The sequence below is a fragment of the Massilia sp. SYSU DXS3249 genome (genome assembly GCF_053668055.1).
In genome coordinates, this window is the sequence record NZ_JBSIPX010000002.1 from 285,197 (window position 1) to 396,952 (window position 111,756).

At 64.7% G+C, this 111,756-nt stretch carries 104 protein-coding genes and 3 tRNA genes (2 of these 107 only partly in view); 53 read left to right on the forward strand and 54 right to left on the reverse strand.

Annotation, left to right across the window (positions count from 1 at the left end; all coding sequences use genetic code 11):
- The 3 genes from ACWCIA_RS03525 to ACWCIA_RS03535 form a co-directional block, all read right to left on the reverse strand.
- A protein-coding gene (locus ACWCIA_RS03525; protein ID WP_454161016.1) for a fumarylacetoacetate hydrolase family protein crosses the window boundary here: on the reverse strand, positions 1 to 516 show its 5' portion. It extends 465 nt beyond the left edge of the window; 516 of the gene's 981 nt are visible here — the first part of the coding sequence; it begins with the start codon at positions 514 to 516; the stop codon falls past the left edge of the window.
- A gap of 284 nt (positions 517 to 800) precedes the next feature.
- Positions 801 to 1,841: a phospholipase A gene (locus tag ACWCIA_RS03530; RefSeq protein WP_454161018.1), complete on the reverse strand. Its 1,041-nt coding sequence runs from the start codon at positions 1,839 to 1,841 to the stop codon at positions 801 to 803.
- 178 nt (positions 1,842 to 2,019) lie between these two features.
- Positions 2,020 to 2,736 carry a pseudouridine synthase gene (locus tag ACWCIA_RS03535; protein ID WP_454161020.1) on the reverse strand — a complete coding sequence of 239 codons (717 nt, stop codon included), beginning with the start codon at positions 2,734 to 2,736 and terminating at the stop codon, positions 2,020 to 2,022.
- Positions 2,737 to 2,945: 209 nt separating this feature from the next.
- Here ACWCIA_RS03535 and ACWCIA_RS03540 point away from each other — a divergent pair, with 209 nt between their 5' ends.
- Entirely contained in the window at positions 2,946 to 3,236 is a 291-nt protein-coding gene (locus ACWCIA_RS03540; RefSeq protein ID WP_454161022.1) for a hypothetical protein, read from the forward strand.
- A 247-nt stretch (positions 3,237 to 3,483) separates the two neighbouring features.
- Here ACWCIA_RS03540 and ACWCIA_RS03545 read toward each other — a convergent pair whose 3' ends face one another.
- From ACWCIA_RS03545 to ACWCIA_RS03560, 4 genes are all read right to left on the reverse strand, one after another.
- Positions 3,484 to 4,476 carry a S49 family peptidase gene (locus ACWCIA_RS03545; RefSeq protein WP_454161024.1) on the reverse strand — a complete coding sequence of 331 codons (993 nt, stop codon included), beginning with the start codon at positions 4,474 to 4,476 and terminating at the stop codon, positions 3,484 to 3,486.
- Positions 4,477 to 4,522: 46 nt separating this feature from the next.
- Entirely contained in the window at positions 4,523 to 4,915 is a 393-nt protein-coding gene (locus ACWCIA_RS03550) for a Rieske (2Fe-2S) protein (RefSeq protein ID WP_454161026.1), read from the reverse strand.
- Position 4,916: 1 nt separating this feature from the next.
- The gene (locus tag ACWCIA_RS03555; protein WP_454161028.1) at positions 4,917 to 5,576 is read right to left on the reverse strand and encodes an HAD-IIIA family hydrolase; all 660 of its coding nucleotides are present in this window, start codon (positions 5,574 to 5,576) and stop codon (positions 4,917 to 4,919) included.
- 193 nt (positions 5,577 to 5,769) lie between these two features.
- Positions 5,770 to 6,750, reverse strand: coding sequence for an RluA family pseudouridine synthase (locus tag ACWCIA_RS03560; protein ID WP_454161030.1), 981 nt, complete (start codon positions 6,748 to 6,750; stop codon positions 5,770 to 5,772).
- A 658-nt stretch (positions 6,751 to 7,408) separates the two neighbouring features.
- Between ACWCIA_RS03560 and ACWCIA_RS03565 the strand changes: the two genes are divergently transcribed.
- The 5 genes from ACWCIA_RS03565 (at position 7,409) to ACWCIA_RS03585 (ending at position 15,865) form a co-directional block, all read left to right on the forward strand.
- A complete protein-coding gene (locus ACWCIA_RS03565) occupies positions 7,409 to 10,483 on the forward strand; it encodes an Rne/Rng family ribonuclease (RefSeq protein ID WP_454161032.1) in 3,075 nt (1,024 codons plus the stop codon).
- A gap of 315 nt (positions 10,484 to 10,798) precedes the next feature.
- Entirely contained in the window at positions 10,799 to 12,139 is a 1,341-nt protein-coding gene (chrA, locus tag ACWCIA_RS03570) for a chromate efflux transporter (protein WP_454161034.1), read from the forward strand.
- Positions 12,132 to 13,256 (forward strand): GTP 3',8-cyclase MoaA, encoded by a 1,125-nt coding sequence (moaA, locus tag ACWCIA_RS03575; RefSeq protein WP_454161036.1) that lies wholly within the window; start codon positions 12,132 to 12,134, stop codon positions 13,254 to 13,256. Before chrA ends, moaA begins: the two co-directional genes overlap by 8 nt.
- A 6-nt stretch (positions 13,257 to 13,262) precedes the next feature.
- A complete protein-coding gene (moeA, locus tag ACWCIA_RS03580; protein ID WP_454161038.1) occupies positions 13,263 to 15,140 on the forward strand; it encodes a molybdopterin molybdotransferase MoeA in 1,878 nt (625 codons plus the stop codon).
- 173 nt (positions 15,141 to 15,313) lie between these two features.
- Positions 15,314 to 15,865, forward strand: coding sequence for an REP-associated tyrosine transposase (locus ACWCIA_RS03585; protein WP_454161040.1), 552 nt, complete (start codon positions 15,314 to 15,316; stop codon positions 15,863 to 15,865).
- 111 nt (positions 15,866 to 15,976) lie between these two features.
- Here ACWCIA_RS03585 and ACWCIA_RS03590 read toward each other — a convergent pair whose 3' ends face one another.
- The 4 genes from ACWCIA_RS03590 to ACWCIA_RS03605 all read right to left on the reverse strand — a co-directional run bounded on the left by ACWCIA_RS03590 (position 15,977) and on the right by ACWCIA_RS03605 (position 21,367).
- Positions 15,977 to 17,296 carry a DNA recombination protein RmuC gene (locus ACWCIA_RS03590; protein ID WP_454161041.1) on the reverse strand — a complete coding sequence of 440 codons (1,320 nt, stop codon included), beginning with the start codon at positions 17,294 to 17,296 and terminating at the stop codon, positions 15,977 to 15,979.
- Positions 17,296 to 17,685, reverse strand: coding sequence for a group II truncated hemoglobin (locus ACWCIA_RS03595; protein ID WP_454161043.1), 390 nt, complete (start codon positions 17,683 to 17,685; stop codon positions 17,296 to 17,298). Before ACWCIA_RS03595 ends, ACWCIA_RS03590 begins: the two co-directional genes overlap by 1 nt.
- A 106-nt stretch (positions 17,686 to 17,791) precedes the next feature.
- Positions 17,792 to 20,314 (reverse strand): ABC transporter permease, encoded by a 2,523-nt coding sequence (locus tag ACWCIA_RS03600; RefSeq protein WP_454161045.1) that lies wholly within the window; start codon positions 20,312 to 20,314, stop codon positions 17,792 to 17,794.
- Between the two features lie 42 nt (positions 20,315 to 20,356).
- Positions 20,357 to 21,367 carry an adenosine deaminase gene (locus ACWCIA_RS03605; protein WP_454161046.1) on the reverse strand — a complete coding sequence of 337 codons (1,011 nt, stop codon included), beginning with the start codon at positions 21,365 to 21,367 and terminating at the stop codon, positions 20,357 to 20,359.
- 543 nt (positions 21,368 to 21,910) lie between these two features.
- On the opposite strand from ACWCIA_RS03605, the gene ACWCIA_RS03610 reads away from it, so the two are divergent.
- The 17 genes from ACWCIA_RS03610 to ACWCIA_RS03690 all read left to right on the forward strand — a co-directional run bounded on the left by ACWCIA_RS03610 (position 21,911) and on the right by ACWCIA_RS03690 (position 42,348).
- Positions 21,911 to 23,833, forward strand: a complete 1,923-nt coding sequence (locus tag ACWCIA_RS03610) for a PrkA family serine protein kinase (RefSeq protein WP_454161047.1) — start codon at positions 21,911 to 21,913, stop codon at positions 23,831 to 23,833.
- Between the two features lie 219 nt (positions 23,834 to 24,052).
- On the forward strand, positions 24,053 to 25,324 hold the full coding sequence (locus ACWCIA_RS03615; protein WP_454161048.1) for a YeaH/YhbH family protein: 1,272 nt from the start codon (positions 24,053 to 24,055) through the stop codon (positions 25,322 to 25,324).
- A 23-nt stretch (positions 25,325 to 25,347) separates the two neighbouring features.
- Positions 25,348 to 26,874, forward strand: a complete 1,527-nt coding sequence (locus tag ACWCIA_RS03620; protein WP_454161050.1) for a SpoVR family protein — start codon at positions 25,348 to 25,350, stop codon at positions 26,872 to 26,874.
- Between the two features lie 524 nt (positions 26,875 to 27,398).
- Positions 27,399 to 28,064: an energy transducer TonB gene (locus ACWCIA_RS03625; RefSeq protein WP_454161052.1), complete on the forward strand. Its 666-nt coding sequence runs from the start codon at positions 27,399 to 27,401 to the stop codon at positions 28,062 to 28,064.
- An 82-nt stretch (positions 28,065 to 28,146) separates the two neighbouring features.
- The gene (locus tag ACWCIA_RS03630) at positions 28,147 to 29,082 is read left to right on the forward strand and encodes a MotA/TolQ/ExbB proton channel family protein (protein WP_454161054.1); all 936 of its coding nucleotides are present in this window, start codon (positions 28,147 to 28,149) and stop codon (positions 29,080 to 29,082) included.
- A gap of 3 nt (positions 29,083 to 29,085) precedes the next feature.
- The gene (locus ACWCIA_RS03635) at positions 29,086 to 29,514 is read left to right on the forward strand and encodes an ExbD/TolR family protein (RefSeq protein ID WP_454161056.1); all 429 of its coding nucleotides are present in this window, start codon (positions 29,086 to 29,088) and stop codon (positions 29,512 to 29,514) included.
- A gap of 73 nt (positions 29,515 to 29,587) precedes the next feature.
- Complete coding sequence (locus tag ACWCIA_RS03640; RefSeq protein ID WP_454161058.1) at positions 29,588 to 30,013, forward strand: ExbD/TolR family protein; 426 nt, start codon at positions 29,588 to 29,590, stop codon at positions 30,011 to 30,013.
- A 68-nt stretch (positions 30,014 to 30,081) separates the two neighbouring features.
- A complete protein-coding gene (locus tag ACWCIA_RS03645; RefSeq protein WP_454161059.1) occupies positions 30,082 to 31,308 on the forward strand; it encodes a tetratricopeptide repeat protein in 1,227 nt (408 codons plus the stop codon).
- Between the two features lie 413 nt (positions 31,309 to 31,721).
- Positions 31,722 to 32,717 carry a bifunctional riboflavin kinase/FAD synthetase gene (locus ACWCIA_RS03650; protein WP_454161061.1) on the forward strand — a complete coding sequence of 332 codons (996 nt, stop codon included), beginning with the start codon at positions 31,722 to 31,724 and terminating at the stop codon, positions 32,715 to 32,717.
- 73 nt (positions 32,718 to 32,790) lie between these two features.
- Positions 32,791 to 35,688, forward strand: coding sequence for an isoleucine--tRNA ligase (ileS, locus tag ACWCIA_RS03655; RefSeq protein ID WP_454161062.1), 2,898 nt, complete (start codon positions 32,791 to 32,793; stop codon positions 35,686 to 35,688).
- 92 nt (positions 35,689 to 35,780) lie between these two features.
- Positions 35,781 to 36,299 carry a signal peptidase II gene (gene lspA, locus ACWCIA_RS03660; RefSeq protein ID WP_454161064.1) on the forward strand — a complete coding sequence of 173 codons (519 nt, stop codon included), beginning with the start codon at positions 35,781 to 35,783 and terminating at the stop codon, positions 36,297 to 36,299.
- A 26-nt stretch (positions 36,300 to 36,325) separates the two neighbouring features.
- On the forward strand, positions 36,326 to 37,546 hold the full coding sequence (gene coaBC, locus ACWCIA_RS03665) for a bifunctional phosphopantothenoylcysteine decarboxylase/phosphopantothenate--cysteine ligase CoaBC (protein ID WP_454161066.1): 1,221 nt from the start codon (positions 36,326 to 36,328) through the stop codon (positions 37,544 to 37,546).
- Positions 37,547 to 37,576: 30 nt separating this feature from the next.
- Positions 37,577 to 38,026 (forward strand): dUTP diphosphatase, encoded by a 450-nt coding sequence (dut, locus tag ACWCIA_RS03670; RefSeq protein ID WP_454161067.1) that lies wholly within the window; start codon positions 37,577 to 37,579, stop codon positions 38,024 to 38,026.
- Positions 38,027 to 38,038: 12 nt separating this feature from the next.
- Positions 38,039 to 39,124, forward strand: coding sequence for a M48 family metalloprotease (locus ACWCIA_RS03675; protein ID WP_454161069.1), 1,086 nt, complete (start codon positions 38,039 to 38,041; stop codon positions 39,122 to 39,124).
- 341 nt (positions 39,125 to 39,465) lie between these two features.
- Entirely contained in the window at positions 39,466 to 40,476 is a 1,011-nt protein-coding gene (locus ACWCIA_RS03680) for an XdhC family protein (protein ID WP_454161070.1), read from the forward strand.
- An 85-nt stretch (positions 40,477 to 40,561) separates the two neighbouring features.
- Positions 40,562 to 41,455 (forward strand): DMT family transporter, encoded by an 894-nt coding sequence (locus ACWCIA_RS03685; protein ID WP_454161072.1) that lies wholly within the window; start codon positions 40,562 to 40,564, stop codon positions 41,453 to 41,455.
- On the forward strand, positions 41,452 to 42,348 hold the full coding sequence (locus tag ACWCIA_RS03690) for a DNA-3-methyladenine glycosylase family protein (RefSeq protein WP_454161074.1): 897 nt from the start codon (positions 41,452 to 41,454) through the stop codon (positions 42,346 to 42,348). Before ACWCIA_RS03685 ends, ACWCIA_RS03690 begins: the two co-directional genes overlap by 4 nt.
- Before the next feature lie 24 nt (positions 42,349 to 42,372).
- On the opposite strand, the gene ACWCIA_RS03695 is transcribed toward ACWCIA_RS03690, so the two are convergent.
- Together ACWCIA_RS03695 and ACWCIA_RS03700 are read right to left on the reverse strand one after the other, a co-directional pair.
- Complete coding sequence (locus tag ACWCIA_RS03695; RefSeq protein ID WP_454161076.1) at positions 42,373 to 42,786, reverse strand: T6SS immunity protein Tdi1 domain-containing protein; 414 nt, start codon at positions 42,784 to 42,786, stop codon at positions 42,373 to 42,375.
- 203 nt (positions 42,787 to 42,989) lie between these two features.
- Positions 42,990 to 43,066: transfer RNA gene (locus ACWCIA_RS03700), tRNA-Met, on the reverse strand.
- Positions 43,067 to 43,250: 184 nt separating this feature from the next.
- Here ACWCIA_RS03700 and ACWCIA_RS03705 point away from each other — a divergent pair.
- From ACWCIA_RS03705 to ACWCIA_RS03725, 5 genes are read left to right on the forward strand one after another with little or no spacing between them, the layout of a single operon-like run.
- Positions 43,251 to 43,841, forward strand: a complete 591-nt coding sequence (locus ACWCIA_RS03705) for an NUDIX hydrolase (RefSeq protein ID WP_454161078.1) — start codon at positions 43,251 to 43,253, stop codon at positions 43,839 to 43,841.
- A 14-nt stretch (positions 43,842 to 43,855) separates the two neighbouring features.
- Positions 43,856 to 44,578, forward strand: a complete 723-nt coding sequence (aat, locus tag ACWCIA_RS03710; RefSeq protein ID WP_454161080.1) for a leucyl/phenylalanyl-tRNA--protein transferase — start codon at positions 43,856 to 43,858, stop codon at positions 44,576 to 44,578.
- A 59-nt stretch (positions 44,579 to 44,637) separates the two neighbouring features.
- Positions 44,638 to 45,366: an arginyltransferase gene (locus ACWCIA_RS03715; RefSeq protein ID WP_454161082.1), complete on the forward strand. Its 729-nt coding sequence runs from the start codon at positions 44,638 to 44,640 to the stop codon at positions 45,364 to 45,366.
- Between the two features lie 60 nt (positions 45,367 to 45,426).
- Positions 45,427 to 46,464 carry a quinone-dependent dihydroorotate dehydrogenase gene (locus tag ACWCIA_RS03720; RefSeq protein ID WP_454161083.1) on the forward strand — a complete coding sequence of 346 codons (1,038 nt, stop codon included), beginning with the start codon at positions 45,427 to 45,429 and terminating at the stop codon, positions 46,462 to 46,464.
- Between the two features lie 9 nt (positions 46,465 to 46,473).
- The gene (locus ACWCIA_RS03725) at positions 46,474 to 47,520 is read left to right on the forward strand and encodes an aldo/keto reductase (protein WP_454161085.1); all 1,047 of its coding nucleotides are present in this window, start codon (positions 46,474 to 46,476) and stop codon (positions 47,518 to 47,520) included.
- A gap of 177 nt (positions 47,521 to 47,697) precedes the next feature.
- Here the strand turns inward: ACWCIA_RS03725 and ACWCIA_RS03730 are convergent, their stop codons facing one another.
- From ACWCIA_RS03730 to ACWCIA_RS03760, 7 genes are all read right to left on the reverse strand, one after another.
- The gene (locus ACWCIA_RS03730; protein ID WP_454161087.1) at positions 47,698 to 48,630 is read right to left on the reverse strand and encodes a CysB family HTH-type transcriptional regulator; all 933 of its coding nucleotides are present in this window, start codon (positions 48,628 to 48,630) and stop codon (positions 47,698 to 47,700) included.
- Entirely contained in the window at positions 48,627 to 49,700 is a 1,074-nt protein-coding gene (locus ACWCIA_RS03735) for a sulfate/molybdate ABC transporter ATP-binding protein (RefSeq protein WP_454161088.1), read from the reverse strand. Before ACWCIA_RS03735 ends, ACWCIA_RS03730 begins: the two co-directional genes overlap by 4 nt.
- Positions 49,697 to 50,551, reverse strand: coding sequence for a sulfate ABC transporter permease subunit CysW (cysW, locus tag ACWCIA_RS03740; RefSeq protein WP_454161255.1), 855 nt, complete (start codon positions 50,549 to 50,551; stop codon positions 49,697 to 49,699). The genes ACWCIA_RS03735 and cysW overlap by 4 nt, the downstream gene beginning before the upstream one ends.
- Positions 50,552 to 50,601: 50 nt before the next feature.
- A complete protein-coding gene (cysT, locus tag ACWCIA_RS03745; RefSeq protein WP_454161089.1) occupies positions 50,602 to 51,444 on the reverse strand; it encodes a sulfate ABC transporter permease subunit CysT in 843 nt (280 codons plus the stop codon).
- A gap of 229 nt (positions 51,445 to 51,673) precedes the next feature.
- Positions 51,674 to 52,447, reverse strand: coding sequence for a sulfite exporter TauE/SafE family protein (locus tag ACWCIA_RS03750; RefSeq protein WP_454161090.1), 774 nt, complete (start codon positions 52,445 to 52,447; stop codon positions 51,674 to 51,676).
- A 226-nt stretch (positions 52,448 to 52,673) separates the two neighbouring features.
- Positions 52,674 to 53,312, reverse strand: a complete 639-nt coding sequence (locus tag ACWCIA_RS03755; protein WP_454161092.1) for a peroxiredoxin — start codon at positions 53,310 to 53,312, stop codon at positions 52,674 to 52,676.
- Between the two features lie 107 nt (positions 53,313 to 53,419).
- Positions 53,420 to 53,806 (reverse strand): diacylglycerol kinase, encoded by a 387-nt coding sequence (locus ACWCIA_RS03760; RefSeq protein ID WP_454161093.1) that lies wholly within the window; start codon positions 53,804 to 53,806, stop codon positions 53,420 to 53,422.
- A 156-nt stretch (positions 53,807 to 53,962) separates the two neighbouring features.
- On the opposite strand from ACWCIA_RS03760, the gene ACWCIA_RS03765 reads away from it, so the two are divergent.
- Positions 53,963 to 54,745 carry an IclR family transcriptional regulator gene (locus ACWCIA_RS03765; RefSeq protein WP_454161095.1) on the forward strand — a complete coding sequence of 261 codons (783 nt, stop codon included), beginning with the start codon at positions 53,963 to 53,965 and terminating at the stop codon, positions 54,743 to 54,745.
- Between the two features lie 47 nt (positions 54,746 to 54,792).
- Here the strand turns inward: ACWCIA_RS03765 and ACWCIA_RS03770 are convergent, their stop codons facing one another.
- From ACWCIA_RS03770 to ACWCIA_RS03780, 3 genes are all read right to left on the reverse strand, one after another.
- Complete coding sequence (locus ACWCIA_RS03770; RefSeq protein ID WP_454161097.1) at positions 54,793 to 55,983, reverse strand: serine hydrolase; 1,191 nt, start codon at positions 55,981 to 55,983, stop codon at positions 54,793 to 54,795.
- A gap of 190 nt (positions 55,984 to 56,173) precedes the next feature.
- Complete coding sequence (locus ACWCIA_RS03775) at positions 56,174 to 56,869, reverse strand: nitroreductase (protein ID WP_454161099.1); 696 nt, start codon at positions 56,867 to 56,869, stop codon at positions 56,174 to 56,176.
- Complete coding sequence (locus tag ACWCIA_RS03780) at positions 56,866 to 57,768, reverse strand: DMT family transporter (RefSeq protein ID WP_454161101.1); 903 nt, start codon at positions 57,766 to 57,768, stop codon at positions 56,866 to 56,868. Before ACWCIA_RS03780 ends, ACWCIA_RS03775 begins: the two co-directional genes overlap by 4 nt.
- A gap of 334 nt (positions 57,769 to 58,102) precedes the next feature.
- Between ACWCIA_RS03780 and phaP the strand changes: the two genes are divergently transcribed.
- The gene (gene phaP, locus ACWCIA_RS03785) at positions 58,103 to 58,687 is read left to right on the forward strand and encodes a TIGR01841 family phasin (RefSeq protein WP_454161103.1); all 585 of its coding nucleotides are present in this window, start codon (positions 58,103 to 58,105) and stop codon (positions 58,685 to 58,687) included.
- A gap of 125 nt (positions 58,688 to 58,812) precedes the next feature.
- On the opposite strand, the gene ACWCIA_RS03790 is transcribed toward phaP, so the two are convergent.
- The 6 genes from ACWCIA_RS03790 to ACWCIA_RS03815 all read right to left on the reverse strand — a co-directional run bounded on the left by ACWCIA_RS03790 (position 58,813) and on the right by ACWCIA_RS03815 (position 64,096).
- Entirely contained in the window at positions 58,813 to 59,535 is a 723-nt protein-coding gene (locus ACWCIA_RS03790; RefSeq protein ID WP_454161104.1) for an ABC transporter ATP-binding protein, read from the reverse strand.
- Positions 59,535 to 60,302, reverse strand: a complete 768-nt coding sequence (locus tag ACWCIA_RS03795) for an ABC transporter ATP-binding protein (protein WP_454161106.1) — start codon at positions 60,300 to 60,302, stop codon at positions 59,535 to 59,537. Before ACWCIA_RS03795 ends, ACWCIA_RS03790 begins: the two co-directional genes overlap by 1 nt.
- Positions 60,303 to 60,315: 13 nt before the next feature.
- Complete coding sequence (locus ACWCIA_RS03800) at positions 60,316 to 61,527, reverse strand: ABC transporter permease subunit (RefSeq protein WP_454161108.1); 1,212 nt, start codon at positions 61,525 to 61,527, stop codon at positions 60,316 to 60,318.
- Between the two features lie 10 nt (positions 61,528 to 61,537).
- Positions 61,538 to 62,473: a branched-chain amino acid ABC transporter permease gene (locus tag ACWCIA_RS03805; RefSeq protein WP_454161110.1), complete on the reverse strand. Its 936-nt coding sequence runs from the start codon at positions 62,471 to 62,473 to the stop codon at positions 61,538 to 61,540.
- Positions 62,474 to 62,667: 194 nt separating this feature from the next.
- A complete protein-coding gene (ispH, locus tag ACWCIA_RS03810) occupies positions 62,668 to 63,615 on the reverse strand; it encodes a 4-hydroxy-3-methylbut-2-enyl diphosphate reductase (protein ID WP_454161112.1) in 948 nt (315 codons plus the stop codon).
- A 25-nt stretch (positions 63,616 to 63,640) separates the two neighbouring features.
- On the reverse strand, positions 63,641 to 64,096 hold the full coding sequence (locus ACWCIA_RS03815) for an FKBP-type peptidyl-prolyl cis-trans isomerase (RefSeq protein ID WP_454161114.1): 456 nt from the start codon (positions 64,094 to 64,096) through the stop codon (positions 63,641 to 63,643).
- Between the two features lie 203 nt (positions 64,097 to 64,299).
- Between ACWCIA_RS03815 and radC the strand changes: the two genes are divergently transcribed.
- Entirely contained in the window at positions 64,300 to 64,971 is a 672-nt protein-coding gene (radC, locus tag ACWCIA_RS03820; RefSeq protein WP_454161116.1) for a RadC family protein, read from the forward strand.
- Positions 64,972 to 64,992: 21 nt separating this feature from the next.
- On the opposite strand, the gene ACWCIA_RS03825 is transcribed toward radC, so the two are convergent.
- Complete coding sequence (locus ACWCIA_RS03825) at positions 64,993 to 65,442, reverse strand: hypothetical protein (RefSeq protein WP_454161118.1); 450 nt, start codon at positions 65,440 to 65,442, stop codon at positions 64,993 to 64,995.
- Positions 65,443 to 65,795: 353 nt separating this feature from the next.
- Between ACWCIA_RS03825 and rpmB the strand changes: the two genes are divergently transcribed.
- From rpmB to ACWCIA_RS03840, 3 genes are all read left to right on the forward strand, one after another.
- Positions 65,796 to 66,032, forward strand: coding sequence for a 50S ribosomal protein L28 (gene rpmB, locus ACWCIA_RS03830; RefSeq protein WP_005665737.1), 237 nt, complete (start codon positions 65,796 to 65,798; stop codon positions 66,030 to 66,032).
- A gap of 10 nt (positions 66,033 to 66,042) precedes the next feature.
- A complete protein-coding gene (gene rpmG, locus ACWCIA_RS03835; RefSeq protein WP_182991897.1) occupies positions 66,043 to 66,213 on the forward strand; it encodes a 50S ribosomal protein L33 in 171 nt (56 codons plus the stop codon).
- A 153-nt stretch (positions 66,214 to 66,366) separates the two neighbouring features.
- Positions 66,367 to 67,410 carry a lysozyme inhibitor LprI family protein gene (locus tag ACWCIA_RS03840; protein WP_454161120.1) on the forward strand — a complete coding sequence of 348 codons (1,044 nt, stop codon included), beginning with the start codon at positions 66,367 to 66,369 and terminating at the stop codon, positions 67,408 to 67,410.
- 69 nt (positions 67,411 to 67,479) lie between these two features.
- Here the strand turns inward: ACWCIA_RS03840 and ACWCIA_RS03845 are convergent, their stop codons facing one another.
- From ACWCIA_RS03845 to ACWCIA_RS03865, 5 genes are all read right to left on the reverse strand, one after another.
- Entirely contained in the window at positions 67,480 to 68,688 is a 1,209-nt protein-coding gene (locus ACWCIA_RS03845) for a DesA family fatty acid desaturase (protein WP_454161121.1), read from the reverse strand.
- A gap of 186 nt (positions 68,689 to 68,874) precedes the next feature.
- A complete protein-coding gene (locus tag ACWCIA_RS03850) occupies positions 68,875 to 70,152 on the reverse strand; it encodes a mechanosensitive ion channel family protein (RefSeq protein ID WP_454161123.1) in 1,278 nt (425 codons plus the stop codon).
- Between the two features lie 27 nt (positions 70,153 to 70,179).
- Positions 70,180 to 71,490 (reverse strand): RsmB/NOP family class I SAM-dependent RNA methyltransferase, encoded by a 1,311-nt coding sequence (locus ACWCIA_RS03855; RefSeq protein WP_454161125.1) that lies wholly within the window; start codon positions 71,488 to 71,490, stop codon positions 70,180 to 70,182.
- A gap of 24 nt (positions 71,491 to 71,514) precedes the next feature.
- A complete protein-coding gene (gene purN, locus ACWCIA_RS03860) occupies positions 71,515 to 72,144 on the reverse strand; it encodes a phosphoribosylglycinamide formyltransferase (protein WP_454161127.1) in 630 nt (209 codons plus the stop codon).
- Between the two features lie 81 nt (positions 72,145 to 72,225).
- Positions 72,226 to 72,624, reverse strand: coding sequence for a barstar family protein (locus ACWCIA_RS03865; protein WP_454161128.1), 399 nt, complete (start codon positions 72,622 to 72,624; stop codon positions 72,226 to 72,228).
- Positions 72,625 to 72,990: 366 nt separating this feature from the next.
- Here ACWCIA_RS03865 and ACWCIA_RS03870 point away from each other — a divergent pair, with 366 nt between their 5' ends.
- The 4 genes from ACWCIA_RS03870 (at position 72,991) to ACWCIA_RS03885 (ending at position 76,472) form a co-directional block, all read left to right on the forward strand.
- Positions 72,991 to 73,500: a glycine zipper 2TM domain-containing protein gene (locus tag ACWCIA_RS03870; protein ID WP_454161130.1), complete on the forward strand. Its 510-nt coding sequence runs from the start codon at positions 72,991 to 72,993 to the stop codon at positions 73,498 to 73,500.
- 201 nt (positions 73,501 to 73,701) lie between these two features.
- Positions 73,702 to 74,484, forward strand: a complete 783-nt coding sequence (locus ACWCIA_RS03875; RefSeq protein WP_454161132.1) for a spermine/spermidine synthase domain-containing protein — start codon at positions 73,702 to 73,704, stop codon at positions 74,482 to 74,484.
- A 203-nt stretch (positions 74,485 to 74,687) separates the two neighbouring features.
- The gene (locus tag ACWCIA_RS03880) at positions 74,688 to 76,337 is read left to right on the forward strand and encodes a GspE/PulE family protein (RefSeq protein ID WP_454161258.1); all 1,650 of its coding nucleotides are present in this window, start codon (positions 74,688 to 74,690) and stop codon (positions 76,335 to 76,337) included.
- Positions 76,338 to 76,396: 59 nt separating this feature from the next.
- Positions 76,397 to 76,472 (forward strand) — tRNA-Lys (locus ACWCIA_RS03885).
- A gap of 131 nt (positions 76,473 to 76,603) precedes the next feature.
- On the opposite strand, the gene ACWCIA_RS03890 is transcribed toward ACWCIA_RS03885, so the two are convergent.
- Genes ACWCIA_RS03890 through ACWCIA_RS03905 form a run of 4 tightly spaced genes read right to left on the reverse strand, consistent with a single transcriptional unit; the run spans position 76,604 to position 83,149 of the window.
- On the reverse strand, positions 76,604 to 78,718 hold the full coding sequence (locus ACWCIA_RS03890) for a T6SS phospholipase effector Tle1-like catalytic domain-containing protein (RefSeq protein WP_454161134.1): 2,115 nt from the start codon (positions 78,716 to 78,718) through the stop codon (positions 76,604 to 76,606).
- On the reverse strand, positions 78,715 to 79,479 hold the full coding sequence (locus ACWCIA_RS03895) for a DUF3304 domain-containing protein (RefSeq protein WP_454161136.1): 765 nt from the start codon (positions 79,477 to 79,479) through the stop codon (positions 78,715 to 78,717). Before ACWCIA_RS03895 ends, ACWCIA_RS03890 begins: the two co-directional genes overlap by 4 nt.
- Positions 79,454 to 80,299: a DUF4123 domain-containing protein gene (locus ACWCIA_RS03900; protein WP_454161138.1), complete on the reverse strand. Its 846-nt coding sequence runs from the start codon at positions 80,297 to 80,299 to the stop codon at positions 79,454 to 79,456. Before ACWCIA_RS03900 ends, ACWCIA_RS03895 begins: the two co-directional genes overlap by 26 nt.
- 3 nt (positions 80,300 to 80,302) lie before the next feature.
- Positions 80,303 to 83,149 (reverse strand): type VI secretion system Vgr family protein, encoded by a 2,847-nt coding sequence (locus ACWCIA_RS03905; RefSeq protein ID WP_454161140.1) that lies wholly within the window; start codon positions 83,147 to 83,149, stop codon positions 80,303 to 80,305.
- Positions 83,150 to 83,382: 233 nt separating this feature from the next.
- Here ACWCIA_RS03905 and ACWCIA_RS03910 point away from each other — a divergent pair, with 233 nt between their 5' ends.
- The 4 genes from ACWCIA_RS03910 (at position 83,383) to ACWCIA_RS03925 (ending at position 86,056) form a co-directional block, all read left to right on the forward strand.
- Positions 83,383 to 83,898 (forward strand): hypothetical protein, encoded by a 516-nt coding sequence (locus ACWCIA_RS03910; protein WP_454161142.1) that lies wholly within the window; start codon positions 83,383 to 83,385, stop codon positions 83,896 to 83,898.
- An 87-nt stretch (positions 83,899 to 83,985) separates the two neighbouring features.
- Positions 83,986 to 84,061 (forward strand) — tRNA-Lys (locus tag ACWCIA_RS03915).
- Positions 84,062 to 84,134: 73 nt separating this feature from the next.
- Positions 84,135 to 84,728: an IMPACT family protein gene (locus ACWCIA_RS03920; RefSeq protein ID WP_454161144.1), complete on the forward strand. Its 594-nt coding sequence runs from the start codon at positions 84,135 to 84,137 to the stop codon at positions 84,726 to 84,728.
- Positions 84,729 to 84,886: 158 nt separating this feature from the next.
- Positions 84,887 to 86,056, forward strand: coding sequence for an MFS transporter (locus ACWCIA_RS03925; protein WP_454161146.1), 1,170 nt, complete (start codon positions 84,887 to 84,889; stop codon positions 86,054 to 86,056).
- On the opposite strand, the gene ACWCIA_RS03930 is transcribed toward ACWCIA_RS03925, so the two are convergent.
- A complete protein-coding gene (locus ACWCIA_RS03930; protein ID WP_454161148.1) occupies positions 86,053 to 86,613 on the reverse strand; it encodes a cysteine hydrolase family protein in 561 nt (186 codons plus the stop codon). The two genes, ACWCIA_RS03925 and ACWCIA_RS03930, sit on opposite strands and share 4 nt — an antisense overlap.
- Positions 86,614 to 86,722: 109 nt before the next feature.
- On the opposite strand from ACWCIA_RS03930, the gene ACWCIA_RS03935 reads away from it, so the two are divergent.
- Positions 86,723 to 87,622 carry a LysR family transcriptional regulator gene (locus ACWCIA_RS03935; RefSeq protein WP_454161149.1) on the forward strand — a complete coding sequence of 300 codons (900 nt, stop codon included), beginning with the start codon at positions 86,723 to 86,725 and terminating at the stop codon, positions 87,620 to 87,622.
- Here ACWCIA_RS03935 and ACWCIA_RS03940 read toward each other — a convergent pair.
- The 8 genes from ACWCIA_RS03940 to ACWCIA_RS03975 form a co-directional block, all read right to left on the reverse strand.
- A complete protein-coding gene (locus tag ACWCIA_RS03940) occupies positions 87,619 to 88,458 on the reverse strand; it encodes an HDOD domain-containing protein (RefSeq protein ID WP_454161151.1) in 840 nt (279 codons plus the stop codon). The genes ACWCIA_RS03935 and ACWCIA_RS03940 overlap by 4 nt on opposite strands.
- 169 nt (positions 88,459 to 88,627) lie before the next feature.
- Positions 88,628 to 89,704, reverse strand: coding sequence for a BON domain-containing protein (locus ACWCIA_RS03945; RefSeq protein WP_454161153.1), 1,077 nt, complete (start codon positions 89,702 to 89,704; stop codon positions 88,628 to 88,630).
- A gap of 252 nt (positions 89,705 to 89,956) precedes the next feature.
- On the reverse strand, positions 89,957 to 90,649 hold the full coding sequence (locus ACWCIA_RS03950) for a hypothetical protein (RefSeq protein ID WP_454161155.1): 693 nt from the start codon (positions 90,647 to 90,649) through the stop codon (positions 89,957 to 89,959).
- Between the two features lie 85 nt (positions 90,650 to 90,734).
- A complete protein-coding gene (locus ACWCIA_RS03955) occupies positions 90,735 to 92,363 on the reverse strand; it encodes a methyl-accepting chemotaxis protein (protein ID WP_454161157.1) in 1,629 nt (542 codons plus the stop codon).
- A 171-nt stretch (positions 92,364 to 92,534) separates the two neighbouring features.
- Positions 92,535 to 94,262 (reverse strand): dipeptidyl-peptidase 3 family protein, encoded by a 1,728-nt coding sequence (locus tag ACWCIA_RS03960; RefSeq protein WP_454161159.1) that lies wholly within the window; start codon positions 94,260 to 94,262, stop codon positions 92,535 to 92,537.
- Positions 94,263 to 94,532: 270 nt separating this feature from the next.
- On the reverse strand, positions 94,533 to 96,002 hold the full coding sequence (locus tag ACWCIA_RS03965) for an efflux transporter outer membrane subunit (protein ID WP_454161161.1): 1,470 nt from the start codon (positions 96,000 to 96,002) through the stop codon (positions 94,533 to 94,535).
- 25 nt (positions 96,003 to 96,027) lie between these two features.
- Positions 96,028 to 97,632, reverse strand: coding sequence for a DHA2 family efflux MFS transporter permease subunit (locus ACWCIA_RS03970; protein ID WP_454161163.1), 1,605 nt, complete (start codon positions 97,630 to 97,632; stop codon positions 96,028 to 96,030).
- Between the two features lie 11 nt (positions 97,633 to 97,643).
- Positions 97,644 to 98,816, reverse strand: a complete 1,173-nt coding sequence (locus ACWCIA_RS03975; protein WP_454161165.1) for an HlyD family efflux transporter periplasmic adaptor subunit — start codon at positions 98,814 to 98,816, stop codon at positions 97,644 to 97,646.
- Positions 98,817 to 98,949: 133 nt separating this feature from the next.
- On the opposite strand from ACWCIA_RS03975, the gene ACWCIA_RS03980 reads away from it, so the two are divergent.
- Together ACWCIA_RS03980 and ACWCIA_RS03985 are read left to right on the forward strand one after the other, a co-directional pair.
- The gene (locus ACWCIA_RS03980) at positions 98,950 to 99,606 is read left to right on the forward strand and encodes a TetR/AcrR family transcriptional regulator (RefSeq protein ID WP_454161167.1); all 657 of its coding nucleotides are present in this window, start codon (positions 98,950 to 98,952) and stop codon (positions 99,604 to 99,606) included.
- A gap of 135 nt (positions 99,607 to 99,741) precedes the next feature.
- Positions 99,742 to 99,927 (forward strand): hypothetical protein, encoded by a 186-nt coding sequence (locus ACWCIA_RS03985; RefSeq protein WP_379784967.1) that lies wholly within the window; start codon positions 99,742 to 99,744, stop codon positions 99,925 to 99,927.
- 126 nt (positions 99,928 to 100,053) lie between these two features.
- Here the strand turns inward: ACWCIA_RS03985 and ACWCIA_RS03990 are convergent, their stop codons facing one another.
- Complete coding sequence (locus ACWCIA_RS03990) at positions 100,054 to 100,992, reverse strand: alpha/beta hydrolase (RefSeq protein ID WP_454161170.1); 939 nt, start codon at positions 100,990 to 100,992, stop codon at positions 100,054 to 100,056.
- Between the two features lie 254 nt (positions 100,993 to 101,246).
- Between ACWCIA_RS03990 and ACWCIA_RS03995 the strand changes: the two genes are divergently transcribed.
- The 5 genes from ACWCIA_RS03995 to crtB are packed head-to-tail and all read left to right on the forward strand — an operon-like array spanning position 101,247 to position 107,216.
- Positions 101,247 to 102,227, forward strand: coding sequence for a polyprenyl synthetase family protein (locus ACWCIA_RS03995; protein WP_454161171.1), 981 nt, complete (start codon positions 101,247 to 101,249; stop codon positions 102,225 to 102,227).
- 52 nt (positions 102,228 to 102,279) lie between these two features.
- Positions 102,280 to 103,569 (forward strand): glycosyltransferase, encoded by a 1,290-nt coding sequence (locus ACWCIA_RS04000; RefSeq protein ID WP_454161173.1) that lies wholly within the window; start codon positions 102,280 to 102,282, stop codon positions 103,567 to 103,569.
- The gene (gene crtY, locus ACWCIA_RS04005; RefSeq protein ID WP_454161175.1) at positions 103,562 to 104,761 is read left to right on the forward strand and encodes a lycopene beta-cyclase CrtY; all 1,200 of its coding nucleotides are present in this window, start codon (positions 103,562 to 103,564) and stop codon (positions 104,759 to 104,761) included. Before ACWCIA_RS04000 ends, crtY begins: the two co-directional genes overlap by 8 nt.
- Complete coding sequence (locus ACWCIA_RS04010; RefSeq protein WP_454161177.1) at positions 104,758 to 106,248, forward strand: phytoene desaturase; 1,491 nt, start codon at positions 104,758 to 104,760, stop codon at positions 106,246 to 106,248. Before crtY ends, ACWCIA_RS04010 begins: the two co-directional genes overlap by 4 nt.
- A complete protein-coding gene (crtB, locus tag ACWCIA_RS04015; RefSeq protein WP_454161179.1) occupies positions 106,245 to 107,216 on the forward strand; it encodes a 15-cis-phytoene synthase CrtB in 972 nt (323 codons plus the stop codon). The genes ACWCIA_RS04010 and crtB overlap by 4 nt, the downstream gene beginning before the upstream one ends.
- On the opposite strand, the gene ACWCIA_RS04020 is transcribed toward crtB, so the two are convergent.
- Complete coding sequence (locus ACWCIA_RS04020; protein ID WP_454161181.1) at positions 107,101 to 107,646, reverse strand: sterol desaturase family protein; 546 nt, start codon at positions 107,644 to 107,646, stop codon at positions 107,101 to 107,103. The genes crtB and ACWCIA_RS04020 overlap by 116 nt on opposite strands.
- Before the next feature lie 123 nt (positions 107,647 to 107,769).
- On the opposite strand from ACWCIA_RS04020, the gene ACWCIA_RS04025 reads away from it, so the two are divergent.
- Positions 107,770 to 108,198: a DUF2141 domain-containing protein gene (locus ACWCIA_RS04025; RefSeq protein WP_454161183.1), complete on the forward strand. Its 429-nt coding sequence runs from the start codon at positions 107,770 to 107,772 to the stop codon at positions 108,196 to 108,198.
- A 28-nt stretch (positions 108,199 to 108,226) separates the two neighbouring features.
- On the opposite strand, the gene ACWCIA_RS04030 is transcribed toward ACWCIA_RS04025, so the two are convergent.
- Together ACWCIA_RS04030 and ACWCIA_RS04035 are read right to left on the reverse strand one after the other, a co-directional pair.
- The gene (locus ACWCIA_RS04030; RefSeq protein WP_454161185.1) at positions 108,227 to 108,550 is read right to left on the reverse strand and encodes a hypothetical protein; all 324 of its coding nucleotides are present in this window, start codon (positions 108,548 to 108,550) and stop codon (positions 108,227 to 108,229) included.
- A gap of 137 nt (positions 108,551 to 108,687) precedes the next feature.
- On the reverse strand, positions 108,688 to 109,026 hold the full coding sequence (locus ACWCIA_RS04035; RefSeq protein WP_454161187.1) for a hypothetical protein: 339 nt from the start codon (positions 109,024 to 109,026) through the stop codon (positions 108,688 to 108,690).
- Positions 109,027 to 109,416: 390 nt separating this feature from the next.
- Between ACWCIA_RS04035 and ACWCIA_RS04040 the strand changes: the two genes are divergently transcribed.
- Together ACWCIA_RS04040 and ACWCIA_RS04045 are read left to right on the forward strand one after the other, a co-directional pair.
- Complete coding sequence (locus ACWCIA_RS04040) at positions 109,417 to 110,091, forward strand: PEP-CTERM sorting domain-containing protein (RefSeq protein WP_454161189.1); 675 nt, start codon at positions 109,417 to 109,419, stop codon at positions 110,089 to 110,091.
- A gap of 108 nt (positions 110,092 to 110,199) precedes the next feature.
- Positions 110,200 to 110,529 carry a hypothetical protein gene (locus tag ACWCIA_RS04045; RefSeq protein WP_454161191.1) on the forward strand — a complete coding sequence of 110 codons (330 nt, stop codon included), beginning with the start codon at positions 110,200 to 110,202 and terminating at the stop codon, positions 110,527 to 110,529.
- 40 nt (positions 110,530 to 110,569) lie between these two features.
- Here the strand turns inward: ACWCIA_RS04045 and ACWCIA_RS04050 are convergent, their stop codons facing one another.
- Positions 110,570 to 111,034, reverse strand: a complete 465-nt coding sequence (locus ACWCIA_RS04050; RefSeq protein ID WP_454161193.1) for a nuclear transport factor 2 family protein — start codon at positions 111,032 to 111,034, stop codon at positions 110,570 to 110,572.
- Between the two features lie 202 nt (positions 111,035 to 111,236).
- On the reverse strand, positions 111,237 to 111,756 hold the final stretch of the coding sequence (gene lpdA, locus ACWCIA_RS04055) for a dihydrolipoyl dehydrogenase (RefSeq protein ID WP_454161195.1). The gene runs 1,346 nt beyond the window's last position; the window shows 520 of its 1,866 coding nt (coding positions 1,347–1,866); its start codon lies off the right edge, out of view; it ends in the stop codon at positions 111,237 to 111,239.

The window sequence follows — 111,756 nt, forward strand, 5'->3', positions numbered from 1 at the left end:
TACGTCGTTGGCCAGCATCAGGAGCCGGATGCGGCCGTGCGCCTCGTCGGGCGTGGCGCCCATCGCCACGTCGTCCACGATGACGGCCACTTCCGCCTCGAAGTCGATGCCCCACTCTTCGTGCGCCAGCACGATGTCGTCCATCGGGCCGAGCAGGTCGTCGCTGCCGCCCTGGTACATCAGCGGATCTTCCCAGAACGAGGCCGGCATCTCGGCGCCGCGCGCACGGCGCACCAGTTCGACGTGGTTGACGTAGGCCGAGCCGTCGGCCCACTGGAAGGCCCGGGGCAGCGGCGCCATGCAGCGCGCCGGGTCGAAGTCGAAGGCGCGGCGAGCTTGGCCTGCGTTGAGCTGGGCGTAGAGGGCGTCGAGCTGGGGCGCGATGAAGGCCCAGTCGTCGAGCGCCGCCTGCAGCGTCGGGCAAATCGCGTCGGCCATGTGCGCGCTTTTTAGGTCGCGCGAAACGACGGCCAGCTGGCCGTCGCGGCTGCCGTCCTTGATCGTGGCAAGTTTCATGTGCGGTGTGGAAATGAATGGAGCGCTATTGTATTGCGCGCCGGATTTCCTGCAATGTTTCCGGGTTTCGTAGGGTGGGCACCCGGCATTGAAGCCCCGGCTCCAATGCCCCCACGCGGAATTGTGCTCATTGTTAGCTCTCCCGCCGCGCAAAGTTAGCGCCGGATGGCATCTCGCTTGGGTTCAGAATAGAGCTAACCGAATATCTTGGTGGCGCTAACATTGTTCATCGTTCCGCGTGGGCACGGGGTGCCCACCCTACGTCCCTTCGGCGGGAGCCGGGGTTAAAACAGCCCGAGCACCCCGATCCCCAGCGACCTCTGGAAATAGTTGTAGTCGATCAGACTCTGCCCATACCCCCCAAAGAACTGCGCATAGCCCTTCAGGTTGCCCGCCAGCGGAAACGCCCAGCCGGCGAGGACGGCGCCGCGGTTGGTGTGGAAGTTGTAGCGCAGGGTCGAGGAATAGATGTGGCCGTCGCGGCGGTAGGCCAGCGCCAGGTCGCCGCGGCCCATGTAGTCGACGAGGTCGGGGTTGTCGTCGTCGCTTTCGTTCAGGCGTTTCCAGACGCGCGCCGTGGCCGACAGGCCGCCCTTTTCGACGCCGAGCTGGGCGTACAGCCGGTTCCAGCTGCGCGAGAGCGTGCCCGACTGGCCGTTCGACTGGTGGTTCAGGCCGATCCCGACGTGGCGCAGGTGCAGGCCGCCGAGGTCGATGCCGATCGGAGCGATGGCCATGACTTCGGGCTGGTAATTCGTCTCGCGGAAGGGGCTTGAGGCCTTGCTGTTGGCGGCTTGCCAGAAACTGTTTTGGGTATAGCCGAACCACAGGTCGACCGGTTTGCCGAAGGCGCCCTCCACCATCTTCATCTTGAAGCTCAGCTGGTAGGCCAGCTCGGTCTTCGACAGGTTGCTGTTGTCGGCCAGGCGGCGGTACGGCAGGTAGGGCTCTTCGTTGGGGCGGTAGGTGCGCGTGGCCATCAGGTAGCTGCCGTGGTGCGGGCGAAACTTGAAGACGCCGCGCTCGTAGGGCTGGTCCAGCTCCCAGTGGTCGAGCTGGCTGAACCTGGCGCTGCTCTCGGCCGAGGGCTGGGCCGTGACCACCGGCACCGTGGCGGTCTCGCTGCCGTCGGCAGGGTTGACGACGACCGCCGCTTCGGTGCGCGGCGCGGGCGTGGCGGCGAGCTTGTCGAAGCAGGCCAGGCGCGCGCCGTCGTCGGCGATGTTGGCGCAGTCGGCCAGGACTTTCGGGGTGTCCTGGGCAAAGGCGGAGGCGGCGTACAACAGGGGAAGGGAGAGCAGGAGGGTGCGGTGTGGATGCGGCATCGTCAACGAGGAAAAGCGGGGAAACGGTTGCAAAAAATGCGCCGCCGCACCCGACTGCCGCACTTTGATTGCACAACGTCGACCACGTTCGACGCGAGTCGGCATGCAGTGTGCGTGAAAACCGGGCTCTCCGGCGCACGCCTGTCCGTTCCCTACTTCCCTGCCGGTTTGTGCCGGATCAGGCGGCAGCCAGCAAATCCAGCTGGGCCTGCTCCAGGAAGCACCACTCCCCTTCCTTCAGGCCCAGCGCCTCGAGCGTCAGGCCGCCGATGGCGGAGCGGTGCAGCGCGCCGCAATGGTTGCCGGCCGCGGCCAGCATGCGCTTGACCTGGTGGTACTTGCCCTGCTCCAGCACGATCTCGAGCTGGTGCTCGCCGCGCTGCACGCAGGAGACGGCCCGCAACGGCGCCGGTTCGTCATGCAATTGCACGCCGGCCAGCAACTGCTCGACCAGTTCCGGAGTCACGGGTTCCGCGGTGGTCGCCTGGTAGACCTTCGGCACATGGCGCTTGGGCGAGGACTGGGCGTGGATGAAGGGGCCGTCGTCCGACATCAGCAGCAGGCCGGTGGTGTCGTGGTCGAGCCGGCCGACCGGCTGCACTTCGCGCCAGCCGAACTGTTCCGGCAGCAGGGTCAGCACGCCCGGATGGTGGCTGGGCTTGCGCGAGCACTCGAAATTGGCCGGTTTATAGAGGGCGATGTAGACGCGCTCGCGGTACACCCACTCCTCGTCGAACACGGTCAGCACCAGGCCGTTCGTTTCCACGGCGAGCTTGTAATTGTCTTCGATGACACCGTTCACGGCGACGTCGCCGTCTTCGATCAGGGCGCGGCAATACTTGCGGGTACCGAAGCCTTGCGATTGCAGGATGCGGTCCAGGGATAATTTACTCATGGGCGAGACTTTACCAGAAGGCCACCCCCATGGCATAGGCCGAGGGGGTGTTACCGGACGGATAGAGACCGTGCATACATTTGACTTAAATCAATCGTAGCGGGAGATCCATTGATAGACTTCAACTCCATTAGGAATCGGCCTACGCAACTCTCAGAATTACTAGGAGGAATCGTAGGATTAATTACTGAACAAGAAGAGGGAATTCCATGCAAACAGTGAAGCTTGTGTCCCATGCCGCCCTGCTACCCGCCGCGTCCGCATCGGTCAAAGCCGCACGCCGATCCTTGGCGCGTTCACAGTCGACCCTGTTCCCGACCCGGCTGGCCCTGGCCCGCTGGACCTCGGGCGGCGACGTCCCGCATTTGCACAGCAACACCAACGCTCCCCTGCGCGCGGCGTGGTTCGCCCGCGCGCAACGCGATTTCCAGGCCTGGCTCGATGGCGGGGGGTTTATTCAGCATGAGGAAGAGGCGCTGGAGGAGGATTCCGGCCGATAAGGCGTGTAACGTGGACCTGCTATCGCTCCCCAAATGAAAACGACGGCTTGCGCCGTCGTTTTCGCTCCCAGGAAGAGCTGCTACAGTGAGGAATGGAATTCTCTCGAAACCGCACGCATGCGGGGAAGTAGTGTTGCCAGTTAGGTCGATCATCAACAGTTGGGTTATTTGATCGCTCCTCCTGGAAGAACTACAAACCTCACTATAGGATAATTTGCGGAACTTTCAAGGAACTTATTGAACTTTATCAGTTCAACTTGGGCATCGCAGGCGTGGACACGGCTTTCACCGCCCCTGCCCCCACCGAAGCGCCGAATTTCTTGAGTACCCGCTCCGGCAAGCCTTCGTGCGCCGTGTAGTCGACGATGTCTTCGGCCTTGACGATGTCGCGCGCGACCGTGTCGACCGTGCCGAAGCCGTCCGCCAGCCCCATGTCGACCGCCTTGGCGCCGGTCCAGTACAGGCCGGAGAAGGTTTCCGGGGTTTCCTTCAGGCGCGTGCCGCGGCCGGCGCGCACCACCGAGATGAATTGCTGGTGGATCTCGTTGAGCATTTCCTGCGCGTGGGCGCGGTGTTTTTCGGACTGCGGGCTGAACGGGTCGAGGAAGCCCTTGTTGGCGCCGGCCGTCAGCAGGCGCCGCTCGACGCCCAATTTTTCCATGGTGCCGGTGAAACCGAAGCTGTCCATCAGCACGCCGACCGAGCCGACGATGCTGGCCTTGTTGACGTAGATCTTGTCGGCAGCTGCCGCAATGTAATAGCCGCCCGAGGCGCAGATCTCGTCGACCACCACGTACAGCGGCTTGTCCGGGTAACCGCGCTTGAGGCGCAGGATTTCGTCGACGATGATGCCGGCCTGGACCGGGCTGCCGCCGGGACTGTCGATGCGCAGCACCACCGCGGCCGAGCCGGCGTCGGAGAAGGCCTTGTTCAGCGAAGGGATGACATTGTCGGCCGCGCCGCTGCCTTCTGCTTCGATCTCGCCGTTAATTTCGATTAAAGCGGTGTGGCGGCCGAGGTTCTCGTCCTCGCCGCCGAGGCTCAGGTCGAAATAGGTCCACAGGCCCACCACCAGGATGGTGAGAAAGGCCAGCCGGAAAAAGATGCTCCAGCGGCGCGCGGTGCGCCTTTCCTTGATGGTGGCGAAGACCAGCTTTTCGAGCGTGTCGCGCTCCCAGTTGCCTGCCGTCGGGTTGGCGGTAAAGTGCCCCTCCCCGTCATTCCTTAAGTGATCGCTCATAAATATCTAAAGTGAAATAAATTCGGCGCCGGAATGACCATCGTCTTCAGGCTGCCGGCGCGCTGATCCGTTCATCGGGTTGCCAGTACACCTTGCCGTCCGCCTCGCGCACGACGATCGGCCGCAGGCGTCCACCGCGGCAGGGCCCGCCCGCGCAGATGCCGCTTTCCGGGCGGTACACCGCGCCATGGGTCGCGCACATCAGGTACTCGCCGCCGGACTCGAAAAACTGCCCCTGCACCCAATCGAGTTCGATCGGGACGTGGGCGCAGCGGTTCAGGTAGGCATAGGCGGTGCCATGGAAACGCACGACGAAGCCGGTTGCCGCCTCGCCGAACACCGACACGGGAAAGCGCACACCGGCGCCGCCTTCCTGCAGGGCGTCGGAATCGCAGATCAGCACATCGGGCTGCTTTTCAGCCATCTCGTCGTCGGCCATCTTACGCGTATTCGGCCAGCCAGGCGTGCAGCTCGACCGCGGTCTTGGCCGAATACAAGGGACGGCAGGCCTGCAGCTGGTCGACCGGATGTGCGCCGTACTCTACGGCAATACCCGCGGCGCCGGCGTTGTTCGCCATCAGCAGGTCGTGCGTGGTGTCGCCGATCATCACTGTGCGCCGCATGTCCTGCCCCAGCTCGCGCGTCAGTTCCTGCAGCATGGCCGGATGGGGCTTGGAAAACGTTTCGTCAGCGCAGCGCGTGGCGTCGAAGGTGGACAGCAGTCCGGCCGCGTTCAGGGCCCGGTTCAGGCCGACGCGGCTCTTGCCGGTGGCTACCGCCAGGAAGTATCCCTGCTGGGAAAGTTCGGTCAACATCTCGCGAACGCCCTTGAACAGCACCAGTTCGTGGTCTTTTGTCAGGAAATGGTAGCGGTAACGCTCGACCAGGCGCGGGTACAGGGCGGGCGTCGCTTCGGGCACCGCGGCCTGCATCGCTTCCGGCAGGGCCAGCCCGATCACGTGCGAGGCAGCCTCGTCGCTGGGCACCGGCAGGCCGACGTCGCGCGCGGCCGCCTGGATGCAGCGCACGATGGCGACGGTGCTGTCCATCAGCGTGCCGTCCCAGTCGAAGACGATCAGATCAAATTGCTTTCTTGGCATGTCTTCCGGTTCGACACCGGCTCCTGTTTGTTGCTTCCGGCATTGCCGGTCTTGTTTTTGTAGGGTGGACGGCTTTGCCGTCCACGCGTCGATAGTTATCCGTTGGGCAGTCGCGAATGTTCATGCGTCCGTTGAACGCGTGGAGTAACTCATGCCGGGGGCATGAGTTACAAGCCGTCCACCCTACCCATCCTTAACCTACTGCCTGCCCCAAGCTTAACAAGAAACGGTCGCACTCTGCTGGCAGGGGCGCCTGCAGAGTCATTTGCTTGCCCGAATCCGGATGCGTGAACGTAATCTTATAGGCATGCAGGAACATGCGGCGCAGCGCGCCGCGCGTCTGGTCGGCCTTTTGCAGCGCCTTGTTCAGGGCAAAATCGCCATATTTCTCGTCGCCAAGGATCGGGAAGCCCGAGGACGCCAGGTGCACGCGGATCTGGTGGGTGCGACCAGTCTTGAGCTCGGCTTCCAGCAGGGCGAAGTTCTCCCACTTGCGCAGCAGGTTGAACACCGTGTGCGACTCCATGCCGCCGGCCTGCACCACCACGCGGCGCTCGCCGTCCGGCGTCGAATACTTATGCAGCGGCAATTTGACGTGCTGGCGCTTGTTGAACCAGTCGCCGGCCACGGCCGCCAGGTAGCGTTTATCCGTGTGGCCGTCGCGCATCTGCTCGTGCAGGTTGGTGAGCGCGGAACGCTTTTTCGCCAGCAACAGCAAGCCCGAGGTCTCGCGGTCGAGGCGGTGCACGAGTTCCAGGAACTTGGCGTCCGGGCGGGCGGCGCGCAATTGTTCGATGACGCCGTACGACACGCCCGAGCCGCCGTGCACGGCCACGCCGGCCGGCTTGTCGATGACGAGCAGGTGCGTGTCTTCGTGGACGATGCGGAACTCGGCGCCCGGGACCGGCGCGGTATGCGTCTTTTCGGCAATGCGGATCGGCGGGATGCGCACCAGGTCGCCCGCTTCCAGCCGGTACAACTGGTCGATACGGCCCTTGTTGACCCGGACCTCGCCGGAGCGCAGGATGCGGTAAATGTGGCTTTTTGGAACGCCTTTGCAGACCCGCAGCAGGTAGTTATCGATGCGCTGTCCTGCTTCTTCTTCGGTGATCGTGACGAACTGTGCTGCTAACGCCTGTGATGAAGGGGGAACAACATCGTTTTGCATCTTCATATGGACTGTCTTCCCAGAAATTCTCTCTAAGTCCTTCATTTTGAATATATAATCGACAGGCGGTGGTGAAACCTCTGCAGGTGTAAGAATTAAAACGATATTTTACACAGGGGCGCGCTCCATCGGCCCCGCAGGCATGCAAATTCGATGGAAAAAACGTGTACGCACATTCCTGCGTCGATCAGGGTTGCACCGCAGTTGTAATCGGATCGCGTGCAGGAGTGCCGGATTGGATTGTTTGGAACTGTAAGGATAAGTACCGGAAAGCTGCCTCCATGGGAGCTCGCCGGTTGATGGTGTCGATAACGCTTGTCGTTTCGCCGACCCGTTGCAAGCGTCTCCTGCAGGCTCTCGAGGCAAGGCTGATTACATCGCCTGTCGTCGAAGTCCAGGTGTGTTCGCTGTAAACGGCCTGGCTGGTTTTGCGCGCATTGCCTCCACCTTGTCGTGCCGCTCGGGATGAGCGGCCCAGGTATGGCGTGCCCTCGGCATGACGATCGATTCCATGCGCCCTGTTGCGGCAGCAAGCTTTTGCTTCGCGTTGCCGCACGCCCGGGCATACCCCCCCTCCAGCTCTCCCCTCCCGCGTATGTCCCTGTACTTTGGCCGCCCTGGCAAGGCGGCCGCGGAACGGCCCACGGGTCGTGGAGTTATAAAAATGAAACGTATGTTGTTTAACGCTACGCAGCAAGAAGAGTTGCGCGTAGCGATCGTCGACGGCCAGAAACTGATCGACATCGATATCGAAACGGCTGGACGCGAACAGCGCAAGTCGAATATCTACAAGGGTGTCATCACCCGCATCGAACCCTCCCTCGAAGCTTGCTTCGTCAGCTACGGCGAAGACCGCCACGGCTTCCTCCCCTTCAAAGAAGTTGCCCGTACTTATTTCCGTGATGGCGTCGACGTCCGCAATGCTTCCATCAAGGAAGCCCTGCGCGAAGGCCAGGAGATCATGGTCCAGGTCGAAAAGGAAGAGCGCGGCAACAAGGGCGCGGCCCTGACCTCGTTCATTTCGCTGGCCGGCCGTTACCTGGTCCTGATGCCGAACAACCCGCGCGGCGGCGGCGTGTCGCGCCGTGTCGAAGGCGAAGAGCGCCAGGAACTGCGCGAGACGATGGACAAGCTGGACCTGCCGCAAGGCATGTCGGTGATTGCCCGCACCGCCGGCATCGGCCGCAACGTCGAAGAACTGCAGTGGGACCTGAATTACCTGATGCAACTCTGGCGCGCGATCGAAGGCGCCGGCAAGTCGGCCTCGGGCGCCTTCCTGATCTACCAGGAAAGCTCGCTCGTCATCCGCGCCATCCGCGATTATTTCCAGCCTGACATCGGCGAAGTCCTGATCGACACCGACGAGATCTACGACCAGGCCCAGCAGTTCATGAGCCACGTGATGCCCGACATGGCGCACCGTGTAAAACGCTACAGCGACGACGTGCCGCTGTTCTCGCGTTTCCAGATCGAACACCAGATCGAAACCGCTTACGCGCGCACCGTGCCGCTGCCATCGGGCGGCGCCATCGTCATCGACCACACCGAAGCCCTGGTCTCCATCGACGTCAACTCGGCACGCGCCACGCGCGGCTCGGACATCGAGACCACCGCCTTCAACACCAACTGCGAAGCGGCCGACGAAGTGGCCCGCCAGCTGCGCCTGCGCGACCTGGGCGGCCTGATCGTCATCGACTTCATCGACATGGAAGTGGCGAAGAACCAGCGCGAGGTCGAAACCCGCCTGAAGGACGCCCTGCACCATGACCGCGCTCGCGTGCAAATGGGCAAGATTTCCCGCTTCGGCCTGATGGAACTGTCGCGCCAGCGCCTGCGTCCGTCGTTGTCCGAAGGCTCCCACGTGACCTGCCCGCGCTGCTCGGGCACCGGCCACATCCGCGACACCGAATCGTCCGCCCTGCAAGTCCTGCGCATCATCCAGGAAGAGGCGATGAAGGAAAACTCGGCCACGATCCACGTCCAGGTGCCGGTCGACGTCGCAGCCTTCCTGCTGAACGAGAAGCGCGGCGAAGTCCTCAAGATCGAGAACCGCCACCGCATTACCGTGATCCTGGTGCCGAACAAGCACCTCGACACCCCGCACTACAAGCTCGAGCGCATCAAGCACGACGATCCGCGCCTGGAAGACGCACCGTCCAGCTACACGCTGGCCGAGTCCGCCGAAACCGACATGGCCTACAGCAAGCGCCAGAAGGAAGAAGCCAAGCCGCGCCAGGAAGCCGTGGTCAAGACCATCACCCCGGCCCAGCCGGCGCCGGTGGTCGACCGCAGCGAGCCGGTCAAGCCGGTCAAGGCCGTCGAAGCAGCCCCGGTCACGCCAGTGGCGCCTGCCCCTGCCGGTTTCTTCGGCAAGCTCAAGAGCTTCTTCTTCGGCGCACCTGCCCCGGTCGCTCCGGCACCGGTGGCTGCCGAAGCGGCCAAGCCGGCCGCCCCTGCCGCAGCCGAACGCGGCGAGCGCGGCGGCCGTGGCCAGCGTACCCGCAATGGCCGTAACGAAGGCCGCAACGAGGGCCGTGGCGCCAAGTCCGAGCGTAGCCGCGAAGAACGCGATCTGACGGCCAAGGCCGGCGTCGACGAAGCCGCCAAAGGCGAACTCGAGGCCAAGCCGGCACGTCCACCGCGTCCGCCACGCGAGCCGCGCGCTCCGCGTGAGGCACGCGAGACGGCCGAGGCAAGCCCGGCAGCACCGCGCGCCGAACGCGGCGAGCGTCCGGAACGCGCACCCCGCCAGCCGCGCGAACGCGCCGAGCGCAACCAGCCGGTCGAAGCCAAAGTCGATGCCAAGCTTGATGCCAAGGCGGAAGACCTGACGGCCATCCACGCGATTCCGACGCCGGAATCGGAGCTGTCGACGACGACCCCGCACGGCGACCAGCTGGAGCACGCGGTGAAAGCCGTGACCACGCAAGGTCCAAATGGCGAGGAAGTGGAAGCCGAAGGCGACGAGCCGCGCCGCCGCCGCCGCCGCGGTGGCCGCAACCGTAACCGCCGCGACCGCGACCAGGCCGATGGCATCGAGTCCGCCGAGCATGGCGAACACGAAGGTACGCCGGCCTTCATGCCGGTTGCCGACGAGGAAGCCGCCAAGGTGCAGGCCGCCGCCGCTGCCGAGAAGCCGGCCCGCAAGCCGCGTGGCGAAGGCAAGCAGCAAGCCAACAAACTGGCGCCATGGCCGTTCCCGACCGCCGCCTCAGTGGCCGCTGCACAAGCCAAGGCTGCTGCAAAAGCTGCTCCGGCTCCGGCTCCGGCCGCTGCTCCGGTAGCCCAGCCTGCCCCGGCAGCGCTGGTGCAAGCGCCGACCGCGCAGACCTGGTTCTTCCCGACCGCCGCGTCGGTGGCTGCCAGCAAGCCGGCTGCCGTGGTTGAACAGGCTGCGCCGGCACCGGTGCAGGCTGCTCCGGTCGAGGCTGCTCCTGCTCCGGCCCCTGCTCCTGCTCCTGCTCCGGCAGTGGTCGAGGCGCCGGCGGTGCAAGCTGCCGCGCCGCAAGCGCCAGCCGCTGCGCCAGCACCAGCTCCGGCAGCGGCACCAGCCCCTGCCGACCTGAGCGAACTGCTCGGTGCCGCCGGCCTGACCCTGGCCGCAACGGACCCGGAAAAGCTGCGCGCAGCCCAGGAAGCCGCCGCCCAGGCAGCCGCCCCGATCCGCGTCGGCCGTGCCCGCAAGCCGGCCCCGAAGCTGGCCGACGAGCCGCTGATCCAGGTCGACACCCGCCAGTAAGCCGGTGTTGAGCTGATATGGAAAGGGAAGCCGCGTGCTTCCCTTTTTTACGCCGCTCCCGGTAGGGTGGGCGCCCTGTGCCCACGCGGTACGCGATATGCAAGCACGCGGTGCCATGCCGTCAACAAGCGCCGATGTATCGAAACGGCGCAAAAAAGACCGGCCACCGGCGCGGATGTTTCCGGACGCCAGTTGTTGGATGACAGCCCGGCTGCAGGCCCAAAGGATGCGCCGCACCGCGTGGGCACGGAGTGCCCACCCTACGATGTTCATGCGTTCGATTGCACATCCTGACCTGTTTTCTTCCTGACTAACATGAACGACCACCCCGTTCCTTCACCGGTCACCCGCCGCGAAGCTTTCCTCTACTGGCTCAAGCTCGGCTTCATCAGCTTCGGCGGCCCTGCCGGCCAGATCGCGCTGATGCACACGGAACTGGTCGAACGCCGCCGCTGGATCTCCGAAGGCCGCTTCCTGCACGCATTGAACTACTGCATGCTGCTGCCCGGCCCGGAGGCGACGCAGCTGGCGGTCTACATCGGCTGGCTGCTGCACCGCACCTGGGGCGGCATCGTCGCCGGCCTGCTGTTCATCCTGCCTTCGCTGGCGATCCTGATCGGGCTGGCCTGGATTTACCTTGCCTTCGGCCATCTTGCGATCGTGGCCGGCATCATGAACGGCATCAAGCCGGCAGTGGTGGCGATCGTGCTGGCGGCGGCCTGGCGCATCGGCAGCCGCACGTTGCGCAACAAGGTGCTGATCGGCATTGCGCTGGCGGCCTTCGTCGCCATCGCGCTGCTGGGGGTGCCCTTCCCGCTCATCGTGCTGGGCGCGGCGCTTGCCGGCCTGGCCGGTGCGCGCCTGCGTCCGCAGGCCTTTCATCCCGCCAGCGCCCATGCCGCGGGAGAGGTTGCGCCGGCCACGGCCAGGCCGCGCGCCCTCATCGACGACGATACGCCCACGCCTTCCCACGCCCGCTTCTCGAAGCGTCACCTGGCGAAGGTGGTGCTCGCTGGCGTCGGCCTGATGGCGGCCGCCTGGCTGCTGCTTGTGCTTTGGGGCGGCGCCCGGGGCACGCTGGCGCAGATGGGCTGGTTCTTCACCAAGGCCGCCCTGCTCACTTTCGGGGGCGCCTATGCCGTGCTGCCCTATGTCGTGCAGGGCGCGGTCGAGCACTACGGCTGGCTGAGCGCGCCGCAGATGATCGACGGACTGGCGCTCGGCGAAACCACGCCGGGGCCGCTGATCATGATTGTCGCGTTCGTCGGCTTCGTCGGCGGCTGGACCCATACCCTGCTCGGGCCGGAAGCGCTGCCGCTGGCCGGCATCGCCGGGGCGGCGGTCGCGGCGCTGTTTACCTTCGTCCCCTCCTTCATCTTCATCCTCGCCGGCGGCCCGCTGGTGGAGTCGACACGCGGCAACCTGCGCCTGACGGCCCCGCTCACGGCGATCTCGGCGGCGGTGGTCGGCGTCATCGCCAGCCTGGCGCTCTACTTCGGGCGCGAGGTATTCTTCGCCGGCGGCCACCTCCAGCCGGCGGCGATCGTGCTCGGCGTACTGGCCGCTATCGCCCTGCTGCGCTACAAGGTCGGCACGATCACCTTGATCGCCGCCTGTGCACTCGCTGGCCTCGTGCTATCGTATTGGCATGGCTGAAAACATCATCATGCTGCACGATTTGCGAGCGCCCGCGCTGGCCGTGCCGGCAGCACCCGAAGCGCCGGTCGGCCACCTGGCCGATGCCCTCGCGCGCCCCCTGCACGACCTGCGTATTTCCGTGACCGACCGCTGTAATTTCCGCTGCGTGTACTGCATGCCGAAGGAAGTGTTCGGCAAGGATTATCCCTACCTGCCGCACGGCGACCTGCTCAGCTTCGAGGAGATCACCCGCGTGGCGCGCCTGTTCATCGCCCACGGCGTCGAGAAGATCCGCCTGACCGGCGGCGAGCCGCTGCTGCGCAAGAACCTCGAGCAGCTGGTGGCGATGCTGCGCGCCCTGCCGACGCCGTCCGGGCGCCCGCTCGACCTGACCCTCACCACCAACGGTTCGCTGCTCGCGCGCAAGGCGCGTGCGTTGAAGGATGCGGGCCTGGACCGCGTCACGGTCTCGCTCGACGCGCTCGACGACGCCGTCTTCAAGCGCATGAACGACGTCGACTTCGCGGTCGCCGACGTGCTGGCCGGGATCGACGCGGCGCATGCAGTGGGCCTGGGGCCGGTCAAGGTCAACATGGTCGTCAAGCGCGGCAGCAACGACGAGCAGATCGTGCCGATGGCGCGCCACTTCAAAGGCTCGCCGACCATCCTGCGCTTCATCGAATACATGGACGTGGGCGCCTCCAACGGCTGGAACATGGAGGAAGTGGTGCCATCGAGCGAAGTCGTGCGGCGCATCGCGGCCGAGCTGCCGCTGGTGCCGCAGGCGGCCAATTACACTGGCGAGACGGCGGCGCGCTGGCGCTATGTCGACGGCGGCGGCGAGGTCGGCGTCATCTCGAGCGTCACCGGCGCCTTCTGCAAGGATTGCAGCCGCATGCGCCTCTCGACCGAAGGCAAGCTCTACACCTGCCTGTTCGCCACCCGCGGCCACGACCTGCGCGCCCTGCTGCGCGCCGGCCACGACGACCTCGCGATCGGCGGGGCCATCGCGCGGCTGTGGCAGGGGCGCAGCGACCGCTACTCGGAAACGCGCACCATCAATACCGCCGGCCTCAAGGATGGGCTCAACAGCGCTGGCGCACGCAAGGTCGAAATGTCCTACATCGGTGGTTAAAACAACATGAACAAACACGAATCGATCAGCGGGCTGATCCTCGCAGGTGGACGCGGCACGCGCATGGGCCAGGTGGACAAGGGCCTGCAGCCTTTCCGCGGCAAGACCATGGCTGCGCACGTGCTCGAACGCCTCGCGCCCCAGGTGGCGAGCGTCGCCATCAACGCCAACCAGAACCTGGATGTCTACGCGGCCATGGGTGCGCCGGTCTGGCCGGACGACCTGCCCGGGTTCGCCGGGCCGCTGGCGGGCATGGAAGCGGGCATGCGGCGCTGCCAGACGCCTTACCTGCTCACTGCGCCCTGCGATTCGCCCTTCCTGCCGCCCGACCTGGCCGAGCGCCTGCTGCGCGCGCTGGAAGAGCAGGACGCCGACCTCGCGTTCGCGATGACCCGGGAGCCGGGCCAGCGCCCGCAGCCGCATCCGGTGTTTTGCCTGGTCAAGGCGAACCTGCTGCCTGTTTTGTCGAGCTACCTGGCCGAGGGTGGACGGCGCATGGACGGCTGGTACGCCGATCTGAAGGCGGTCGAGGTGCTGTTCGAGGACGCCGACGCCTTCCGCAACATCAATACCCTGGACGAGCTGCGCGGTCTCGACACCGGACGCGCACAGCGCCTGGCGGACGTGACGAGCTGCCTGTCGGATTACGACCCGGACGCCCTGCCCGTCAGGCAGGCGCAGCACATCATCCGCGAATTCGTGCAGCCCGTCGGCGCCATCGAGCAGGTGGCGCTGCGCGCCGCACTCGGCCGCGTGCTGGCGCGCGACCTCGTCTCGCCCATCGACGTCCCGGCGCACGACAACTCGGCGATGGACGGCTACGCGCTGCGCGGCGGCGACCTGCCGTTTGAGGGCGAGGCGCGCTTCGCCGTGATCGGCACCGTGTACGCGGGGCGGCCATCCAGTGCGGTGCCCGGGCCGGGCGAATGCGTGCGCATCATGACGGGCGGCGTCATGCCCGAAGGCTGCGACAGCGTGGTGCCGCAAGAGCTGCTGGCCGAGGATGGCGAACACGAGATCGTCCTGCGCGCCGGCACCATCCGCGCGGGCGACAACCGCCGCTTCGCCGGCGAAGATTTAAAAGCCGGCAGCCCCGCGCTGCGCGCCGGGAAGATCATCCGCCCGGCCGACCTGGGCCTGGTCGCCTCGCTCGGCATTGCCGAAGTGCCGGTGCGGCGCCGGCTGCGCGTCGCCTTCTTCTCCACCGGCGACGAACTGCGCTCGATCGGCCAGCCGCTGGACGAAGGCAGCGTCTACGACAGCAACCGCTACACCATCTACGGCATGCTGCAGCGCCTGGGCTGCGAGATCATCGACATGGGCATCGTGCGCGACGACCCCGCCGCGCTCGAGGAAGCCTTGCGCAGCGCCTGCGAGAACGCCGACGCGATCGTCACCTCGGGCGGCGTCTCGGTGGGCGCGGCCGACTACACCAAGCAGATCATGGCGCGCCTGGGCGACGTCACCTTCTGGAAGATCGACATGCGCCCCGGCCGGCCGCTCGCCTTCGGCCGCATCGCCTCCAACGGACACAGCGCCTTCCTGTTCGGGCTGCCGGGCAATCCGGTCGCGGTGATGGTCTCGTTCTACTTCTTCGCCCGCGAAGCCCTGCTGCGCATGATGGGCGCGCATGCTCCCCTGCCCCTGCTGCGCGCGCGCTCCGAAGCGCCGATCCGCAAGAAGCCCGGCCGCACCGAATACCAGCGCGGCATCCTCAGCCACGGCGAAGACGGCATGCCGCAGGTGCGCATCACGGGCTCGCAAGGGTCGGGCATTTTGCGCTCGATGTCGGAGGCGAATTGCATGGTGGTGCTGCATGATGAGCAGGGGGGTGTTTCGGCTGGGGACATGGTCGATGTGCTGATGTTCGAAGGGCTGGTGTAAAACACTCCCACGGCCCGACAACATCGCTATCGCCACAGTAGGGTGGGCGCCCCGTGCCCACGCGGAACTTCGCACTGACGCGGCTGTCATCAAAACCGATGCATCCGCGTCTTGTTGACACCTCTCATTGATCATCCACGATCCGTAACGAACGGCTGCGCGCGCACTCTACAATGCGCGCCACCATGAGCCGATACCGCCGCGCACGCACTAGTCCCACATATTTCTTCACCTTGGTTACGTTTCGACGGCAACCGATCTTGTGCCATGCGCTGATTCGCTCCGCCTTGCGCCTGGCGCTCCAAAACGTTCGCAAAACACGCCCGTTCCAGATCGATGCGTGGGTCCTGATGCCCGATCACCTGCACTGCATCTGGACCTTGCCGGATGGCGACGTGGACTATTCGACGCGCTGGGCGCTGATCAAAAACTCGGTATCGCGGTTTGCCGGCATGGTTGGTTCGTCAGACGGCAATGTGAGTGTATCGCGGCTCAAGCATCGCGACTCGGCCATCTGGCAACGCCGCTTTTACGAGCACGAAATCCGTGATGAGCGTGATTTTGAACGGCATATGGATTACGCCCATTACAACCCGGTCCGCCATGGATATGCCGAGAGTGCCCGGGCTTGGCCGTTTTCGACATTTCATCGGTATGTGCGACAGGGCGTGTACCCGCCGAATTGGGGTGGGACGGTTGAAGCGCAGTCAATGTCGTTGGAATAAGACAGGATTGGCGGTGCGGAGCGAACAGTCGGTGCAGCGGAATACGGATGCGGACGTAACGCGTGGGCACGGGGCGCCCACCCTACGGTTGTCAGCGCAGTGACGACACCATCAATCGTCCCGTTCCGCCTCCGGCCCCAACATCAGCTGCGCCGCCTCGCTCGGCAAGGCCTCCACCGACTTCAGCTTGCGCGCCATCTGCCGGCTGCGCACTTCGGCGCTTTCGATGTTCTTGGCGGCCTTTTCCAGGGTGGCCTTGGTGGCGGCGAGCACGTCGCCGAATTTGCCGAACTCGGTCTTCACGGCGCCCAGCACCTGCCACACTTCGGACGACCGCTTTTCCAGCGCCAGGGTGCGGAAGCCCATTTGCAGGCTGTTGAGCAGTGCCGTCAGGGTCGACGGGCCGGCGATCGTCACGCGCATCGTGCGCTGCAGTTCGTCGGCCAGGCCGGGGCGGCGCATGACTTCGGCGTACAGGCCTTCGGTCGGCAGGAACAGGATCGCGAAGTCCGTGGTCTGCGGCGGCGACACGTATTTTTCGCAGATCGTCTTGGCCTCGCCGCGTACCGCACGTTCGAGTTCGGCGCCGAACCTGGCCACGCCGTCGGCGTCGGCCCGGTCCTGGGCTTCGACCAGGCGCTCGTACTGCTCCTTCGGGAACTTGGCGTCGATCGGCAGCCACAGCGGAGGACCGCCTTCGACGGTGCCGGGCAGCTTGATCGCGAATTCGACCCGCGCGTTGGTCCCGAGCACGGTCTCGACGTTCTTGGCGTACTGGTCCACCGTCAGCACCTGCTCGAGCAGCATTTCGAGCTGCACTTCGCCCCAGGTGCCGCGCGTTTTCACGTTGGTCAGCACGCGTTTCAGGTCGCCCACGCCGATCGCCAGCTGCTGCATTTCACCGAGACCCTGGTGGACTTTTTCGAGGCGCTCGGAGACGTGGCGGAAGGATTCGGTCAGGCGCGTTTCCAGCGTCGTGTGCAGCTTTTCGTCGACCGTCTGGCGCATCTCTTCCAGGCGCTTGGCATTGTCCGTCTGGAGGTCGCGGATCTTGTGTTCGAGCGTGGCGCGCACTTCCAGCATGCGCTGGGCGTTCGATTCGGTGAGGTTGGCGAGGGTCTGCTGCAGCGTGTCGGCGAAACGCTTGAGCGCGCGCGCCTGCTCTTCGCGCCCGCCGGCCGCGTGCAGCTGCATCTGCTGGCGCATGCTGTCGAGCTGCTGGGCGGTCGCCGCCTGGTGCTGGGCCATATGGCCGGCCAGCTCCTGGCGCGTGGCCTGGGCGCTGTGCTGGAGTTCGAGGCGCAGCTCGCGTTCGAGACGTTCGAAAGCCAGCCCCTGGCCGTCCCCTCCCCGCGGGCGCAGCAGCATCAAGGCCTGCAGCGCGATCACGACCAGCAGCGCCGCGGCCAGTACCAATTCGAAAGTGGTCATCAGTCCGCCTTATTCCGCATCCAGTCGGCGGTCTGGTAGAAAGACTGCATCAGGCGCAGGCGCATCTCCTCGTCCATGCCGATGTCTTCCATCGCCCAGGCCATGGCGCGCAGCCACTGGTCGCGCTCCTGCGTGCCGATCGCGAACGGCAGGTGACGCGCGCGCAGGCGCGGGTGGCCGTAGCGTTCGATGAAGAGGTCGGGGCCGCCCATCCAGCCGGACAGGAACATGAACAGCTTCTCGCGCGAGCTGTCGTTGGGTTTGGGGTGCATTGCGTGGATGCCGGCAAATTCCGGCTCCAGTTCCATCAGGTCGTAAAAGCGGTCGACCAGTTCGCGCAGGCGTGCTTCGCCGCCGATGATTTCGTACAGGGTTTGGTTCTCGGACATGGCGCCATGATAGCGTAGGGTGGGCGCCTCCACCAGAACGGATGCGCACCTGCGGCTTTTGCTGTGCACACGCGAAGCGTGGACGGCAAAGCCGTCCACGCCCCCCTTACGCTTCGCGCAGCGTCTGCAGCGGCGGCTGGCGCAGCACCCCGCGCAGCCCCAGCCACCCGCCGACGAGCGCGCACACCGCGCCGACCGCGATCCCGGCCAGCCACACGCCCGGCTCGAAGGCCCAGGGGAACTTGAACTGGTACGTGGCCAGCGCCCATCCCAGCAGCGCAGCGCCGCTGGCCGCCAGCAGGCCGGCCAGCCCGCCGACCAGCACGAACTCGATGCGCTGGGCCTGGGCCAGCTGCTTCTTGGTGGCGCCGAGGGCGCGCAGCAGCCCCGCTTCCCGGGTGCGCTCCGACTGCGATCCCATCAGCGCCGCGTAGAGCACCAGCACGCCCGAGGCGAGCGTGAACAGGAACAGGAATTCGACGGCCACCACGACCTGGTCCACCACTTCCTGCACCTGGCGGATGATGCCGCTGACGTCGATCACGGTCAGGTTCGGGTAGGCACGCGCCAGCTCATTGGTAAAACCCGTGGCCAGGCCCGCGCCCTGCTGCGGCAGGTGAAAGGCGGTCATGTAGGTGGCCGGCGCGTCGGCCATGGCGGCCGGGTTGATGATGACGAAGAAGTTGGCGCGCATCGAGCCCCATTCGAGCTTGCGCAGGCTGGTGATCCTGGCGTCGACGACGATGCCGGCCATGTCGAAGCGCATGACGTCGCCCAGTTTCAGGCCCAGGGTGTTGGCGATGCCCTGCTCCACCGAGGCTTCGGAGACGCCCGGCGCATCGCGATACCAGGCGCCGCCCACGATCTCGTTGCCTTCCGGGGCCTGCGTCATCGTCGACAGGTTAAATTCGCGGTTGGCCAGGCCGCGCGCGCGGTCCTCGGTGTAGGTGGTCGAGGTGATCGGCTTGCCGTTCACGGCGGTCAGGCGGCCGCGGATCATCGGGTAGAGCACCGGCTTCTCGACGCCGGCGCCGACCATGCGCCGCGCGACATCGTCCTTCTGCTCCGGCAGCACGTTGATGACGAATCGGTTCGGCGCATTCTCGGGCGTGGCGCGCTGCCAGGCCGCGACCAGGTCGCCGCGCACCACGGTCAGCAGGAGCAGCGCCATGAGGCCCAGCGCAAGCGACACCACCTGCACGATGGTGGCGCCCGGACGGCGCTGCAGCGAAGTGACGGCGAAGCGCCAGCCCTGGTGGCTGGACACCCCGCGCAGGCGGCGCAGCAGGCGCAGGCCGAGCCAGGCCACCAGCGCAAACACGGCGAAGCCGCCAAGGAAGCCGCCGGCGGTGGTCAGCGCCAGTTTCGGGTCGCCCGCCTGCCACAGCAGGAGCAGCACGAACACGCCGATGCCCAGGCCGTAGGTGGCCAGCGCCATCGGCTGCGGCGCGGCCTGCTCGCGGCGGATCACGCGGTTGTGCGGCACGTTGCGCAACTGCAGAACCGGCGGCAGCGCGAAGCCGACCAGCAGCAGCATGCCGGTGGCGATGCCCTGCAGGGCCGGCAGCGGCGACACCGGCGGCAGGTCGGCCGGCAGCAGGCCGCCGATCAGTTCCAGCAGCACAAAATGCGCCGCAAAACCGACGGCCACGCCGATGATGCTGCCGGCCAGCCCGACCAGCGCGAATTCGATCAGGTACAGGGCGCCGACGCCGTTTTGCGTCATGCCCAGGCAGCGCAGCATGGCGCAGGCGTCGAGGTGGCGCTGCATGAAGCGGCGCGCCGCCATCGCGACCGCCACCGCAGCCAGCATCGCCGACAGCAGGCCGACGAGGGACAGGAACTGGTCGGCGCGCTCGAGCGTCGCCTGCATCTCGGGGCGGCCGTTTTCCAGCGACTCGATGCGCACGCCCTTGACGTTGTCCTGGGCGATGCGCTCGCGCACCCAGCGTCCGTACTCGAAGGCGCGCTCCATGTCGTTCTGGTTGGGCGCGGCCACCTGCATGCGGTAGGTGACGCGGGCGAAGTTGTCGACCAGGCCGGTGGACGGCAGGTCGCTCAGCGCCAACATCACGCGCGGCGCGAAGTTGGCGAAGGAGGCGCCGCGGTCCGGTTCGGCCGCGACCAGCTGCGCGATGGTGAAGCGGCGGTCGCCCAGCTGCAGCGTATCGCCGACCTTCACGCCGATCCCGGTCAGCAGGTTGGCGTCGACCCAGACCGTGCCCGGACTCGGCACGCCGCGCGTCGGCGTGCCGCGCGCTTCGCTGGCCTGGATCGGATCGGTGGTGATGCGTAGTTCGCCGCGCAGCGGATAGCCCGGGGAGACCGCCTTGATCGAGGCCAGCTGCGCCATCGATGCGTCTCCCTCGCCGCCCTGCGCCATGCTCGGGAAGGTGACGGTGTCGGCCAGCAGCAGGCCGCGGCGCTGCGCTTCCAGGCGCCACGCGGCGGGCACCGGATTGTCGGCGTTGACAAGCAGGTCGGCGCCCAGCAGCTGGTTGGCGTCGCGCGCCAGGCCGGCGCGCATGCGGTCGATGAAGAAGCCGACCGAGGACAGGGCCGACACGGCCACGATCAGGGCGACGAGCAGGAAGCGCAGTTCGCCGGCGCGCCAGTCGCGCGCGGTCATGCGGAGGGACTGTCGGAAGGACGCGATGAGCATGGCAGTGGCTTAGTGAGTGGGCGCGAAGAAGCTGTCGACTTCAGCGAGGAAGGCGCGCTTCTGTTCCGGGTCGAGGAAGGCCGCCTCGAAGCTGTTGCGCGCAAGCTGGCGGGCATGCGTTTCGTCCAGCGGCAGGGCCTCGAAAGCGGCGATGAAATTGTCGTTCATGTAGCCGCCAAAATATGCCGGGTCGTCCGAATTGACGGTGGCGGCCAGCCCCTTGTCGAGCAGGACGCGCAGGTTGTGCGACCCCATCACGTCGAAGACGCGCAGCTTGATGTTCGACAGCGGGCAGACGGTCAGCGCCATCCGTTCCTGCACCAGGCGCTCGACCAGGGCCGGGCTCTCGAGGCAGCGCACGCCGTGGTCGATGCGCTCGACCTTCAGCACGTCGAGCGCGCTCTCGATGTAGGCGGGCGGCCCCTCCTCGCCCGCATGGGCCACCAGGCGCAGGCCGAGCTGGCGCGCGCGCTCGAACACGCGCGCGAATTTTTCGGGCGGATGGCCGACCTCGGACGAGTCGAGGCCGACGCCGATGAACTTGTCGCGATGGGGCAGCGACTCCTCCAGCGTGACCAGCGCTTCTTCCTCGGACAGGTGGCGCAGGAAGCACATGATCAGCTTGGCGCTGATCGGCCCCTCCTGGCAGGCGCGCCAGATGCCGTTGATGACGGTCTCGAAGGGCACGCCGCGCGCGGTATGGGTTTGCGGATCGAAGAAGATCTCGGCGTGGCGCACATTGTCGGCGGCGGCGCGCGCGAGGTAGGCGGCCGTCATGTCGTAGAAGTCCTGCTCGGTCAGCAGCACACTGGCGCCCGCGTAATAAATGTCGAGGAAGGATTGCAAATCGCTGAAAGCGTAGGCCTCACGCAACGTTTCGACCGATGGATAGGCCAGAGAGACGCCGTTCCTTTGCGCCAACGCAAAGATTAGCTCCGGCTCGAGCGAGCCCTCGATATGGATATGCAATTCCGCTTTCGGCATGTGTTCGATGGTGTGGCGCAGCTGCTCGTTGAGCATGGTGTTCTCCGTCTGGGCGGTTTGGCAGGGATAGGCGAGCAAGTGTACCGCATGACCATCCTGCCCTGTTTTCATTGGACAGACCGCGAAAAAAACGGGCAATTTTGCGTGCGCCACCGGCTCGCCGGATCATGCACTATGACTACGAAGGTTTCGACAACCCGGCAGTAAATCCGCTGGGATATGGTTCTGCAGAATGTTCGGAACGCGGTTTTTGTATGGCCGTCGGCAGCATCCCTGAAAATGTGTTTTGATAGCAGAATCAGACACTTACTGATGACCTTGCAACACTCGCGTTACTGCTTTGACTTCGGGAACCAATAGGCACATAATAAATTTCAGAAACACAAGAAGACCCTCCAGCCAAATGGGAATCCGGCCACGAACCGGACAGAACAAATGCCCTAGCCGACGCGATTTGCGGCGCTACCAGGGCTACCCGTCAAAAATGGGACTGACGCCAAGAAAAATTCGGGCTTGGGCAGTCGGCTGCGTCCGGCTGTCGTGACAGTGATCGTTGTTTGCACACTAAAGGACATGCACATGACCATTTTTGACAACTACGCAGCCCGCTACGAGCGTACCCGTGAAGAAGAATATTCCCTGTCCGAATACCTTGCCCTGTGCAAGAAGGACCCGCTGACCTATGCCAGCGCGCCGGAACGGATGCTCGCGGCGATCGGCGAACCCAAGCTCGTCGATACCCGGCTCGACCCGCGCATGTCGCGCATCTTCGCCAACAAGGTCATCAAGATTTACCCCGCCTTCCGCGAGTTCTACGGCATGGAAGAAGTGATCGAGCAAGTGGTCTCGTACTTCCGCCACGCGGCCCAGGGCCTGGAAGAACGCAAGCAGATCCTCTACCTGCTCGGGCCCGTCGGCGGCGGCAAGTCGTCGATCGCGGAAAAGCTCAAGCACCTGATGGAACAGGTCCCCTTCTATGCGATCAAGGGCTCGCCCGTGAACGAGTCGCCGCTGGGCCTGTTCAACGAAGAAGAAGACGGCGTCATCCTCGAAGAGGACTACGGCATTCCGCGGCGCTACCTGCGCTCGATCCCGAGTCCGTGGGCCGTCAAGCGCCTGCACGAGTTCGGCGGCGACATCAACAAATTCCGCGTCGTCAAACGCTATCCGTCGATCCTGAAGCAGGTCGCCATCTCGAAGACCGAACCGGGCGACGAAAACAACCAGGACATCTCGTCCCTGGTCGGCAAGGTCGACATCCGCAAGCTCGAGGATTATTCGCAGGACGATCCGGACGCCTACAGCTATTCGGGCGGCCTGTGCCTGGCGAACCAGGGCCTGATGGAATTCGTCGAGATGTTCAAGGCGCCGATCAAGGTGCTGCACCCGCTGCTCACCGCGACCCAGGAAGGCAATTACAAGGGCACCGAGGGTTTCGGCGCGATTCCCTTCGAAGGCATCATCCTGGCGCACTCGAACGAATCGGAGTGGAAGAGCTTCCGGAATAACCGCAACAACGAAGCTTTCCTCGACCGCATCTATATCGTGAAGGTGCCCTACTGCCTGCGCATCTCCGACGAAATCAAGATCTACGACAAGCTGATTCGCAATTCCTCGCTGGAGAAGGCTCCCTGCGCGCCCGGCACCCTGCGCATGATGGCGCAGTTCGCGATCCTGTCGCGCCTGAAGGATCCGGAAAACTCGAGCATCTATTCGAAGATGCTGGTCTACGATGGCGAGAACCTGAAGGACACCGATCCGAAAGCGAAATCGCTGCACGAATACGTCGATTACGCCGGCGTGGACGAAGGCATGAACGGCCTGTCGACGCGCTTCGCCTTCAAGATCCTCTCAAAGGTCTTCAACTTCGACAACACCGAAGTGGCGGCCAATCCGGTGCACCTGCTGTACGTGCTGGAGCAGCAGATCGAGCGCGAGCAGTTCCCGCCCGAACTCGAGCAGCGCTACCACTCGTATATCAAAGAGCACCTGGCGCAGCGCTATGTCGATTTCATCGGCAAGGAAATCCAGACGGCCTACCTGGAAAGCTATTCCGAATACGGCCAGAACATTTTCGACCGCTACGTGACCTTTGCCGACTTCTGGATCCAGGACCAGGAATTCCGCGATCCGGACACCGGCGAGAGTTTCGACCGCGAGTCGCTCAATGCCGAGCTGGAAAAGATCGAGAAGCCGGCCGGGATTTCGAACCCGAAGGATTTCCGCAACGAGATCGTCAACTTCGGCCTGCGTGCCCGCGCCACCAATGGGGGCAAGAATCCGGCCTGGACCAGCTACGAGAAGTTCCGCACCGTCATCGAGAAGAAAATGTTCTCGAACACCGAGGAACTTCTGCCGGTCATTTCGTTCAATGCCAAGGCGAGCGCCGAGGATGCGACCAAGCATGCCGACTTTGTCGCGCGCATGGTGGAAAAGGGTTACACCGCCAAGCAGGTGCGGCTCCTGTGCGAATGGTACCTGCGTGTAAGGAAGTCGTCGTAAGGCAGGTGGTAGGCGGCGGGTGGTCGACAACGCGCACACGCCGGGAGGGAAGCAGCGTGAATCGTCGCCTCCGGGCGGCGCCGTACAAGCTTCCTTTTTAGTTCCGCGCATTTTTGACCACCCTGCCAGTCGTGCGCACCCCGCGTATGCACGCTGCGTATTAAGATAGGGGGACCGGAGCAGTCGCCGGTCCGCCGCGGGTTTTACAGGAGGCATGTTTTGACTTACCTCATCGACCGACGCTTGCAGGGCAAGAACAAGTCCGCCGTCAACCGCGAACGCTTCCTGCGCCGCTACAAGGCGCAGATCAAGGACGCGGTCGGCCGCGCGATCAAGGGCCGCTCGATTACCGACGTCGAGAACGGCGAAAAAGTCTCGATCCCTGTCAAAGACGTCAGCGAGCCGCATTTCGGCCATGCCCACGGCGGCGTGTGGGAGACCATCAACCCCGGCAATACCGAATACCAGAAAGGCGACCAGTTCAACCGTCCGCGCAGCGGCGGCGGCGGGTCCGGGCGCGGGCGCGCCGGCAACAGCGACCAGACCACCGAAGACGATTTCATTTTCGAGCTGTCGCGCGAAGAATTCATGAATTATTTCTTCGAGGACCTCGAGCTGCCGAACATGATCAAGACCCAGCTGTCGCAGACGGTCGACTTCAAGACCCAGCGCGCCGGCTACAACGTCTCGGGCACGCCCTCGAACATCCACGTGCTGCGCTCGCTGCGTGGCGCGCTCGGGCGGCGTATTGCCGTCGGTGGCCCCAGCCGCAGGAAGCTGCAGGACGCTCAGCAGGAACTGCAGGACCTCTACGATGCGGAAGTGCCGGAAGACGATCCGCGCGTCGTCGAACTGCGCAAACTGGTGCACCACCTGCATACCCGCATCAACGCCATTCCCTTCATCGACCCGTTCGACCTGCGCTACAGCAACCGCATCAAGGTGCCCAAGCCGAGTACCCAGGCCGTGATGTTCTGCATCATGGACGTGTCCGGCTCGATGGACGAAACGCGCAAGGATACGGCGAAACGCTTCTTCATCCTGCTGTACCTCTTCCTCAAGCGCGTCTACGAGCGCATCGACGTCGTCTTCATCCGCCACCACACGGCCGCGGCCGAAGTCGACGAGGACGAATTCTTCCATTCGCGCGAATCGGGCGGCACCGTGGTGTCTTCGGCCCTGCACCTGCTGCAGAAAGTCATCGGCGAGCGTTATTCGAACGCGGACTGGAATGCCTACGTCGCCCAGGCATCGGACGGCGACAACTGGGACAACGATTCGGTGCTGTGCAAGCAGCTGCTCAACAACGGCATCATGCCGAAGGTCCAGTACTACACCTATGTCGAGATCACCGACGGCCCGCCGCAAAACCTGTGGGAGCAGTACACCGAGGTGGCGGCCCACCACAGCAATTTCGCGATGCAGAAAATCGTGACGCCGGCCGACATTTATCCGGTCTTCCGCGAGCTGTTTAAAAAGCAGCCCAAGTAAGTCCGACAGACTCCGAGGCGCATATGCCAGATGATCATACCAATCCGCGCGCTTTGCCAGAACAGTCGGAGTGGACCTTCGACCTGATCGAGCAGGCGCACGAGGAAATCCGCCGCGTGGCCAGGAAATTCGGCCTCGACACCTACCCCAACCAGCTCGAAATCATCACCGCCGAGCAGATGATGGACGCCTATACCTCGGTCGGCATGCCGGTGTCCTATAACCACTGGTCTTTCGGCAAGCACTTCCTGTCGACCGAAAAGAGCTACAAGCGCGGCCAGATGGGCCTGGCCTACGAAATCGTCATCAATTCCAATCCCTGCATCGCCTACCTGATGGAGGAAAACAGCCTGACGATGCAGGCGCTCGTGATCGCCCACGCGGCCTACGGCCACAATTCCTTCTTCAAGGGGAATTACCTGTTCCGCACCTGGACCGATGCCGAGGCGATCGTCGACTACATGGTGTTTGCCAAGAACTATATTGCCGAGTGCGAGCAGCGCTACGGCATCGACGCCGTCGAGGACCTGCTCGACTCCTGCCATGCGATCCAGAATTACGGGGTCGACCGCTACAAGCGCCCGGCCAAGCTGTCGGTGGCGCAGGAGGCGGCGCGCCAGAAGGAACGCGAGGAATACGCCCAGTCCCAGGTGAACGCCTTGTGGCGCACGGTGCCGCGGCGCGAGGAGGAAGAGCGCGACACGCCGCCGCCGCGCTTCCCGCTCGAGCCCGAGGAAAACCTGCTGTACTTCATCGAGAAGTACGCGCCCCTGCTCGAACCCTGGCAGCGCGAACTGGTGCGCATCACGCGCAAGATCTCCCAGTACTTCTATCCGCAACGCCAGACCCAGGTGATGAACGAAGGCTGGGCCACCTTCTGGCACTACACGATTTTGCAGGAACTATATAAAGAGGGAATCGTCGGCGACGGCTTCATGCTCGAATTCCTGCAAAGCCATACCAACGTCGTGTACCAGCCGCCGGCGACCAGTCCCTATTACAGCGGCATCAATCCGTACGCGCTCGGCTTTGCGATGATGAGCGACATACGCCGCATTTGCGAAGAACCCACCGACGAAGACCGCGCCTGGTTCCCCGACATCGCCGGCAGCGACTGGGTCAAGACCCTCGATTTTGCGATGCGCAACTTCAAGGACGAGAGCTTCATCGCCCAGTATCTGTCGCCAAAACTGATCCGCGACTTCCACTTCTTCGCCGTGCTCGACGACGACCGCAGCGACAAGCTGACGATCTCGGCCATCCACGACGAAGCGGGCTACCGCTACGTGCGCCAGCAGCTCGCCGAGCAGTACAACATCGGCAACCGCGAGCCGAACATCCAGGTCTGGCAGGTCAACACCCGCGACGACCGCGCGCTGACGCTGCGCCATACCCAGTTCCAGCGCCGTCCCCTCAATTCCCAGGCCCACGAAGTGCTCAAGCACGTGGCCCGGCTGTGGGGCTTCGACGTCCGGCTCGAAACGGTGGACAGCGCCGGCCATGTGGTCAGCTTCCTCGACTGCCGGCGCGAGAAGCGCCACCACCGCTAACAACTACTCACGGGCATGAGCAAACGTCAACCATGCCCGTGAGCACCCCTCCCTGCTGAGCCATATCAAGTCTTTGTGTTGACATCACTTCCAGGCATACCTCCCGCCCCGCGCTCCCTCCGCTTGTGTTAGCTGCCGAACGCTCATCTTTACGGAAACTGGCTATAGTTTGCAAAAAGCCGGGCATTGCACTATATGATATTTGCCATGCGGCAAATTAGGCATGTAATATTCGGCCAAACCAGCAATCTGTCCTCATCTTCTACAGTGCGTAAGTAACAAGCGGAAATGTTGTAATTTTAGTTAGCGTTGTGCTGCGCTTTTTTGCACAACGGGAGTGCGCGCGGATGAGCAACAAGCCCTGTTTTTACAGGCATTTACGCCCGTTTCGCGGCCTCAAAAATACCTGTGCAAAAAAGAATTCGTAGGTATAATTCGCCGATGTCCCGGATGCGGCCTTGTCTTTTCGTCGTGTTTTGTGGGTTTAGTAGCAACAAAAAGAGTTGGTATTGGAGAAAGCAGGCATGAATTTTTCACATGAGAAGGAACCGGGGAAGAATCTCACTGGTATCACCATTGTGGTCCTGTTGCACCTCTTGGTCGGCTGGGGGATCATCAATGGTCTCGGTACGAAAGTGATCACGAAGGTGCAGGAAGCAGTGGAAACGAAGTTGATCGAGGAGGTGAAGCCACCGCCACCACCGGAGACCCCTCCACCGCCGCCACCGCCGGAAATGAAGGCCCCGCCGCCTCCGTTCATCCCGCCAGTCGAGGTGCAGGTACAGCAACCGCCGCCGCCGCAGAACGTGATCCAGGCCGCTACCAGCACGCCGCCACCGACGACGAGCCTGGCACCGCCGGCACCGCCGGCACCGCCGGCACCGCCGACCGCTGCCCCGGCAGGTCCGACCCGCACCGCGGCCGTGGCAGACTTCAGCACCTGCGCAAAACCGGAGTACCCGAAGTCCTCGCAGCGTAACGAAGAAGAAGGCGTAAGCACCATTTCGTTCCTGATCGGTGTCGATGGCCGCATGGTCGATTCGAAGATTGCAAAATCGAGTGGATCGCGTGACCTGGACCGCGCAGCACAGTCTGCCATTGGCAAATGCCGCTTCAAACCGGCGATGAACAATGGCCAGCCTGAACAGGCATGGGTACAAGTACAGTACGTCTGGTCGCTGGACCAATAACCGAGACAGGTAACCGTCTCACAACAGATTTTCGTTGTCTTTAGATCAGCGAACTGTCTATTTTTATATTTTTGGAGGAAGCATGTTTAAGAATACCCGTTTGTCCGCTGTACTGGCGGCAGTCCTGTTCTCGGTTACGGCAGCATCGGCCCTGGTCTCGGCACCAGCCTTCGCTGACGCACCGGCAGCAACCGCTCCGGCCGCCGGCGCACCGGCAGACGCAGCAGCAGCTCCAGCCGCTGACGCAGCCGCTGCAGCTCCAGCAGCCGAAGGCGCAGCCGCTCCGGCAGCTGCTGCTGAGCAGACCGAAGAAGTCCACAACCCATACGGCTTCGAAGCAATGTGGGAAGAAGGCGACTTCGTCAACAAGGGCACCATCATCATCCTGTCCCTGATGTCGATGGGCTCGTGGTACATCATCATCACCAAGCTGATCGACCAGGCCAAGATCATGCGCCAGTCGAAGGAAACCCAGGCTAAGTTCTGGAAAGCCAACTCGATCGCTGCCGGCTCGGCAACGCTGAAGGAAGGTTCGCCATTCCGCTTCATCGCTGAAACCGGCACCAAGGCAACCCAGCACCACGACGGCGCCCTGCTCGAGCAGATCGACCTGTCGACCTGGGTGACCATGCAGATCCAGCGCTCGGTCGACAAGGTCCAGTCGCGCCTGCAAGATGGCCTGTCGTTCCTGGCAACCGTTGGTTCGACCTCGCCGTTCATCGGTCTGTTCGGTACCGTCTGGGGCATCTACAACGCACTGACCGCCATCGGCATGTCGGGTAACGCGTCGATCGACAAAGTGGCAGGCCCAGTGGGTGAAGCACTGATCATGACCGCCTTCGGTCTGTTCGTTGCAGTTCCTGCGGTCCTGGGTTACAACTGGCTGGTTCGCCGCAACAAGGCTGCGATGGAAGACATCCGTTCGTTCAGCGCCGACGTGCACTCGGTCCTGATCTCGGGCGCGATGAACACCTCGGAAGCTGCCCGTGCTGCTGCTGGCGCTAAAAAGATTGGATAAATCATGTCAATGAGTGTCGGCTCCGAAAGCGGAGATGATGATGCCGTGATGTCAGAGATCAACACGACGCCGCTCGTCGACATCATGTTGGTTCTTCTGATCATCTTCTTGATCACCAGCCCGGTGGTCCTGCAGTTGCAAAAGGTGAATCTGCCGGCGGAAACGAACCAGGTTACCAAGCCTTCGCCGGAAGACATCAACATCACCGTCAACAAAGACGGCGAAATGTTCTGGAACCAGCGACGCATCGCGAACACGGACGAGCTGTTCAAGTTCTTCGCGGAGCAGTCGGTGAAAGTGCCGCAACCTGCAGTGAAAGTGCGTGGCGACCAGACCACCCGTTACGAGTCGATCGGTCGGGTGATCTACACGGCACAACGTGCTGGCGTGCAGAAGGTCGGTTTCATTATCGAACCACCTGACAAGGGCTAATCAGTCCTCAGCGCGGCGCCTGGATGCAAGTCCGGCGCCGCGATTGCACCCCAGTCATTTGAAAGGAAACACCATGGGTATGAACGTAGGTTCGGCCAAGTCCGCTGAACCGGAACCGATGATGGAAATGAACATGACGCCCCTGATCGACGTTCTGTTGGTCTTGATCATCATGTTGATTATCACGATTCCGAAGCAAGACCACTCGGTCAATCTGAACATGCCGGTCGGTACCCCACCACCGAAAACCGAAGAGCCGCGCGTCCACACGGTCGACGTCGACTTCGACGGTACCATCCTCTGGGATGGCATGGCGGTTCCGGATCGTGCGACGCTGGAAGCCAAGATGAATGAAGTGGCTGCCCAGCCAAACCAGCCGGAAGTGCACCTGCGTCCGAACAAGCTGGTCGAGTACAAGGTGGTTGCCGGTGTCATGGCAACTGCACAGCGTCTCGGCGTCACGAAGATTGGCATGGTCGGTAACGAGCAGTTCCAGTAATCGCATCAGGTTTGACCAACACGGCAGGGATTCCCTGCCGTGTCCATTTTCAAAGAGGATTTTCCACGATGATCAAATTCCGACTCGCACACCTCGGCCTCGCAATGGCCGCCCTCGGCTTCACCGCAGCAGCCCCGATCGTTGGCCTGGCCCCAGTCCACGCGCAAACCGTGAGCGCCCAGGTCGGCAAGCCGCTGCAGGCAGCCCAGGCATTGATGAAACAGGGCAAGCACAAGGACGCCCTGGCAAAACTGCGCGAAGCGGACAACGTCTCCGGCAAGTCGGCACACGAGAGCTACCTGATCGAGCGCGTGCGCGCCGCTGCAGCTTCGTCCGCCGGTGACTACGCCACCGCCGCCAAGGCATTCGAAACCCTGATCGCCTCCGGCAAGCTGTCGGCCAGCGAGCGCAGCCAGTTCTCGGAAGGCCTGATCGGCATCTACATGCGCGCCGGCGACCTGAACAAGGCGAACGAAGCCATCCAGCGCCAGCTGAAGAACGGCGACGATCCGAAACTGCGCGCCTACCTGCTGCAGAACTATTACAAGCAGGGCAATACCGCCGCCCTGGAAGCCGAACTGCGCACGGCTGAGAAGTCGGGCCGCATGTCCGAAGACATGCTCGGCATGCTGGCGAACATCCAGCTCAAGAAGAACGACAAGGCAGGCTACGTCAACACCATCGAAAAGCTGGCGGCGAACTACCCGAAAGCCCAGTACTGGAACGACCTGCTGAACCGCGTGCAGGGCAAGCCCGGCTTCTCGGGCCGCCTGTCTGTCGACGTCTACCGCCTGAAGCTGGCCAACGGCCTGATGAAGAAGCCGAGCGAGTACATGGAAATGGCCCAGCTCGTGATGCAGGCGAAGGCCCCGGCCGAAGCGCTGAAGGTCATCGACAAGGGCTACAAGGCCGGCGCCCTGGGCACCGGTCCCGACGCCGAGCGTCACGGCCGCCTGAAGGCCTTGGCCGAGAAGAACCTGGCCGAGCAGAACAAGGGCATCGCCGCCCTGGAAGCCGAGTACACGGCTGCCAAGGACAACGATGGCCTGGTCGCCCTGGGCTACAGCATGGTGCAGTCGGGCCAGGCTGACCGCGGCCTGAAGCTGATGGAATCGGCGATCAAGGCCGGCGGCCTGCGCTATCCGGACGAAGCCAAGCTGCGCCTGGGCGAAGCCTACGCCGCAGCCGGCAAGAAGTCGCAAGCGATCAGCACCCTGAAGGGCGTCAGCGGCAAGGAAGGCACCGCCGAACTGGCACGCTACTGGATCATGGCGATCAACAAGCCACTGGCCTGATTCGTCGCTGAGCGGTAGATCGAAACGCCACCTGTTCGCAGGTGGCGTTTTTTTTGGGCGGTCACATTGCCCAGCTCCGGTATCGCAAAGGACGCCAGACCAGTAGGGTGGACGGCTTTACCCTGGGGCATGCCGACCTGCTGCGTTGGCGCCGTCCACGCGTTCAACTCGCATGTGCACATCGTGTCGCCGCTATGCACACGGTGGTTGAACGCGTGGACGGCGCACGGGCAGCGTGGCGCGCAGCGTCCTGGGTATAGCCGTCCACCCTACGACCCGTTTCGGTCGCCCGACGGGCCGCCCCTCTCTCTCCGCATTGCAACAAGCCTTTACCGTATAATCAGGGTTTCGCCCCGAGGCACCGTCGACCACGCGCTGCGTGGCTTGACCCGCCGGGCATTCTGGAACCAACAATGAAGGTATTTCGCGGACTTCCCAACGACGCGGCGCGCGCTCCCTGCGCGCTTACGATCGGCAACTTCGACGGTGTCCATCGCGGCCACCAGGCGTTGCTGGCGCGCGTGCGGGCGGCGGCCGGCCAACTCGGCCTGGAAGCCGCGGTGATGACCTTCGAACCGCATCCGCGCGAATACTTTGCCCAGCGCAGCGGCGACCTGAGCCGCGCTCCGGCGCGCATCGCCAACCTGCGCGACAAACTGGGCGACCTGGGCGAGGCCGGCATCGACCGTGTCATCGTCGAGCACTTCAACGAACACTTCGCCTCCATCACCCCGCAAGACTTCATCGAGCGCGTGCTGGTCGACGGCCTGCACGTCAAATGGCTGATGGTGGGCGACGATTTCTGCTTCGGCGCCAAGCGTGCCGGCAACGTCGCCATGCTGGAGGAAGCGGGCAAGCGCTACGGCTTCCAGGTCGAAACGCTGCCCACGGTGCGCGAAGGCGACCAGCGCATTTCGTCCTCGGCCGTGCGCGCCACGCTGGCGGCCGGCGACCTGCAGGGCACCGGCGCCCTGCTCGGCCACCCGTATGCGATCTCGGGCCACGTGATCCACGGCCAGAAGCTCGGCCGCACGCTGGGCTTCCCGACCCTGAACCTGCGGGTCATGCACCGCCCCGCCCTGCAAGGCATCTTCGTGGTGCAGGTGCACGGTCTGGCCGACACACCGCTGCCGGCCGTCGCCAGCCTGGGCGTGCGTCCGACCGTGGAAGACGCCGGCCGCATGCTGCTCGAAGTGCACGTGTTCGATTACGACCGGCCCTGCTACGGCAAGCTGGTGCGCGTCGAGTTCCTGGAAAAGCTGCGCGACGAAGAGAAATACGTCGACCTCGATACCCTCACCGCCGCGATCGACCGCGACGCCGTCCAGGCACGCGCCTGGTTCGCGCAGCGCGACCGGGTGGCGACCGCCACGCGCGCCGGCGCCCTCACCGCCACCGACCGAATTTGACGCAGGACCGCACGTCCTGCGCGGCTGCCAGCTTTCCGGGCAGCCTCCCGAATATCCCACTCGATAAACACTTATGTCCGAAAACAGCAAACCTGTCCAGAATGCGCCGGCCCCGAAGGGCGGCAAGAAGCCTGAGAGCAAGTACCCGGTCAACATGACCGACACCCCCTTCCCGATGCGCGGCGACCTCGCCAAGCGCGAACCGGGCTGGGTCAAGCAATGGCAGGACAAGAAAGTCTACGAGCGCATCCGCAAGGCTGCCGCCGGCCGCCCGAAGTTCATCCTGCACGACGGTCCTCCGTACGCCAACGGCGACATCCACCTCGGCCACGCCGTCAACAAGATCCTGAAGGACATGGTCGTCAAGTCGCGCACCATGGCCGGTTTCGACGCACCTTATGTGCCGGGCTGGGATTGCCATGGCATGCCGATCGAGATCCAGATCGAAAAACTCTACGGCAAGAACCTGCCGACGGCCGAGGTCCTGCAAAAGGCACGCGCCTACGCACTCGAGCAGATCGACCGCCAGCGCGCCGGCTTCATCCGCCTGGGCGTGCTCGGCGAATGGGACAACCCCTACATGACGATGGCCTACGGTAACGAGGCCGACGAACTGCGTGCGCTCGGCAAGCTGCTCGACAAAGGCTACGTGTACCGCGGCCTCAAGCCAGTCAACTGGTGCTTCGACTGCGGTTCGGCCCTGGCCGAAGCGGAAGTCGAATACCAGGACAAGCGCGACCCGGCGATCGACGTCGGCTTCCCGTTCGCGGAGCCGGAAAAGCTGGCGGCCGCCTTCGGCCTGCCGTCGCTGCCGACGACCAACGGCTTCATCGTGATCTGGACCACGACGCCATGGACCATCCCGTCGAACCAGGCGCTGAACGTGCATCCGGAAGTGACCTACGCCCTCGTGCAGAGCGAGCGTAACGGTCAGCCGCTGCTGCTGATCCTGGCCCAGGACCTGGCCGAATCCGTGCTGGCGCGCTACAAGCTCGAAGGCACGACCATCGCCACCACCGTCGGCGCCAAGCTGGAAGGCCTGCGCTTCAAGCACCCGCTGCACGCCGAGGACCCGTTCTACGACCGCACCTCTCCGGTCTACCTGGCCGACTACGTCACCACCGAAAGCGGAACCGGCGTAGTGCACTCGGCCCCGGCCTACGGCCAGGAAGACTTCGTCTCCTGCAAGGCGCACGGCATGAAGGACGACGAGATCCTCAAGCCGGTGATGGGCGACGGCCGCTTCGCCAGCACCCTGCCGCTGTTCGGCGGCATGACGATCTGGGAAGCTTCGAAGCCGATCTGCTCGGCGCTGACCGAAGCGGGCGCACTGTTCGAACTGAAAATGTTCGACCACAGCTACATGCACTGCTGGCGCCACAAGACCCCGATCGTCTACCGCGCGACGAGCCAGTGGTTCGCCGGCATGGACATCACGCCGAAGGACGGCGGCCCGACCCTGCGCGAAACCGCGCTGGCCGGCATCGACAAGACCCAGTTCTTCCCGGACTGGGGCCAGGCGCGCCTGCACGGCATGATCGAAAACCGTCCGGACTGGACCCTGTCGCGCCAGCGCCAGTGGGGCGTGCCGATGGCCTTCTTCATCCACAAGGAAACGGGCGAGCTGCACCCGCGCACCCCGGAGCTGCTGGAGCAGGTCGCCAAGCTGATCGAGCAAGGCGGCATCGACGCCTGGCAGGCGCTCGACCCGCGCACGCTGCTGGGCGACGACGCCGACACCTATGAAAAGAACCGCGACACGCTCGACGTCTGGTTCGATTCCGGCGCCACCCACCAGACCGTGCTGCGCGGCTCGCACGCCCAGCAGTCGCAGTTCCCGGCCGACCTGTATCTCGAAGGTTCGGACCAGCACCGCGGCTGGTTCCATTCCTCGCTGCTGACTTCGTCGATGCTGAACGGCGTGCCGCCTTATAAAGCGCTGCTGACCCACGGCTTCACGGTGGACGAGAACGGCAAGAAGATGTCGAAGTCGCTAGGGAATACCATGGCGCCGCAAAAGATCTCCGACACGCTCGGCGCCGACATCCTGCGCCTGTGGGTGGCCTCGACCGACTACACGGGCGAGCTGTCGATCGGCGAAGAGATCCTCAAACGCGTCACCGAATCCTATCGCCGCATCCGCAACACGCTGCGCTTCCTGCTGGCGAACACCTCGGACTTCGATCCGGCCAAGCACGCCGTGCCGGTTGCCGAACTGTTCGAGATCGACCGCTATGCGATCGCGGCGATGGCCGAGCTGCAGAAGGATATCGCGGCCCACTTCGAGCGCTACGAATTCCACCCGGTCGTCTCGCGCCTGCAGAACTACTGCTCGGAAGACCTGGGCGGCTTCTACCTCGACATCCTGAAGGACCGCCTGTACACCTGCGGCGTCGATTCGCCGGCACGCCGCTCGGCGCAGACCGCGCTGTGGCACATCGCCCATTCGCTGCTGCGCGTGATGGCGCCGGTGCTCTCCTTCACCGCCGAGGAAGCCTGGGCCGTGTTCGCGGGCCAGCAAGCGTATTCGGAGTCGGACGAGACCATCTTCACGCAGACCCTGTGGACCTTCCCGGAACTGCCCGATGCGCAAGCGCTGCTGTCCAAGTACACGGCGCTGCGCGAAGTGCGTGCGGATGTGACCAAGCAGCTCGAAGAGGTGCGTGCCTCGGGCGCCATCGGCTCCTCGCTGCAGGCCGAGCTGACGATCAAGGCGGCCGGCACCAAGCACGATCTGCTGGCCAGCCTGGACGACGACCTGAAGTTCGTCTTCATCACCTCGCAGGCCAGCGTCGAGCAGGCCGCCAACGAGGCCGAGGAAGCGGTGCAGGTCACCCCGTCGGACGCGCCGAAGTGCGAGCGCTGCTGGCACTACCGCCGCGACGTGGGCCAGCACCACGAGCACGCCGGCCTGTGCGGCCGCTGCGTGAGCAACCTGTTCGGCAGCGGCGAAGCCCGCCGCTTCGCATAAGCCAGCATCGCTGCATGTAAGCGCATGTGATCCAGCCAGCCGCCATGCCGCACCCGCGGCATGGCGGTTTTCCTTATCTACTATCGACCCCAATGGCAACCAAGAAAAAATCGAGCATCTCCACCGTGAGCAAATCCAGCGCCGGCATCGGTCAGTGGCTGGGCATCGCCTTCATCATCGTGTTGGTCGACCAGCTGACCAAGATCACCGTCGAAAAGCTGTTCACCTATGGCGAAACGCGGCCGGTGACCGAGTTCTTCAACCTGGTGCTGGTGTATAACCCGGGCGCCGCCTTTTCCTTCCTCGGCAACCAGGGCGGCTGGCAGCGCTGGTTCTTCACGGCGATCGCGGTGGTGGCCATCGGCTTCATCCTCTACCTGCTCAAGCGCCATCCGGGCCAGCGCCTGTTCTGCTGGGCGCTCGCGCTGATCCTGGGCGGTGCCATCGGCAACGTGATCGACCGCGTCGCCTACGGCCACGTGATCGACTTCCTCGACTTCTACTGGCGCGGCTGGGGCCACTTCCCGGCCTTTAATATTGCCGACATCGGCATTTCGATCGGAGCCGTCCTGTTCATCTGGGACGAACTGCGCCGCGTGAACAAATCCTGAGTACACCTGGGGGAGGCGAGATGAGCATGGACCTGAAGGGTAAGAAAATCGTCCTCGGCCTGTCCGGCGGCGTCGCCTGCTACAAGGCGGCGGAACTGTGCCGCGCCCTGGTCAAGCAGGGCGCGCGGGTCGACGTGGTGATGACCGATGCGGCGACCCATTTCATCGGCCCGGTGACCATGCAGGCCCTGTCCGGCAACACCGTCTGGCTCGACCAGTGGGACCCGCGCATGCCCAACAACATGGCCCACATCGACCTCACGCGCGGCGCCGACGCGGTGCTGGTGGCGCCCTGCTCGGCCGACTTCATCCGCAAGCTCGCGCACGGCGCCTGCGACGACCTGCTCTCGACCCTGTGCCTGGCGCGCCCGCACGGCGTGCCGCTGCTGGTCGCCCCGGCGATGAACGTCGAGATGTGGCAAAACCCGGCCACCCAGCGCAATGTGGCCACCCTGCGCGAGGATGGCATCGGGATCTTCGGCCCGGCCGCCGGCGAGCAGGCCTGCGGCGAGACGGGCTTCGGACGCATGCTGGAACCCGAGCAGCTGCTCGAGGAACTGATCGCCTCCTTCCAGCACAAGGTCTTGCTCGGGAAGCGCGTGATGATCACGGCCGGCCCGACGTTCGAGGCGATCGACCCGGTGCGCGGCATCACCAACCTGTCGTCGGGGAAGATGGGCTATGCGATCGCCCGTGCGGCGCGCGAAGCCGGCGCCGAAGTGACCCTCGTCTCGGGCCCGACCGCGCTGCCTACCCCGCACGGCGTGCGCCGCATCGACGTGCTGTCGGCCGCCCAGATGCATGACGCCGTCATGGCGGGCGTCGAAGGCCAGCACGTGTTCATCGGCGTCGCGGCGGTGGCCGACTGGCGCGTGGCGAATGCGAGCGACCAGAAGCTGAAAAAACAGGAAGGCGGCGGCGCGCCCCAGCTCGAATTCGTCCAGAACCCGGACATCCTCGCCAGCGTCGCCGGCACCGTCTCGCTCTCGGGCTGGCCCTACTGCGTCGGCTTTGCCGCCGAGTCGGAAAATCTGGTCGAATATGGCGCGGCCAAGCGCGAGCGCAAGGGCGTTCCCTTGCTGGTCGGCAATATCGGCCATCACACCTTCGGGCAGGATACGAACTCCATCGTCCTGTTCGACGAACACGGCCACACCGTGCTGCCGCCGGCCGACAAGCTGACGCTGGCGCGCCAGCTGGTGTCCGAAATCGGCAAGCGCCTGGAACAGCGCTCGCTGCTCACCTGATCCACCAAGCTGATTCACCAAGAAAGACCCATGAAAGTCATTGATTTAAAAATCCTCGACCCGCGCATGAAGGAACTGCTGCCGGCCTACGCCACCTCCGGCAGCGCGGGCCTCGACCTGCGCGCCTGCATCGACGCGCCGCTCACCCTGGAGCCGGGCCAGACCGTGCTGGTGCCGACTGGCCTGGCCATCCACGTGGCCGATCCGGGCTATGCCGCGATGATCCTGCCGCGCAGTGGACTCGGCCATAAGAACGGCATCGTTCTCGGCAATCTGGTAGGCTTGATCGACTCCGATTACCAGGGCCAGCTGATGGTATCGACCTGGAACCGCGGCCACGCCGCCTTCACCCTGCAGCCGCTCGACCGGCTCGCGCAGCTGGTGATCGTGCCGGTGCTGCAGGTGGGCTTTAACATCGTCGAGGAATTCGCTTCGAGCGAACGAGGCATCGGAGGGTTCGGCAGCACCGGAAAACAATAACAGAGGAAGACCATGACCCGTATCGCCCGTCTTCGCCCAGCCGTCCTGGGCGCAGCCATCGCCGTACTCCTGTCCGCCTGCGGTACGCAGGGCCCCATCCGCCAGCCCGGCACCCCGGGCGCCATTCTTGAAACGCCGCAGGGCGTGCAGGTCACGCCCCAGGTCGCCGCGGCGGCCGAGACGCTCGCCACCATGGCCAAGCTGCAGGACCGCCTGTACCGCGTCGCGTCGCCGCTGCTGATCGACAATGCCGAGCTGTGCAAGAAGCAGGCGCGCAGCCTGCTCGGCTTTACGGCGAAGAACCGTTATTCCTACCCGGGCATCTACAACGAAGCGGCGCAGGTGGCCTTCCGCATGGACGAACGGCTGCAGGTGACGAGCGTGCTGGCCGGCAGCGGCGCCGCAAAAGCGGGGCTGCGCCTGGGCGACGACCTGGTGGCCGCAGGCGGCAAGCCGCTGCCGACGGGTCCCGGCGCCACCAGCAAACTGGGCGCCGTGTTCGGCCCTCTGATGGCTGCCTCGCCGACGCTCCCCTTGAGCATCGACCGCGACGGCCGCGCGCGCGACCTGAACATCCCGGTCACGCGCGCCTGCGCCTTCGGCATCGAACTGGGCAACGCGGACAACGTGAACGCCTATGCCGACGGCTCGCGCATCATGGTCACGCGCGGCATGATCGCCGCCACCAACAGCGACACCGAACTGGCCTACGTCATCGCGCGCACGATGGCGCACAACATCCTCGAGCACCCGAAGGCCCAGCGCAACTCGGCCACGCTCGACAGCGTGATCGAGAGCCTGCTGCTGCGCGTCAACCCCGACCTCTCCATGCTCAACGGCAGCGCCGGCATCAAGCCGATGCCGTCCAACCTCGACGCCGCCGCCGACCGCCTCGCGGTCTTCCTGCTGGCGCGTGCCGACTACGACATCGACGGTGTCGCCGGGTTCTGGAAGCGCTTTATCGCCTCCACGCCGGTGAGCGTGGCGAACGGGCACACGGCGAACCACCCGGCAATCGCGGTGCGCCTGACGGCCATCGAGCTGGCGGTGGCGGATGTGAAGGCGAAGCAGGATGGGAAGAAGCCGCTGGTGCCGTAAGCTAAGCTGCGGCATACGTAGGGTGGACGGGTTTCCCGTCCACGCGTTCAACGAACAGGCGCTTACTGCCCAAGCTTCCTGGACGCTGGTGACGACATAACCCATTCGCCTCGAAGCTTGCACTGTTTGAACGCGTGGGCAGGAAGCCTGCCTACCCTACGGGTACGCCAGACACGTCGCGAGCGACATTCGGCGGCCAGAGGTGCAAGGATGCGCACGTACCGCGTGGGCACGGGGCGCCCACCCTACCAGACGCAGCGCGTACATCGCCCCATTGCCGCCCACCAACGCCTGCCCCGCTTTTTTTGTATCATTGTCACCCCTCTCCCCCGCCGCCATCCATGGACAGCCTCGACCTCGAAGTACTCAAGACCGCCGCCGCCTGGCTCGATGCTGGCCACCGCTGTGAACTCGTCACCGTGATCAAGACCTGGGGCTCGAGCCCGCGGCCGATCGGGGCGACGCTGGCGGTGCGCGACGATGGCCGCGTGGTGGGCTCGGTGTCGGGCGGCTGCATCGAGGACGACCTGATCGAGAACGTGCGCGCGATGGGGATACGCGAGGACGCGCGGCCGCAGGTGGTCAGCTACGGCATCAGCGCCGACGACGCCCACCGCTTCGGCCTGCCCTGCGGCGGTACCATCGAGCTGGCCATCGAGCCCCTGCATGCGGGCAGCGGCATCGATGAACTGCTGGCGCGCTTGGCTGCGGGCGAACTGCTGGAACGCCGCCTGCACCTGGCCAGCGGCGCCGTGACGCTCGCGCCTGCGGCGCCCGGCGCGACCCTGCGCGTCGAGGGCGACACCCTGCACACGGTCCACGGCCCGCGCTGGCGCCTGTTCATCATCGGCGCCGGCCCGCTGTCGCGCTTCCTGGCCCAGGTGGCCAGCGCGATGGATTACCGTGTGGTCGTGTGCGACCCGCGCGAGGAATACCGCGCCGACTGGAACGTCCCCGGCGTCGAGCTGGTCCACGCCATGCCCGACGACCTGGTGATCGAGGCGAGGCTGGACGCGCGCAGCGCCGTGGTCGCGCTGACCCACGATCCCAAGCTCGACGACCTGGCCCTGATGGAAGCATTGAAATCCGAGGCCTTCTACGTCGGCGCCATCGGCTCGCGCCTGAACAATGCCAAGCGCCGCGAGCGCCTGAAACTGTTCGACCTGAGCGAGGCCGAACTCGACCGCCTGCACGGCCCCATCGGCCTTTACATCGGCAGCAAGACCCCGTCCGAAATCGGCATCGCCATCCTGGCCGAGATGACGGCGGCAAAAAACGGCGTGCCGGCCGCGATGCTGGTGCCGCACGCCGCCGCGCCGCAGCCGGCCACCCTCGACGTCTGCGCGCGCTGAGTTGGCGGCCGTCTTCGCCAGCAAAAAACGAGATGCGCGCCCTGCCGCGGCGTGCCATCCTGCGCCCTCACCCACCCACTAGACCATGAATACAGCGAATTTCCTGCGCCTCCTGCTGCTTGCCGCCATCTGGGGCGGCTCCTTCCTCTTCATGCGCATCGGCGCGCCCGTGCTCGGCCCGGCGCAGCTGATCGAATACCGGGTGCTGTTCGCCGCGCTGTTCCTGGCCGCCGTCGGCCTGGTGCTCAGAAAACGCCTCGACCTGCTGGCCAACTGGAAGCACTACCTGATGCTGGGCTTCTTCAATTCGGCCCTGCCCTTCCTGCTGTTTGCGTACGGCGCGCGCACGCTGACCGCCTCGGTGCTGTCGGTGCTGAACGCGACCGCGCCGATGTGGGGCGCGCTGGTCGGGGCCCTGTGGGCGCGCCAGGCGATCACGGCGCGCACGGCCATCGGCCTGCTGCTGGGGACGGCGGGCGTCGCCCTGCTGGTCGGCTTCGACGACGTCTCGACCCTGCCCGGCGCCGGCCTGGCGATCGCCGCCGCGCTCGCCGCGGCGCTGTGCTACGGCATCGCCAGCGTCTACGCGAAGACTGCGAAAAGTGTCGAGCCCTTCGCCAACGCGCACGGCACGATGTGGGCGGCGACCCTGTTCGTGCTGCCCGCGCTGCCCTTCTTCCCGGCGCCCGCCAGCCCGACGCCCGGCGTCTGGGCCGCCGTGCTCGCGCTCGGCGTGCTGTGCAGCGGCATTGCCTACCTGATCTATTTCCGCCTGATCGCCGAAGTCGGCCCGACCTCGGCCCTGACCGTCACCTTTTTGAATCCCGTATTCGGCATCCTGTGGGGCGCGCTCTTCCTCGGCGAGACGGTCGGCTGGCACACGCTGGCGGGCTCCGCCATCGTGCTGATCGGCACCGCCCTCGTGACCGGCTTCGTGCCGCGCTTCGGGCGCGCCGCGGCCGCTGCGCCCGGAAAATGAGCACGCATCAGGTAAGGCTGGCGCTGCCGGCCGGCTACCGGACGAGCGACGTGCTCGCCTTCCATGCGCGCGATGCCGAAGGGGTGGCCGAACAAGTCGGCGAGCGCGATGGGCACGCCCTCATCCGCAAGGCGGTCATGTTGCAGGATGTGCCGACGCTGCTGGACATAACGCTGGCGCCGGGCGAGGCTCTGTGCCGCATCGAGACCGATGGCGAACCCGGCGAGCCCGCACTGGCGCTGGAAGCCCTGCGCAGCACGCTGGGGCTGCGCATCGACCCGGCGCCGTTCGCGGATTTCGTCCGGGACGATCCCGTGTTTCGCCCGCTGGTCGAACGCCAGCCCGGCCTGCGCATCGTGCAGTCCGCCAGCGTCTTCGAAGCCCTGACCTGGGCCATCATCGGCCAGCAGATCAACCTGCCGTTCGCGATCAGCCTGCGCCGTACCTTCATCGAGCAGGCCGGGCGGCTGCACAGCAGCGGCCTGCGCTGCTACCCGGAAGCGGCCGACGTCGCCCGCCTCGACCTCGAGCAACTGACGACGCGCAAGTTCTCGCGCGCCAAGGCCGAGACCCTGCTGCGCGTGGCGCAACTGGCGGCAAGCGGCGAACTGCCGCTCGAACAGGATGCCGACCCCGACCAGACCAGCGCCGCCCTGCTTGCCGTCAAGGGCGTCGGCCCGTGGACGGTCAACTACACCCTGCTGCGCGGCTACGGCCATGCCGACTGCTCGCTGCACGGCGACGTGGCGATCCGCAGCGCCGTCGGGCGCCTGCTCGGCATGGCCGGCAAGCCGGACATCGCCACGACAGAGCAATGGCTCGCCGCCTACCGTCCGCAGCGCACGATGGCGGCGGCCTACCTGTGGGCCAGCCTCAGCCAATCGCCAGGCTGATCGCTATCGTCGAACGCGACCGGATCAGCACCAGCGCGGCACGCCCTGGAACTGCTGCGCCCCCTCCCCCGAAAACCGGATCAATTCCGACAGCGGCACCGTCGCCAGGTTTTCGCTGCCGTAATGCCCGCCTAGCGCACTGGGAATCTTGAGGCAGTATCTGCGGCCTTCCACCAGCGGACCCAGCGTCGACTCGGCGAGGTCGACCAGTTCCGGCATGTACCAGTCGTTGAGGAAATCCTGGTTGTACGAGAGGGCGTCGAGGGCGGCGCGGTCTTCGGCGACCGGCTCGCACGTCAGGTCTTGCGGCCGCAGCCGCCAGAAACTGCCGTCGGCATCGCGGATGATCAGATTGCCGAAGGCGTTGACACCCAGTACCTCGACTGCCGTCAACCCGACCCAGCCCCAGGCTTCGTTGATTTCTTGAACAGTAATCATTGGTCGCACCCGTGAGATGAACATCCCTGGCGTGCCGGGGAACCATCCCCGGCCTTGCCTGTCGTTTGTTGGACAGTGCCGAGTCCGGCAGGTGCGGTCAACGCGAGTGCAGTTTGATGTGCGTCGAAGTGGAAGTGACTAGCAAAACGAAAAAGCCGTTGGACCCTTCAAGGGACCAACGGCTTTTTGAACTTCTTGAATTCTGGTTGCGGGGACAGGATTTGAACCTGTGACCTTCGGGTTATGAGCCCGACGAGCTGCCAGACTGCTCCACCCCGCGTCTGATGGAATGAATTATACGCGCTTCGGCCTGTTTAGGCAAACCCAATGCTTCAGCAAGGGGCGATTGCAGCATTGAATGACTAATGGACAACAGCCGGACAACATGCCTGCCGGGCCGGCGTGGCGTCACAGCCGGGCGAATCGGGTGTAAAGTAGGCGTACGTTCATTTTCGCCACTCCCTATGAAATTTTGTTCCGAGTGCGGCCACACGGTCGCGCTGGCCATTCCCGATGGCGACAACCGGCCGCGCCACGTGTGCACGCAATGCGGCACGATTCATTACCAGAATCCAAAAATGGTGATTGGTTCAATTCCTGTATGGGAACATGGTGGTCGCCTGCAGGTGCTGCTGTGCCGGCGCGCCATCGAGCCGCGCCACGGCTACTGGACCCTGCCCGCCGGCTTCATGGAAAACGGCGAAACCACGAGCGAGGCGGCGATCCGCGAGACCGAAGAGGAAGCCGGCGCCAACATCGAGATCGGCAACCTGTTCACGCTGCTCAATGTCGCCCACGTACACCAGGTGCACATGTTCTACCTGGCGCGCCTGGTCGACCTCGACTTCGCGCCCGGCGAGGAAAGCCTGGAAGTCCAGCTGTTTACCGAGCAGGACATTCCCTGGGACGACCTGGCCTTCCCCACCATCCGCACGACGCTGGAACTGTTCTTTGCCGACCGCGTCAAAATCCGCGAGAGCCAACACAAGCAAGGCTACGGCGTTCACTGCCACGACATCGTCCGGCCGATGATCGCTCCCCGCGAACCCGACTGATCCCTGGTACCGACATGATTCCCTGGCTCGAGGCACATACGCCGTTCCCCGACGTGTCCGAGGCGCTGACGATCGACGCGCCAGGCCTGCTCGCGGCCGGCGCCGACCTGTCCCCGCGGCGCCTGCTGCTGGCCTACCAGAACGGTATCTTCCCCTGGTTTTCGGAAGGCCAGCCCATCCTCTGGTGGAGCACCGATCCGCGCATGGTGCTCTACACGAGCGACTTCAAGGTCAGCGACAGCCTCAAAAAAACCCTGCGCCGCGTCGAACGCAGCCGCGTCGAAGGCGGGCCGTGGCAGGTCCGTTTCGACAGCGATTTCGAGGGCGTGATGCGCGCCTGCGCGGCCCCGCGCAAGGACGGGCCGGGCACCTGGATTTCCGAGGAAATCATCGACGGTTATTCGGGCCTGCACGCGATGGGCTATGCCCACTCGTCCGAAGTCTGGTTTGAGGGCGAACTGGTCGGCGGGGCCTACGGCGTGTGCATCGGCCGCATGTTCTACGGCGAGTCGATGTTCGCGCGCGTCTCCGACGCCTCCAAGGTGGCCCTGGCCTACCTGGTCGCCTTCCTGCGCGCGAACGGCGTGCAGATGGTCGACTGCCAGCAGGAGACCGGCCACCTGGCCTCGCTGGGCGCCGCCCCCATCCCGCGCAGCCGTTTCCTGCAGCACCTGCGCGGCGCCATCCGGGAACCTGCGATCGGCCCCTGGAACCCCGTCGCACCGTTGACTGCCTAACAGTGTGCAGGCGTCCCTTTCGTTAGAATAGGTCCACCACGTCGTTCCGAGAGTCTTGCATGACGCACCTTAATGACCTGCCCTTCTCCACGCTGCAGTTCTACACGACCGCGCCCTACCCGTGCAGCTACCTCGACGCACGCCAGGCGCGCTCGCAGGTCGCCACGCCTTCGCACCTGATCAACGCCGACGTGTACTCCGAGCTCGTGAAGAACGGCTTCCGCCGCAGCGGCATCTTCACCTACCGTCCGTATTGCGACGGCTGCCAGGCCTGCATCCCGGTGCGCGTGCGCTGCGCCGAGTTCGCGCCCAACCGCGCCCAGCGCCGTGCCTGGAAGCGCCACGGCGACCTCACCGCGATGGTCGCCAACCTGTCCTTCTCGGACGAGCACTATGCGCTCTACCTGCGCTACCAGACCACGCGCCACGTCGGCGGCGGCATGGACCAGGACAGCCGCGACCAGTACGCCCAGTTCCTGCTGCAAAGCCGCGTCAACACCCGCCTGGTCGAGTTCCGCGAGCCGGACGGCACGCTGCGCATGGTCTCGATCATCGACGTGCTCTCCGACGGCCTGTCCTCGGTCTACACCTTCTTCGACCCCGACGTGATCGGCGCCTCGTTCGGCACCTACAACGTCATGTGGCAGGTCGAGCAGGCGCGCGAGCTCGGGCTCTCCTTCGTCTACCTCGGCTACTGGATCGAGCAGAGTCCGAAGATGGCTTATAAAATCAATTTCCGGCCTCTCGAAGCACGTATCAACGGGGTGTGGGGGATACTGGATCGGTAAGCCGAGACCGGCCTTGTCCACGCACGGTACAATTGGCGCGATCTTATTTACGAGCGCTCCATGTCCGACAAAATCCTGTACACCCTCGCCCGTCCGCTGCTGTTCACGCTGCCCGCCGAAACCGCCCACAACCTGACCCTGCCCGCCCTGCGCCGCGCCGCCCAGAAGGGCATGACGGGCATGATCCAGAAGCCTGCGCCCGATCCGCGGGTCGTGATGGGCATCACCTTCCCGAACCCGGTCGGCCTGGCCGCCGGGCTCGACAAGGACGGCGCCTACATCGACGGCCTCGCTGCGCTCGGCTTCGGCTCGATCGAAATCGGCACCGTCACCCCGCGCCCCCAGGCCGGCAACCCGAAGCCGCGCATGTTCCGCATTCCCGCCGCGCAAGGCATCATCAACCGCATGGGTTTCAATAACGGCGGCGTCGACAAATTCGTGGCCAACGTCCAGGCCTCGCGCTTTTACCAGGAAAAACAGGGCGTGCTCGGCCTGAACATTGGCAAGAACGCCGACACGCCGATCGAACGCGCGGCCGAGGACTACCTGCACTGCCTGCGCAAGGTGTATCCGTACGCCAGCTATGTAACGGTGAACATCTCCTCGCCGAACACCAAGAACCTGCGCCAGCTGCAGGGCGCGTCCGAACTCGACGCCCTGCTCTCGCAGCTGAAGACCGAGCAGACGGCGCTCGCCGACCAGTACGGCCGCTACGTGCCGCTCACGCTGAAGATCGCCCCCGACATCGACGCCGAGCAGATCAAGGACATCGCGCAAGCGCTCATGCGCCACAAGATCGACGGCGTGATCGCCACCAACACCACCCTGAATCGCCGCGACGTCGAGCGCCATCGGCATGGCAAGGAAACCGGCGGCGTGTCGGGCGCGCCCGTGTTCGACCTGTCGAACATCGTGATCCGCGCCCTCAAGAAGGAGCTGGGTGACGCGCTGCCGATCATCGGCGTGGGCGGCATCCTGTCGGGCGCCGATGCGAAGGAGAAGATCGCCTCCGGCGCCCAGCTGGTGCAGCTCTACAGCGGCTTGATCTACCGCGGCCCGTCGCTGGTGCGCGAGTGCGCCGCGGCGCTGAAAAGCTGAGGAGCCCGCATGGAACGCACCCGGCTCGGACGGAGCAGCCTGCAAGTCTCGAAGGTCTGCCTCGGCACGATGACCTTCGGCGAGCAGAACACGGAAAGCGATGCACACCGCCAGCTCGACTACGCGTTTGAACGCGGCATCAACTTCATCGACACGGCCGAGATGTATCCGGTGCCGCCCAGCGCCGGCACCCAGGGCGCGACCGAGCGCTTCATCGGCAGCTGGCTGAAGCAGTCCGGCAAGCGCGGCGAGATCGTGCTGGCGACCAAGGCCGCCGGTCCGAACGCCAGCCAGACCTGGATCCGCGGCGGCCGCCACAACCTGGACGCGAAGAACATCCGCGCCGCGCTGGAAGAGAGCCTGCGCCGCCTGCAGACCGACTACGTCGACCTCTACCAGCTGCACTGGCCGAGCCGCAACGTGCCGATCTTCGGCGCCAACCGCTTCGACCCAGACAAGGAGCGCGCGAGCGTGCCGGTCGAGGAGACCCTGGCCGTGCTGGGCGAGCTGGTCAAGGAAGGCAAGATCCGCGAGATCGGCGTGTCGAACGAAAGCCCGTGGGGCGTGTGCGAGTACATTAAACAGGCCGAGCTGAAGGGCCTGCCGCGCATCGCCACCATCCAGAATTTATACAACCTGAGCGCGCGCGCCTTCGAGACCACGCTGCTGGACGAAGTCTGCTACCGCGAAGAGGTCAGCCTGCTGGCCTACAGCCCCCTTGCCTTCGGCCAGCTGAGCGCCAAGTACATCGACAACCCGCAGGCGCACGGGCGCCTCACGATCTATCCGCCGACCTGGAGCCCGCGCTACCTGAGGCCGGCCGTCCTGGCGGCCACGGCCGAGTACGCGGCACTGGCGCGCGCCCATGGATTGAGGCCGGCGCAGATGGCGCTCGCGTGGTGCTATTCGCGCTGGTTCGTCGGCTCGACCATCATCGGGGCGACGACGATGGAGCAGTTGAAGGAGAACATCGACGCGGTCGATGTGGTGTTGACGGATGAGGTGGTCGCGGCGATCGACGCGATCCATGCGCGCATTAGCAATCCGGGGCAGTAAAGCGTCGCCGTTATTCGGGCGTGATTTGAACGCGTGGACGGGGAACCCGTCCACCCTACGTCCCTTCGATTGATATCACGATAAAGCGGAGGATCGTAGGGTGGACGGGTTTCCCGTCCACGCGTCGATCGCTATCGGCTGATTCTTCGTACCGGTTCCGGTAACGCCATTAAAAAATCAATTCGCCGCTTCCGCCTGCAGGCTGCGTTCGATATCCGACTTCGTAAACCCCGGCGCAAACCGCTCGATGAAGTGGTACGCATACGAGCGCAGATACGCCCCGCGGCGCACGGCCAGGCGGGTCACGTTTGGCGCGAACAGGTGCGAGGCTTCCACCGCCCGCAGCCCCTTGTCGCGTCCATGGTCGAAGGCCATCGAGGCGATGATGCCGACGCCCATCCCCAGCGATACGTACTGCTTGATCACGTCCGAATCCATCGCAGTGAGCACGATGTCGGGCGCCAGCCCCGCCGTGTGGAAGGCGTCGTCGATATGGCTGCGGCCCGTATAGCCGACGTCGTAGGTGATCAATGGATGCGAAGCCAGGTCTTCCAGCCGCAGCGGCGCGCCGTTCAGCAACGGGTGCCCTTCGGGCGCCACCACCACGTGGCTCCAGCGGTAGCAGGGAAACGAGACCAGATCCGGGAAGGCCGTCAAACCCTCGGTGGCGATGCCGATGTCGGCCCGCCCCGACAGCACGTATTCGGCGATGTGTTCCGGCGCGCTCTGCTGCAAGGCGATGCGCACGTTGGGGAAGGCCGAGCGGAAGGACTGCACCACCTGCGGCAGCGCATAGCGCGCCTGGGTGTGGGTGACGGCGACCGTCAGGGTGCCGCTGTCCTGACCCGCGTACTCCTGGCTCGCCTGCGCCAGGTTTTCCGCTTCCACCAGCAGCCGCTCGACGATTTTCAGGATGCCTTTGCCCGGCCCGGTCAGCCCGGTCAGGCGCTTGCCGTTGCGCTCGAAGATGACGACGCCCAGTTCGTCCTCGAGTTCGCGGATCTGGCGCGACACGCCCGGCTGCGAGGTGTACAGGGCCGCAGCCACGTCGGTGAGGTTGAAATTGCGGCGCGCCGCTTCGCGCACCGAGCGCAGCTGCTGGAAGTTCATATGCCGCCGCCTTCGTCGACGAACACCTGGATCTGGCGCGGGCGCACCAGCAGGGTTTCGCCTTCTTTCAGCCCGAGGCCGGCGAAGCGTTCGTTCGGGATCACCGCCTCGATCAGCTGGGCGTTGTCGAGGCGTTCGAGGTCGAGCTGGGCCAGCGGGCCGATCGCGTGCGAACGGCGCAGTTTCACCGCGATGCCCTTCTGCCCCGGCGCGAAGCGTTCCACTTCGAGGTCGTGCGGACGCACGTAGCCGATGCCGTCGGCGTTCTGGACTTCGCCATGGCCGGGCGCGTCGAACAGCGCGTCGCCGCTGGCCAGCACGCCGTCGTGCACGCGGCCGTGGAACAGGTTGACGTTGCCGAGGAAGCTGTACACGAAGGGCGAGGCCGGGCTGTTGTACACGCTCTCCGGGGTGCCGAGCTGCTCGACGCGGCCCTTGTTCATGACGACCACCTGGTCGGCCACTTCCAGCGCTTCTTCCTGGTCGTGGGTGACGAAGATCGAGGTCACATGCAGGTCGTCGTGCAGGCGGCGCAGCCAGCGGCGCAGTTCCTTGCGCACCTTGGCGTCAAGCGCGCCGAACGGCTCATCCAATAACAGTACCCGCGGCTCCACGGCCAGCGCACGCGCGAGGGCGATGCGCTGGCGCTGGCCGCCGGAGAGCTGGGGCGGATAGCGGTCGGCGATCCAGTCCAACTGCACCAGTTCCAGCAGCTGCTTCACTTTGTCGCGGATCTGCTGCTCGCTCGGGCGCTCGCGGCGCGGACGCACGCGCAGGCCAAAGGCGACGTTCTCGAACACGGTCATGTGCTTGAAGAGCGCGTAATGCTGGAACACGAAGCCGACCTGGCGCTCGCGCACGTGGCTGCGCGAGGCATCCTGGCCGTCGAGCAGCACCGCGCCCGAGTCCGGATGCTCGAGGCCGGCGATGATGCGCAGCAGGGTCGTCTTGCCGCAACCCGAAGGGCCCAGCAAGGCGGTCAGCTGGCCGTCCGGGAACTGCAGCGAGACGTCGTCGAGGGCCGTGAACTGGCCGAACTGCTTGCGGATGTGTTGGACTTCGATCGTCATTGCGTGCGCTCCGTGGTACCGGCGTCGGCAGCCATGTTCTGGTGCAGGCGCCATTCGATAAAGGTCTTGACGGCCAGCGTCACCAGCGCGAGCAGCGCCAGCAGGGACGCGATCGCGAACGCGGCCGTGAAGTTGTATTCGTTGTAGAGGATTTCGACCTGCAGCGGCATGGTGTTGGTCTCGCCGCGGATGTGGCCCGAGACCACCGACACCGCGCCGAACTCGCCCATCGCCCGCGCATTGCACAGGATGACGCCGTACAGCAGGCCCCATTTGATGTTCGGGAGCGTCACGCGCCAGAAGGTCTGCCAGCCCGACGCGCCCAGCACCAGCGCCGCCTCTTCCTCTTCCGTGCCCTGCTGCTGCATGAGCGGAATGAGCTCGCGCGCGACGAACGGGAAGGTGATGAACACGGTCGCCAGCACGATGCCCGGCACCGCGAACAGGATCTTGATGTCGTGCTCCATCAGCCAGTCGCCGAACCAGCCCTGGGCGCCGAACAGCAGCACGTAGATCAGGCCGGCGATTACGGGCGAGACCGAGAACGGCAGGTCGATCAGGGTCAGCAGGATGCTCTTGCCCTTGAAGTCGAACTTGGCGATGGCCCAGGCAGCCGCGACGCCGAATACGAGATTCAGGGGCACGGCGATGCCGGCGGCGATCAGCGTCAGCTTGATGGCCGACAGCGCATCCGGGTCAAGGATGGATTCGACATAGGTGTCCCAGCCGCGTTTCAAGGCCTCGACGAAGACGGCGACCAGGGGCACGAACAGGAACAGGGTCAGGAAGGTCAGGGCGACGGCGATCAGCGCCCAGCGCACCCAGTTCGGCTCGAAGGCGTTGGTCTTCATCGGGCGCACCGCGCGCGGCGCGGCGGCCACTGGTTTGTCTAACACTGCACTCATTTCTTGCCTGCCCTTCTGCGGGTCCAGGCCTGCAACAGATTGATTGCGAGGAGCAGGATGAACGAGAAGATCAGCATCACGACCGCGATCGCGGTGGCGCCGGCATAGTCGTACTGCTCCAGTTTGGTGATGATGAGGAGGGGCGTGATTTCCGACACCATCGGCAGGTTGCCGGCGATGAAGATCACGGAACCGTATTCGCCGGTGGCGCGCGCAAAGGCCAGCGCGAAGCCGGTCAGCAGGGCCGGCACGATGGTCGGCAGGATCACGCGGAAGAAGGTTTGCAGCGGGCTCGCGCCCAGGCTGGCGGCAGCTTCTTCCAGTTCGCGCTCGGCTTCCTCGAGCACCGGCTGCACCGTGCGCACGACGAAAGGCAGGCCGATGAAGGTCAGCGCCACCACCACGCCCAGCGGCGTAAAGGCGACCTTGATGCCCAGGCTCTGGAGGTACTGGCCGATCCAGCCGTTGTGCGAATACAGGGCGGTCAGCGTGATGCCGGCCACCGCGGTGGGCAGGGCGAACGGCAGGTCGACCAGGGCGTCGATGAAGCGCTTGCCGGGGAAGCGGTAGCGCACCAGCACCCAGGCCACGATGCCGCCGAACACGACGTTCAGGCTGGCGCCGATGAGGGAGGCGCCGAAGGTGAGCTTATAGGAAGCGACCACGCGCTCGGAGGTGACGGCGGCCCAGAAGGCTTCCCAGCTCATGGTGAAGGTCTTGAGGAACACGGCCGACAGGGGGATCAGCACGATCAGGGCCAGATAAAAGATCGTGAACCCGAGCGACAGGCCGAAGCCGGGAATGACCCTGCCTGGCGTACGCGTCTGGAATATGTTCATGGAGGCCTTATTACAAATTCTTCTAATGGAACGTAATAATCTCACTTACTTCTCATAAACCAAACGAAGTAATCCTCATTTGCATAGACGAATTACGCTATTAGCGTGGCGAAGCTGGCATCAACTTAGAGCGCCTAACAAAACCTCCAGAGCAAGGCGCAGCGCCGAAGACAGTACGGCTGTACGGCAAGGCGCTGCAACGCAGCTATGGAGGTTTTTTTGGGCGCTCTTACAGCACCAGTTTCGCCGCGACGCTTGTCAGGGTCACGGCAAGCAGACCGCGCAGGAAGCGTTCCGGCACCTTGCGCGCGGCCATCGAACCGAGGGTGATGCCGGGCACCGAGCCAATCAGCAGGGTCAGCAGCAGCATCCAGTCGATCGAGCCCAGCCACCAGTGTCCCAGCGCGGCAATCGCGGTGAGCGGCACGGCATAGGCGATGTCGGTCCCGGCCACTTCCGCCGGCGTCAGTTTCGGGTACAGCATCACGAGCAGGGTCGCGCCGATGGCGCCGGCGCCGATCGAGGAGACGGTGACCAGCACGCCCAGCACGGCGCCGGAGAAGATGGTGGCGTTGACCAGCGCCCTGCCCTCGAGCTGGCGGCCGGGCTTGGCCTGGATCCAGGCCAGCATGCGTTTGCGGAAGAGCAGCGCCACGACGGTCAGCATGACCGAGCCGGCAATCGAATAGCGGATGATCTGGCCGATCTGGGCGTCGAGCGCGCCGAACTGCTTCAGCGCCAGGGTGGCGACGAGCGCGGCCGGCAGCGCACCGATGCACAGGCGGCGCACGATGGCCCAGTTGACGGTGCCGTTGAAACGGTGGGTGACGGTGCCGGCGCCCTTGGTGATCGAGGCGAAGGCGAGGTCGGTGCCGACCGCGACGGATGGCGAGACCCCGAACAGCAGGGTCAGCAGCGGCGTCATCAGCGACCCGCCGCCCACACCCGTCATCCCGACCAGAAGCCCGACGCCGAAGCCGGCGGTGATATATGTCATCAGCATTTTGTCCCTCAGTGAGCCCAAGAGTAAGCCGGGTCAGCCGTGGGACAAACGACGGGTTTCTTATTTGCTTATGCGGTAGGGTGGGGTAACGGAGGCCAATGACCTCCGTTACGCGCTTCGTGCCCACGCGGAACTGTGCATGGTGTTGGCCCCGATGGCGCCGCGTATCCGAACAATCATTTGTTAACGCAGTTCGTGGTTCCGCGTGGGCACGGGGGTGCCCACCCTACTTGTTCGGCTGCGGCGTCAAACGCAGATACGGCTTCGGCGCCGTGAACCCTTTCGGATACTTTTCCGCCAGCACGGCCGGATCCTGCACGGTCAGCGGAATGATCACGTCATCCCCATCCTTCCAGTTGCCCGGCGTCGCCACCGTGTAGCCGTCGGTTAGCTGCAGGGCGTCGATCACGCGCAGTACTTCATCGAAGTTGCGGCCGGTGCTCATCGGGTAGGTGATGGTCAGGCGGATCTTCTTGTTCGGGTCGATCACGAACAGCGAACGCACCGTGGCGGTTGCCGACATTTCCGGGTGGATCATGTCGTACAGGGTAGAGACCGATTTATCGGCGTCGGCGATGATCGGGAAGCCGACCACCGTCTGCTGGGTTTCCTCGATGTCGCGGATCCAGTTGCGGTGCTGGTCGGCCGGATCGACGGAGAGCGCGATCGCCTTGACGTTGCGCTTGTCGAATTCCGGCTTCAGCTTGGCTGTCAGGCCCAGCTCGGTCGTGCACACCGGCGTGAAGTCGGCCGGGTGCGAGAACAGGACGACCCACGAGTCCCCTGCCCACTCGTGGAAGCGAATGCGGCCGGTGCTGGAATCCTGTTCGAAGTCGGGGGCGATGTCGCCCAGGCGTAAGGTCATGGTTTTCTCCTGGAATGGGACAGGCCCGCGGCGTCACCATGACGCCGCGCGGGCCATCCGGCCATTTTGCGGCATTTTTGGCAAGCTTGCTGTGCTGTCACCTAACTTCACATGAAGCGGCTGTACAGCACGGTGCCCCAGGTGATGGCGGCCAGCAGGATCGTCAGGCCGACGGCGGCGCTGCCGAAGTCCTTGGCGTTCTTCGACAGCGGATGGCGTTCCAGCGAAATGCGGTCGACCACGGCCTCGATCGCGGAATTGATGAGTTCCACGATCAGGACCAGCAGCATGACGCCGATCAGCAGCAGCTTCTGGAAGCCCGACACTGGCAGCACGAACGCAAAAATCACCGCCAGCACGAAGACCAGCAGTTCCTGGCGGAAGGAATGTTCGATGCGCCAGGCCGTGGCCAGCCCCTGGATGGCGTAGGCGGAGGCGTTCAGGATGCGCCTGAAACCGGCTTTACTCTTGAACTCGCTGGTCGGTTGTTCCATTATATTTCTCAGAAGACATGCAGAACTGTCATTATGCCTGTTCCCCCCGTTGCCGGGAAAGCGCAAAGGAGTAGACGCGTTCCACTAGGGAATGCTTGGCCGTGTTTCGCATTATGGTATAAAGTAAGGACGATACTGCACTGCACCAACCACATCATGAAAATCGAAACACTTGAACCGCCCAAGACATCGATCCAGGTGATTGAGCGCATGGTCGCCTTGCTCGATGCGCTGGCGACCTATCCCGACCCGGTCAGCCTGAAGGAACTCTCCAAGGTATCCGGCCTGCACCCCTCGACCGCGCACCGCATCCTGAACGACATGGTGGCGACCCGCTTCGTCGACCGCGTCGAGCCCGGCACCTACCGCCTCGGCATGCGCCTGCTGGAACTGGGCAACGTCGTCAAAAGCCGGCTGTCGGTCCGCGAAGCGGCGCTCGACTACATGCGCGCCCTGCACAAGAAAACCCAGCAGACGGTCAACCTGTCGGTGCGCCAGGGCGACGAGATCGTGTACATCGACCGCGCCTTCTCCGAGCGTTCCGGCATGCAAGTGGTGCGTGCGATCGGCGGACGCGGTCCGCTGCACCTGACCTCGACCGGCAAGCTGTTCCTGTCCGTGGACGAGGCCAAGGCGATCCGGGCCTACGCCACCCGCACCGGTCTTGCCGGCCACAACAAGAATTCGATCACCGACCTGGCCAAGCTCGAACGCGAGCTGAGCCTGGTGCGGGCGCGCGGCTATGCGCGCGACAACGAAGAGCTGGAACTGGGCGTGCGCTGCATGGCCGCCGGCATCTTCGACGACAGCGGCAAGCTGGTGGCCGGCCTGTCGATCTCGGCGCCCGCCGACCGCCTGCAGGACGAGTGGCTGGACGACCTGGTGCAGACGGCGGGGCAGATTTCCTCGACGCTGGGCTTCCGGCCGGCTTCGGTGTAAAACACCACCGATCAAAGCAAACGGCGCCCGCGGGCGCCGTTGTCGTTTTACCGCTTCTGCAGCACGGCTGCACTGGAAACGGTAGAGAAGGAAGTCTGGACCGGCTCGACGGCGCCCACGGAATGCATGGCCGGCACGGTGATGCTGTCCGGCGTGAGCGCCTCCAACCAGCGGCGCATGCGGCCGGCGTCGGCGGTACGCGACATCTTGCCCTTCGAATCGAGGAAGACCATGATCACGTTGCGGCCCTGGATCATCGCCTGCATCACCAGGCAGCGCCCCGCTTCGTTGATGAAACCGGTTTTCTGCAGGCCGATGTTCCAGTCCGGCAGCGCCACCAGGTAGTTGGTATTGCTGTAGCGCATAGGACGGCCGCTGGCCTCGACCACCCAGTTCGGATCGGTCGAATACTGGCGCAGCAGCGGCTTCTGGTGGGCATAGGCGACCAGCTTGGCCAGGTCGCGCGCGCTCGACACGTTGCGGCTCGACAGGCCGCTGGAGTCGACGTAATGGGTGTCGTTCATGCCCAGTTCGCGCGCCTTGGCGTTCATCGCGGCGACAAAACCGTTGATGCCGCCCGGGTAGTTGCGCCCGAGGGCCGAGGCCGCCCGGTTCTCCGAACTCATCAGCGCAATGTGCAGCAGGTTGTTGCGCGTCATGCGGGCGCCGACCGGCAGGCGCGAGCTGCTGTACTTGTGGCGGTCGACGTCGTCGTTGGTGATCGTGAGCGTTTCGTTCAGGTTCTGGTTCGCTTCGACCACGATCAGGCCGGTCATGAGCTTGGTGATCGAGGCGATCGGCAGCGCGGCGCCGGCGTTTTTCTCGAACAGCACTTCGTGGCTGTTCTGATCGATCACCAGCGCCACGCTCGAGCGCAGCGACAGCGGATCCTGGGTCTTGTGCAGGCCGGCGAGGTCGCCGGCGGTGCGCAGCATGGGCGCCGCCACGACGGGTGCGGCGCGGCGTGCGGCGTGGTAGGTCACGCGGCGCTTGCCGCGCACGGTCTCGACCCGGCGCACCAGGCGCTGGCGCTTGTCGGCACTGGCCACCTGCGCGCTCTCCTTGCGCTTGCCCTTGCGTTTGGCCGCGGTCTTCTTGACGACCTTCTTCTTTACGACGGCACGCTTGCCCTTCGTGGAACTGGCTCTCTCGCCGGCGCCCGCCCCCGCGCCCGCAGCCGAAACGGGCTCGGCAACCAGGAACAGCGATATCAGCGCGGCCAACAGGAGCTTCAACATTTTCTACTTTCCTTCACGCGGAACTGATGAGGCACTGCCCCAGTGTATTCAAGCCAGACTCGACTGCAAGCGAATTTAACATTCACCCCGCTATTTTGCCGTAATACAACGATATGCGGCGCGCATCTGGATACCGGACACGCGCTTCTTTTTCAGATGTCTTGGTGACGCAACATGTCATTCAAGCATGTTACTCCCGGAAGTGAACAAAGGAGGCCAGCGGTTCGCGCTCGGTAACGAGGGTGTTCTCGATCTTCGCCGGATCGGCCCAGCCCAGCGCCATGCCGCACACGACCGTTTCGTTGGCGGGCAGCTGCAGTTGCTCGGCAATGACCCGGTGGTACTGGGTAAAGGCCGCCTGCGGGCAGGTGTCGAGCCCGCGCCCGCGCGCCGCCACCATGATATTTTGCAAAAACATGCCGTAGTCGAGCCAAGAACCCTGCTCCATCACGCGGTCGATCGTGAAGATGAGGCCCACGGGCGCATCGAAGAAGCGGAAATTGCGCGCATGCTGGGCCGCCATGCCCTCCTTGTTGTCGCGCGTCAGGCCGAGCAGGCTGTACAGGTCCCACCCGACCTTGCGGCGGCGGTCGATGAAAGGCGACACCCATTCGCGCGGGTAGTAGGCGTATTCCTCGGTGTGCTGGCGCGACTGCTCGGGGTCGAGGTGCACGGCCAGGATCGCGTCCGACAGCGCGCTGCGCGCCGCGCCGGTCAGCACGTAGACCTTCCACGGCTGGGTGTTGGTGCCGGACGGGGCGCGCGACGCGACTTCGAGGATGCGCTCGATGTCGTCGCGGTCGACGGGCTGGTCGAGGAAGGCGCGGATCGAGCGGCGCGAGGTGATCGCGGCATCGACCGCTTCTTGCTGGGCATGTGAAATCATGGCATCTCCGGTTTCTTGACGACGAATGCGACCCCGGCAACGGCCACCGCCATGCCCACCAGGGCCGCCGGTCCGAGCGTTTCGCCGAACATCAGCCAGGCCATGATGGCGGTCGTGGGCGGGGTCAGGTACAACAGGCTCGTGACTGCGAGGGCGGCGCCCCGGCTGATGAGCCGGAACAGCAGGAAGATCGCGCCGATCGACAGCGCAAATACCGACCACAGCAGCGAGCCGATGAAGCTGGCGCTCCACTCTACTTTAGACAAGGACAAATCGAACTGTTCGAGAAGAATTGCGAACGGCAGCAGGGCCGCCACCGAGACGGCGAACTGGATCGCAGTGCCCGTGCGCAGGTCGAAACTGGGGCAGTAGCGCTTCTGGTAGAGGGTGCCGGCCGTGATCGACAGCAGCGCCAGCACGCAATACAGGATGGAGAGCGGCGACAGGCCGTCGAGCTGCATTTTCGAGGCCACCACCAGCGCGACGCCGCCCAGGCCGAGCACCAGGCCGAGCCACTGGCGCGGACGCACGCGCTCGCCGATCAGGGGCGCGGCCACGGCGGTGAGGATGGGCTGCATGCCGACGATCAGGGCGGACAGGCCCGCTGGCATGCCGATCTTGATCGCGCTCCAGACGCCGCCCAGGTAACCGGCCTGCAGCAGCAGCCCGGCCACCGCGATGTGTTTTACGCGGCCGTGGGGCCAGGGCGCGCGCCAGACCAGCAGCAAAGGCAGCAGCACCAGCAGGACGCCGGTGCAGCGCAGCAGCAGGAAGGTCAGCGGCGGCGCATACGGCAGGCCGAACTTGGCGACGATGAAGCCGGTGCTCCACAGGACAACGAAGAAAGCCGGCGTCAGCCAGCGGTGCGTGCTTTCCGAGAGTGCGGTCGTGTCGGCCATGGAATAGTGGGCGCGCGCCGTGGCAGGATCGCGGAAGGCAAGAAGCGCAATGGCAAGTTTAACACGACAGGACCCTGCTGCCGGACACGGAGCCAACGCAGAAAAGCGGCATACGGGCGCAAGATTTGTTGCCGTTCAGTATTTCTTCCGATGCAACGAAACAACAGATGATGCCGGTATGGTGCATCGCAACAAAATAGCTTGACTCGCTTCCAAAAATGGGCAAAACTTGATTCTGTTGCGGTGCACAATCTCTCGGGCGCACCGGTCAAGCCACCCAGCATCACCGGTTTCAGCAGCATACCTTCCTATAACGTTAGTTTGGAGATACCCCATGTTTGCAATCCCAGAACAGTTCTCGAACGCCACCAAAGCCAACTTCGAATCGCAATTCGCCCTGCTGTCCTCGCTGACCGCGAAGACCTTCGAAAGCATGGAAAAGCTGGTCGAGCTGAACATCGCCACCGCCCGCGCCGCCATGGAAAACAACTCGGCTACCGCGCGCCAGCTGCTGTCGGCCAAGGACCCGCAAGAATTCTTCCAGGTGTCGGCTTCGCAAGCCCAGCCTGCCGCTGAAAAGGCCGTCGCCTACAACCGCCAGCTGGCCGCCATCGCCACCGGCACCGGCGCCGAGTTCTCGAAAGCCGCCGAAGGCCAGATCGTCGAAGCCAACCGCAAGGTCATCGCCCTGGTCGACGAAGTGAGCAAAAACGCCCCTGCCGGTTCGGAAACCTTCGTTGCCGCCGTCAAGACCGCAATCAGCAACGCCAACGCCGGCTACGAGCAGTTCAGCAAGACCACCAAGCAGGCCGTCGAGCAGATCGAAAGCAACGTGAACGCCGCCGTCTCGCAGTTCACCCAGGCCGCCGCCAAGGCACCTGGCGCTGCCGCCAACGCCGCTTCGGCTGCTGCAGCCTAAGTTTTACTGTGACAGGCCCGCTTCGGCGGGCTGTACATGACAACGGGGCCGCCTGATGATTCAGGCGGCCCCGTTGTCGTTCGTAGGGTGGACGGGTTTCCCGTCCACCCTACGTCGAACCGTGTTTATTCGCCCAGGTAGGCCGCCTGCACCCGCGGATCATCCAGCATCGCCCGCGCGTCGCCCGTCATGGTCAGCGAGCCCGAATCCATCACATACGCCCGGTGCGCAGCCTGCAGCGCCAGGCGCGCGTTCTGCTCGACCAGCAGGATCGTGATGCCCTGCTTCGACACGTCGCGGATCACTTCGAAAATCTTTTCCACCATGATCGGCGCCAGGCCCATCGAGGGTTCGTCGAGCAGCAGCAGGGTCGGGTGGCACATCAGGGCGCGCGCCATCGCCAGCATCTGCTGCTCGCCGCCGGACAGGGTGCCGGCGAGCTGGCTTGAGCGCTCCTTCAGGCGCGGGAAGACCGCGAACCATTTCTCGATGTCCTGCTCGATGGCGGCCTTGTCCTTGCGCGTGTAGGCGCCCATCAGGAGGTTTTCGTGGATGCTCATGCGGGTGAAGACGCCCCGCCCTTCCGGCACCATTGCCAGCTTCTGCTGCACCAGCCGGTGCGCCTGCGCGCCCTGCAACGGCTTGCCGAGGTAGGAAATCGATCCTTCTACCTTGCAGGCCGGCAGCGTGCCGGTGATGGCTTTCAGGGTCGTCGTCTTGCCTGCGCCGTTGGCGCCGATCAGGGTGACGAGTTCGCCCCGGTTGACTTCCAGGTCGATGCCCTTGACCGCCTTGATGCCGCCATACGAGACCTTCAGTCCCTGGACCTTGAGAATGCTGTCGCTCATCAGTGGGCCCCTCCCAGGTAGGCCGCGATGACGGCCGGGTCCTTCTGGATCTCGGCCGGCGCCCCTTCGGCGATGCGCTTGCCGTACTCGAGCACGGTAATGCGGTCGCACAGGCCCATCATGAGTTTCACGTCGTGTTCGATCAGGAGCACGGTCTTGCCTTCATTCTTGATCTTGACCAGCAGCTCGCGCAGGGCCAGTTTTTCGGTGGCGTTCATGCCGGCCGCCGGTTCGTCCAGCGCCAGCAGCTGCGGGTCGGTCGCCAGCGCGCGCGCGATTTCCAGGCGGCGCTGGTCGCCGTAGGAGAGGAATTTCGCCGTGCGGTGGGCGAACTGGCCGATGCCGACGAAATCGAGCAGCTCCTGGGCGCGCGTACGGATCGCTGCTTCTTCGGCACGCGCCGCCTTGTGGCGGAAGATGGCGCCGAACACGCCCTGCTTCGTGCGCACGTGGCGCCCGACCATCACGTTCTCCAGCGCCGTCATTTCGCCGAACAGGCGGATGTTCTGGAAGGTGCGGGCAATGCCGGCCTTCGCCACCGCATGCGGGGCCGAAGGCGAATAGGCCTTGCCGGCCAGTTCGAAACTGCCGCTGTCGGGCTGGTAGAGGCCGGTGATGACATTGAAGAAGGTGGTCTTGCCGGCGCCGTTCGGGCCGATCAGGCCATACACCTGGCCGGGGCGGATCTGGATGCCGACGTCGGTCAGGGCCTGCAGGCCGCCGAAGCGTTTATTCACGCCGGCTACGTTCAAAAGAAATTCGCTCATGGGGTTCGGCGCCTCAGGCAGCCGCCTCCTTCTCTTCTTCCTTGGCAAGGGCGGCATTCGGACGGTCTTCGCGGTTCGGCGACGGCCACACGCCGGCCGGGCGCACCAGCATGATCAGGACCAGCGCCAGGCCGTAGAGCAGCTGGCGCAGCACCTCGGCTTCGATCACGACCTTGCCGAACAGCGCCATCTGCGCCGGTTCCACCACGTGGCGCAGCACTTCCGGCAAGGCGGCGAGCAGCACGCCGCCCAGCACCACGCCAGGGATGTGGCCGATTCCGCCCAGCACCACCATCGCCAGCACGGCGATCGATTCGGTCAGCGAGAACGATTCGGGAGAAACAAAACCCTGGAAGGCGGCGAACATGGCGCCGGCCACGCCGCCGAAGGAAGCGCCCATCGAGAAGGCCAGCAGCTTCACGTTGCGGGTGTTGATGCCCATGGCTTTCGCCGCGATCTCGTCTTCGCGGATCGCCACCCAGGCCCGGCCCAGGCGCGAATGCTGCAGGCGGCTGGTAATAAAAATGGTGGCGATGCACAGGAACAGGAACAGGAAGTAATACGCGTTCACCGAGGGCATCGCATAGCCGCCGATGTACACGGTCGACTGCGAGCCCGCTTCGCCCGCCAGCGAGACGCCGAAGATGCGGATCGGGTCGATCATGTTGATGCCCTGCGGCCCGTTCGTGAAGTTGATCGGGTCGTTCAGGTTGTTCATGAAGATGCGGATGATCTCGCCGAAGCCGAGCGTGACGATGGCGAGGTAGTCGCCGCGCAGTTTCAGCGTCGGCGCGCCCAGCAAGGCGCCGAACAGGGCGGCGACCAGTGCGGCCAGCGGCACGATCGCCCACACCGACAGGTGGATGCCGTTGGTGCGGATGTCCTCGCCCAGCAGCGCGACGAGCGCATCGCCCAGCGCCGGGCTGTAGTAGACCACCGATTCGAGCAGGGCCGCAAATTGAGGAGAAGCAAATAGCCCGGTGAGATAGGCACCGACGGCGAAGAAGGCGATGTAGCCGAGGTCGAGCAGGCCTGCGAAGCCGACCACGATGTTCAGGCCGAGCGCCAGCATGATGTAGAGCAGCGCGATGTCGATGATGCGCACCCAGGAGTTGCCGTACTGGGAGGCGAAGAAGGGGAAGGCCAGCATCACGGCCAGCAGCAAGCCCATCGAAATGTAGGCGCGGCGCGGGTTGTGCTGGACGTCGAAAGAGAGGAGTGCCATGTCGTGCCCCTTACGCGCGGTCGGCCACGCGCTCGCCCATGATGCCGGACGGACGCAGGGTAAGCACCAGGATCAGCACCACGAAGGCGAAGATGTCCTGGTAATGGCTGCCGAGGAAGCCCCCGGTCAGGTCGCCGATATAGCCGGCGCCGAGCGCCTCGATGATGCCCAGCAGCAGGCCGCCGATCATGGCGCCGTAGATGTTGCCGATCCCGCCCAGCACCGCCGCGCAAAAGGCCTTCAGGCCCGGCAGCACGCCCATGGTGAACGTGATCGAGGCGTAGTTGGCGCCCCACATCACCCCGGCCACGGCGGCCAGCGCGGCGCCGATGGCGAAGGTGGCGACGATGACGCTGTTCGAGTCCACGCCCATCAGCCCGGCCACGCGCGGGTTTTCGGCGACGGCGCGCATCGCCCGCCCCATCTTGGTGCGCTCGACCAGCAGCACGAGAGCGACCATGGCGACGGCCGCGAGCACCAGCAGCAGTACCTGGGTCTGGGAAATCATGGCGCCGCCGATCATGATCGGTTCGCTCGAGAGCAGTTGCGGGAAAGGCAGCGGGTTACGGCCCCACCAGGGCATCGCCATCACGAAGGTTTGCAGCAGGATCGACACGCCGATGGCGGTGATCAGGGGCGCCAGGCGCGGCGCGTTGCGCAGGCGGCGGTAGGCGACCCGCTCGATCAGCACATTGACCAGCATCGCGACCGGAATGGCGCCGAGGATGGCGACGGCAAGCTGGAAGTAGCCCGGCAGGCCTGGGAAATGGCTATCGAGCAGCTGCAGGATCGAGAGGCCGACCATCGCGCCGATCATGAGCACGTCGCCGTGGGCGAAGTTGATGAGGTTGAGCACCCCGTAGACCATCGTGTATCCCAGCGCGACCAGTGCATACATGCTGCCTAGCACCAGTCCGTTGAGTAACTGCTGGACAAAAGTCTCCATCGTTTCCGCCGCCTATTCTTCCGATAACAAAAACGGCACTCCGTATGACCGGAGTGCCGCTTCATGGCTTAGCTGTATGTACTAAACAGTTGCCAAGACAAAAATTCCGAACGCCGCCATCATAGCGAGGTTTTTGCTCAACTCACAACGGAAAATTGTTGCGGCGCCGGATTGATCGGAGAGTATGCGAGCGCTTAAACGACCTCGACGCGCGGAGCGTCCAGCCCCTTCGGCAGCGGGAAGGTGACGTTCTCTTCCACGCCTTCGAGGGCGCGCACGCTGGCGGCGCCGAGTTCCTTCAGGCGGTCGATCACGGCCTGTACCAGCACTTCCGGGGCCGAGGCGCCGGCGGTCAGGCCGATGCGCCTTTTCCCGGCAATCCAGTTCGGGTCGATCATGTCGGCCTGGTCGACCATGTAGGCGGGCGTGCCCAGCTTGTCGGCCAGTTCGCGCAGGCGGTTCGAGTTCGAGCTGTTCGGGCTACCAACCACGATCACCACTTCCACCTGCGGCGCCATGAACTTCACGGCTTCCTGGCGGTTGGTGGTGGCGTAGCAGATGTCGCCCTTCTTCGGCTCGGCAATGTTCGGGAAACGTGCTTTCAGGGCCGCGATGATCTCGGCGGTGTCGTCCACGGACAGCGTGGTCTGCGACACGTATGCCACGTTGTCCGGGTTGGCCACCTGCAGGGTCGCCACGTCCTCGACCGTCTCGACCAGGTGCATGCCCTCTTCCACCTGGCCCATCGTGCCCTCGACTTCCGGGTGGCCGTCGTGGCCGATCATGATGATCTCGGCGCCGTCCCGGCGCATCTTCGACACCTCGACGTGCACCTTGGTCACCAGGGGGCAGGTCGCGTCGAAAATCTTCAGGCCGCGCGCTTCGGCATCCGCACGCACCGCTTTCGAGACGCCGTGGGCCGAGAACACCAGCGTATTGCCGGCCGGGACATCTTCCAGGCGCTCGATGAAGATCGCGCCCTTGTTGCGCAGGTCTTCCACCACATACTTGTTGTGGACAATCTCATGGCGCACGTAGATCGGCGCGCCGAACTGCTTCAGGGCACGTTCGACGATCTCGATGGCACGGTCGACGCCGGCGCAAAACCCGCGCGGCTGGGCAAGCAGAATTTCGTTTTCCATCGCATTTTCCATCGTCGTTTCCTAATTACAGGACAGAAATCAGTTTGACCTCGAACTGCAGCGCCTGGCCCGCGAGCGGGTGATTGAAATCGAACAGCGCGGCGTCCTCGCCCATTTCGCGCAGCATGCCGGCAAAGCGGCCGCCGCCCGGCGCGGCGAAGTCGACCAGGTCGCCCGCCTTGTAGTCGGCGCCGGGCACCGAGTTCTCGTCCAGCGTGGCTTTCGACACCCACTGCAGCAGCTCGGGATTGCGCTCGCCGAAGCCCTCCTGCGGGGTCAGGGTAAAGGTCTTGTGCTCGCCCTCGGCCATGCCGAGCAGGCGCTCCTCGAGGAAAGGCGCGAGTTGGCCCTGGCCCAGCATCAGGGTGGCGGGATTGGTGCCGAAGGTCGTGACGATATCGGTGCCGTCGGCGCCGGCGAGGCGGTAGTGCAGGGTCAGGTAAGCCGATTCGGTGACGACAGCAGGGGAGGCGTTGGACATGTTCTTCGCGTTTTTCGTAAAGCGGGCAAACCGCTATTGTAAGCCACCGCTGCGCTTCCCGCCTCGGGGCGCCGCTTTTTTTGGCAGCGGCGCGACAGTAGCCTGGCCAACTTCCAGCCTTCGCGTCGCGCACACTTCGCCCAGATCAGAACCGGGCTTATCCATCTGTCCATACTGTGACGCCTCATCATCGGAGGCATTTTATGGGCATCAACGACTGGCCGGAACAGGACCGGCCGCGCGAACGGCTGGCGCGCGAAGGGGCGGCGGCGCTGTCGAACGCCGAACTGCTGGCGATCTTCTTGCGCGTGGGCGTGCGCGGGCGCAGCGCGGTGGAGCTGGGCCGCCACATGCTGGACCATTTCGGTTCGCTGCAACAACTGCTGCATGCGACACCCCAGGAGTTCTCCCAGGTGCACGGACTGGGCATGGCGAAATATGCGCAGCTGCAGGCCGTGATGGAACTGTCGCGCCGCGCGATTTCCGAAAAATTCTTTCGCGAGGCATTGTGCTCGCCCGACGTCGTCAAGGCCTACCTGCGCGGCAAATTCGGGCTGCAGGCCTACGAATCCTTCGTGGTGCTGTTCGTCGACGTCAAGAACCGCCTGATCGACGCCCAGGAAATGTTCAGGGGCACCCTCACCCACACCAGCGTCTACCCGCGTGAAGTGGTCGTGGCCGCGCTGCGGCGCAATGCCTCGGGCGTGATGCTGGCCCACAACCATCCGTCCGGCATGCCGGATCCGAGCGAAGCGGACCTGGCGCTGACCCGGGCGCTGGCGCAGGCGCTGGCCCTGGTCGACGTGCGCGTGCTCGACCATTTCGTGGTGGCCGGAACACACGTGCACTCGTTTGCCGAGCACGGCCAGCTGTAAGGAAGCGGCCGCCCGATCGCCTTATTTGGCGAGCGCCGCCTCGAACTTCCGGTGGTCCACGAATTCCGTATAGGCGCCGAAGGACGACTCGACATTCGGGTTGGACATCAATTCCAGCATCGCCACTTGGCCCAGCGACTGGAACGCGGCAGCCATGCCTTCGGGCCCCTGCCGGGCCACGACCCTGGCCTGGGCGACGCAGTGCTCGGTGACCAGGCGGGTCACCAGCGAGGCCATCTGCTTGCTAGTTTCGGTGCGGGCGGCATCCGTTGCGCCGGCGAGCCCGTCCATGCCCGGATGGACCGACATGGCCGCGAAAATCCAGCGCGCCAGGTCTTTGCGGTCCTGGCCGCTCGTATGGTCCTTCATGCAGTTGCCCAGCGCTTCGGTGGCCGGAGTGGCGGGAGTGGCCCGGGCGGGCTGGTGCGACAGGAGTGCAACGCCGAGGAGTGCGATGGCGAGTATGCGCATGGCAGCCTTTCATCAAAGTTAAACAAATTACAACGCTTTGACTCTAGCATGCGCGCCGCCGGCGCCGCGCCGGCTTGGACAAGGTCCGCCTGCGGCCACTTTCTCAGCAGGCGTCCCGACAACCATTTCGTGGTGTTGGCGAGACAGATACCCGACAAGGGAGGCAGTTGGCGCTCGCGCGCGGCTGTCCGGTTAACTGCGTTAAAACAAGGCCCTAGCCCTGATTTTACAATTGTTAAATTTGTGAGATAGCGCAAGACACAATTGTTTTTCGCAAGTGATTGATTCCGCGATGGTTTTCACGCTATACTCTCGTTTTTCCGAATTCGGAAGTTTATTTTAAGGAGTGCACTATGGCACGTGTCTGCCAAGTTACCGGCAAGGGTGTGATGGTTGGCAACAACGTCTCCCACGCTAACAACAAAACCAAGCGTCGTTTCCTGCCGAACCTGCAGAACCGTCGCATCTACGTGGAATCCGAAAACCGCTGGGTCTCGCTGCGTTTGTCCAACGCCGGCCTGCGCGTCATTGACAAGCTGGGCATCGACGCCGTTCTGGCCGACATGCGCGCTCGTGGCGAAAAAGTCTAATTAGGGAGCTATCATGGCAAAAACTGGCCGCGACAAAATCAAGCTGGAATCGACCGCAGGTACTGGTCACTTCTACACCACCACCAAGAACAAGCGCACGATGCCGGCGAAGATGGAAATCATCAAGTTCGACCCGAAGGCACGCAAGCACGTTCCGTACAAGGAAACCAAGATCAAGTAATTGGTCCTGGAGCTGTACAAGAAGAGCCGCCCACGCAAGTGTGCGGCTTTTTTGTTTTATGCGCATCTGATGCCACGTCGGTGACAATCTGTGCATTTTTTGCAAGCTCGCGTCGGTATAGTGATGGGGTTTCGAATCCGACACGATTGTCACATGCCCTGCCGCACCCTCGTTCTCCGTCGCGCCGGCCCAGCAGCGGTCCTCATTGCCCTGCTCGCCTTCGCCTTCGGCGCGTACGCCGCCCCTGGCGCGACGCCCTATCCGAACACGACGGGCTTCGGCGTCGACTTCGACGGCAGCGAAGAATGGCACCGGCAATGCATGCGGGTGGCGCACCTCAAGACGCCGCGCTTCTCTCCTGCGCCCGTGGCATGCGATGCGACCGAACTGTATTACCTGAAACGCGACCAGGCCGCGGCCTCGCCGGCCGAATGGCGCCAGGTGCGTACCTGCGCCGCCGCGAACGGTGACGACGCCGTCCTGATGATGTTGTACGCCAACGGTTACGGGGTCGCCCGCGATCTCGACCGTGCCATCCACCACGCCTGCCGCCTCGACACGGCCAAGGCCGAAATGGAAGGTCGCGTCGCCCACCTCGCATCGGGCGCCCTCGACGACCAGCCCTTCGACCTGTGCGACCACATCACGAGCGGCCGCATGGGCGCGGTCTGCGCCGCCATCGGCGAGCGCCGCGACGACCGCGTGCGCAATGCCCGCCTCGACCGCTTCGCCGCCGCCCTGCCGCCGGCGGCGCGCGCGCCCTTCGCCCGGCTGCGCAAGGCGGCGACCGTTTTCGCCCACGAGTCGGCGAGCGAGGTGGACATGAGCGGCACCGGCGGCGCCGGATTCGCAACGCGCCACGCCGGGCGCCGGGAAGAAGAATTCATGGAGACCCTGCTCAACGCCGCCGGCGGCAAGATCGTGCGCACCAGCGCCGCGCAGCTTGCCCGGCTCGACCGCGAGCTGAACCTGCAATACCGCCGGGTGCTGGCCACGCCGTCGGACAATGCCGGCCATCCGGACCGGATCGGGCATTCGACGGTCACGCGCGAGGATGTGCGCAAGACCGAGCGCCTCTGGCTGGCCTACCGCGACGCCTGGAATGCGTATCTTGCCGCGGCAGGCGCGCCGGTCGACCCGGTTTCGGTCCAGGCCCAGCTGATCCGCCAGCGCATCGCCCAGCTAAAGCGCCTCTGAAGACGGGTTGGCGCAATAAAAAGCGGCTCCCGAGGGAGCCGCCTTTCGATGCATGCGTGATGCGGATGCTTACGCGTAGCTGCGCAGACGCATCGAAAACTCCTGCAGCGACTTGATGCCGGAGGCTTCGGCGCGGGTGCACCAGTCCTGCAATTGCTGCAGCAGCTGGTCGCGCGTGGCATGCGAGCGCTCCCAGATCGCGCCCAGCTCGACGCGCATCTGGTGCATCGTCTCCAGGGCCTTGCTGTGCTCAAACAATTGCACCAGCTGCGCCTTTTGCGACACTTCGAGCTTGGCCGGCTCGCGCTGCAGCAGCTTGCGCGAGGACTTCAGGAAACGCTTTTCCAGCTCGGCCTTGTGCTTCAGGTGCTCGAGTTCTTCGTGGAAGGCGCGCTTGACCGACTTGGCATACTTCGCCATCACGTCGTAGCGGTTGGTGATCACCGACTGAAGGGTGTCGAGGTCGGCCACAGTCTTGTCCTTGGCAAACTTCGGCTCCGGCGCCTTCTTCTTCACCTTGGCCAGGCCCAGCATTTCGAGGGCGCGGATATAACCCCAGCCGAGGTCGATCTCGTACCACTTGCTCGACAGCTTGGCCGAGGTGGCATGGGTGTGGTGGTTGTTGTGCAGCTCTTCGCCGCCGATCAGGATGCCGAACGGGAAGATGTTGGTCGCCGCATCGGCGCAATCGTAGTTGCGGTAGCCCCAGTAGTGGCCCAGGCCATTGATGATGCCGGCCGCGGTGATCGGGATCCACATCATCTGGACTGCCCAGATCGTAATGCCGATGACACCGAACAGCGCGAAGTTAATCAACAGCAGCGCGGAAACGCCCACCACGCTGTGCTTGCTGTACACGTTGCGTTCGAGCCAGTCATCCGGCGTGCCATGGCCGTACTTGGCCAGGGTCTCCGCGTTCTTGCTCTCGACGCGGTACAGTTCGGCGCCTTCGAGCAGCACCTTCTTGATGCCGCGCGTGACCGGGCTGTGCGGATCTTCCTCGGTATCGCATTTCGCGTGGTGCTTGCGGTGGATCGCAGCCCATTCCTTGGTGATCTGGGCCGTGGTCAGCCACAGCCAGAAGCGGAAGAAGTGGCTCGGAATGGCGTGCAGCTCCAGCGCGCGGTGCGCCTGGTGGCGGTGCAGGTAGATGGTGACGCTGGCAATGGTGATGTGGGTAACGACCAGGGTGTAGATGACCACTTCCCAACCGCTGAGGCCAATCAGGCCGGTATTCATGAATTCCAACACGGAATGCAGGATGTTGCTAAAGCTCATTAAGGCTCCAAAAAAATTGCTTGGTTCAGCACGCCGTCTTTTCTGGGAGAAGGTCGTAAAAGGCGGTTCGGACAGAACCTGCCGTCAACCCCACATTCTACGCACTTCCCATGACGCACGGCACGATGGAGCCCGCTAATTTGTACCGGAATGTGTATTGTGCGCTTCGTTGATGCCAGATGTGCATTAAACGGTGGGCTGGTGTGGCATTTGTGGCGGCAATCCGAGCCGGATGGCGCCGGAGTGCACGAGGGCATAGATGTTCTTGTTCACGGCCGAAATCACGCTGCCGCCGCCCTTTTCCGCGTCGACGATGAAAAAGCCCAGTTCCAGCTCGTAGCCGGCGGGGCCGAAGGCGTTGAGCTGCACCGCGGGGGCCGGCTCGGCGACCACGCGTTCGACGTTGTCGGCCTGGCGCACCAGCAGCGCCATGACCTCGTCCAGGTCGCTGTCGTAGGCCACCGTGATGCGGGTGGACAGGCGCACCGCCTTGTTCGTGCCCGACTGGTTCAGGACGACGCCGGTGATCAGCATTTCGTTCGGCAGCAGGGTTTGCGTGCCGTCGAGCGCCTGCAGCACGGTGGTGCGGGTATTGATGCGGGAGACGCGGCCCGAATACTTGTCCACCGTGATGGGGTCGCCGATCGACAGGCTGCGCTCGAGCAGGATGATGAAACCGGACACATAGTTGCTGGCGATCCGCTGCATGCCGAGACCGAGACCGACGCCGAGCGCGCCGCCGAACACCGACAAGACCGTCAGGTCGAGCCCGACGAGGTTCAGGCTGACCAGCACCGATACCAGGATCAGCAGCGCCCTCGCCACGCGCGCCAACACCACGCGCGACGAGGTATGCAGCCCCTCCAGCCCCATCAACCGCTCTTCCAGCGAGGCGCCGAACCACAGGGCCAGCATGACCAGCACCACGACCGAGCCTCCACCCTGCAGGATGTCGAGCAGGGTCGCCTCGTGCTTGCCGATCGGCAGCACTTTGCTGTCGAGGAATTCGATGATGTCGGGCCACATGCCCATCAGGTAGAGCGCGACGCCGGCCCAGACGACCAGTGCCAGGATGCGCTCGAAGGTCTGCAGCGCCGTGCCTAGGGGGCCATGGCGCGCGAAGATGCGCCGCAGCAGGTAGAACGCGATACGGATCACCGCCATCGACGTGAAGAGCGGCAGCGCGACATTCAGGAGGTGCACGCTTTGCTGGCGCGCCAGGATCACCTTCGCCAGCCAGACGAAGGCGGCGATCAGCAGCGGCGCCAGCACCCGGCCGAAGCCCTCGACGCCGATGCGGCGGATGCTGTCGAGTTCCTCGTGTTCGTGCAGCCAGCTGCGCCGGATGAAGCGCGCCAGCAGCAGGCCGAGCAGCACCGCGGCGACGATGGCCAGCGCCTGCCACAGGATACGGGGATTGCTGATGTCCTCGAGGAGATCCTGCAGCAGGGCGGTCAACGGCATCGGGGCGGTTCTCCTGGATTACGCTTGTTACTCTTCAGCGGCGGCAACGTCGGCGTCGTCGCCTTTGGACGCTTTCGCCTTCATGGCCTTGCGCTCGAGCACGGCGGCGAAGAAGCCGTCGGTGCCGTGCTTGTGCGGCAGCAGCTTGAGGTACTGGTCCATCTCGAGCTCGATCTTCTGTTCGGCCAGCACTTTGCTCATCGGCACCAGTTCGAAGTCCGGATGCGAGGCCAGGAACTGCTCGACGATGAAGTCGTTTTCTTCGTTCAGCAGCGAGCAGGTGGCGTACACCAGGCGGCCGCCGCTCTTGAGCAGGCGCGCCGCGCCGTCGAGGATGGCCGCCTGCTTTTCCTGCATCTCGGCCACGGCGCCTTCAGGCTGGCGCCATTTCACGTCCGGATTGCGGCGCAGGGTGCCGAGGCCCGAGCATGGGGCGTCGACCAGCACGCGGTCGATCTTGCCGGCCAGGCGCTTGATCTTGGCGTCGCGCTCGTGCGCGATCAGCACCGGGTGCACGTTCGACAGGCCGCTGCGGGCCAGGCGCGGCTTGAGTTTGCCGAGGCGCTTTTCCGACACGTCGAAGGCGTACAGGCGGCCGGTATTGCGCATGGTGGCGCCCAGGGCCAGCGTCTTGCCGCCGGCGCCGGCGCAGAAGTCGACCACCATCTCGCCGCGGCGCGCGGCCACGATCTGGGCCAGCACCTGGCTGCCCTCGTCCTGCACCTCGATCGCGCCTTCCTTGAACAGCGGCAGGTTCTGCAGCGCAGGCTTCTTCATCACGCGCAGGCCCAGCGGCGAAAACGGGGTCGGCTCGGCCGCGATCGGGGCTTCCGCCAGCTTGGCGATGACCTCGTCGCGGTTGGCCTTGATCGAATTGACGCGCAGGTCCAGCGGCGCCGGCGTGTTCAGCACGGCAGCCAGTTCCTTGGCATCGGCTTCGCCGAACTGGGCCACGAGCTTGTCGTAGAGCCACTTCGGCATGTTCGCCTGTGCCAGCGGCGGCAGCAGGTTGCGGTCGATGTCCTTCATGCGCGTGAGGAAGGCGTTTTCCTCTTCGGTGAGGCCGCTCAGGGCGTCGATGCCGACCGTCTCGGCCAGGCCCAGCAGGGCCAGGCGGCGCATCGACGGCATGCCGCCGGTGCCGCCGAACTCGGTGAAGAAAGTTTTATTGCGCAGGACGGCGTAGACCGCTTCGGCAACGACGCCGCGTTCGCGCGAACCGAGGCGCTGGTGGTCCTTGAAGTAACGCGACAGGGTAACGTCGGCCGGGGCCGTAAAGCGCAAGATCTCGCGCAGTACCTCTTCGGTACTGCCGAGTATCTGTGGTGGCAATCTCATGAAAATCCTTGAATGAACTACGTATTAGGTGTTGGCGTCGGCGAGCTGCGTGTCCAGCACGCGCACTTCGCCCTTGTCGATGTGCAGCCTGTCTTCGACAAACAGGCGAACTGCATAGGGGTAGAGCTTGTGTTCCTCGACCAGCAGCCGCGCCGCCAGCGTGTCTTCGGTATCGCCCGGCAGCACGGGGATGCGGGCCTGCGCCACGATCGGGCCGTGGTCCAGCTCGGCGGTCACGAAATGCACGGTCGCGCCATGCTCGGGCTTGCCGCCTTCCAGGCACTGGCGGTGCGTGTCGAGGCCGGGAAAGTCCGGCAGCAGCGAGGGGTGGATGTTCAGCATGCGCCCGGCGTAATGTTCCACGAAAGGCGGCGTCAAAATCCGCATGAAGCCGGCCAGCACCACGAGGTCGGGCGCGAAGCGGTCGATTTCAAGCCGCAGGGCCTGGTCGAACTCGGCCCGGCTTGCAAATTCCTTGCTCGGCACCACGGCGGTCGGGATGCCCCGGGCCTGGGCAAAGGCCAGCCCCTTGGCATCCGCCCGGTTGCTGATCACCGCCGCCACACGCGCCGGCCACCCTTCCGCTTGCGCCGCGCGGACGACCGCTTCCATGTTGCTGCCGCGGCCAGAAATGAGGATGACGATGTTTTTCATGGTGCGCATTGTACCGTATTGACCTCCGCCAAATGTGACGGGGGCCATCTTCGGGGTCTTGCTGCCCGCGCTCGGGTACGCTTACTCGAAAGAGTAGAAGACGCGGAACGGCACCTTTTTCTCGGCCCAGTATTCGGCCGCGTCGCGGAAGACGTCGAGCAGGGTCTCGCGCGCTTCCTTGTCGAATTTTTGCGTATTGGGCAGTTGTTCCAGCACCACGAGGAAGCCAGGCTGGGGGCCGGCGCCGGAGATGGTCTCGGTCAGGCAGGTGCGCAGGGCGTCGAAATTCTTGCTGCAGGGTTTAGGAAAATAGAAGTTCTCGCCGATGCGGGCGCATACCTGCTGCTTGGTCAGCGTATTGGCGCAATGCGCATACAGGAAATGGTGACCCATGCGTACCGCTTCTTCCTGCAACTCCAGCACGCGGTAGGCGCGAATGGATTGCACAAGATTGGGCGGCACTCTCGTCAACAAACTCATTTTTCCCTCAAGTGGATTTGGTGTGTGGTTCGAATCGCCGGGGCCGTTCACCATGCGCGCCCGGGCGCCAACGCTGTTCTCCTAAATCGTTTCCACGCGCCAATAACCTATTTGTATAAGGGTAACGTTTTGCGATAGCCGAAGCAACCCGAATGTGCTTTTTAGGCGGAATTTCAAAAGAAACTGCCGCTTTTGGGGCGAAAAAGGGGCATGTATCGGTGTTTTTGCATTGTTGACCAGTCGCCCAGGCGATATGCATGCTGTTACATTTTGTTGCCACAGAGATTGGCCGCTGACATGCGAGCGGGATTAACATACATGGGTGGACGTACTCAACCCATCCCGGCCCCAACGACGAGGTTCATCATGAACATGCAGACCAAACTACTGATTTCCGCCCTGGGGCTGTGCGCCCTGCCGCTGGCCCAGGCAGCGCAATTCGAAGACTATGGACGCGTGGTGCGCGTCGAGCCGCGCGTCGAGCAGATCAGCCAGCCGCGCCAGGAGTGCCGCACGGAATACGTGCAGGTGCCGGTGCAGCAGCAGCGCGGCGCCGGCGGCTCGATCGTCGGCGGCATCGCCGGCGCCCTGCTCGGCAACCAGATCGGCGGCGGTAACGGCCGCGTGGCGGCGACGGCCGCCGGCGCGATCGCCGGCGCCGTGGTCGGCGACCGCGTCGAAAACAACGGCCGCCCGCAAACCGCCGTGCAGGAACAGGCCGTGCGCCAGTGCCGCACCGTCGAGTCCTACGATTCGCGCACCGTCGGCTACGACGTGACCTACGAATACCGCGGCCAGAACCACACGGCCTTCATGCAGCGCGATCCGGGCAACCGCGTGCGCTTGCGCGTGTCGGTCGAGCCGGATCAATATTGATAAACAACTAAAGTATAAGGGGCTCGAACAACCGTAGCGAGCGGAAGGAATGTTGGCCGAGAAGCGCAGCTGTACGAGTAGTACAGCGAGCATCGCAGGCCGACAGTACGACGCGTAGTAGGTTGTTCGAGTCCCCACCACTTGCGCTTGCGCAGTGGTAACCCCTGCCTCGATAATAGGACGATTCCTTCAGGTCGCCCTATGCTCATCAAACGCAAATCCATCGAACAGGCCGAATCCTCGCGCCGCCCCGCCCGCAAGCCCAAATTCGCCCCCGTCACCCTGTCCGAACAGGACGGCGTACGCTATCTCCATTTCGGCACCGAATGGGTGCAGGGGGCCATGCGCATCCGCAAGCCGGACTGGCCCGAGCTCGAATACGCGCAGCAGATGATGGCCTGGATGCTGTTCAACGAGGCGCCGCGCAACATCGCCCAGCTCGGCCTCGGCGCGGCCACGCTCACCAAGTTCTGCTATCGCCAGTTCCCCGACGCGCAGGTGACCGCCGTCGAACTCAATCCCTCGGTGATTGCGATCTGCACCACCATGTTCAAGCTGCCGCCGGAAGACGGACGCCTGAACGTGCTCGAGATGGACGCGATGGACTTCGTCAACGACCCGGACAACCACGGCGCCTTCGACGTCCTGCAATGCGACCTGTACGACGCCACCGCGCGCGGCCCGGTGCTCGACACGCCCGAGTTCTACGCCGCCTGCAACGATTGCCTGAGCGACGACGGCATCATGACCGTCAACCTGTTCGGCGACCATCCGAGCTACAACAAGAACATCAAGGCGATGCGTTTCGCCTTCGCCCACGTGATCTGCCTGCCGGAGGTGCATGACGGGAACGTCGTCGCGCTCTGCTTCAAGACGGCGCCGGCGCTCGACAGCGGCGCCCTGGCTGCGCGCGCCGCCCAGATCGTCGCTGCGACCAAGCTACCGGCGAAGTCATGGATCAAGGGCATCGAGGCGGCTCGCTAAGCGTATCCAGACAGGAGGGAACAGTGAACGACAACGCAGCCCAGCCGCTTTCCCCTCCTCCCTCCCGTGGTGCGCCGCGTCCGCGCCGCCTCGACCTGCAGACCATTTTTTCGTGGCTGCTGGCCGACGGCATCGTCGACAAGGACAAGGTCAAGGCGCAGTTCGCGCAGGCCCAGGGCATCCTCAAGAATGCGGTCGGCTCGATGCACCCGCTCACGGCGGTGGCGCAGTGCAAGCTGGTCTCCAGCCAACCGCCGCACCGGCTGCTGACGCTTGACATCCTGAGTGAATGGTGCGCGGCCAAGGTCGGGCTGCCCTTCGTCCGTATCGACCCTTTAAAGATCGACTTCACCCGGGTGGCGGACGTGATGTCGGCCAGCTACGCGGCGCGCTTCAACATCCTGCCGCTCGACATCGGCGCCACCACACTGACGGTGGCGACGAGCGACCCGTTTTCGACGGACTGGGAAAGCGAGATCGCCAAGGTGTCGCGCCGCCGCATCGAACTGGTGCTGGCGAACCCGCTCGACATCGCGCAATACATTTCCCAGTTCTTCAGCCTGGCCAAGTCGATCCGCGACGCGAACAAGTCGAGCGGCCAGGACGCCGCGCTACGCCACAACTTCGAGCAGCTGGTCGAACTCGGCAAGGCGAATAAACAGTTCGACGCCAACGACCAGCACATCGTCAACATCGTCGACTGGCTGTGGGGCTACGCCTTCGAGCAGCGCGCTTCGGACATCCACCTGGAGCCGAAACGCGACTTCGCGGTCATTCGCTTCCGCATCGACGGCGTGCTGCACCAGGTCTACCAGGTGCCGGCCGCCGTCATGCTGGCCATGACCGCGCGCATCAAGCTGCTGGGCCGCATGGACGTCATCGAAAAGCGCCGCCCCCAGGACGGCCGCATCAAGACCCGCACGCAAGGCGGCCAGGAAGTCGAGCTGCGGCTGTCGACGATGCCGACCGCCTTCGGCGAAAAACTCGTGATGCGGATTTTCGACCCGGAGGTGGTGGTCAAGACCCTGCCCGAGCTGGGTTTCCCGCCGGAGGATGCAGCGCGCTGGGATGTCCTGACCAGCAAGCCGCACGGCATCATCCTGGTGACCGGACCGACCGGCTCGGGCAAGACGACGACGCTGTACACGACGCTCAAAGCCCTGGCGACCAACGAGGTCAACGTGTGCACGGTGGAGGACCCGATCGAGATGGTCGAGGCCTCCTTCAACCAGATGCAGGTGCAGCCCGGCATCGACCTGTCTTTTGCCGATGGCGTGCGCGCGCTGATGCGGCAGGACCCGGACATCATCATGGTCGGCGAGATCCGCGACCTGGCCACGGCCGAGATGGCCATCCAGGCCGCGCTGACCGGGCATCTGGTGCTGTCCACCCTGCACACCAACGACGCCCCATCGGCCATCATGCGCCTGCTCGAGCTGGGCGTGCCGGACTACCTGCTCGAAGCGACCATCATCGGCGTCATGGCCCAGCGCCTCGTGCGCACCCTGTGCCCCGACTGCAAGGCGCCCGACGGCGAACTGAGCGACGACGTCTGGAACAGTTTGGCTGGTGCCTGGAACCTGCCGAAACCGGCGCCCATCTACCGCCCGATCGGCTGCCCCGAATGCCGCCAGACGGGTTTTCGCGGCCGCACCGGGCTGTACGAATTGCTGACGGTATCGGAAGCCTTCACGGCCCTGATCGGCTCCTCCGCCGACCTCGCTGCCCTACGCCAGCAGAGCGTCCTGGATGGCATGAAACCCCTACGCATCGCCGGCGCCCTGAAGATCGCCGAAGGGGCGACGACGGCCGAGGAAGTGCTGAAGGTGACGGCAGCGCTGTCGGCTTCGTAAGGGTGCTTCGATCGGCACTAGCGCAAACCCGAATCACCGGCTATAATGCTGCCTCTTTCGGGTCGTTAGCTCAGCTGGTAGAGCAGCGGACTTTTAATCCGTTGGTCGCAGGTTCGAATCCCGCACGGCCTACCACGAATTTGGTTGTAAAAGTATTGAAGAAGGAGTCACGAGTGATCGTGACTCCTTTTTTGTTTGGACGATCGGTATTGAGCGACGTCGGAGCGAACAACTACTCGCAACTATCATAAGTCCCCACGTTGTCCTTAGGCTACTTTCGGTGGCGAATCCTGCGTACTGTCCTCAGCCATATCGTCAAGAGCGGCTAAGGCTTTGTCTCTATCGTAATCAGCAGGCATCCAATCAGACAGCAGCACACTATCCGATCCACCATAGATCTTACGGAACCGGAAATATCCAGCCTCGCCCCCAACGTAGGGTTCCCGTCCTTCAGTGATGTAAACCGGAACCGAACCGGTTTGGTCATACTTTTCTGCCGCTATACGTTTGTTAGGATTCATGCCGTAGTTTGGCGGTCCCGACTTTCGCCAAGAAAACCAAGAATTCTCATTGTTCTTATATTCGATCTTCGCAAGGCGTAGCTCTTGCGACCACTCACGCAGTGCTGCGATAGCCTCAGCCTCATTCTCTTGCCCGTACAATTTGAAAGCTGATCTTGAGTCGTGCACGTATTCGTCAAAGAAGTGCGCCACCTCTTGCTCGGGTTTTTTGAATGGCCAGTAGCATGCAATTTCTTCCCACTCACTTGACACGTCGTTATTGAAGCCGGCTGGCTGTCTCCGAGGTGTTTTCTTTCCACGTTTCGTTGTAGCTTTTTGAAAATCGCGCAGCTCATCGTTATATTCGCGATTCGCCGACATCAAATCACTTTTGTCAAAGTTCGCCGCCCTTAGGTAGCTTGGAATTTTATGCAGAGGTGCCTGCCCACTCTCCCGACGCCAGTGACGCCACGCCATTTGCAGAATCGCTTGTTCCCTGACGATGTCAGTGAGCGAACCTGATTTTTTCTTACATGCAGAAATATACGCGTTAAAATCTTCGATGGTCTCCGGAGCGACCTTAAATTTGCTTTGGGCAACTTTGTCTGCCAGTTCAAGCTTTAACGGCACGCCAGCAAGGCGCGCCTGTTTGTACATAAAAAGGAGCGGAATTCGCGACAACATGTCAGCGCCGGTCGGATCCTGTCCCTTCCCCTGCTGTTTAGGTTCGTATCCGCCTCCTACATCAGAGTGCACACCAGGAAAAACAATTTCGCTTGCACCCGCAGGCAATACCGCGCCGACTGCAATTGAGTCACAGGGGAAACTGCGGCGCAATTCATGGCCCGCCACCAAGTGCAAACACTGTTTTACACAGGCAGGGATTCGCAGGCTGTCTTCCGCATCTGCCCAGGAGCCGTGTCCGTCGGCATTTTTGAGCAGTTGAACATTCCCTAAAGTATTTCCCGTCCCGACCGAAGCAACCGTATCGAAAAGTCCCAGGAAGTCGAACTCAACCGGAAAGCCGCCCAAACTACTCGTACCCGCGCCACGTATCATGGCATCAAGCCTGCATAGGGAATCAAGCCAGTTCGTGAATGCCCTTGCTTGGGTCGCGCCACGGGAAAACCCGAAAATCGAGATATGAATTCTGTTCACGATTCCAGGATCTCTTTTCACGGGCGGCGCGCCATTCTTTTTCCAATGCTGAGAAATACTGGCGTGCAGGCGCCTTATCAATGATTCAAATTGGATACGTGGCTCAATTAGATCATTACGCGTATCATCGGCGACCGGTGCTTCCTTTTTCGTCATGACATGGCGAGCGGCGCGCGACAAAGAGAGCGTGTTTGCCAATAGCGTCGCCTCTCCCGGCGCAACAAGAGGCTGCCCATGAAAATAACGATTAACATTGTTAATTGCCTGTATGAGAGCCCATACAATCCGATCGCCTCCCTTGAAGCCCATAGCGCCACCCAAGGTCTTTATCCACCCTTTTCCGGGATCATTTACCTGGTCAAATGGCGAGGCAACGCCAGGGGTATAAACACGGAAAAAATTGTTGTAACGCTCAGGCCTGTGTTTCCACACGACGTTAGGCAACACTTTTGGTACGCCGCGACCAGGGAATATGTCGTACATGCGTGCGACGTTCGACTGGTCACCCGACTTGGCTGCCAGTTCATAGTTATTTCGCGTACCATCAAAGAAGAACCCAAAGAAAAGATTGGCACTGCACGCCTGTCCCATATCGTTGCTCTTGGCTTGCTCTCGCTCCTGCAAAGCTTCTATCTGCTTCACTTCCTTTTGAGTAAAAAATTTATCGAATTTATTTGCGGCCAAGTACGATTCGGTGATGAGGGGGCATAACGATGCACTCATGGCTTCTCTTTCAATAGCTGTTCGAGCCTCTCTTTAGAACGCCGTAATCCTTCTACGTAGCTCGTCCTTGTATATTCAGCGTAGGCGGGATCGTTTGGGCCAGAAAATTTCTTAACAAGTTCACGATTGTGTTGTTTGTCGAAATCCCACCCATTCTGAAGATGTGCTTGTGCATATTTTTGAAGGTGCTCCAAAGAACCTCGATATGAGTCGACATAAGACTGAGCGATTCCACGGTGCAACTCCCATCTCTCGCGCTGATACTCCAGCGAGGGCTGAGGCCACCCTTTTACCTTCCCAGGCCACTGAGGGTGGTCGGGCTCTACATTGCTCATCACTAATTCAATCCCACCATCTGCAGTGCGTAGTATCCATAACTCTCCAGCTTTCCCCGTCGGGTAGGCCGGGATTTCGACGTCATAGACCTTTTCAACTTCCGGTAAATTGCCCTTATCATCTTCTGGCAACCAATGGGTCGAGCGCACTCTTGCCTGAATGCCCGGACGCCAACGTTCTGGGAGCCTGAAACAGCATGAGGTACCTCCTCCGCCAAAAGAAGTAATATGTTCGCCTCCTCCTGTCCCGTTTGATGGATCTGTTGCGTCAACCAATACGTACCTGAACGGATCAGCCGTATAGTTCACGCCATGAACGCTGACCGATACGGTATTCGCCTTTGGAGACTCCGTCATTTCGACTGCCTTTGAACACCCAACCAACAGCAGGGCTAACGTGCTAATCAGTTTGATATAACGTTTCATCGTCGCTCCTGTTATTTTCCTGCATCCACTTTGCCAATCTCTCGGCCAATGCTTCTAGATTACTTTTAGGTGATGCTCTGATGCAGTCCATGCACCAGGCTATTTTGAGCAACTCGTCAAGCCCGTTTTTATCGGCTATCCTTAGCGCATTCGATAGTAAGACATTGCGCTGTGATGGCAACAGATGGGTCGGCGCGCCGCGATCGAGTAACTGGACCCACATCTCGTCTGGCTCGCTGTCCTTGAGCAGTTTCCCAAACTGAGCTCCGTTGAGTGTCGTTTGGTTAGCTATGGATAGTGGGATTGTGCTGGGCTCGAGCGGCAAGCTATCCCAATCGCCTTCGCGGCTAATGTAGTACCATCCGATTGCATTACCGGTTAATTCTCTACGCTGCCGCGGTGTCAGCGTTTCGAAAATGGCAGGTAGGCGACGGGTATCGGGAAATCGGAAATTAAAGTTCTGCCCATCCACCTCGACGATGCACCAAGCTGCAAGCCGCTTGGCCAGTTGCTCTTCGCTTTCGTAAGTAATTATTACGCTCAGCATTGGCCAGCCGCTACAAAGCGACAGTAAGCGCGCGAGCGATTTATCCTTTGGATCAAATCGCAAGACAAATGGCGAGACATCCCTGGCATCCTTTGAGCACGCTGGAAGGAGTTCGTACAGCAGGATCGGTTTACTCTCGCCTCTTAGCTGCTGAAAAATCCCGGGCACGAACACACCGTCGATGAGCAGTATCAGACCAGCACCATGAGGCAGGGCCGCGTGCCGTCGATTCAGTTCGGATTGCCATTCGGGCTGAAAAGAATTTATTAACATACTTTATTCCACCAACGTGAATGCCGGCCCGGCTTCGAGCGATTTCTTCAGACAGGCGACGCAAATACTTTGTGGTAGTGCAGGCATCGGATAATTCAGCTTGGTCGGATCGACAAAACTCTTCTTCCCCGCATGCACCTTGATCTTCCCCGGACACTGCACCGTAATATTCCCCCCATCGATCGTGATATTCGCCCCACCCGCCGTCGACAAACTGATCCGCTTCGCCGCCGCCCAATCGATATGCGCGTTGGCGCTGATGACATTGACCTCATCGCGCGCCTGCACCTTCAGCTCGTCGCCCTGCGCCTGAACGTCGATCGCATCTTTCGCAGTGATGAGCTGCAGCCCGACGCCGCCCTCGCCTGCCTTCACCACGCCACCCAATAAGCCGATCGCCTGCCCGGCATGGACCCGCATCTGCCCACCCGTGACGAACTGCGTGTCCTGCCCACTCATCAGGGTCACGGTTTCCCCATTTGCCAACTGCAGGCTCTGTCCGGCATTGGCGCCAAATCCTTCCTTGCCAGCGATGACGATCAGCGGATCGGTAAAGTGCGGCAGCTTGCCATCGCCTCCGCCCATGTTCTTGGCCGCCGCATCGCCTTTGGCCGCGTCCAGGCTGTCTTTGGCGACCATGCCGGAAGCACTGGTCGACATCGCCTTGAGCGGCGCGGATTTGTCGTCGAGCAGGCTGGCACTCGCCTTGGCAGCGCCCAGGTGCCCGGCCAGCGCGACAGCCTGATGCGTCTGCGCCGCCGTGCTGAATGTGTCAGCCAGCTTGGCCGCCTGCGCCAGCAGGCCTGCAGCGCCGGCCACCTCGCCCGCCGCGTCGCGCGCACCAGCGCTGTGATTGATCCCGTAGCTCGACACCAGCAGTCCCGCCCCCGCGCGCACTGCGCCGTACGCATCGGTGCGCAGTTCCGCGCCCAGGCCCCGGAAACTGCCGCGGTAGTTGTCGGCCGCATGAATCAGGTGGCCGAGATTGAGCTCGCTGGCGGCGTGCGTGCTGCGCAGCTGGATGCGGCCCTGGCCGTCGGTGTCGTCGAACAGCAGCTGGTTGTAGCCTGAGCCGCCGAATTCCTTGCTGCGAACGCCCCACTGCGCGGCGCCGTTGCGGTGGCCGGCGCTGTCGGCGGAGGCGCCATGCCACAACGGGCTGTTGCCGCCCGCGAGGTTGCCCTGCGCGGATGGGGCATGGTCGTTGGCGGAGGCAAAAGGATCATCCGCCCTGGAAGTACTGGCGCGTCCGCCGGGCGTCGGTGCGATGCCGCCTTCGCCCTGCCCGTTGTAGAGGGCGCCGACGACGATCGGCCGGTCGATGTCGTTTTCGAGGAACTGCACCAGCACTTCGTGCCCGATGCGCGGCAGGAACTGGGCGCCCATTCCGCCGCCGGCCGAGCGCTGGGCGACGCGCACCCAGCAGCTGGCGTTGCCATCGTCCTGCCAGTGGAAGCGGATGCGCACGCGGCCGAGGCGGTCGCAATACAGTTCGTCGGCGCCGTTGGGCTGGTCGCTGCCGTCGGCGCCGATGACGAGCGCGCTCTGGGCGCCATGCGCGGTTCGTTTGACCTGCGCGTGCTCCGGCCGCCAGGGCACATCGGCGGGCACCGCTTCGAAACAGTTGGCATAACCGGTTTCGCGCGCCTGCGCGAGCACCAGCGAGCATTCGGCCGAACAGGCATCGAGGACGCCTTCCTCCAACAACTCCGGAATCGGCCCGAACAGCTCGTCCAGTGCCTGCCGCGCCGGGGCCGGCATGTTGTTCACGCCGATGCTCGTCACCCGCAGCACGGTGAAACCGGCGCCTTCTCCGAAGGCCTGCAAGGGCGCACCCGTGACCGTCAGGCGGGTGCCGGCGCGCAGGGTGCGCACGGTCGAGCGGCCCTGCCACAGCGCGCGGCGCGCTTCCTGCGCTTCCATCCGCAGGTTCGCGTAGCGCTGCGCCTCGGCGCGGCTAGCCCAGGCGTACTGGCCCGGCACGTCATAGGATTCGAGCTGGGGCAGCTTGTCGTTGCGGTAGTGGGAAGGCGAACCGGCGGCGACGGCCTGCTTCGCCTTGTAGTCATAGCTGAGGAGACTCACGAGCGAGGCATGCAGGCACTGCCTGGCCGTGAGCGCCTGCACCGTGTCCTGCCGTTCGCTGGCGCCCGTGCGGTGATAGCGGACCGCGCCGTCGATGGCGCTCGTCATGTCCTCGGGCGCCGCATCCGGCTGGGTGCTGTCGGCGAACAGGATCGCGCCAGGGCCGTCCTCATCCTGCTCGAAGCGCCAGGACAGGCCCTCTTCGGCCAACAGGCGCGCGACGAAATCGAGGTCGGACTCGCGGTACTGGCAGCAGTAGCTGCGCGGCCTGGCCTCGGCCATGAACGCGGCCGTGTCCTCGCTCCAGCGCCATCTGGCGAGCGGACGGTAGGCCTGGAAGACCGCGTCGACGATCTCGATCACGGTCTTGTCCTGCCACACGCGGCTGTTGCGTACCTGCCCCATGCGCCACATCCAGGGCACGATGCGCAACCGGTAGCGCGCCAGGCCGCCGTCGCTGCCGAGCTGGGCCGCTTCGCCGATCTCGCCCGCGAAAGAGGTGCGGGTGCCGTCCGCCAGGCTCACGTGCAGGGCGGCGGACTGGCCCAGCAAGTCCTCGAGGGTGATGTGCACGCTGGTCGACAGGACGATGACGTCGCGCGCGCCGATCTCGTGGATCGCATCGCTCGCGCTGAAGGCCTCCACCAGCAAGGCTTGCGACAGGTAGCCGGTGCCGCCCTCCCCGATCGTCAACTCATACAGCCTGCTCGCGCTGGAAAACTCCGCCAGCGCGGCGGTGACCTGGTCTGCCAACGCGGTATGCATGCCCAAGAAACGCTCCTCGTGCAAGGTTGCAAAATGCTGGAAAGCCGCCGGGGTCGACGGCGTCAAAATCAATGCGTTGCAACAATATAATTTTCGTTGCGCGCAACCTTGTGCAAGCTCAGGTCCATTGCCAAAAGGCACGATTCGCCGCGTGAAACACGAACAATCCTACGGAATCGAATCTCCCATGCTTCGATGCTAAAGTGCTCACATATCAAGAACACGAGGCGTCTGTGAAATACCTGCAAAAAATTGGCTCTATTGGCTTCGTGATCATCGCGCTCCTCTTCTTCTTTTGCGGCCTGACACTGATCGTGCTCGCCGCGTTCGAAATCTGGTCGGCGCTGAGTCCGTCGGACGAGCAAACGATCCAGGAACGCTTCCGACTCATCCTGGAATGCGTGGGCTTCCTGACGATCGCCGTCGCCGCCCTCGAACTGGGTCAGACGGTGCTGGAGGAAGAGGTGCAGCGCGCGGTACATGTGAGCTCGCCCACCCGGCTGCGCCGCTTCCTGTCGCGTTTCCTGCTCGTGGTTGTGGTGTCGCTCGGGGTGGAATGCCTGATCGGGGTTTTCCAGTTCCTGCACACCCAGCCGGAGCTGTTGCCGCACGTGGCATCAATCGGCGTCGCTGCGGCAGTTCTGCTCGCGAGCTGGGGCGTGTTCGTGCGCATGAACGTCGAAGCCGAGAAGCTCGAGCCCGAAGCCATGCGCGAAGCGCAGAAGGAAGACAAGAATGTGGAAACCTGAATTTGCCCCGTGCCGGACGTTTTATGCACAATGGCGCACGAAGTTCTTGGACTTTCGCAAGAGTCCGGCTATAATCTTGCCTTCTTCGGGTCGTTAGCTCAGCTGGTAGAGCAGCGGACTTTTAATCCGTTGGTCGCAGGTTCGAATCCCGCACGGCCTACCAAAGATTCAGCGAAAACGCCAACCTCACGGTTGGCGTTTTTGTTTCCGCTTTCCGGTTCTGTTGCCGCTACCGTATGCCCCAGACCATCATCGCCCCCGTCCACCACGAACTCGTCATCAAGAAGAGCCGCTTCATCGCCTGCGTGCAGCCGATGGCCGACCGCGCCGGTGCACAGCAGATCGTGGCCTCGCTGCGCGCCGCGCATCCGGCGGCGGCCCACGTCTGCTGGGCGCTGCTGGCGGGCGGACAGTCGGCCGCCGTCGACGACGGCGAACCAAGCGGCACCGCCGGCCGCCCGATGCTCGACGTGCTGCGCCACCAGGACCTCGAAGGCGTACTGGCCACCGTCGTGCGCTACTTCGGCGGGGTCAAGCTGGGCGCCGGCGGCCTGGTGCGGGCCTATACCGACAGCGTCGCCCAGGCCCTGCTCGGCGCCGAGAAGGTCGCGATCGTGCGCCAGGCCCAGTTGCGCTGCGCCGCGCCCTACGCCTTCGAGGGCATGGTCCGGCGCGAGATCGAGGCGGCCGGCGCCACCCTCGTGGAAGTGATGCATGGCGACGACGTCGGCTTCACGCTCGGCCTGCCCGAAGCGGCCGCCGCGGCCTTCAAGGCACGGCTGAACGAAACGGGCAACGGCCGCATCCGCTGGTTGGGCGAGGACAGCTGAAACGCCTTCCGCCCGGGCTGCTATCAGCCCATCGCATACCTGACATCACGACACGAAAGCGGACTGGGCGCCCGGGGAGGGCTATAGTGGCCGGTTCCCCCGGCCCGGCATGCGACCCGGCCGGTGTCACCCCCCTACTGTAAAGACACCACGTTTTGATGAAGAAGAGCCTGCTCCCACTGGCCCTCGGCGGTTTCGGTATTGGCATGACCGAATTCGTCATGATGGGCATCCTCCCCGATATCGCCAGCGGCCTGCACATCACCATCCCCCAGGCCGGCTACCTGATCACCGCCTACGCGCTGGGCGTCGTCGTGGGCGCACCTACCCTCGTCAGCCTGCTGGCCAAGCGCCCGCCGCGCACGGTACTGATCTGGTTCATGCTGATGTTCGCGGTCTTCAATGCCCTCTCCGCCCTGGCCCCGAATTTCGGGATGATGGTGGTGTCGCGCTTCCTCGCCGGCCTGCCGCACGGCGCCTTCTTCGGCGTCGGCGCGGTCGTGGCCAGCCGCCTGGCGGACGAAGGCAAAGTCGCGGCTGCGATGGCGACCATGTTCACCGGGCTCACGCTGGCCAACGTCATCGGCGTCCCGCTCGGTACCTGGCTCGGCCACAACATGAGCTGGCGCCTGGTGTTCCTGATCGTCGCCGCCATCGGCCTCGCGACCGCCTTCAGCCTCAAGCAATTGGTCCCCTTCTTCGAGGCGCGCCCGAGCGGCGGCTTCATCAAGGATTTGAAAATCTTCCGCAGCCGCGGCCTGTGGATGGCGCTGGCGATCACCTCGATCGGCACCGGCGGTTTCTTCGCCTGGTTCAGCTATATCGCACCCCTGCTGACCGACGTGTCGCGCTTCGCACCCGGCCAGATCCCCCTGATCATGACCGTGGTCGGCGTCGGCATGACGGTGGGCGTGCTGGCCGGCGGGCGCCTCGCCGACCGCTTCGCGCCGATCCGGGCGATCGCCATCCTGTTGACCAGCATGACCGCCCTGCTCCTGATGAACGGCCTGCTGGCCGATTCGCAGCCGACCATGCTGGTGCTGGCCTTTGCCACCGGCGCCAACGCGCTGGCCCTCGGCCCGCCGATCCAGATGCTGCTGATCGACCACTCGCGTGAAGCAGAAATGCTCGGCTCCTCGCTCGGCCAGTCCGGTTTCAACATCGGTAACGCGACCGGCGCCTTCCTGGGCGGCATCCCTCTCACGCTCGGCTATTCCTATGCCGCGCCGCAGTGGGTGGCGGCCGGCCTGGCCGTCACCGGCGTCGCCCTGTCCCTGCTGATGCTGGGGATGCGCCGCCCGGCGCAGGCACGCGCACACCAGGCTTAAAGCGCCGCCACCACCTCGCGCGTCGACACCACAGTGGCGAACTCGCCATGCAGGCTCGCCAGCGCCACGTCGTGCATCTGCTCGGCGCTGTAATGCCGCCCGTCGGGACCTGTGCGCTCGAAGGTCGCGCTGGCATCCTCGACGATGTAGGTCTCGAAACCGAAATTGCCGGCCATGCGCGTCGTGGTCGACACGCAGTGGTCGGTCGTCAGCCCGGCAATCACCAGCGACGTGACGCCCGCCGCGCGCAGGCGCGCTTCCAGCTCGGTGCCGATGAAGGCGCTGTTCACGTCCTTGTGCAGCACTGGTTCACCCGCCAGCGGCAGGGCCTCCGGCTTGAACGGGAAGCCCGGCCCGTCGACGTAGAACAGGCTGGCCGGGCGCTCGCGCCGGTGCTGGATGTGGAACAGCGGACGCTTCGATGCGCGCCAGGCGGCCAGCAGTTCGGCGATGCGCTGTTCGGCGTGCGGATTGTTGCGCCGGCCCCAGCTCGGGTCGTTAAAGGCCTGCTGCACGTCGATCAGGACCAGGGCGGTGTGCGGGGAAAGCTTGTTCATGGTCGTTCATGTGAAGTGGATGGAGCCGCCATTCTTGGCCCGCGCCGGCGAGCGCTCAACCGAAATGCTGCATAATTGCCGGCTTCACATGAACGATTTCGATGGCCCCATGCGACTGAGCCAATTGAAGATGTTTGCCGCCGTGGCCGACCACGGCGGTTTCAGCGCCGCCGCGGCCGAACTCGGCTGCACGCAATCGCGTATCAGCCACGCGATCGCGGAACTCGAGCGCGACCTCGGCGTGCTGCTCCTGCTGCGCTCGCGCGCGGGCTCGGTGCCGACCGAGGCCGGCCAGCGCGTGCTGGCAAGGGCGCGCCAGATGCTGGCGATCGAGGCCGACCTGGTCCGCAGCGCGCACGAGGCGGACAGCCTCGCGGGCCGGGTGCGCATCGCCTGCTTCCGCAGCATCGGCACCCATCTGCTGCCCCACCTCCTCGAAGCGCTGTCCCGGGCGCACCCGGCCATCCACGTCGACATCGACGACAGCTGCGAGGAACGATTGGACATCACCGCCGCATTGCGCGACGGCCGGGCCGACCTTGGCATTGCCCAGCTGCCGCTGGAAGACGGATTTTCCTCGCTGCCCTATGTCTTCGACGAGTACATGCTGGTGACGCCGGCCGGTGCCGGCATGGACGAGGGCTGGCCGGATGTCAGTCTCCCCTTCATCAAGCTGGGATGTTCGGGCGCGGATGCGATCCTGGAGCGCTGCCGCGCGGCCGGCTTCGCGCCGCAGCCCGCGCGCACGCTGGCCAACGACACCAGCATCGCCGCGCTGGTCGCGCGCGGCATGGGCTTTTCGATCCTGCCGCGCCTGGCGACCTTTCCGGAGCCGGAAGGCGTGCGGGTACTGCCGCTGCCGATTCCGGCGCGGCGCCAGTTCGTCATCGCGGGAGTGCGCGAACGGATGGGCGAGCCGGCATTGAGGGCGGTGACGCGCCTGCTGCGCGAGCGCGCGCTGCTAAAAGCGACGCCAGCCTGGCGGGCCGGCATCGTCCGTTTCGATTAAACCAGCAGCGGTCCGCCCAGTGCGCGGCAGGCCTCTTCCGCTTCCTCGCGGATGTCGGCCAGCAGCTCCTCGTCGAGGATGAGGTCGAGCGCGCTGTCGGCGTGGTCAGGCAGGGGCGCCGCGACCGCGCCCAGGGGCGAGGCCACCGGCGCATATTGGTTCGCCAGCAGCAGGGTGTCGAGCAGGGTCGAGGGCGGCATGTTGACCCAGGCGCGGCGCAGTTCGCCGACGGCATCGACCACCGGACCCGGGACGGCCAGCTTCTTGAGCACTTCCATGCCCACCACGTCCTCGCACAATTCTCCCCACTTTTCGGGATCGTCGTCGAGCAGGCCCGGGAACTCGTCGGCGCGCGAGAGCAGGTAAAAGCCGCCGACCTCGTGGATGATGCCGGCGAACAGGGCGGTATCCGGATTCACGCCCGTCACGCGCCGCGCCAGCACGCCGGCCAGCGCCGCCACGTGGGTGGTGTGCTCCCACAACTGCTCGGCCTTCGCGCGCAGGCCCGGGTCCTTGATGCGGCTGCCGAACTGGCGCACGATCAGCCCTGCGACCAGACCCTGCAGGCGCCGATAGCCGAGCCGGGTGATGGCCGCGCGCACGTTGGTGATCGGCGGCCCGTTGCCGCCGCCGAAGGCCGCCGAATTGGCCATGGCCACGGTGCGCGCCGCCAGTTGGGGTTCGGCCAGCACCAGGCGGATCGCCTCGTCGAGCGGGCAGTCGGGATCGTCGAGCGCCTGCTGCAGGCGCAGCACGGCGTTGACGCTGGTAGGGAAGGTAATGTCACCGCGGGCCGCCTGGGCCACGATGTATCCAAAGGCTTCGAGTTTGTTCACCCGAAAATTATACCTGTCAGTACAGGCGGGCAGCCAGTCGGCAGTGCCGGGCAAGGCCGATGGCGGCGCATGCGGGGCGCATGTGCGGCGCATGAACAACAACAACGCGCGCAGCCATGCGGGATGGCGCGCGCGTCCGGCTAGTCGCCGCGGGGTGCGGCGGCCGTGCTTATTTCACCTTGATGTTGTTCTTCACGCTGGTCACGCCGTCGACTTCCTTCGCCGCCTTGACGGCCTTGTCCGCCTCGGCCTTCGACTCGACGAAGCCGCTCAGCATGACGACGCCCTTCTCGGTTTCGACGTTGATCGCCATCGATTTCAGTTCCGGCTCCTTGAACAGGCTGGCCTTGACCTTGGTGGTGATCGCCGTGTCGGACACGGCTGCCGCCGTGTTGCGGCTTGCGTCGCGCGTCTTGTCGCCGGCGCGGTCGGCCGCGTCGTCAGTTTTGGCGGCGGCTTCCTTCGACTCCTCCTTCGCGTTGGCCGCGGTCTGGCGGGTCTTGTCGCCGACGTTCTCGGCGGCGTTCTCGGTCTTCTGCGCCGCGTTCGAAGCGAGGTCTTTGGTCTTCGCGACCAGCGCCGCAGCGGCGGCCTTGGTCTTGTCGAGGACCGTCTCGGCGCCTTCCTTCGTCTTGTCGGCGGCGCGTTCGCCGGCGTTGTCGGCGCGGTTGGCGAGCGTGGTGGCGTTGCCCTTGCTGTCGACCAGGCAGGCGGTGTCGCCGCCGCCGGCTTTCTCGCACTTGGCGACGGCTGCGGCCTTGGCCGGGTCCTTGGTATCGGTGCTGGCGATCAGGCCTGCGCTGCCTGCGGCGGCGGTGGCGCCGGCCGTGGTGCTGGTGCGGCTGGCTTTCGCATCGGCCAGCGCGGCGGTGCGCACCGACTTGGCGTTATCCAGGCAGCTGTCCTTGTCGGCGCCGCTCTTGTCGTCGCACTTTTCCTTGGCCACTTCGTACTCGGCCTCGGCCACCTTGCTGCGCGCGCTGGCGCGGCCCTGCTCGGAATTGTTGTACTTGGCGATCGCCTGCGACTCGCTGCGTGCACGCGCCGCTTTCGCCTCGGCCATGCAGACATCCTTGTCGTTGCCGCTCTTGGCATCGCACTTCGCTGTGGCCGCCTTGTATTCGTTGGCCACCTTCTGCGTGACATTGCGGTAGGTCGCCGCATCGTGGTTCAGGGCAGCGGTAGGCGCGGCGGCGAAACTGGCGCCGGCCGCGGTGGCCAGCAAGGTGGCGAGCAGCGATTTCATGGTGGAGTCCCTCATGTCGGTTGTTGTGATAAGGCCATTAAACGCCCCACCCCACGCACCATCTGTGCGACAACGTACACTTGCCGAAAAAACCATGAAATGCGCTCGAGCCGCGCGATGTGCGGCGGCGGCTTTAGAGCGCCTAACAAAACCTTCAGAGCAAGGGATGCGGCCGCCCGACGCAGCGACGAAGACAGTACGACTGTACGGCGAGGAGCTGCAACGCAGCTATGGAGGTTTTGTTAGGCGCTCTTAGTCTTTGAGCAGGCCTTCGCGCCAGAGGGCTGCCGCATCCTCGAACGGCGCCCCGGTGGAGGCGATCCGGCTGGCGTCGCGGGCCAGCGCAACCCAGACCCGGGTATCGTGCCCACCGCGCGCGGTCGTCTGCCCGCTGCGCACCTGTTCCAGCCAGCCGTGCACCCGGCCATAGGCTTCCGGGTTGCGGTGCCGGGTCCAGGCCAGCGCCGCCAGGTCGGCATAGGCCTCCTCGCGGCGCGATTCGCGCACGGCCTTCGACATCGCCAGCAGGCGGGAGTCGCTTGCGGTTTCCTCGCCCACCTCGGCAAAGCCCGCCGGCAGCGCGTTCCACGCTCCCTGCGCATGGCGCCAGCAATGGGCCACCTCGTGCGCCGCCATCGCTTCGATCAGTTCGCCCTGGCGCTCGGCCGGGACGGCGGCCAGCACGGCCTCGGCCTGCGGATTGCCGCGCAAGGACAGCACCAGCTTGCAGCGGCCGCCGTCGAAGCCCATGGCCAGCGGCACGTCGGTGGCGCGCGCCTGCGGCTGGACGATGACGTCCACCGGCAGTTTCAGTTGTTGGGAATAGGCCAGGACCGGGCCGGCGGCCTGCAGCCAGCGCTGTTCGAGCGCGGTCAGTTCCGCAGCCTGGGTGGTTTGCAGATGGGCGCCGGTCAGCAGCGCGAACGACAACAGGGATTTGAACATGGGAGACTTCCGGGTTCTGCGAAATGCTTCATAGCAATTCTAGAACCCAGAATATCTTCCCAATCAGAAATATTTTTGTGGGTTTTCAAGCCGACAACGCCAGCGCCCTTCGATGCGGCGTGGACGCAACAGTAGCTCGGGTTCCGTTGTCCATCTTGAAAACGCTGACCACGTTGGCCAGGGTCGCCGCCTCGTCCTGCAGCGATGCCGCCGCCGCGCTGGCCTGCTCGACCAGGGTCGCATTCTGGCGCGTCGCCTCGTCCATGCGGCCGATGGCGGCGTTCACCTGCTCGATGCCGGCGCTCTGCTCGGCACTGGCCGAACTGATCTCGGCCATGATGTCGGTCACGCGCTTGACGCTGTTGACGATCTCTTCCATCGTGCTGCCGGCCTCGTCGACCAGGCGGGCGCCGGCGTCGACGCGCTCGACCGAGCTGCCGATCAGGGCTTTAATTTCCTTGGCCGCTGCGGCCGAACGCTGGGCCAGGTTGCGCACTTCGGTGGCGACCACGGCAAAGCCGCGGCCCTGTTCTCCGGCGCGGGCCGCCTCGACGGCGGCGTTCAGCGCGAGGATATTCGTCTGGAAGGCGATGCCGTCGATCACGCCGATGATGTCGACCACCTGCTTCGAGGAGGCGTTGATCGAGGCCATCGTCTCGACCACCTGGGCCACGACGGCGCCGCCGCGCAGCGCCACGTTCGAGGCCGACTCGGCCAGGGCATTCGCCTGGCGTGCATTGTCGGCGTTCTGGCGCACGGTGCCGGTCAGCTCCATCATCGAGGCGGCGGTGTCCTTCAGCGTGTCGGCCTGGTTTTCGGTGCGGCCGCTCAGATCCTGGTTGCCGGCCGCGATCTCGGTCGAGGCGTTGGCGATCGTCAGGGTGCCGTTGCGCACCTGGGACACGATCGCCACCAGGCTGTCGCGCATGCCCTTCATGGCGAACAGCAGGCTGCTGCTGTCGCCCGGCGCTGTCTCGATTTGCACCCCGAGGTTGCCGCCGGCGATGCTGCCGACGATGCGCGCCGCGTATTCCGGCTGGCCGCCGAGCTGGCGCAGCAGGCCGCGGCTGATGAACCAGGCCCCGAGCGCCCCGCAGGCCACGGCGACGGCGCACAGCGCCAGCATCCAGGCGAAGAAACTGCCCGTCAGCGCGCGCGCTTCGCCCGCCGCTTCCTTGTTCAGCTTTTCCTCGAGGTCGATCAGGACGTTCACGCTGGCCAGCCAGCCGACGAAAGCCGGGCCGGCCTCGCGTCCCAGCAGCGTACGCGCGCCCTCGACGTCGCCGGCCAGGTGCAGTTCCAGCACTTTGGCGATCAGCGGCTGGGTCCTGGCCTCGTCGGCCTTGATGGCCGCCAGGGCGCTCTTCTCTTCAGGCAGGATGTCGGTGCGGGCAGCGAACAGCGCGTCCAGCGCCACGGCCGCGGATTCATAGTTGGCAGCCAGCACGCGGATGCGCTCGATCGACGGCTGGGCCGCCGCCGCATCGGCCGACAGCACGGCGTCGCGCAGGGCGATGGCGCGGTCGTGCACGCTGCCGCGGAAATTGATCGCGTGGCGCTGCTTGACGTTGTTGACGTCGTTGATGTGGTTCAGGGTCTCGTCGATGTGGCCGACGCGGCTGACGGCAAGGGCAGTCAGCACCATCATCAGCGCCAGCACGGCGCCGAAACCCAGGGCCAACCGGGTTCCGATGGTCAGTTTAGAAGAGGACATGGAGGCTCGCTATAGTGGCCGGAACTGCGCTCCGGCAGCGCGCAGGGCAATATTGCCCCACGGAAAGGTCGACACTATAGCAGAGCTGTACTAGGTATTTTTACTTAGTTAATCAAATACAACAAATTTCTCGTTGATGCAGAGAAAATTTGCCATATTTGGCAAACAGGCTTATTTCGTACCCACGAGGCTCGCTGCGGTCACGAAGGCCGGACGGATGTCGTTGGGCACCGCCTTCAGCTTGTCGAGCGCCTTCTGCACGTCGGGGCGGATGACCACGTATTTCGCCATCATCGCCTTGGCGCGCGCGTAGTCGCCGGTCGCCTCGATCGTCAGGAACTCGCGGTCGAGGTCGATCACGGCCTGTTTGATTTTCTTGAAATCGACCGAGAAGGTGCCGTCGCCATGCGACACGAAGCCGCCCTTGTCGAGCAGGTAGTTCACCTGGATCGCCATGCCGCGCGCGTGCGACGAGGTCAGGCCGAAGTGCAGCGTGCGGAAGCTCGAAGCCAGGAAGGTGTTGTACAGCTTGCGCTCGGCGGCTTCGCCCTGCCCCAGCGTGTCCTTCAGCTGGCCCTTGTCCATCATGTAGCGCAGCGCCCACAGGCCGGTAATGTCGGCCTTGGCCTCTTCGATGGTCGAATAGGTGTCCTTCAGTTCTTGTCTCGGGGTCGATTCCTTGCCCCCGCTCTTCGTGACGTGCGGCCCCAGGCCGTGCATGATCTCGTGCGCCAGGATGTGGGTGAAGAAGGAATCGAAGTCGAGGTCCTTCTGGTCTTGCGGGCGCAATACCTGCTTCGTGATCGGCTTCAGGGTCGATTCGAACTTCGCTTCCTGGATGTTCTTGAGCATGACGCGCTTCGAGCCGCGCTCGCGGATGACGCGCTCGTCGTTCGGCAGGTTGTAGGCTGCCGTCTGCACGCCCATGTTGCCGTCGCCGGCGCCATAGATCTGGTTCACCACTACCATCGGCGCCATCGCCCCGACCTTCGGGTTGCGGTACTGCTTGTCGACCGGCAGGTTGTCTTCCAGCTCCTGCATGTGCTTGCCGAAGAAGTTCAGCTTCTGCGTCTCCTTGGCGTCGCGCACGCTGACATAGGCCTCGAAGGCCGCCTTGTAGCCGAACAGCTCGTCGTTATAGGTTTCATAGGGCCCGATGGTGACATCGACCGGGGAATCCAGGTCCATCCAGGCGAAGTCCGAGGCCAGGTAATCGTTCGACAGGAAAGCGTCGGCGCGCAGGGTGAGGAATTTTTTCAGGGAGGCGTTGTCGGTGCTGGCCGCCGCTTCGCGCAGGAGTGCCGCGAGCTTTTCCAGCTCCGGCCGGTATTCGTCCGAGTACTTCACAGTGCGGAACTTGCCGTCCGGGCCGCTGCGGATGACGGTGAAGTACCACTGGGCGGCTTCCTTGTCCTTTGCCGGCAGCGCGTTCATCCACGTTTCCAGCGCGGCCTTGCTCGCACCGGCCGGATAGAAGTTGGCCCCGGCCGGCTTCTGGGGCGGGATCGCGATGCCCGCATACTCGGGCGGCATGAAGGAGCTGTTGTTGTCGATGATGGACCACGGGCCCTTGTTCAGCCAGAAGGCCTGCTGGCGCGCCTTACCGAGCGGGGAATTGTCCTTCTGCAGGGCGGCCCACAGCGCTTCGTTGCCGGCCCAGCGCTGGCGCAGTTGCAGGGTATCGACGATCTTCGCGGCCTCGATCAGTTTGACGATGGCGGCGCGGTCGCCTTTCGAGAGCGCCGCCGTGTCGGCACGCAGCTCGATCGGAGCGAAGCGCTTCGCCATCGCATGCAGTTCGGCGGCGCTGGCCGCATGGGGTTGGACGGCGGGCGCTTCGGCTGCGACGGCGGAGGCGGCCGCGATGGCCAGCACGAGTGGAGCGAGAAGAAGTTTCATGGGTCCCCTGGTTTTATTTGGTGAAAAGGCAACCGGGGGATTGTAATACGGTGGCAGAGCGAAGCCAGGGTTTCGTAGGGTGGGCACTTGTGCCCACGCGGTACGGGCGTGTCCTTGCACTCGCTGCGGTAAATTGTCGCTCGCGACATCGACGACATTCCGAACGCGGTGCATGACATTCGTTCATGGACGCGGTGCGAGCGAGTCATCACCGCTAACGGTGCAGGGTAGCGCCCGTACCGCGTGGGCACAAGTGCCCACCCTACAAAATCAGCGTACCGTCGCGAGCGCGGGCGCTTCCGACCACCCGCCGCCGAGCGCGCGGGCCACGGCCACCGAGGCCAGCAAACGCTGGGTACGGATCTGCGCCGCGGCGCGGTCGGCGGCCAACGCGCTGCGCTGGGCGTCGGTCACGTCGAGGTAGGTCGAGATGCCGCGCTCGTAGCGCGCCTGCGCTACCAGCAATGCGCGGCCGGCGGCCTGCTGGGCCTGGGCCTGCACGTCGCCCTGCTTCTGGCGCTGCTGCGCATCCGACAGCGCGTCCTCGACTTCGCGCAGCGCGGTCAGCAAACGGTTTTCGTGGTTCGCCACCGCTTCCTCGTAGCGCGCGCGGTACAGGGCCAGGTTCGCCTTGTTGCGGCCGCCGTCGAACACCGGCAGCGACAGGGCCAGCGGCCCGATCGAGAACTGGCGCGCACTGCCGCCGGCCAGTTCGCGCAGCGACTCCGACGCGAAACCGAAATTCGAGGTCAGCGTCAGCGAAGGATAGAACGCGCCTTCGGCCACGGCCGCCTGCGCATTCGCCGCGCGCAGGTTGGCCACGCTGGCCGCGAGGTCCGGACGCTGGGCCAGCAGGCTAGCCGGCAGGCCGACCGGAATCGACGGCGGCAGCGGCAGCGAGGGCTTGGCCAGCGGCGCCACCAGCGGCGCGCTCGGCGAGGTGCCGACCAGGGTCGCCAGCGCGTGTTCCACCAGGTTGCGCTGGCGCTGCACCTCGTGCAGGTCGGCTTCGGCATTCGCGCGCTCGATGCGTGCGCGCGACACGTCCAGTTCGTTCGACAGGCCGGCCTCGAAGCGTGCCTCGACCAGTTCCTGCGCTTCGCGCCGGGCCGCCAGCGCATCCATCAGGATAGCGCTTTCCGCATCCAGGCCGCGCAGCTGCCAATAGCTTTGCGCCACCTGGCTCGAGAGCATCAGCAGCACGCCGTCGCGGTCGTCCTGGGCCGCCAGCGCCTGGGCGTCGGCCGCTTCGACCACGCGCCGCACGCGGCCCCAGAGGTCGAGCTCATAGGACAGGGCGGCGCCGACGCTGAAGTTGTTGCCTTCGATCGAACGTCCGCCCAGGGCCAGCGCCTGCGAGGTCTCGGCCGAGGTGCGCGAATTCGACACGCCCGCGTTCACCGACAGGTTCGGCGCCTGGCCGGCCCGCAGCACGCCCAGCTGGGCCTGCGCCTGCAGCAGGCGCTGCGCGGCCGCTTTCGCACCCGGGTTGTCGCGCAGGGCGCGCTCTTCCAGATTCGTCAGGGTGGCGTCGCCGAACACGGTCCACCACGTCGCCGGCAGGCGCGCAGTGTCGCTCACCGTAGCGGCATGGCGATAGGCCAGCGTCTCGACCGGTTTCGGCGCGACGAAATCGCGGCCGATGGTGGAGCAGCCGCTCACCAGCACGGCCAGCGCCAGGCTGACACTGATACCGAGCGCGCGGCGCGGGAACATCTGGGCAAAGGAGGAATAGAACATGATAGGTCTCATCTCTTAAACAATTTCAATGGCCACCGCCGCCGGCGCCGCCGGGGGACTTGACCTTGTCGGCCAGCCAGACCATGGCGATGCAGCTCACCAGGATCGCGCCGACGATCAGGAAGCCGTCGTTGTAGGCCATCACATAGGCTTCGCGTCGCACGATGCGGTCGAGCGCGGCCAGCGCCTGGTTGGCGGCCGTCGCCGGGTCGACGCCGGAGGCGACGAAGGCTTGCGTCATCTGCTCGATGCGTTCCTGGGTCGGCGCGGCGTAGCTCGAGATCGACTCGCCCAGGCGCGCGGAGTGGAAGTGCTCGCGGTTGGTGAGCGAGGTCGCCAGCATGGCGATGCCGATCGAGCCGCCCAGGTTGCGGGTCATGTTGAACAGGCTCGAGGCCGAGGGCATGTCCTTCGGCGCGATGCCGTTCATGGCGAAGTTCGACAGGGTCAGCATCACGAAGGGCTGGCCGATGGCGCGCACGACCTGGGTGAACATCAGCTGGTCATAGCCGGTGTTCGCGTCCATGAAGGCGTTCATCAGGCAGGAGCCGCCGAACAGCAGCAGGCCGAAGCTGCACATGATGCGGTTGTCGACTTTCGAGGACAGCGCGGCAGCGAAGGGCATCACCAGCAGCTGGGGCAGGCCGACCCAGGCGATCACTTCGCCGATCTGCATCGGCGTGTAGCCCGCGATCTGGCCCAGGTACAGCGGCAGCAGGTAAGAAGAACCGTACAGGCCCATGCCGGTGACGGCCGACAGCACGGTGGCGATCAGGAAGTTGCGCTGGCCGTAGAGGCGCAGGTTGACGAAGGACTGCTGTCGGGTGAAAGCGACGGTGACCCAGCCGAGGATGCCGATCAGCGCCAGCGCCGCGAAGGTGATGATGAACTGCGAATCGAACCAGTCCTTCGAGTTGCCCTCTTCCAGGAAGATCGTCAGGCAGCCCAGGCCCATCGCCATCAGGCCGATGCCGAGCCAGTCGGCGTTCACCAGGGTGCGGATCTGCGCGGGCTCGCGGTCCAGGCCATACACCATGCCGGCGATGAGCAGCACGCCCGGCACCCAGTTGATGTAGAAGATCGAGGGCCAGCCGTACAGCTCGGACAGGTAGCCGCCGAGGGTCGGGCCCATGGCCGGGGCGAGGGTCGCGGTGAGGCCGAAGATGGCCATGCCGACCGCGCGCTTCGAGCTTGGCAGGCGCGTCATCACGAGCGTCATCGCCATCGGGATCAGCGCGCCGCCGGTGAAGCCCTGCAGCATGCGGAACACGATCATGCTCTCGAGGTTCCAGGCCGCGCCGCACAGGGTGGAGAAGACGAGGAACAGCGCGGTGGTGCCGATCATGTAGCGGCGCACGCCAAAGGCGCGGGCGAACAGCGCCGTCATCGGAATGACGACGATCTCGGCGCACAGGTAGGCGGTGGAGATCCACGATCCCTCTTCCTGGGTGGCGTTGAGCGTGCCCAGGATGTCGCGCAGCGACGAGTTGGTGATCTGGATGTCGAGCACCGCCATGAAGGCGCCGAGCATGCCGGCGGCGACCGCGATCCAGGTGCGCAGGTCCACGGCCGCACCGGCCGCGGGCGCGCCCGGGAACACCGGAAGCGCGGGCTTGGTCGTACTCGTCATGGGAACCCTTCTTACCTGGCCGCTGCGGTGCGTACGGGCTGTTCCGCTCGCTTTTCGGTCTCCTGGCGCAGGTCGACTTCCGCCACCACCGACATGCCCGGCACCAGGCGGCCGGCGAGGCGCTGCACGTCGGCCGGCGCCAGGGTGATCTTCACCGGCACGCGCTGCACGATCTTGGTGAAGTTGCCGGTCGCGTTATCGGCCGGCAGCAGGGCGAACTGGTTGCCCGAGGCAGGCGCGAAGCTGTCCACGCGGCCGACCAGGTGTTCGCCGGGCAGCGCATCGACTTCGAGGTCGACCGCCTGGCCCGGCTTCAGGCCGGCCAGCTGGGTTTCCTTGAAGTTGGCGGTGACCCAGACCTTGTCCTCGACCACGGCCACCAGCTGCTGGCCCGGCTGCACGCGCGCCCCGACTTCGACGCTGCGGCGGCCGATGCGGCCATCGACCGGCGCCAGGATGCGGCTGTAGCCGACCTGCTGTTTCGCGTCCTTCAGCTGCGCCTGCAGCACCTTGATCTGGGCCTTGAACACGTCGCGCGCCGACGAGGCGGCGGTGATCTGGGCGTCGGCGGCGGCGGCGTTGTCGCGGCGCGCGTTGACGTCGGCGGCGGCGGCCGTGCGCGCGGCGTTGGCGGCATCGACTTCGGCCTTCGAGACGGCCTTCATCTGCTTCGTGTACAGCTGGCCGAAACGCTCGGCGTCCTGGCGTGCGCGCAGGGCCAGGGCCTGCGCCTGGCCGACCTGGGCCTTTGCCGCTTCGGCCTGGGCGCGCACCTGCGCCACCTGGGCGTCGGCCTGGATCACCTGCTGCTTCGCGCTGGCGATCTGCGCCTCGATCTGCTCGACGCGAACGTGCTGGTCGGCCGGGTCGAGTTCGGCGATGACGTCGCCCGCCTTCACATGCTGGTTGTCTTCCACCAGCACCCGCGTAACGACGCCGGCGATGCGCGCCGACACCGGGTGCACGTGGCCGGCCACGTAGGCGTTCTCGGTGTCGACGAAGTTATGGCTGCGGTACCACATGCGCCCGCCGGCGAACAGCGCCGCCACGGCGATCAGGCCGACCACAGCCAGCACGCGCTTGTTGGGCGGGGCCTTGCCGGCCGCAGCCGGTGCGGGCGGCGTCGATGGAGGCGTCGCGGAGGCGAGCGGCTTGTGCTCGTGCGAGGGCTGCGTTTGGGACATGAAGCAACTCCGAAAAAAGAAATGGGATGTATGCAGTGTCCGCCATTATTCGGCAAGCGGCCGGGTTCGTCAAGAAATGAAACGGTTGCATTTCATTTGTCGCTGCCGTAAAGTAAGGCCCATGAGTAATGCCATGACCAAACCATCGCCGGCCACTGCCACGACCAGCCTGCGCGGCGCCGGACGGCCGAAGGCCAGCGACGTCGAGGCGCGCATGCACGACCTGATCGACACGGCCGCCGCGCTGTTCCTGAAGAACGGCTACACGCGTACCAGCCTGGAAGCGATCGCGCGCACGGCGCGGGTCGCGGTGCGCACCATCTACGTCAAATTCGGCGGCAAGGCCGGCCTGCTCGCCGCGGTGCTCGAATCGCGCCGCGACCGTTTCTTCCCGATGCGCGACATGGAGCACGACACCCGCCCCTTCCGCGAGGTGGTCGACGATTTCGCGCACCAGTTCTTCGACTTGCTGTGCAACGAACAGGCCATCGCCATGCAGCGCGTCGTGATCGCCGAGGCGCCGGGCAACCCGGAACTGGCCGACACCTTTTATGGTTCCGGCCCGCGCCTGACCGGCAACATGCTGGCACGCTTTTTTGCGCGGCCCGACGTGCGCGCGCAATTGCGCACTGACCTCTCCTTTGAGCAATTGCCTGGTTTTCTCACCGGCTGGATTTCCGGCGATCCGATCGCGCGCCTGGTGTTTCCGGAGGCGCAGCCGGCCCGCGAGGAAGCCCATCGCCTGCTCGGCGAACGGCTCGAGATGTTCTACCGGGCGGTGCTCAGGTAGGCCGGCGCCGGAGGGCAGTGTGCGTCATCGCACTGATGTGGTGCAGGCCCCTATGCGAGACTGGTAGCCTCAAAATAAGGAGGGTGTCATGGATATCTACAAGAACATCACGGCTGTTGGCTGTAAGGGGGTCGCATGAGCAAGACTTCCCGTTATGAATGGCGCGACCAGCAGGCTTCGCTGCACGAGCGCATGAAGGGCTTTCTCCAGAACCCGGGCAACGAACAGCTGGAAGCAGTCGTTGCCGAAATGCGCGCGTATGCCGACGCGGCCAAGTCCGGCCACATCGAGATCCCGCAAAGCTGGACCAGTTACAGTTGAGCGATCCAGGCGCGTGCCGAGGCCGCGCACCACACAAACAATGCCGCCCGGCTTGCACCCGGCGGCATTTTTTTTATGAACACCTGCTGCAAGCGGATCAACCCGGCCACCCAGCGGGCAAGCCATTCACTTCCCCGCTTCGCCCAACAGGAACACCAAGGGCACTTCCAGCCGCCGGTTCCACGCCTTTTCGTTGTGGTCCTCCCCCGGATACACCTTGCTCAGGTAATGCGCATCGGTGTACCCCGCGTCGCGCACGATCTGGTCGACGAAGCGCTGGTAGGGCGCGTACAGCGCGTCCAGTCCCTGGTCGCCGTGGTCCTGGTACAGCCTGTGTCCCTGCGGCGCGGGCAGCTTGCGGTTCAGGTAGTTGTAGGCGGCCAGCGGCAGCAGCGCGTTCGGCTTGCCGGTGCCGGGCCAGTGGGTCGAGAGGCCGGCCGCGCCCCCGAATACCTGCGGGTACTCGGCCATCGCATACACCGAGATCAGGCCGCCCATGCTGGCGCCCATGGTGACGGTGTCGAGCGGCCCGGTGCGCGTCGCGTAGCGGGCGTCGACCAGCGGCTTGAGTTCCTGCACCAGGAAGCGCAGGTAGTTGTCGGCCTGGGGACTGCCCTTGAGCCCATCGCGCAGGAAGGCGCCGCGCGCGGCGGGCGTCATCTCGTCGAGGAATTTCTGCGGGAAGTATTCGATGTAGCGCTGCTTGTCGATGTTGAAGACGCCGACGATGATCGTGTCCGCGACCTTCCCCTCGCGCACCAGGCGCGCCAGCACCTCGTGCACGTTCCAGGCGGTCTTGTTCCAGGTCGTACTTGCGTCGAACAGCATCTGGCCGTCGTGCATGTAGAGCACCTTGAAGCGCTTGCCGGCACGCGCCTTGTCGGCATAGCCCTCCGGCAGCCACACCTCGACGGGACGCGGATCGATGAACTTCGACGGCACCATCGCCAGCCGCTCGAGGCTGCCGACGGCGACGCGCGCCTGCGCCTGGGCCGGCGCCGCAAACGGCACGCAGGCCAGCACGCCTGCCAGCAGGCAGGCGCAGGTTGTCAGGAACGATCTCATGCACACTCCCCTGGATATTGTTGAGCCAGCATTATGCCTTGCGCCGCTTGTCCCGGGACAAACAGGACCAACAGACCGGCCCGCGGTGCGCAGGTGCCTCCAGCGCCCCAAACAAATGCCGAAATTGACGAAAATCTCTTGCATAAACGACCACCGCACAGTTGAAACAATTGACGGCCACAGAGGATGAATTCCGCTATCATCCATGGTGAATTCATCAATTTTTTGCACACTCTCGGCAAAAGGATCGGCGCATGACTACCACGACACGACGGTTCAACGGGCTCGACCTGGAAAAACGCGGCGATCCCTGGCTGGCGGAAATCGACACCATCCGCCGCGAATTCGAAGAGCGCATCGCGCAGCTCCTGGCCGACAGCGGCAGCGACGCCGACCTGCTGGCGCGGGCTATGCGCGCGGGCACGCTCGGCGCTGGCAAGCGCATGCGTCCGCTGCTGCTGATGCTGGTCGCGCGCGACCTCGGCTGCTCCTCCCCTGCCCTGGTCGACATCGCCTGCGCGGTCGAGATGGTGCACGCCGCTTCCCTCATCCTCGACGACATGCCCTGCATGGACAACGCCATGCTGCGCCGCGGCCAGCCGACCATCCACGTCCAGTTCGGCGAAGACGTCGCCATCCTGGCCTCGGTCGCGCTGCTCAGCCGCGCCTTCGGCATCCTGGCGACCGCACCCGATATTCCGCCGCTGGTGCGCGCGCGCCTGGTCGCGAAGCTGGCCGAGACGGTCGGCGCCCAGGGCCTCGTGCGCGGGCAGTTCGAGGACCTGCGCAGCGGCGGCCAGCGCACCGCCGAGGAAATCGCCACCACCAACGAACTCAAAACCGGCGTGCTGCTCGGCGTCTCGGTCGACATGGCCGCCATCGTCGCCGAGTCCGACGAGTGCGTCGCCGAATCGCTGCGCGCCTTTGCGCTGGCGGCCGGCCACGCCTTCCAGATCCGCGACGATTTCCAGGACGGCCCCGGCAACGACAGCGCCGTCACCGGCAAGGACACCGGCAAGGACCTCGGCAAGGCCACGCTCATCAACGCCCTCGGCCTCGAGGAAGCGCGCCAGCGCCTGGCGACCCACCTCGACGACGCCGACCGCTACCTGACCGACGCCATCGGCAGCAAGCAGCGCACGCGCCGTTTCGTGGACACCCTGTTCGCGGGCGGCGCCGGCTTCCGGTCCGCCGCCGCGCAGGCCGCGCAGGCCGAACGCCAGGTGCACCATTGAGCGCTGGGGCACCGCGCATTCACCGCCACGACGCCTAGACGAGGACCATCGCATGGCCCATTTCGGCGTGGTGGCCCCCGCTTTCTACAGCCACTTCAGCGCGCTGTCCGCGCTCGCCCTCGCCCTCGTCGCGCGCGGGCACCGCGTCACCTTTTTGCAGCAGGCGGATGCGTCCGCGTATGTGCGCGATGCCCGTATCGGCTTCCGCGCACTGGGTGGCGCCAGCCATCCGCCCGGGTCGCTCGCTGCGTCCCTGAGGCGCGCGGCCAATCCGGGCAGCCCGCTCGGGCTGCGCCGCGTCATCGTCGACATGGCGCAGACGACCGCCATGCTATGCCGCGAACTGCCGGCTGCCATCGAAGCCCTGAAAATCGACGCCCTGATCGGCGACCAGATGGAAGCGGCCGCCGGGCTGGTGGCCGAGAGCACGGGCCTGCCCTTCGTGTCGGTGGCCTGCGCGCTGCCGGTCAACCGCGAGCCCGGCATCCCGCTGCCGGTGATGCCCTTCGCCTGGAGCGACAGCGAACGCGCGCTGCAGGTCGTCGAGGGCAGCACCCGCGTCTACGACTGGATGATGTCGCCGCACCGCCAGGCCATCGAAGGCGAGGCGCGGCGCCTGGGCGTCCCAAGCCGCGGCGCCCTGCACGAATGCCTGTCGCCGCTGGCGCAGATCAGCCAGACCGTGGCCGCCTTCGAGTTCCCGCGCAAGGAATTACCGGCGCACTTCCACCACGTCGGGCCGTTGCGCGCCGAAGGGACGGCGCCTGCGAACATCGAAGCCCTGCCCGACATCGATCCACATCGTCCTTTCGTGTTCGCCTCGCTCGGCACGCTGCAGGGCCAGCGCCTCGGCCTGTTCAAACGCATCGCCAAAGCCTGCCGCGCGCGCGGCGTGCAGCTGCTGGTGGCGCACTGCGGCGGACTGGACGCGCGCCAGGCCCAGGCGCTGCGGCAGGCCGGGGCAGACTGGGTCTGCGCCTTCGCGCCGCAGCAGGCCGTGCTGGAGCGCGCCGACGCCGTCGTCTCGCACGCCGGCCTGAACACGGTGATGGATGCGATCGCCGCCCACACGCCCATCCTGGCGCTGCCGATCGCCTTCGACCAGCCCGGTGCGGCGGCGCGCATCGTCCATGCCGGCGTCGGCCTGCGCGCCTCGGCCCGTTTTACGAGTGCCGCCACGCTCGGGCGCCAGCTCGGGTGCCTGCTCGAGGAACCGGCGTTCCGCGAACGCAGCGTGCAACTGGCGCACAGCGTGCGGGGAGCCGGCGGCACCGCGCGTGCCGCCGACATCGTCGAGCAGGCCTTGCGGATCAGGCAGCCCGCGGAGAGCGTCCATGGATAGGCGCGCCATCCCTGAACCGGAACGGGCGACCTGGGACCTGATCCTGGTCGGCGGCGGCCTCGCCAACGGCCTGATCGCCTGGCGCCTGCGCAGCCAGCGCCCGGATCTACAAATCCTTCTGCTGGAAAGCGGCGCGCGCATCGGCGGCAACCACACCTGGTCCTTCCACGACAGCGACCTCGATGCCGCCCAGCGCGCCTGGCTGGCGCCGCTCGTCGGCACGCGCTGGCCGCGTTACGACGTGGTCTTCCCCGGCTATGCGCGCACGCTCGAGAGCGGCTATGCCAGCATCGCTTCCGACGATTTTGCGGACGTGATCGAAGCTGCCCTGGGCGGCACGCTGCGCACCGGCGTGCAAGTGAGCGCGCTCGGCCCGTCCTGGGTGACGCTGGGCACCGGCGAGACCCTGCACGCCGGCGCCGTCATCGACGGGCGCGGCATGCGCGCCAGCAGCCGCCTCGCCCTGGGCTATCAGACCTTCCTCGGCCAGGAAGTGAAGCTGGCCGCCCCGCACGGTTTACACGCCCCGGTGATCATGGATGCCAGCGTCGAGCAGCAGGGCGGCTACCGCTTCGTCTACCTGCTGCCCTTCGGCCCCGACCGGGTGCTGATCGAGGACACCCATTACGTCGATTCCAGGCAATGGGAGCCGCAGCGGCTGCGCGCCAACATCGCCGCCTATGCGGCCGCGCGCGGCTGGCGCATCGAGGAAGTCATCCGCGAAGAACACGGCTCGCTGCCGATCGTGCTGGCGGGCGACATCGACGGCTTCTGGGCCGACCTCGACGGCCAGCCCTGTTCCGGCCTGCGCGCCGGCCTGTTCCACGCGACCACCGGCTACTCGCTGCCGCATGCGGTGCGCCTGGCGGAACGCATCGCGCGCCTGGGCGACCTGTCGGCGCCCGCCCTGTTCGCCGCCATCCGCGACGAAGCACAAGCCGAATGGCGCAGCCAGCGCTTCTTCCGCCTGCTCAACCGCATGCTGTTTTTGGCCGGCAGCGCCGACAGGCGCTGGGTCGTGATGCAGCGTTTTTACCGGCTGCCGGCGCCCCTGATCGCACGCTTTTATGCCGGGCGCCTGCGCCTGGCGGACAAGGCGCGCGTCCTCACCGGCAAACCTCCCGTACCCGTGCGCCAGGCCATGTCTGCCGCATGCAAGATCCATCCGAACCAGATCAGGAATTCCGAATGAATGCTTCGAAAAAAGCTGTGGTGGTCGGCGCCGGCTTCGGCGGGCTGGCCCTGGCGATCCGCCTGCAGGCCAGCGGCATGCAGACCACGCTGCTGGAAAAGCGCGACAAGCCCGGCGGACGCGCCTACGTCTACGAAGACCAGGGCTTCGTGTTCGACGCCGGCCCGACCGTCATCACCGATCCGTCCTGTATCGAAGAACTGTTCGCGGCCGCCGGCAAGCGCATTGAAGACTATGTCGAGATGCTGCCGGTCGCGCCCTTCTACCGCCTGTGCTGGGAAGACGGCAGCCACTTCGACTACGCCAACGACCAGGAAGCGCTCGACCGCCAGATCCACGCGCGCAACCCGGCCGACGTCGCCGGCTACGCCCGCTTCCTCGCCTATTCGAAAGCCGTGTTCGAGGAGGGTTACGTCAAGCTCGGCACGATTCCTTTCCTGTCCTTCCGCGACATGATCGGCGCCGGCCCGCAGCTGGCGCGCCTGCAGGCCTGGCGCAGCGTCTACAGCATGGTGTCGCGCTTCGTCCAGGACGAGCACCTGCGCCAGGCCTTCTCTTTCCACTCTCTGCTGGTCGGCGGCAATCCCTTCGCCACCTCGTCGATCTACACCCTGATCCACGCACTCGAGCGGCGCTGGGGCGTGTGGTTCCCGCGCGGCGGCACCGGGGCACTGGTAAAAGCCCTGGTGCGCCTGTTCGAGGACATCGGCGGGCGCATCGAGCTCAATGCGCCGGTGGCGCAGATCGAAACGAGCGGCAACCGGGTGTCCGGCGTGCGCCTCGAGGATGGGCGCCTGTTCCCGGCCGACGCGGTTGCCTCGAACGCCGACGTGGTCCATACCTACAAGTCCTTGCTGGGCCAGCACCCGCGCGGCGTGAGCGAGGCGGCCAGTCTCGGCAAGAAGCGCTTTTCGAATTCGCTGTTCGTGCTCTACTTCGGGCTCGACCACCATCATTCGCAACTGCAGCACCACACGGTCTGCTTCGGGCCGCGCTACCAGGGACTGATCGACGAGATTTTCAAGGGCGACACCCTGGCCGAGGATTTTTCGCTCTACCTGCACGCACCCTGCGTCACCGATCCGTCGCTGGCGCCACCCGGCTGCGGCAGCCACTACGTGCTGGCGCCGGTGCCCCATCTCGGCAATGCGCCGATCGACTGGGAAGTCGAAGGCCCGCTCTACCGCGACCGCATCTTCGACTATCTCGAAAAGCGCTACATGCCGGGCCTGCGCAGCCAGCTCGTCACCAGCCGCATTTTTACGCCCTTCGACTTCCGCGACCAGCTCAACGCCCACGTCGGCTCGGCCTTCTCGCTCGAACCCATCCTCACGCAAAGTGCCTGGTTCCGCCCGCACAACCGCGACAAGGAGCTCGGCAACCTCTACCTGGTCGGCGCCGGCACGCACCCCGGCGCCGGGGTGCCGGGCGTGATCGGTTCGGCCAAGGCCACGGCCGGCCTGATGATCGAGGAGGCGCTGGCATGAGCGAGGCGCTGCTGGAGCATGCGACCGAAACCATCAAGGTCGGCTCGAAGAGTTTTGCGGCGGCGGCCAGGCTGTTCGACCCCGCCACCCGGCGCAGCGTGCTGATGCTCTACGCCTGGTGCCGCCATTGCGACGATGTGGTCGACGGCCAGGAACTGGGGCTCAATACCGTCGCGCCCAGCCCGCACGATGCCGCACGCGAGCTGATGGTGCTGCGCGAGCAGACCACGCGCGCCTATGCGGGCGACGCCATGCACGACCCGGCCTTTGCCGCCTTCCAGGAAGTCGCGCTGCGCCACGCCATCGAGCCGCGCTTCGCCTTCGATCACCTGGACGGCTTCGCGATGGATGTCGAGGGCGCGCGCTACGAAACGATCGAGGACACGCTGCGCTACTGCTATCACGTGGCCGGCGTCGTCGGCCTGATGATGGCCTCGATCATGGGCGCGAAGGACCCGGCGGTGCTCGACCGCGCCTGCGACCTCGGGCTGGCCTTCCAGCTGACGAACATCGCGCGCGACATCGTCGAGGACGCCCGCAACGGGCGCTGCTACCTGCCGGCCGAGTGGCTGCGCGAGGCGGGCATTTCCCTCGATGAAGTTGCCCTGCCGCGCCACCGCGTGCCGCTGGCGAAGGTGGCGGCGCGCCTGGTCGACCATGCGGAACCGTATTACGACTCGGCGGCCGTCGGCGTCCAGGCCCTGCCCTTGCGTTCGGCCTGGGCGATCGCCACCGCGCGCAACGTGTACCGGCAAATCGGGATCGAGGTCAAGGCACGCGGACCGCGCGCCTGGGACGAGCGGGTCGGCACCTCCAAGGCCACCAAGCTGTGGCTGCTGGCGAAGGGCGGCGTCAGCGCGCTTGCTTCGCGTGCCGGCGCGGCGCAGGAGCGTCCTGCGCATCTGTGGCAGCGTCCGGGTGCTGCTTCTGGAGCGCCCCGCCATGCAGCGCCTGCAACTGCCGTTTGAGGGTGGCGACCGGCGGCGCGTACAGGAAGCCGAAGGACACCGCGCCATCCTTGCCCGGCACCGCATGGTGCAGGCGGTGCGCCTGGTAGATGCGCTTGGCGTAACCGCTGCGCGGTACGATGTGGAAGGGCCAGCGCCGGTGCACCAGCCCGTCGTGCGCGACGAAGTACAGCAGGCCATAGGCCGTCATGCCAACGCCGATCCACTGCAGCGGCCAGGCGCCTTTGCCGCCGAAATACACGAGGACGGTCGCCACGACCGCGAACACGACGGCATACAGGTCGTTCTTCTCGAACCAGCCTGTCCTCGGCTCGTGGTGCGAGCGATGCCAGCCCCAGCCGAAGCCGTGCATGACGTACTTGTGCACGACGATGGAAAACACTTCCATCAGCACGATGGTGGCCACGACGATGAGCGTATTGAGCAGCATGGATGCAGCGGGTGCGCAGGAAAAAGAGATAGCAACAGCCTACCATAGGGGCATGCGCGCACGGCTCCGGTGTGTCCTGCAGCGCCGGCCTAATTCACAACAATTTGGAGAAGGAAAAACGCAATGATGTATTTGTCCCGCCCCGTCCTGTCGCGCCTCCTCGGCGGCGCCCTGCTCCTGCCTGTCCTCACCGCCTCGGCCGGCAACATCGAAGTCCGGGTCTCGGGGATCACGGCCGCGAAGGGCAAGGTCAACGTCGCCGTCTGCGACAAGGAACGCTTCCTGAAGCAATGCGCCCACAGCGCCTCGGCGCCGGCCCGCGCCGGCGAAACCACCGTCGTCGTCAAGGACGTGCCCCCGGGCACCTGGGCGGTGCTCGCCTACCAGGACGAAAACGATAATGGCGAACTCGACCGCAACCTGGTCGGCATCCCGAAGGAACCCTACGGTTTCAGCCGCGACGCGCGCAGCAAGTTCGGCCCGCCCCGCTTCGAGGACGCCCTGATCGAGCTGGGCGACGCGCCGCTCGTCACCAGTGTGCGCCTGCGCTAAGACCTGACGTCAGGGCCACGAACGCGCTTCAGGCCGTGGCCGACGCATCCCGGTGGTTCGGCTGCACGCCGCCGTCGAGCACGCGCATCAGGAAGTGCACCCTGCGCGGCGCGCGGTGCCGCTCGTGGATGTCGCGCGTCAGCACCTCGACCCGGCGCGGCTGCATCGCCAGCTGGCGCACGTCGATGGTCTCGTCGGCCGGCGCGTGCCCCGTGAGCTGTTCCGCCAGGTGCTGGGCGACGGTGCCGTGCAGCGTGACCGGCACGCCGTTCATGGTCGTCTTCAGCTCGAAGGCGCGCGATTCGGGCAGGACGAAGACCGTCCCGACGTATTCTTTGCCGTGCTCTTCCATGTCAGTCTCCTGTGACACGCAATGGTGCGCTGGCGCGGTTTTCAAACCCGCCTGAACGCTACTTCATCATAGCAAGCGCGCGCCTGAGCGCAATGTGAGAATCACTGGCGGCGCGCAGCCCGGCTGCCGACCGGCCGTCAGCCGAGGCGCGGCTGCCGCAGATGCAGGGCGACGGCAGCAGGCTGCACCTCGCTGTCGAAGTCCAGCTGCGCGATCCGGTGCATCACCTCCGCCAGGTCCTGCCTGCCCGCGCCGCCTTCGAAATGGATTTCGACCTCGACGACGATATCGCCGGCGCCATGACCCGTCGTGGAATGGATGGCGACGACCCGGTGCAGCTTCGCCAGGGCGCGTTCGACCAGGCTGGTCAACCCGCGTTCCACCTGTTCGGCCGAGTTTCCGGGAACGTGGTACTGAACCAGCATGACGGGCAGCGGCGGCTGGGCGGCAAGTCCCTTCCCGGCGGTCGTGAGCATGAGAATACCTAAGGCAAAGTGTCGTCTGGACAGCAAGGAGAACCTCATCTGTGTCTACGCGGGCTGGGCAAGACTAACATACCCAGCAAGCACTGAACTCATCTGTTGAAAGTGGCTAACTCTGCCTGATGCCTCAATACTTTCATTTCCAACGGCAACGCTACATTTCCTAGCGGTTACTCAAAAAAGACTACTTATTGTCGAGTAAATTTACATGCTGTGTTCGCTAGCGCACAAAGAAGTGCGTAAACCAATGATTACAAAAGAATCGTTACCCTGGCATGCAAAATGCATAGTGGGCTCTGCCGTAAATACGGCTTCCAACACACTCAATAGGGGAAAAAAATGCATTCTTTGTTACGCTCCGTTCTGTTGCCCGTCCTCCTGGGAATGGCTTCCCTCTCGGCGAACGCCACCACCGTCACCGTATTCGGCTCGCTCACCGACGGCCTGGATAATTACAACGCTGTCGTGGACGCCGCAGGCGCCACTGCGACGCACGACAAGCTGGAAAACCTGGTCGGTGGCGACAGTATCACGCGCGGTTCGTACACGCTGACGCGCACCAGCGGGGGCTTCCTCTCGCCTACCACCTACGGCAACCTGTCCGGCCAGGTCATCGATATCTCGCCGTTCGGCGCGACCGGCAATGGTTCCATCGCCAGCGGCGTCACCCTGACGTTCAACTCGGCCGTCAATGCGATCGGCTTCGAAGTCGGCGACTGGGGCACCTGCTGCCAGCCGTCCGCACTGTATATTTCCTTCGATGACGGCGCGCCGATCCAGGTCGGCATGTCGGAAGTGTTCGGCGACGTGTTCTTCGATGGCCTTGCCGAGGTATTCGTCGGCGCATTCGACGACACGTCGTCGTTCACCAAAGTGCAGTTCTGGGGTGACGGCGTGGGTGAGTTCCTGGTCTTCGGCGGCACCATCCACTACGCGCTGCTCGACGAGGGCAGCCTGCCGCCTCCGAGCGACGTACCGGAACCGGCGTCCCTGGCCTTGCTTGGCCTCGGGGCGATGGGACTGGGCGCTGCGCGCCGCCGTGCACGCCGCAATGCCTGACAGGCTTTCGCTCTGACCCGGGTCACATGATGTCGTGAGCGAACAGGAGGCCGCAGGCATGCGGCCTCCTGACTGTACCGGTCCGCTGAAGGAAACCAAGGAACAGACATGAAAGAACCGAACATGGCGGCCGCGTCGAATCCACCTTCGCGGGCCCCTGGCGCAGGAGCGCCGATGCCCCACTTCGACCGGCTCAATGAGCACTTGCGCGCCATCGTCCAGCGCGGACTGGTGCTCGACCTTGAATGTGGCGCAATCAATGCGTGGATTTTCATGAAGGACCACGGAGTGAACGAAAGCACCATCCTGCGCGTGCTCGCCCATCCGGAGCGGCGCAGGATGTCCGACGCACACGCAGTCCGGCAGGCGCGCAGCGATGGACTTCCACTCCGGACACGGCGATTCGAGCGCATCGCGTCAGGGGCGTTCCGGGACTAGCGGTATGGCATGGGCCGGCTTGACCCAGGCCTCCCACGCTTCAATGCCCGTAGCTGAGCACCCGCAGCAGCTTCCATTGGCCATCCTCGCGCTCCCACACCATCGAGAAGCCGTACACGCCGCACTCTTCCGGCGCCGTCGCCGATGGCTTGTTGCAGAAGCGATGCTTGCCGATGTGCATGGCGTGGTTCGGGCCGGCGGGGAAGACTTCGACGGTGTCTGGCATCACTTCGCGCCGGATGCGGTTCGGCGCCGCAAAATTGCGTTCGAAGATGGCGATGTTCTGGGCATAGTCGGTCAGTCCGCTGCGGTCGTGATAGAACTCGAGGCGCGGGCTGAAGCCGGCCTTCAGCGGCCCGATGTCGCGCGCGTTCAGCCCCCCGAACAGGCGCGCGTCGGCTGCCGTGATCTCGGCCTTCAGCTGTGCCGGCGGCACATCCTCGGCAAGCGCGGGCGCCATGCCGCCGAGCGCGGCCAGGCACGCCGCAGCCAGTATTTTCTTCATGCTGTCCTCCGTGGTAGGGAAAACGGCACTATGCCAAGTTGGCATCCCTGTGCGCACGCGCTATCGGACGAATCGACATGCGGTGCGGACGAACGGTGGGAAAGCAGCTGCCAGCCGGGCAGTAACCCTCGGTTTCTCGACGTGGCTGAACACAAAAACGGGACCCTCAGGTCCCGTTACGATGACTGCGTCAGGTTGACGCTCAGCGCTTGCGCGCCGGTGGCAAGTCCGTGCAGACGCCCTTGTACACTTCCGCCGCCATGCCGATCGACTCGCCCAGGGTCGGGTGCGGGTGGATCGTCTTGCCGATGTCGACGCCGTCGGCGCCCATCTCGATGGCCAGCGCGATCTCGCCGATCATGTCGCCGGCATTCGTGCCGACGATGGTGCCGCCGATGATGCGGTGGGTTTCGGCGTCGAACAGCAGCTTGGTGAAGCCTTCGTCGCGGCCGTTGGCGACCGCGCGGCCGCTGGCGTTCCACGGGAAGTGGCCCTTCTCGACCTTGATGCCCTTCTGCTTGGCTTCGTCTTCGGTGAGGCCGGCCCACGCCACTTCCGGATCGGTGTAGGCCACCGACGGAATGACCTTCGCGTCGAAGTAAGCCTTCTCGCCAAACGCCGCTTCCGCCGCGACGTGCGCCTCGTGCACCGCCTTGTGGGCCAGCATCGGCTGGCCGACCAGGTCGCCGATGGCGAAGATGTGCGGCACGTTGGTGCGCATC

Coding starts and splice junctions, on each gene's coding strand:
- ACWCIA_RS03530 (WP_454161018.1), bottom strand. CDS start 1,841: ATGCCGCATCCACACCGCACCCTCCTGCTCTCCCTTCCCCTGTTGTAC.
- ACWCIA_RS03535 (WP_454161020.1), bottom strand. CDS start 2,736: ATGAGTAAATTATCCCTGGACCGCATCCTGCAATCGCAAGGCTTCGGT.
- ACWCIA_RS03540 (WP_454161022.1), top strand. CDS start 2,946: ATGCAAACAGTGAAGCTTGTGTCCCATGCCGCCCTGCTACCCGCCGCG.
- ACWCIA_RS03545 (WP_454161024.1), bottom strand. CDS start 4,476: ATGAGCGATCACTTAAGGAATGACGGGGAGGGGCACTTTACCGCCAAC.
- ACWCIA_RS03550 (WP_454161026.1), bottom strand. CDS start 4,915: ATGGCCGACGACGAGATGGCTGAAAAGCAGCCCGATGTGCTGATCTGC.
- ACWCIA_RS03555 (WP_454161028.1), bottom strand. CDS start 5,576: ATGCCAAGAAAGCAATTTGATCTGATCGTCTTCGACTGGGACGGCACG.
- ACWCIA_RS03560 (WP_454161030.1), bottom strand. CDS start 6,750: ATGAAGATGCAAAACGATGTTGTTCCCCCTTCATCACAGGCGTTAGCA.
- ACWCIA_RS03565 (WP_454161032.1), top strand. CDS start 7,409: ATGAAACGTATGTTGTTTAACGCTACGCAGCAAGAAGAGTTGCGCGTA.
- chrA (WP_454161034.1), top strand. CDS start 10,799: ATGAACGACCACCCCGTTCCTTCACCGGTCACCCGCCGCGAAGCTTTC.
- moaA (WP_454161036.1), top strand. CDS start 12,132: ATGGCTGAAAACATCATCATGCTGCACGATTTGCGAGCGCCCGCGCTG.
- moeA (WP_454161038.1), top strand. CDS start 13,263: ATGAACAAACACGAATCGATCAGCGGGCTGATCCTCGCAGGTGGACGC.
- ACWCIA_RS03585 (WP_454161040.1), top strand. CDS start 15,314: ATGCGCGCCACCATGAGCCGATACCGCCGCGCACGCACTAGTCCCACA.
- ACWCIA_RS03590 (WP_454161041.1), bottom strand. CDS start 17,296: ATGACCACTTTCGAATTGGTACTGGCCGCGGCGCTGCTGGTCGTGATC.
- ACWCIA_RS03595 (WP_454161043.1), bottom strand. CDS start 17,685: ATGTCCGAGAACCAAACCCTGTACGAAATCATCGGCGGCGAAGCACGC.
- ACWCIA_RS03600 (WP_454161045.1), bottom strand. CDS start 20,314: ATGACCGCGCGCGACTGGCGCGCCGGCGAACTGCGCTTCCTGCTCGTC.
- ACWCIA_RS03605 (WP_454161046.1), bottom strand. CDS start 21,367: ATGCTCAACGAGCAGCTGCGCCACACCATCGAACACATGCCGAAAGCG.
- ACWCIA_RS03610 (WP_454161047.1), top strand. CDS start 21,911: ATGACCATTTTTGACAACTACGCAGCCCGCTACGAGCGTACCCGTGAA.
- ACWCIA_RS03620 (WP_454161050.1), top strand. CDS start 25,348: ATGCCAGATGATCATACCAATCCGCGCGCTTTGCCAGAACAGTCGGAG.
- ACWCIA_RS03625 (WP_454161052.1), top strand. CDS start 27,399: ATGAATTTTTCACATGAGAAGGAACCGGGGAAGAATCTCACTGGTATC.
- ACWCIA_RS03630 (WP_454161054.1), top strand. CDS start 28,147: ATGTTTAAGAATACCCGTTTGTCCGCTGTACTGGCGGCAGTCCTGTTC.
- ACWCIA_RS03635 (WP_454161056.1), top strand. CDS start 29,086: ATGTCAATGAGTGTCGGCTCCGAAAGCGGAGATGATGATGCCGTGATG.
- ACWCIA_RS03640 (WP_454161058.1), top strand. CDS start 29,588: ATGGGTATGAACGTAGGTTCGGCCAAGTCCGCTGAACCGGAACCGATG.
- ACWCIA_RS03645 (WP_454161059.1), top strand. CDS start 30,082: ATGATCAAATTCCGACTCGCACACCTCGGCCTCGCAATGGCCGCCCTC.
- ACWCIA_RS03650 (WP_454161061.1), top strand. CDS start 31,722: ATGAAGGTATTTCGCGGACTTCCCAACGACGCGGCGCGCGCTCCCTGC.
- ileS (WP_454161062.1), top strand. CDS start 32,791: ATGTCCGAAAACAGCAAACCTGTCCAGAATGCGCCGGCCCCGAAGGGC.
- lspA (WP_454161064.1), top strand. CDS start 35,781: ATGGCAACCAAGAAAAAATCGAGCATCTCCACCGTGAGCAAATCCAGC.
- coaBC (WP_454161066.1), top strand. CDS start 36,326: ATGGACCTGAAGGGTAAGAAAATCGTCCTCGGCCTGTCCGGCGGCGTC.
- dut (WP_454161067.1), top strand. CDS start 37,577: ATGAAAGTCATTGATTTAAAAATCCTCGACCCGCGCATGAAGGAACTG.
- ACWCIA_RS03675 (WP_454161069.1), top strand. CDS start 38,039: ATGACCCGTATCGCCCGTCTTCGCCCAGCCGTCCTGGGCGCAGCCATC.
- ACWCIA_RS03680 (WP_454161070.1), top strand. CDS start 39,466: ATGGACAGCCTCGACCTCGAAGTACTCAAGACCGCCGCCGCCTGGCTC.
- ACWCIA_RS03685 (WP_454161072.1), top strand. CDS start 40,562: ATGAATACAGCGAATTTCCTGCGCCTCCTGCTGCTTGCCGCCATCTGG.
- ACWCIA_RS03690 (WP_454161074.1), top strand. CDS start 41,452: ATGAGCACGCATCAGGTAAGGCTGGCGCTGCCGGCCGGCTACCGGACG.
- ACWCIA_RS03695 (WP_454161076.1), bottom strand. CDS start 42,786: ATGATTACTGTTCAAGAAATCAACGAAGCCTGGGGCTGGGTCGGGTTG.
- ACWCIA_RS03705 (WP_454161078.1), top strand. CDS start 43,251: ATGAAATTTTGTTCCGAGTGCGGCCACACGGTCGCGCTGGCCATTCCC.
- aat (WP_454161080.1), top strand. CDS start 43,856: ATGATTCCCTGGCTCGAGGCACATACGCCGTTCCCCGACGTGTCCGAG.
- ACWCIA_RS03715 (WP_454161082.1), top strand. CDS start 44,638: ATGACGCACCTTAATGACCTGCCCTTCTCCACGCTGCAGTTCTACACG.
- ACWCIA_RS03720 (WP_454161083.1), top strand. CDS start 45,427: ATGTCCGACAAAATCCTGTACACCCTCGCCCGTCCGCTGCTGTTCACG.
- ACWCIA_RS03725 (WP_454161085.1), top strand. CDS start 46,474: ATGGAACGCACCCGGCTCGGACGGAGCAGCCTGCAAGTCTCGAAGGTC.
- ACWCIA_RS03730 (WP_454161087.1), bottom strand. CDS start 48,630: ATGAACTTCCAGCAGCTGCGCTCGGTGCGCGAAGCGGCGCGCCGCAAT.
- ACWCIA_RS03735 (WP_454161088.1), bottom strand. CDS start 49,700: ATGACGATCGAAGTCCAACACATCCGCAAGCAGTTCGGCCAGTTCACG.
- cysW (WP_454161255.1), bottom strand. CDS start 50,551: ATGAAGACCAACGCCTTCGAGCCGAACTGGGTGCGCTGGGCGCTGATC.
- cysT (WP_454161089.1), bottom strand. CDS start 51,444: ATGAACATATTCCAGACGCGTACGCCAGGCAGGGTCATTCCCGGCTTC.
- ACWCIA_RS03750 (WP_454161090.1), bottom strand. CDS start 52,447: ATGCTGATGACATATATCACCGCCGGCTTCGGCGTCGGGCTTCTGGTC.
- ACWCIA_RS03755 (WP_454161092.1), bottom strand. CDS start 53,312: ATGACCTTACGCCTGGGCGACATCGCCCCCGACTTCGAACAGGATTCC.
- ACWCIA_RS03760 (WP_454161093.1), bottom strand. CDS start 53,806: ATGGAACAACCGACCAGCGAGTTCAAGAGTAAAGCCGGTTTCAGGCGC.
- ACWCIA_RS03765 (WP_454161095.1), top strand. CDS start 53,963: ATGAAAATCGAAACACTTGAACCGCCCAAGACATCGATCCAGGTGATT.
- ACWCIA_RS03770 (WP_454161097.1), bottom strand. CDS start 55,983: ATGTTGAAGCTCCTGTTGGCCGCGCTGATATCGCTGTTCCTGGTTGCC.
- ACWCIA_RS03775 (WP_454161099.1), bottom strand. CDS start 56,869: ATGATTTCACATGCCCAGCAAGAAGCGGTCGATGCCGCGATCACCTCG.
- ACWCIA_RS03780 (WP_454161101.1), bottom strand. CDS start 57,768: ATGGCCGACACGACCGCACTCTCGGAAAGCACGCACCGCTGGCTGACG.
- phaP (WP_454161103.1), top strand. CDS start 58,103: ATGTTTGCAATCCCAGAACAGTTCTCGAACGCCACCAAAGCCAACTTC.
- ACWCIA_RS03790 (WP_454161104.1), bottom strand. CDS start 59,535: ATGAGCGACAGCATTCTCAAGGTCCAGGGACTGAAGGTCTCGTATGGC.
- ACWCIA_RS03795 (WP_454161106.1), bottom strand. CDS start 60,302: ATGAGCGAATTTCTTTTGAACGTAGCCGGCGTGAATAAACGCTTCGGC.
- ACWCIA_RS03800 (WP_454161108.1), bottom strand. CDS start 61,527: ATGGCACTCCTCTCTTTCGACGTCCAGCACAACCCGCGCCGCGCCTAC.
- ACWCIA_RS03805 (WP_454161110.1), bottom strand. CDS start 62,473: ATGGAGACTTTTGTCCAGCAGTTACTCAACGGACTGGTGCTAGGCAGC.
- ispH (WP_454161112.1), bottom strand. CDS start 63,615: ATGGAAAACGAAATTCTGCTTGCCCAGCCGCGCGGGTTTTGCGCCGGC.
- ACWCIA_RS03815 (WP_454161114.1), bottom strand. CDS start 64,096: ATGTCCAACGCCTCCCCTGCTGTCGTCACCGAATCGGCTTACCTGACC.
- radC (WP_454161116.1), top strand. CDS start 64,300: ATGGGCATCAACGACTGGCCGGAACAGGACCGGCCGCGCGAACGGCTG.
- ACWCIA_RS03825 (WP_454161118.1), bottom strand. CDS start 65,442: ATGCGCATACTCGCCATCGCACTCCTCGGCGTTGCACTCCTGTCGCAC.
- rpmB (WP_005665737.1), top strand. CDS start 65,796: ATGGCACGTGTCTGCCAAGTTACCGGCAAGGGTGTGATGGTTGGCAAC.
- ACWCIA_RS03840 (WP_454161120.1), top strand. CDS start 66,367: ATGCCCTGCCGCACCCTCGTTCTCCGTCGCGCCGGCCCAGCAGCGGTC.
- ACWCIA_RS03845 (WP_454161121.1), bottom strand. CDS start 68,688: ATGAGCTTTAGCAACATCCTGCATTCCGTGTTGGAATTCATGAATACC.
- ACWCIA_RS03850 (WP_454161123.1), bottom strand. CDS start 70,152: ATGCCGTTGACCGCCCTGCTGCAGGATCTCCTCGAGGACATCAGCAAT.
- ACWCIA_RS03855 (WP_454161125.1), bottom strand. CDS start 71,490: ATGAGATTGCCACCACAGATACTCGGCAGTACCGAAGAGGTACTGCGC.
- purN (WP_454161127.1), bottom strand. CDS start 72,144: ATGAAAAACATCGTCATCCTCATTTCTGGCCGCGGCAGCAACATGGAA.
- ACWCIA_RS03865 (WP_454161128.1), bottom strand. CDS start 72,624: ATGAGTTTGTTGACGAGAGTGCCGCCCAATCTTGTGCAATCCATTCGC.
- ACWCIA_RS03870 (WP_454161130.1), top strand. CDS start 72,991: ATGAACATGCAGACCAAACTACTGATTTCCGCCCTGGGGCTGTGCGCC.
- ACWCIA_RS03875 (WP_454161132.1), top strand. CDS start 73,702: ATGCTCATCAAACGCAAATCCATCGAACAGGCCGAATCCTCGCGCCGC.
- ACWCIA_RS03880 (WP_454161258.1), top strand. CDS start 74,688: ATGCACCCGCTCACGGCGGTGGCGCAGTGCAAGCTGGTCTCCAGCCAA.
- ACWCIA_RS03890 (WP_454161134.1), bottom strand. CDS start 78,718: ATGAGTGCATCGTTATGCCCCCTCATCACCGAATCGTACTTGGCCGCA.
- ACWCIA_RS03895 (WP_454161136.1), bottom strand. CDS start 79,479: ATGAAACGTTATATCAAACTGATTAGCACGTTAGCCCTGCTGTTGGTT.
- ACWCIA_RS03900 (WP_454161138.1), bottom strand. CDS start 80,299: ATGTTAATAAATTCTTTTCAGCCCGAATGGCAATCCGAACTGAATCGA.
- ACWCIA_RS03905 (WP_454161140.1), bottom strand. CDS start 83,149: ATGCATACCGCGTTGGCAGACCAGGTCACCGCCGCGCTGGCGGAGTTT.
- ACWCIA_RS03920 (WP_454161144.1), top strand. CDS start 84,135: ATGCCCCAGACCATCATCGCCCCCGTCCACCACGAACTCGTCATCAAG.
- ACWCIA_RS03925 (WP_454161146.1), top strand. CDS start 84,887: ATGAAGAAGAGCCTGCTCCCACTGGCCCTCGGCGGTTTCGGTATTGGC.
- ACWCIA_RS03930 (WP_454161148.1), bottom strand. CDS start 86,613: ATGAACAAGCTTTCCCCGCACACCGCCCTGGTCCTGATCGACGTGCAG.
- ACWCIA_RS03935 (WP_454161149.1), top strand. CDS start 86,723: ATGCGACTGAGCCAATTGAAGATGTTTGCCGCCGTGGCCGACCACGGC.
- ACWCIA_RS03945 (WP_454161153.1), bottom strand. CDS start 89,704: ATGAAATCGCTGCTCGCCACCTTGCTGGCCACCGCGGCCGGCGCCAGT.
- ACWCIA_RS03950 (WP_454161155.1), bottom strand. CDS start 90,649: ATGTTCAAATCCCTGTTGTCGTTCGCGCTGCTGACCGGCGCCCATCTG.
- ACWCIA_RS03955 (WP_454161157.1), bottom strand. CDS start 92,363: ATGTCCTCTTCTAAACTGACCATCGGAACCCGGTTGGCCCTGGGTTTC.
- ACWCIA_RS03960 (WP_454161159.1), bottom strand. CDS start 94,262: ATGAAACTTCTTCTCGCTCCACTCGTGCTGGCCATCGCGGCCGCCTCC.
- ACWCIA_RS03965 (WP_454161161.1), bottom strand. CDS start 96,002: ATGTTCTATTCCTCCTTTGCCCAGATGTTCCCGCGCCGCGCGCTCGGT.
- ACWCIA_RS03970 (WP_454161163.1), bottom strand. CDS start 97,632: ATGACGAGTACGACCAAGCCCGCGCTTCCGGTGTTCCCGGGCGCGCCC.
- ACWCIA_RS03975 (WP_454161165.1), bottom strand. CDS start 98,816: ATGTCCCAAACGCAGCCCTCGCACGAGCACAAGCCGCTCGCCTCCGCG.
- ACWCIA_RS03980 (WP_454161167.1), top strand. CDS start 98,950: ATGACCAAACCATCGCCGGCCACTGCCACGACCAGCCTGCGCGGCGCC.
- ACWCIA_RS03985 (WP_379784967.1), top strand. CDS start 99,742: ATGAGCAAGACTTCCCGTTATGAATGGCGCGACCAGCAGGCTTCGCTG.
- ACWCIA_RS03990 (WP_454161170.1), bottom strand. CDS start 100,992: ATGAGATCGTTCCTGACAACCTGCGCCTGCCTGCTGGCAGGCGTGCTG.
- ACWCIA_RS03995 (WP_454161171.1), top strand. CDS start 101,247: ATGACTACCACGACACGACGGTTCAACGGGCTCGACCTGGAAAAACGC.
- ACWCIA_RS04000 (WP_454161173.1), top strand. CDS start 102,280: ATGGCCCATTTCGGCGTGGTGGCCCCCGCTTTCTACAGCCACTTCAGC.
- crtY (WP_454161175.1), top strand. CDS start 103,562: ATGGATAGGCGCGCCATCCCTGAACCGGAACGGGCGACCTGGGACCTG.
- ACWCIA_RS04010 (WP_454161177.1), top strand. CDS start 104,758: ATGAATGCTTCGAAAAAAGCTGTGGTGGTCGGCGCCGGCTTCGGCGGG.
- crtB (WP_454161179.1), top strand. CDS start 106,245: ATGAGCGAGGCGCTGCTGGAGCATGCGACCGAAACCATCAAGGTCGGC.
- ACWCIA_RS04020 (WP_454161181.1), bottom strand. CDS start 107,646: ATGCTGCTCAATACGCTCATCGTCGTGGCCACCATCGTGCTGATGGAA.
- ACWCIA_RS04025 (WP_454161183.1), top strand. CDS start 107,770: ATGATGTATTTGTCCCGCCCCGTCCTGTCGCGCCTCCTCGGCGGCGCC.
- ACWCIA_RS04030 (WP_454161185.1), bottom strand. CDS start 108,550: ATGGAAGAGCACGGCAAAGAATACGTCGGGACGGTCTTCGTCCTGCCC.
- ACWCIA_RS04035 (WP_454161187.1), bottom strand. CDS start 109,026: ATGCTCACGACCGCCGGGAAGGGACTTGCCGCCCAGCCGCCGCTGCCC.
- ACWCIA_RS04040 (WP_454161189.1), top strand. CDS start 109,417: ATGGCTTCCCTCTCGGCGAACGCCACCACCGTCACCGTATTCGGCTCG.
- ACWCIA_RS04045 (WP_454161191.1), top strand. CDS start 110,200: ATGAAAGAACCGAACATGGCGGCCGCGTCGAATCCACCTTCGCGGGCC.
- ACWCIA_RS04050 (WP_454161193.1), bottom strand. CDS start 111,034: ATGAAGAAAATACTGGCTGCGGCGTGCCTGGCCGCGCTCGGCGGCATG.